The organism is Mesorhizobium sp. B2-4-3, from assembly GCF_006442815.1.
Taxonomy (GTDB): domain Bacteria; phylum Pseudomonadota; class Alphaproteobacteria; order Rhizobiales; family Rhizobiaceae; genus Mesorhizobium.
The window spans coordinates 1-113,988 of the sequence record NZ_VFVL01000013.1; the positions used below are offsets into that span (position 1 = coordinate 1).

101 protein-coding genes, 1 tRNA gene and 1 other RNA gene (1 of these 103 only partly in view) are annotated in these 113,988 nt (G+C 64.5%); 35 read left to right on the forward strand and 68 right to left on the reverse strand.

Annotation, left to right across the window (positions count from 1 at the left end; translation table 11 throughout):
• Positions 1-127: 127 nt before the first annotated feature.
• The 4 genes from FJ956_RS14600 to ssrS all read right to left on the reverse strand — a co-directional run bounded on the left by FJ956_RS14600 (position 128) and on the right by ssrS (position 2,685).
• Positions 128-892, reverse strand: a complete 765-nt coding sequence (locus FJ956_RS14600) for a TerC family protein (protein ID WP_140683541.1) — start codon at positions 890-892, stop codon at positions 128-130.
• A gap of 80 nt (positions 893-972) precedes the next feature.
• Positions 973-1,797 carry a TIGR00282 family metallophosphoesterase gene (locus FJ956_RS14605; protein WP_140683544.1) on the reverse strand — a complete coding sequence of 275 codons (825 nt, stop codon included), beginning with the start codon at positions 1,795-1,797 and terminating at the stop codon, positions 973-975.
• A gap of 62 nt (positions 1,798-1,859) precedes the next feature.
• Positions 1,860-2,447, reverse strand: a complete 588-nt coding sequence (locus FJ956_RS14610; RefSeq protein WP_140683547.1) for a 5-formyltetrahydrofolate cyclo-ligase — start codon at positions 2,445-2,447, stop codon at positions 1,860-1,862.
• Positions 2,448-2,529: 82 nt separating this feature from the next.
• Positions 2,530-2,685: non-coding RNA, 6S RNA (ssrS, locus tag FJ956_RS14615), on the reverse strand.
• 162 nt (positions 2,686-2,847) lie between these two features.
• Between ssrS and FJ956_RS14620 the strand changes: the two genes are divergently transcribed.
• From FJ956_RS14620 to msrB, 4 genes are all read left to right on the forward strand, one after another.
• The gene (locus FJ956_RS14620) at positions 2,848-3,687 is read left to right on the forward strand and encodes a MoxR family ATPase (RefSeq protein ID WP_140683550.1); all 840 of its coding nucleotides are present in this window, start codon (positions 2,848-2,850) and stop codon (positions 3,685-3,687) included.
• Between the two features lie 167 nt (positions 3,688-3,854).
• Positions 3,855-4,301, forward strand: a complete 447-nt coding sequence (locus tag FJ956_RS14625; protein ID WP_140683553.1) for a GNAT family N-acetyltransferase — start codon at positions 3,855-3,857, stop codon at positions 4,299-4,301.
• 7 nt (positions 4,302-4,308) lie between these two features.
• Positions 4,309-5,499 (forward strand): VWA domain-containing protein, encoded by a 1,191-nt coding sequence (locus tag FJ956_RS14630; protein WP_140683567.1) that lies wholly within the window; start codon positions 4,309-4,311, stop codon positions 5,497-5,499.
• 93 nt (positions 5,500-5,592) lie between these two features.
• On the forward strand, positions 5,593-5,997 hold the full coding sequence (gene msrB / locus FJ956_RS14635; RefSeq protein WP_140683573.1) for a peptide-methionine (R)-S-oxide reductase MsrB: 405 nt from the start codon (positions 5,593-5,595) through the stop codon (positions 5,995-5,997).
• Positions 5,998-6,050: 53 nt separating this feature from the next.
• Here the strand turns inward: msrB and FJ956_RS14640 are convergent, their stop codons facing one another.
• The 14 genes from FJ956_RS14640 to FJ956_RS14705 all read right to left on the reverse strand — a co-directional run bounded on the left by FJ956_RS14640 (position 6,051) and on the right by FJ956_RS14705 (position 21,703).
• A complete protein-coding gene (locus FJ956_RS14640) occupies positions 6,051-6,347 on the reverse strand; it encodes a hypothetical protein (RefSeq protein WP_140683576.1) in 297 nt (98 codons plus the stop codon).
• A 10-nt stretch (positions 6,348-6,357) separates the two neighbouring features.
• A complete protein-coding gene (locus FJ956_RS14645; protein ID WP_140683580.1) occupies positions 6,358-6,798 on the reverse strand; it encodes a hypothetical protein in 441 nt (146 codons plus the stop codon).
• 22 nt (positions 6,799-6,820) lie between these two features.
• Complete coding sequence (locus tag FJ956_RS14650; protein ID WP_140683583.1) at positions 6,821-7,081, reverse strand: DUF2312 domain-containing protein; 261 nt, start codon at positions 7,079-7,081, stop codon at positions 6,821-6,823.
• 152 nt (positions 7,082-7,233) lie between these two features.
• Positions 7,234-10,692 (reverse strand): pyruvate carboxylase, encoded by a 3,459-nt coding sequence (gene pyc / locus FJ956_RS14655; protein ID WP_140683586.1) that lies wholly within the window; start codon positions 10,690-10,692, stop codon positions 7,234-7,236.
• Between the two features lie 360 nt (positions 10,693-11,052).
• Positions 11,053-12,171: a branched-chain amino acid ABC transporter substrate-binding protein gene (locus FJ956_RS14660; protein ID WP_140683589.1), complete on the reverse strand. Its 1,119-nt coding sequence runs from the start codon at positions 12,169-12,171 to the stop codon at positions 11,053-11,055.
• A gap of 136 nt (positions 12,172-12,307) precedes the next feature.
• Complete coding sequence (locus FJ956_RS14665; protein ID WP_140683592.1) at positions 12,308-12,655, reverse strand: DUF6867 family protein; 348 nt, start codon at positions 12,653-12,655, stop codon at positions 12,308-12,310.
• Between the two features lie 77 nt (positions 12,656-12,732).
• Positions 12,733-13,461: an ABC transporter ATP-binding protein gene (locus FJ956_RS14670; protein ID WP_140683605.1), complete on the reverse strand. Its 729-nt coding sequence runs from the start codon at positions 13,459-13,461 to the stop codon at positions 12,733-12,735.
• Positions 13,461-14,870 (reverse strand): ATP-binding cassette domain-containing protein, encoded by a 1,410-nt coding sequence (locus tag FJ956_RS14675; RefSeq protein ID WP_140683610.1) that lies wholly within the window; start codon positions 14,868-14,870, stop codon positions 13,461-13,463. Before FJ956_RS14675 ends, FJ956_RS14670 begins: the two co-directional genes overlap by 1 nt.
• Positions 14,870-16,264 (reverse strand): high-affinity branched-chain amino acid ABC transporter permease LivM, encoded by a 1,395-nt coding sequence (livM, locus tag FJ956_RS14680; protein ID WP_140683613.1) that lies wholly within the window; start codon positions 16,262-16,264, stop codon positions 14,870-14,872. Before livM ends, FJ956_RS14675 begins: the two co-directional genes overlap by 1 nt.
• A 5-nt stretch (positions 16,265-16,269) precedes the next feature.
• Entirely contained in the window at positions 16,270-17,172 is a 903-nt protein-coding gene (locus FJ956_RS14685) for a branched-chain amino acid ABC transporter permease LivH (protein WP_140683616.1), read from the reverse strand.
• Positions 17,173-17,565: 393 nt separating this feature from the next.
• Complete coding sequence (locus tag FJ956_RS14690) at positions 17,566-18,267, reverse strand: haloacid dehalogenase type II (protein WP_140683619.1); 702 nt, start codon at positions 18,265-18,267, stop codon at positions 17,566-17,568.
• A 157-nt stretch (positions 18,268-18,424) separates the two neighbouring features.
• The gene (locus FJ956_RS14695; protein WP_140683623.1) at positions 18,425-19,426 is read right to left on the reverse strand and encodes a 4-hydroxyproline epimerase; all 1,002 of its coding nucleotides are present in this window, start codon (positions 19,424-19,426) and stop codon (positions 18,425-18,427) included.
• A 16-nt stretch (positions 19,427-19,442) separates the two neighbouring features.
• Entirely contained in the window at positions 19,443-20,753 is a 1,311-nt protein-coding gene (locus tag FJ956_RS14700) for an FAD-binding oxidoreductase (RefSeq protein ID WP_140683626.1), read from the reverse strand.
• Positions 20,754-20,767: 14 nt separating this feature from the next.
• Complete coding sequence (locus FJ956_RS14705; protein WP_140683629.1) at positions 20,768-21,703, reverse strand: dihydrodipicolinate synthase family protein; 936 nt, start codon at positions 21,701-21,703, stop codon at positions 20,768-20,770.
• Between the two features lie 68 nt (positions 21,704-21,771).
• Here FJ956_RS14705 and FJ956_RS14710 point away from each other — a divergent pair, with 68 nt between their 5' ends.
• The gene (locus FJ956_RS14710; protein ID WP_246672220.1) at positions 21,772-22,476 is read left to right on the forward strand and encodes a GntR family transcriptional regulator; all 705 of its coding nucleotides are present in this window, start codon (positions 21,772-21,774) and stop codon (positions 22,474-22,476) included.
• A gap of 28 nt (positions 22,477-22,504) precedes the next feature.
• On the opposite strand, the gene FJ956_RS14715 is transcribed toward FJ956_RS14710, so the two are convergent.
• The 3 genes from FJ956_RS14715 to FJ956_RS14725 form a co-directional block, all read right to left on the reverse strand.
• Complete coding sequence (locus FJ956_RS14715; protein WP_140683631.1) at positions 22,505-22,822, reverse strand: hypothetical protein; 318 nt, start codon at positions 22,820-22,822, stop codon at positions 22,505-22,507.
• Between the two features lie 267 nt (positions 22,823-23,089).
• Complete coding sequence (locus tag FJ956_RS14720) at positions 23,090-23,392, reverse strand: hypothetical protein (protein ID WP_140683633.1); 303 nt, start codon at positions 23,390-23,392, stop codon at positions 23,090-23,092.
• 422 nt (positions 23,393-23,814) lie between these two features.
• Positions 23,815-25,311: a CoA-acylating methylmalonate-semialdehyde dehydrogenase gene (locus tag FJ956_RS14725; protein WP_140683672.1), complete on the reverse strand. Its 1,497-nt coding sequence runs from the start codon at positions 25,309-25,311 to the stop codon at positions 23,815-23,817.
• A 365-nt stretch (positions 25,312-25,676) separates the two neighbouring features.
• On the opposite strand from FJ956_RS14725, the gene FJ956_RS14735 reads away from it, so the two are divergent.
• From FJ956_RS14735 to FJ956_RS14745, 3 genes are all read left to right on the forward strand, one after another.
• Complete coding sequence (locus FJ956_RS14735; protein WP_140683636.1) at positions 25,677-26,558, forward strand: LysR family transcriptional regulator; 882 nt, start codon at positions 25,677-25,679, stop codon at positions 26,556-26,558.
• A gap of 503 nt (positions 26,559-27,061) precedes the next feature.
• Positions 27,062-27,502 carry a hypothetical protein gene (locus tag FJ956_RS14740; protein ID WP_140683639.1) on the forward strand — a complete coding sequence of 147 codons (441 nt, stop codon included), beginning with the start codon at positions 27,062-27,064 and terminating at the stop codon, positions 27,500-27,502.
• On the forward strand, positions 27,499-29,658 hold the full coding sequence (locus FJ956_RS14745; protein WP_140683642.1) for a phosphatidylserine/phosphatidylglycerophosphate/cardiolipin synthase family protein: 2,160 nt from the start codon (positions 27,499-27,501) through the stop codon (positions 29,656-29,658). Before FJ956_RS14740 ends, FJ956_RS14745 begins: the two co-directional genes overlap by 4 nt.
• Before the next feature lie 163 nt (positions 29,659-29,821).
• On the opposite strand, the gene FJ956_RS14750 is transcribed toward FJ956_RS14745, so the two are convergent.
• The 8 genes from FJ956_RS14750 to rsfS all read right to left on the reverse strand — a co-directional run bounded on the left by FJ956_RS14750 (position 29,822) and on the right by rsfS (position 38,771).
• A complete protein-coding gene (locus tag FJ956_RS14750) occupies positions 29,822-31,084 on the reverse strand; it encodes a D-amino acid dehydrogenase (RefSeq protein ID WP_140683645.1) in 1,263 nt (420 codons plus the stop codon).
• An 87-nt stretch (positions 31,085-31,171) separates the two neighbouring features.
• On the reverse strand, positions 31,172-32,323 hold the full coding sequence (alr, locus tag FJ956_RS14755) for an alanine racemase (RefSeq protein WP_140683648.1): 1,152 nt from the start codon (positions 32,321-32,323) through the stop codon (positions 31,172-31,174).
• A gap of 73 nt (positions 32,324-32,396) precedes the next feature.
• Positions 32,397-32,915, reverse strand: a complete 519-nt coding sequence (locus FJ956_RS14760; RefSeq protein ID WP_140683651.1) for an RNA pyrophosphohydrolase — start codon at positions 32,913-32,915, stop codon at positions 32,397-32,399.
• Positions 32,916-33,068: 153 nt separating this feature from the next.
• Positions 33,069-34,256: a divergent polysaccharide deacetylase family protein gene (locus FJ956_RS14765; protein WP_140683654.1), complete on the reverse strand. Its 1,188-nt coding sequence runs from the start codon at positions 34,254-34,256 to the stop codon at positions 33,069-33,071.
• A 184-nt stretch (positions 34,257-34,440) separates the two neighbouring features.
• A complete protein-coding gene (locus FJ956_RS14770) occupies positions 34,441-35,772 on the reverse strand; it encodes a S41 family peptidase (RefSeq protein WP_181170367.1) in 1,332 nt (443 codons plus the stop codon).
• Between the two features lies 1 nt (position 35,773).
• On the reverse strand, positions 35,774-37,108 hold the full coding sequence (locus FJ956_RS14775; RefSeq protein WP_140683656.1) for a murein hydrolase activator EnvC: 1,335 nt from the start codon (positions 37,106-37,108) through the stop codon (positions 35,774-35,776).
• A 740-nt stretch (positions 37,109-37,848) separates the two neighbouring features.
• A complete protein-coding gene (rlmH, locus tag FJ956_RS14780; RefSeq protein WP_140683658.1) occupies positions 37,849-38,331 on the reverse strand; it encodes a 23S rRNA (pseudouridine(1915)-N(3))-methyltransferase RlmH in 483 nt (160 codons plus the stop codon).
• A gap of 62 nt (positions 38,332-38,393) precedes the next feature.
• Positions 38,394-38,771 carry a ribosome silencing factor gene (rsfS, locus tag FJ956_RS14785; protein ID WP_140646523.1) on the reverse strand — a complete coding sequence of 126 codons (378 nt, stop codon included), beginning with the start codon at positions 38,769-38,771 and terminating at the stop codon, positions 38,394-38,396.
• Positions 38,772-39,013: 242 nt separating this feature from the next.
• On the opposite strand from rsfS, the gene FJ956_RS14790 reads away from it, so the two are divergent.
• Positions 39,014-39,865, forward strand: coding sequence for a mechanosensitive ion channel family protein (locus FJ956_RS14790; protein WP_140683660.1), 852 nt, complete (start codon positions 39,014-39,016; stop codon positions 39,863-39,865).
• A 17-nt stretch (positions 39,866-39,882) separates the two neighbouring features.
• Here FJ956_RS14790 and FJ956_RS14795 read toward each other — a convergent pair whose 3' ends face one another.
• From FJ956_RS14795 to obgE, 6 genes are all read right to left on the reverse strand, one after another.
• A complete protein-coding gene (locus FJ956_RS14795; RefSeq protein WP_140683662.1) occupies positions 39,883-40,299 on the reverse strand; it encodes a RidA family protein in 417 nt (138 codons plus the stop codon).
• A 50-nt stretch (positions 40,300-40,349) separates the two neighbouring features.
• Entirely contained in the window at positions 40,350-41,642 is a 1,293-nt protein-coding gene (locus FJ956_RS14800) for an MFS transporter (RefSeq protein WP_181170368.1), read from the reverse strand.
• A 93-nt stretch (positions 41,643-41,735) separates the two neighbouring features.
• Positions 41,736-42,323, reverse strand: a complete 588-nt coding sequence (locus FJ956_RS14805; protein ID WP_140683666.1) for a nicotinate-nucleotide adenylyltransferase — start codon at positions 42,321-42,323, stop codon at positions 41,736-41,738.
• A 249-nt stretch (positions 42,324-42,572) separates the two neighbouring features.
• Positions 42,573-43,859, reverse strand: coding sequence for a glutamate-5-semialdehyde dehydrogenase (locus FJ956_RS14815; protein WP_140684146.1), 1,287 nt, complete (start codon positions 43,857-43,859; stop codon positions 42,573-42,575).
• 18 nt (positions 43,860-43,877) lie between these two features.
• Positions 43,878-45,017: a glutamate 5-kinase gene (gene proB, locus FJ956_RS14820; RefSeq protein WP_140684148.1), complete on the reverse strand. Its 1,140-nt coding sequence runs from the start codon at positions 45,015-45,017 to the stop codon at positions 43,878-43,880.
• 5 nt (positions 45,018-45,022) lie between these two features.
• Positions 45,023-46,051, reverse strand: coding sequence for a GTPase ObgE (gene obgE / locus FJ956_RS14825; RefSeq protein WP_140684150.1), 1,029 nt, complete (start codon positions 46,049-46,051; stop codon positions 45,023-45,025).
• Positions 46,052-46,203: 152 nt separating this feature from the next.
• On the opposite strand from obgE, the gene FJ956_RS14830 reads away from it, so the two are divergent.
• Positions 46,204-47,067, forward strand: coding sequence for an endonuclease/exonuclease/phosphatase family protein (locus tag FJ956_RS14830; protein WP_140684152.1), 864 nt, complete (start codon positions 46,204-46,206; stop codon positions 47,065-47,067).
• Positions 47,068-47,251: 184 nt separating this feature from the next.
• Here the strand turns inward: FJ956_RS14830 and FJ956_RS14835 are convergent, their stop codons facing one another.
• The 3 genes from FJ956_RS14835 to FJ956_RS14845 form a co-directional block, all read right to left on the reverse strand.
• Entirely contained in the window at positions 47,252-47,839 is a 588-nt protein-coding gene (locus FJ956_RS14835; RefSeq protein WP_140684154.1) for a GNAT family protein, read from the reverse strand.
• Positions 47,840-47,965: 126 nt separating this feature from the next.
• Positions 47,966-48,235 (reverse strand): 50S ribosomal protein L27, encoded by a 270-nt coding sequence (gene rpmA, locus FJ956_RS14840; protein ID WP_140646513.1) that lies wholly within the window; start codon positions 48,233-48,235, stop codon positions 47,966-47,968.
• Positions 48,236-48,335: 100 nt separating this feature from the next.
• A complete protein-coding gene (locus FJ956_RS14845; RefSeq protein ID WP_140684156.1) occupies positions 48,336-49,046 on the reverse strand; it encodes a 50S ribosomal protein L21 in 711 nt (236 codons plus the stop codon).
• A gap of 326 nt (positions 49,047-49,372) precedes the next feature.
• Between FJ956_RS14845 and FJ956_RS14850 the strand changes: the two genes are divergently transcribed.
• The 3 genes from FJ956_RS14850 to FJ956_RS30865 all read left to right on the forward strand — a co-directional run bounded on the left by FJ956_RS14850 (position 49,373) and on the right by FJ956_RS30865 (position 51,397).
• A tRNA-Ser gene (locus FJ956_RS14850) sits at positions 49,373-49,462 on the forward strand.
• Between the two features lie 291 nt (positions 49,463-49,753).
• Entirely contained in the window at positions 49,754-50,167 is a 414-nt protein-coding gene (locus FJ956_RS14855; RefSeq protein WP_140684158.1) for a hypothetical protein, read from the forward strand.
• 243 nt (positions 50,168-50,410) lie between these two features.
• Entirely contained in the window at positions 50,411-51,397 is a 987-nt protein-coding gene (locus FJ956_RS30865; RefSeq protein ID WP_246672228.1) for a DUF1186 domain-containing protein, read from the forward strand.
• A 30-nt stretch (positions 51,398-51,427) separates the two neighbouring features.
• On the opposite strand, the gene recQ is transcribed toward FJ956_RS30865, so the two are convergent.
• Positions 51,428-53,272: a DNA helicase RecQ gene (gene recQ / locus FJ956_RS14865; protein WP_140684160.1), complete on the reverse strand. Its 1,845-nt coding sequence runs from the start codon at positions 53,270-53,272 to the stop codon at positions 51,428-51,430.
• Positions 53,273-53,528: 256 nt separating this feature from the next.
• Between recQ and FJ956_RS14870 the strand changes: the two genes are divergently transcribed.
• Positions 53,529-54,155, forward strand: coding sequence for a LysE family translocator (locus FJ956_RS14870; protein WP_140684162.1), 627 nt, complete (start codon positions 53,529-53,531; stop codon positions 54,153-54,155).
• A gap of 6 nt (positions 54,156-54,161) precedes the next feature.
• Here FJ956_RS14870 and FJ956_RS14875 read toward each other — a convergent pair whose 3' ends face one another.
• Positions 54,162-54,935 carry a sulfotransferase gene (locus FJ956_RS14875; RefSeq protein ID WP_246672229.1) on the reverse strand — a complete coding sequence of 258 codons (774 nt, stop codon included), beginning with the start codon at positions 54,933-54,935 and terminating at the stop codon, positions 54,162-54,164.
• A gap of 245 nt (positions 54,936-55,180) precedes the next feature.
• Here FJ956_RS14875 and FJ956_RS14880 point away from each other — a divergent pair, with 245 nt between their 5' ends.
• Positions 55,181-56,233: a glycosyltransferase family 9 protein gene (locus FJ956_RS14880; RefSeq protein WP_181170383.1), complete on the forward strand. Its 1,053-nt coding sequence runs from the start codon at positions 55,181-55,183 to the stop codon at positions 56,231-56,233.
• A gap of 15 nt (positions 56,234-56,248) precedes the next feature.
• Here the strand turns inward: FJ956_RS14880 and FJ956_RS14885 are convergent, their stop codons facing one another.
• From FJ956_RS14885 to uxaC, 8 genes are read right to left on the reverse strand one after another with little or no spacing between them, the layout of a single operon-like run.
• Entirely contained in the window at positions 56,249-56,581 is a 333-nt protein-coding gene (locus FJ956_RS14885; protein ID WP_140684166.1) for a cupin domain-containing protein, read from the reverse strand.
• Between the two features lie 32 nt (positions 56,582-56,613).
• The gene (gene kduD, locus FJ956_RS14890) at positions 56,614-57,381 is read right to left on the reverse strand and encodes a 2-dehydro-3-deoxy-D-gluconate 5-dehydrogenase KduD (RefSeq protein ID WP_140684168.1); all 768 of its coding nucleotides are present in this window, start codon (positions 57,379-57,381) and stop codon (positions 56,614-56,616) included.
• Positions 57,378-58,229 (reverse strand): 5-dehydro-4-deoxy-D-glucuronate isomerase, encoded by an 852-nt coding sequence (gene kduI / locus FJ956_RS14895; RefSeq protein WP_140684170.1) that lies wholly within the window; start codon positions 58,227-58,229, stop codon positions 57,378-57,380. Before kduI ends, kduD begins: the two co-directional genes overlap by 4 nt.
• A 20-nt stretch (positions 58,230-58,249) precedes the next feature.
• The gene (locus FJ956_RS14900) at positions 58,250-59,023 is read right to left on the reverse strand and encodes a FadR/GntR family transcriptional regulator (RefSeq protein ID WP_140684172.1); all 774 of its coding nucleotides are present in this window, start codon (positions 59,021-59,023) and stop codon (positions 58,250-58,252) included.
• 11 nt (positions 59,024-59,034) lie between these two features.
• Complete coding sequence (locus FJ956_RS14905; protein ID WP_140684173.1) at positions 59,035-60,315, reverse strand: TRAP transporter large permease; 1,281 nt, start codon at positions 60,313-60,315, stop codon at positions 59,035-59,037.
• A 3-nt stretch (positions 60,316-60,318) separates the two neighbouring features.
• The gene (locus FJ956_RS14910; protein WP_140684199.1) at positions 60,319-60,900 is read right to left on the reverse strand and encodes a TRAP transporter small permease; all 582 of its coding nucleotides are present in this window, start codon (positions 60,898-60,900) and stop codon (positions 60,319-60,321) included.
• A gap of 5 nt (positions 60,901-60,905) precedes the next feature.
• Positions 60,906-61,883 (reverse strand): TRAP transporter substrate-binding protein, encoded by a 978-nt coding sequence (locus tag FJ956_RS14915; RefSeq protein WP_140684175.1) that lies wholly within the window; start codon positions 61,881-61,883, stop codon positions 60,906-60,908.
• Positions 61,884-61,919: 36 nt separating this feature from the next.
• On the reverse strand, positions 61,920-63,323 hold the full coding sequence (gene uxaC, locus FJ956_RS14920) for a glucuronate isomerase (RefSeq protein WP_140684177.1): 1,404 nt from the start codon (positions 63,321-63,323) through the stop codon (positions 61,920-61,922).
• A 164-nt stretch (positions 63,324-63,487) separates the two neighbouring features.
• Here uxaC and FJ956_RS14925 point away from each other — a divergent pair, with 164 nt between their 5' ends.
• Positions 63,488-64,999 carry a mannitol dehydrogenase family protein gene (locus FJ956_RS14925; RefSeq protein WP_140684179.1) on the forward strand — a complete coding sequence of 504 codons (1,512 nt, stop codon included), beginning with the start codon at positions 63,488-63,490 and terminating at the stop codon, positions 64,997-64,999.
• Positions 65,000-65,186: 187 nt separating this feature from the next.
• Here the strand turns inward: FJ956_RS14925 and FJ956_RS14930 are convergent, their stop codons facing one another.
• The 8 genes from FJ956_RS14930 to FJ956_RS14965 form a co-directional block, all read right to left on the reverse strand.
• Positions 65,187-65,594, reverse strand: a complete 408-nt coding sequence (locus FJ956_RS14930) for a F0F1 ATP synthase subunit epsilon (protein ID WP_140684181.1) — start codon at positions 65,592-65,594, stop codon at positions 65,187-65,189.
• Between the two features lie 100 nt (positions 65,595-65,694).
• Positions 65,695-67,248 (reverse strand): F0F1 ATP synthase subunit beta, encoded by a 1,554-nt coding sequence (gene atpD, locus FJ956_RS14935; protein WP_140684183.1) that lies wholly within the window; start codon positions 67,246-67,248, stop codon positions 65,695-65,697.
• 69 nt (positions 67,249-67,317) lie between these two features.
• Complete coding sequence (locus FJ956_RS14940; protein ID WP_140684184.1) at positions 67,318-68,202, reverse strand: F0F1 ATP synthase subunit gamma; 885 nt, start codon at positions 68,200-68,202, stop codon at positions 67,318-67,320.
• 29 nt (positions 68,203-68,231) lie between these two features.
• Complete coding sequence (gene atpA, locus FJ956_RS14945) at positions 68,232-69,761, reverse strand: F0F1 ATP synthase subunit alpha (protein ID WP_140684186.1); 1,530 nt, start codon at positions 69,759-69,761, stop codon at positions 68,232-68,234.
• Entirely contained in the window at positions 69,761-70,321 is a 561-nt protein-coding gene (locus FJ956_RS14950; RefSeq protein ID WP_140684188.1) for a F0F1 ATP synthase subunit delta, read from the reverse strand. The genes atpA and FJ956_RS14950 overlap by 1 nt, the downstream gene beginning before the upstream one ends.
• Positions 70,322-70,556: 235 nt before the next feature.
• On the reverse strand, positions 70,557-70,952 hold the full coding sequence (locus tag FJ956_RS14955; protein WP_140684190.1) for a DUF4345 family protein: 396 nt from the start codon (positions 70,950-70,952) through the stop codon (positions 70,557-70,559).
• A gap of 94 nt (positions 70,953-71,046) precedes the next feature.
• On the reverse strand, positions 71,047-71,742 hold the full coding sequence (locus FJ956_RS14960) for an aspartate/glutamate racemase family protein (RefSeq protein ID WP_140684191.1): 696 nt from the start codon (positions 71,740-71,742) through the stop codon (positions 71,047-71,049).
• 31 nt (positions 71,743-71,773) lie between these two features.
• On the reverse strand, positions 71,774-73,957 hold the full coding sequence (locus FJ956_RS14965) for a primosomal protein N' (RefSeq protein WP_140684193.1): 2,184 nt from the start codon (positions 73,955-73,957) through the stop codon (positions 71,774-71,776).
• A 90-nt stretch (positions 73,958-74,047) separates the two neighbouring features.
• On the opposite strand from FJ956_RS14965, the gene fsa reads away from it, so the two are divergent.
• On the forward strand, positions 74,048-74,704 hold the full coding sequence (fsa, locus tag FJ956_RS14970; RefSeq protein WP_140684195.1) for a fructose-6-phosphate aldolase: 657 nt from the start codon (positions 74,048-74,050) through the stop codon (positions 74,702-74,704).
• A 395-nt stretch (positions 74,705-75,099) separates the two neighbouring features.
• Here fsa and lptE read toward each other — a convergent pair whose 3' ends face one another.
• Together lptE and leuS are read right to left on the reverse strand one after the other, a co-directional pair.
• Entirely contained in the window at positions 75,100-75,681 is a 582-nt protein-coding gene (lptE, locus tag FJ956_RS14975; RefSeq protein WP_140684922.1) for an LPS assembly lipoprotein LptE, read from the reverse strand.
• Positions 75,668-78,295, reverse strand: coding sequence for a leucine--tRNA ligase (leuS, locus tag FJ956_RS14980; RefSeq protein ID WP_140684923.1), 2,628 nt, complete (start codon positions 78,293-78,295; stop codon positions 75,668-75,670). Before leuS ends, lptE begins: the two co-directional genes overlap by 14 nt.
• Before the next feature lie 147 nt (positions 78,296-78,442).
• On the opposite strand from leuS, the gene FJ956_RS14985 reads away from it, so the two are divergent.
• The 4 genes from FJ956_RS14985 (at position 78,443) to FJ956_RS15000 (ending at position 81,156) form a co-directional block, all read left to right on the forward strand.
• Positions 78,443-79,105, forward strand: a complete 663-nt coding sequence (locus tag FJ956_RS14985) for a YggS family pyridoxal phosphate-dependent enzyme (protein ID WP_140684924.1) — start codon at positions 78,443-78,445, stop codon at positions 79,103-79,105.
• A gap of 74 nt (positions 79,106-79,179) precedes the next feature.
• Positions 79,180-79,413 carry a type II toxin-antitoxin system Phd/YefM family antitoxin gene (locus tag FJ956_RS14990; protein WP_140684925.1) on the forward strand — a complete coding sequence of 78 codons (234 nt, stop codon included), beginning with the start codon at positions 79,180-79,182 and terminating at the stop codon, positions 79,411-79,413.
• Positions 79,414-79,556: 143 nt separating this feature from the next.
• Positions 79,557-79,961 (forward strand): hypothetical protein, encoded by a 405-nt coding sequence (locus tag FJ956_RS14995; RefSeq protein WP_140684926.1) that lies wholly within the window; start codon positions 79,557-79,559, stop codon positions 79,959-79,961.
• Positions 79,962-80,106: 145 nt separating this feature from the next.
• On the forward strand, positions 80,107-81,156 hold the full coding sequence (locus FJ956_RS15000; protein ID WP_140684927.1) for an aldo/keto reductase: 1,050 nt from the start codon (positions 80,107-80,109) through the stop codon (positions 81,154-81,156).
• A gap of 142 nt (positions 81,157-81,298) precedes the next feature.
• Here the strand turns inward: FJ956_RS15000 and FJ956_RS15005 are convergent, their stop codons facing one another.
• The gene (locus FJ956_RS15005; RefSeq protein ID WP_140684928.1) at positions 81,299-82,204 is read right to left on the reverse strand and encodes a LysR family transcriptional regulator; all 906 of its coding nucleotides are present in this window, start codon (positions 82,202-82,204) and stop codon (positions 81,299-81,301) included.
• Between the two features lie 121 nt (positions 82,205-82,325).
• Between FJ956_RS15005 and FJ956_RS15010 the strand changes: the two genes are divergently transcribed.
• Positions 82,326-83,513: an MFS transporter gene (locus FJ956_RS15010; protein WP_140684929.1), complete on the forward strand. Its 1,188-nt coding sequence runs from the start codon at positions 82,326-82,328 to the stop codon at positions 83,511-83,513.
• 37 nt (positions 83,514-83,550) lie between these two features.
• Positions 83,551-84,585, forward strand: a complete 1,035-nt coding sequence (locus tag FJ956_RS15015; protein WP_140684930.1) for an aldo/keto reductase — start codon at positions 83,551-83,553, stop codon at positions 84,583-84,585.
• Between the two features lie 290 nt (positions 84,586-84,875).
• On the opposite strand, the gene FJ956_RS15020 is transcribed toward FJ956_RS15015, so the two are convergent.
• The gene (locus tag FJ956_RS15020) at positions 84,876-85,148 is read right to left on the reverse strand and encodes an aspartate-semialdehyde dehydrogenase (protein ID WP_140682374.1); all 273 of its coding nucleotides are present in this window, start codon (positions 85,146-85,148) and stop codon (positions 84,876-84,878) included.
• 308 nt (positions 85,149-85,456) lie between these two features.
• Between FJ956_RS15020 and acs the strand changes: the two genes are divergently transcribed.
• A complete protein-coding gene (gene acs, locus FJ956_RS15025) occupies positions 85,457-87,412 on the forward strand; it encodes an acetate--CoA ligase (RefSeq protein ID WP_140682372.1) in 1,956 nt (651 codons plus the stop codon).
• Positions 87,412-88,179, forward strand: coding sequence for an MOSC domain-containing protein (locus tag FJ956_RS15030; RefSeq protein ID WP_140682370.1), 768 nt, complete (start codon positions 87,412-87,414; stop codon positions 88,177-88,179). Before acs ends, FJ956_RS15030 begins: the two co-directional genes overlap by 1 nt.
• 13 nt (positions 88,180-88,192) lie before the next feature.
• Here the strand turns inward: FJ956_RS15030 and FJ956_RS15035 are convergent, their stop codons facing one another.
• From FJ956_RS15035 to FJ956_RS15045, 3 genes are all read right to left on the reverse strand, one after another.
• A complete protein-coding gene (locus FJ956_RS15035) occupies positions 88,193-89,461 on the reverse strand; it encodes a cyclopropane-fatty-acyl-phospholipid synthase family protein (protein WP_140682368.1) in 1,269 nt (422 codons plus the stop codon).
• A 390-nt stretch (positions 89,462-89,851) separates the two neighbouring features.
• Positions 89,852-91,330: a TadE/TadG family type IV pilus assembly protein gene (locus FJ956_RS15040; RefSeq protein WP_140682366.1), complete on the reverse strand. Its 1,479-nt coding sequence runs from the start codon at positions 91,328-91,330 to the stop codon at positions 89,852-89,854.
• Positions 91,331-91,662: 332 nt separating this feature from the next.
• Complete coding sequence (locus tag FJ956_RS15045) at positions 91,663-92,532, reverse strand: transglutaminase family protein (RefSeq protein WP_140682364.1); 870 nt, start codon at positions 92,530-92,532, stop codon at positions 91,663-91,665.
• Between the two features lie 291 nt (positions 92,533-92,823).
• On the opposite strand from FJ956_RS15045, the gene FJ956_RS15050 reads away from it, so the two are divergent.
• The gene (locus FJ956_RS15050) at positions 92,824-93,489 is read left to right on the forward strand and encodes an HAD-IA family hydrolase (protein WP_140682362.1); all 666 of its coding nucleotides are present in this window, start codon (positions 92,824-92,826) and stop codon (positions 93,487-93,489) included.
• 303 nt (positions 93,490-93,792) lie between these two features.
• Here FJ956_RS15050 and FJ956_RS15055 read toward each other — a convergent pair whose 3' ends face one another.
• Positions 93,793-94,014 (reverse strand): DUF1674 domain-containing protein, encoded by a 222-nt coding sequence (locus tag FJ956_RS15055; RefSeq protein WP_140682360.1) that lies wholly within the window; start codon positions 94,012-94,014, stop codon positions 93,793-93,795.
• Positions 94,015-94,119: 105 nt separating this feature from the next.
• Here FJ956_RS15055 and htpX point away from each other — a divergent pair, with 105 nt between their 5' ends.
• Together htpX and FJ956_RS15065 are read left to right on the forward strand one after the other, a co-directional pair.
• Complete coding sequence (gene htpX / locus FJ956_RS15060; protein WP_140682358.1) at positions 94,120-95,157, forward strand: zinc metalloprotease HtpX; 1,038 nt, start codon at positions 94,120-94,122, stop codon at positions 95,155-95,157.
• Positions 95,154-96,530 (forward strand): RsmB/NOP family class I SAM-dependent RNA methyltransferase, encoded by a 1,377-nt coding sequence (locus FJ956_RS15065; RefSeq protein ID WP_181170344.1) that lies wholly within the window; start codon positions 95,154-95,156, stop codon positions 96,528-96,530. Before htpX ends, FJ956_RS15065 begins: the two co-directional genes overlap by 4 nt.
• A gap of 386 nt (positions 96,531-96,916) precedes the next feature.
• On the opposite strand, the gene FJ956_RS15070 is transcribed toward FJ956_RS15065, so the two are convergent.
• Positions 96,917-97,852, reverse strand: coding sequence for a phytanoyl-CoA dioxygenase family protein (locus FJ956_RS15070; protein WP_140682354.1), 936 nt, complete (start codon positions 97,850-97,852; stop codon positions 96,917-96,919).
• A 93-nt stretch (positions 97,853-97,945) separates the two neighbouring features.
• Here FJ956_RS15070 and FJ956_RS15075 point away from each other — a divergent pair, with 93 nt between their 5' ends.
• The 3 genes from FJ956_RS15075 (at position 97,946) to purH (ending at position 102,385) form a co-directional block, all read left to right on the forward strand.
• Complete coding sequence (locus tag FJ956_RS15075; RefSeq protein ID WP_140682352.1) at positions 97,946-98,770, forward strand: AraC family transcriptional regulator; 825 nt, start codon at positions 97,946-97,948, stop codon at positions 98,768-98,770.
• Between the two features lie 161 nt (positions 98,771-98,931).
• Positions 98,932-100,656 (forward strand): heparinase II/III family protein, encoded by a 1,725-nt coding sequence (locus FJ956_RS15080; RefSeq protein ID WP_140682350.1) that lies wholly within the window; start codon positions 98,932-98,934, stop codon positions 100,654-100,656.
• Between the two features lie 112 nt (positions 100,657-100,768).
• Positions 100,769-102,385, forward strand: a complete 1,617-nt coding sequence (gene purH, locus FJ956_RS15085) for a bifunctional phosphoribosylaminoimidazolecarboxamide formyltransferase/IMP cyclohydrolase (protein WP_140682348.1) — start codon at positions 100,769-100,771, stop codon at positions 102,383-102,385.
• A 161-nt stretch (positions 102,386-102,546) separates the two neighbouring features.
• Here purH and FJ956_RS15090 read toward each other — a convergent pair whose 3' ends face one another.
• Together FJ956_RS15090 and FJ956_RS15095 are read right to left on the reverse strand one after the other, a co-directional pair.
• The gene (locus FJ956_RS15090) at positions 102,547-103,920 is read right to left on the reverse strand and encodes an MFS transporter (protein ID WP_140682346.1); all 1,374 of its coding nucleotides are present in this window, start codon (positions 103,918-103,920) and stop codon (positions 102,547-102,549) included.
• A 422-nt stretch (positions 103,921-104,342) separates the two neighbouring features.
• Positions 104,343-109,112: an NAD-glutamate dehydrogenase gene (locus tag FJ956_RS15095; RefSeq protein WP_140682344.1), complete on the reverse strand. Its 4,770-nt coding sequence runs from the start codon at positions 109,110-109,112 to the stop codon at positions 104,343-104,345.
• Positions 109,113-109,240: 128 nt separating this feature from the next.
• Here FJ956_RS15095 and FJ956_RS15100 point away from each other — a divergent pair, with 128 nt between their 5' ends.
• The 3 genes from FJ956_RS15100 (at position 109,241) to FJ956_RS15110 (ending at position 112,371) form a co-directional block, all read left to right on the forward strand.
• Positions 109,241-109,804 carry a peroxidase-related enzyme gene (locus tag FJ956_RS15100; RefSeq protein ID WP_140682342.1) on the forward strand — a complete coding sequence of 188 codons (564 nt, stop codon included), beginning with the start codon at positions 109,241-109,243 and terminating at the stop codon, positions 109,802-109,804.
• Between the two features lie 145 nt (positions 109,805-109,949).
• Positions 109,950-110,273, forward strand: a complete 324-nt coding sequence (locus tag FJ956_RS15105; RefSeq protein ID WP_140682340.1) for a hypothetical protein — start codon at positions 109,950-109,952, stop codon at positions 110,271-110,273.
• A gap of 277 nt (positions 110,274-110,550) precedes the next feature.
• Positions 110,551-112,371: an aromatic amino acid ammonia-lyase gene (locus tag FJ956_RS15110; protein ID WP_140682337.1), complete on the forward strand. Its 1,821-nt coding sequence runs from the start codon at positions 110,551-110,553 to the stop codon at positions 112,369-112,371.
• Between the two features lie 125 nt (positions 112,372-112,496).
• On the opposite strand, the gene FJ956_RS15115 is transcribed toward FJ956_RS15110, so the two are convergent.
• On the reverse strand, positions 112,497-113,108 hold the full coding sequence (locus tag FJ956_RS15115; protein WP_140682335.1) for a LysE family translocator: 612 nt from the start codon (positions 113,106-113,108) through the stop codon (positions 112,497-112,499).
• Positions 113,109-113,837: 729 nt separating this feature from the next.
• On the opposite strand from FJ956_RS15115, the gene FJ956_RS15120 reads away from it, so the two are divergent.
• Positions 113,838-113,988, forward strand: the start of a protein-coding gene (locus FJ956_RS15120) for a DUF1062 domain-containing protein (protein WP_140682333.1). The gene runs 473 nt beyond the window's last position; the window shows 151 of its 624 coding nt (coding positions 1-151); its start codon is at positions 113,838-113,840; its stop codon lies beyond the right edge, outside the window.

Here is a 113,988-nt window from a genome sequence, read left to right on the forward strand (position 1 = left end):
GAAGAACAAACCTGTGACAAACGACATGGGGCGGAAAAGTTCATCCATCACTCTTGACCACGGTCATAAGAGGGTCTGCGCTCCGCTTCGCGTCGCTCCGCCCTAGAATGACGAAAGTGTGCGAGCCTCAGTGCCCCTCGCCCGACCCCTGCCTTTTACGCCGCCGCGCCAGCATGTTGAGGCCTTCGACCAGCGCCGAGAACCCCATGGCCGCATAGATGTAGCCCTTGGGCACATGGTAGCCCATGCCGTCGGCGATCAGCGTCATGCCGATCATCAGCAGGAAGCCCAGCGCCAGCATCACGATAGAGGGGTTCCTGGCGATGAAATTGGCGAGCGGCGTCGCCGCCAGCATCATCACGCTCACCGCCACGATCACCGCGATATACATGATGGCGATCTCGTCGGTCATGCCGACGGCGGTTATGATGGAATCGATCGAGAAGACGAGGTCGAGCAGCAGGATCTGGAAGATCGCGCCGGCAAGGCTCATCTGCAGCGTGCCGATCATCGTGTCCTGGTGGTCCTGCGGGTCGACCGTGTGATGGATCTCCTTGGTCGCCTTCCAGACCAGGAACAGGCCGCCGGCGATCAGGATCAGGTCGCGCCAGGAAAAGCCGTGGCCGAAGGCGGTGAACACCGGCGCCGTCAGTTGCACGATGATGGAGATGGTGGCGAGCAGGATCAGGCGCATGATCAGCGCCGCCGAGATGCCCAGCCGGCGCGCGCGGGCGCGCTGCGCTTCCGGCAGCTTGTTGGTCAGGATCGAGATGAAGATCAGATTGTCGATGCCGAGCACGATTTCCAGCACCACCAGGGTCAAAAGCGCGACCCATGCGGTCGGATCGGAAACAAAGTGAAAGTGCGGCGCCAGGAATTCGACAAGCTGCATGAAGGTCGTCCCCTCTACGATCTAGAGCAGTTTTCGCGGGTTTCGTCGCCAGTTAGGCACTGATCTCGCTTATATCAATGTCACGACCAGAAAGACGGCGCCGTTTCTTCCAGCCGCGGCCCGCGACGAAACGGCGCGATTTTTTCGGCAAGCCCGGTGCGGTCCGAAATATCGACGCCGACCCCGCACAACGTCGCCGGTCCGTTCGCTGCCTCGAAACGGCCCTTCGGCACCTTGGAAAGAAACCGGTTCAGCGGCTCTTCCTTGTCCATGCCGAGCGAGGAATCATAGTCGCCGCACATGCCGGCGTCCGAGATATAGGCGGTGCCGCCATTGAGGATCTGATGGTCGGCGGTCGGCTGATGCGTATGCGTGCCGACCACGAGGCTGGCGCGGCCGTCGACGAAATGCGCGAAGCACATCTTCTCAGACGTCGCCTCGGCGTGGAAATCGACGATGGCCGCATCGGCCTGCTCGCCGAGCGGACAGGCGGCAAGCTCGCGCTCGCCGGCTTGGAACGGATCGTCGAGCTCCGGGTGCATGAAGACACGGCCCATGATGTTGGCGACCAGCACGCGCGCGCCATTGCGCGCGATATAGACGCCCGAGCCGCGCCCCGGCGTGCCCTTGGGGAAATTCGAAGGCCGCAAAAAGCGCTCCTCGCGCGGCGCGAAGATCAGCGCGTCGCGCTGGTCCCAGACATGGTTGCCGGTGGTGACGACATCCGCGCCCGCCGCGAGCGTCTCGCGGAAGATCTCCTCGGTGATGCCGAACCCGCCGGCGGCGTTCTCGCCATTGACGATGACGAAGTCGAGCTTGAAGTCGGAAATCAGCCCCGGCAGCTGTTCCCAAACCGCCGTGCGTCCCGTCTTGCCTACCATGTCGCCGAGGAAGAGAAGTCTCATACGATCCCGAGAAGTCTGCCAAGCTGCATGACTTCCGCGAAGACCATCAGCCTCGCCGCTATCTATAATTGAGGCGTGAACCGGCGCAACCCGCTCTCGGTCAGTATTTCCGGAATGATGACGTCATGGTTCTCTTCCGGCACCCGCTCGACTTCCTGGCAGTCGAAGGCGATGCCGATCAGCCTGGGCGCGATGCCCTTGTCGGCCAGCCTGGCGATGGCGCGGTCGTAATAGCCGGCGCCATAGCCGATCCGGTGGCCGCGTGCGTCGAAGGCGGCGAGCGGCACCAGCATCAGCGTCGGGTCGAGCACTTCCGCCTCTTCATGCGGCCCGACGGTGCCGAACCCCATCTCGACCATCGGCGCGCCGCGCACCAGCTCGCGGAAGACGATCGTGGTCTTGTCGAGAATCGCCGGCAGGCAGAGCCTGGCGCCCTTCTCGCGCAGCGCGAACATCAGCGGCCGCACATCGACCTCCGAGCGCATCGGCCAGAAGCCGGAGACGATCCGGCCGGGCTCGAAGTCTATTTTTTCCTTTGCGGCCTCGGCCATTTCGAGCGCGATTTCCACGCGCCAGAATTCGTCGAGCGCATCGCGGCGCGCCAGCGCTTCCTTGCGAAGCTGTTTTTTCAGGTCTTTTGAAGGTGACATGCGCCGACGGTAGAGATGACCATATCTGGGCGAAGTTGCAGGAGCGACGTTTTCTACCGCATGGTTCCCAAAATCGGGAGGGTGACGATCCACACAACCGGTGGAGAGGTCGATCCCGGGTGCCTACAAAGTAGGTGGGCGCCGTGTGAGAAAACCCACGGGTCTTCCCAGGGACAGCTCCCTAAGGATCGATAAGGCCCCGGGGATAAGTTTCTCCTGCCGGGAAGCGCAGACCGCCGGGAGCAAATATAGGCCGATGGTTAGCCGAGCGCCAGTGAAACGGGCGACCATTCGCCTGTAATTCGTCTTGCAGACCATCCTGATAGGGAGCTCTTCCGCGACCGCCCTTGCGCGGCCCGTCCAGCCTCCTTACGGTCCGGCCGCACGGACAGGAGAAAAGATGCGTTTCGAAGGCACCGCGGCCTATGTCGCCGACAAGGATCTGATGGTCGCGGTCAACGCCGCGATCGCGCTGGAACGGCCCTTGCTGGTAAAGGGCGAGCCCGGCACCGGCAAGACCGAGCTCGCCCGCCAGGTGGCGTCGGCGCTCGGGCTCGAGTTCATCGAATGGAACGTCAAGTCCACCACCAAGGCGCAGCAGGGCCTCTACGAATATGACGCCGTCTCGCGGCTGCGCGACAGCCAGCTCGGCGACGAGCGCTTCAACGACATCGCCAACTACATCAAGCGCGGCAAGCTGTGGGACGCCTTCGCGGCGCAAAAGAAAGTCGTGCTTTTGATCGACGAGATCGACAAGGCTGACATCGAGTTCCCCAACGACCTCCTGCAGGAACTCGACCGGATGGAGTTCTTCGTCTACGAGACCGGCGAGACGATCCGCGCCGAGTTCAGGCCGATCGTCATCATCACATCGAACAACGAGAAGGAACTGCCGGACGCCTTCCTGCGCCGCTGCTTCTTCCACTACATCCGCTTCCCCGACATCGATACCCTGCACCGGATCGTCGAGGTGCATTACCCCGGCATCAAGCAGAACCTGGTGCGGGCGGCACTCGCGCAGTTCTACGAGATCCGCGAGGTGCCGGGCCTGAAGAAGAAGCCGTCTACCTCCGAGGCGCTCGACTGGATCCGCCTGCTGGTCGCCGACGACATCGCGCCCGAGGATCTGCGCGCGGATCCGAAGAACGTGCTGCCGAAGCTGCACGGCGCGCTGCTGAAGAACGAGCAGGACGTGCACCTGTTCGAGCGCCTGGCCTTTATGGCGAGGCGGCAACAGTAATGCATGTCGCCCAGAAGTGTGGAGCGGTTCTGGGACAACGACATGCATAAAACAAGGAGCTAAAGCGCGTCGCGCTTTAGCCCGCAGCAATAGTGCTTTCCCGTCCGTGGACCGTTGCCGGCGAGCGGCCGCCGCCGCAGCTTCGGGTCAAAATGTTGGAGGAAAAAATGTCCGAGATCACCATCCGCCCGCTCGCGCAGTCCAATCACGCCGACTGGCGCCGGCTTTGGACCGACTATCTGACCTTCTACGAGACAAAGCTGCCGGAAGAGGTCTACGCGATCACCTGGAAGCGGCTATTCACGGATGGCGAGTTCGAGCCGAAAGGTCTCATCGCCACGCTCGACGGCAAGGCCGTCGGCCTCACCCACTATCTCTATCACCGCTCGGGCTGGTCCGAGAAAAACAACTGCTACCTGCAGGACCTGTTCGCCGACCCCAAGGTGCGCGGCAAGGGCGTGGGCGCGGCGCTGATCAAGGCCGTGCAGGATGAGGCCGGCAAGATCGGTGTCAAGAACGTCTACTGGATGACGCATGAGACCAATGCCACGGCGCGCCGGCTCTATGATCACGTCGCGCGGCGAACGGGCTTCATCGAATACGATCTGCTATAAGGGGCCGATGTTCATCCCCTTCTTCCTCGAGCTGAAGGCCGCGCGGGTTCCCGTTTCGCTCAGGGAATATCTGTCGCTGCTGGAAGGGCTGGAAGCCGGGCTGGTCGATTACGACGTCGAGGCTTTCTACTACCTCGCGCGCTCGGCCCTGGTGAAGGACGAGCGCCATATCGACCGTTTCGACCAGGTCTTCGCGCATGTCTTCAAGGGCGTCGAGGCGCTTGGCGGTCCCGACGCCGTCGATGTCGCCAACATCCCGGAAGAGTGGCTGCGCCGGCTGGCCGAAAAGCACCTGACCGAGGAGGAGAAGAAGCTGGTCGAAGCGCTCGGCGGCTTCGACAAGCTGATGGAGACGCTGAAGCGACGCCTCGAGGAACAAAAGGGCCGCCACCAGGGCGGCTCGAAATGGATCGGCACCGGCGGCACCTCGCCCTTCGGCGCCTATGGCTACAACCCTGAAGGCGTGCGCATCGGCCAGCATGAAAGCCGGCATCGCCGCGCGGTGAAGGTCTGGGACAAGCGCGAGTTCAGGAACTTAGACGACACCGTCGAGCTCGGCACGCGCAACATCAAGGTGGCGCTGAAGCGGCTGCGCCGGTGGGTGCGTGAGGGCGCCGAGGAGGAGTTCGACCTTCCCGGCACCATCCACGCCACCGCCGAGCACGGCTATCTCGACGTCAAAACGCGGCCCGAGCGGCGCAACGCGGTGAAGCTTCTGATGTTCTTCGATGTCGGCGGCTCGATGGACGACCACATCCGCGGCGTCGAGGAATTGTTCTCGGCCGCGCGCGCCGAGTTCCGCCAGCTCGAATATTTCTACTTCCATAATTGCCTCTACGAGCGCGTCTGGAAGGACAATCGGCGGCGGCTGGCCGAGACGATCCCGACCTTCGACCTCATCCACAAATACGGGCCGGACTACAAGGTGATCGTCGTCGGCGACGCCTCGATGAGCCCCTATGAGATCGCGCATCCCGGCGGCTCGGTCGAGCATTGGAATCCGGAGGCCGGAAGTGTGTGGATGGCCCGCCTGTTGCGGCAATGGCCAAATGCGATCTGGCTGAACCCGGAAGCCGAGAAGAACTGGCGCTACACGCATTCGATCCAGTTGATCGGCGACATCTTCGGCGGCCGCATGTTCCCGCTGACATTGGCCGGACTTGGCGCTGCGACCAGGCAGTTGTCGCGCAAGCACTAGCTCGCTTTCACTGGCGGCGTTTGTAACAAATACCTATGTTCGGGCGAATACCCGTTGCAAGCAACAACGAGCCGCCAAGGCCGAGGAGATTCTATGGACACCCACGCCTATCCCGTCACCCGCACCGATGCCGAGTGGCGCACCCGGCTGACGCCGGAGCAGTATGCCGTGATGCGCAACCACGGCACCGAGCGCCCCGGCAGCTGCGCCCTGCTCTACGAGAAGCGCGCCGGCACCTTCCATTGCGTCGGCTGCGACCAGCCGCTGTTCGAATCCAAGCTGAAATTCGAGAGCGGCACCGGCTGGCCGAGCTTCAACGATCCGGTCCCGGGCTCGATCGACACCACCGTCGACCGCAGCTACGGCATGGTCCGCACCGAATGCCATTGCGCGCGCTGCGGCAGCCATCTCGGCCATGTCTTCGAGGATGGGCCGCCGCCGACCGGCCTGCGCTATTGCATCAATGGCGTGGCATTGCGCTTCGAGCCTGCGGCCTGACCGAGGTTTCCAGTCTTCGCAAAGGGCGGCTTCGGCCGCCTTTGTCATATAGCTCATGTCACGACCGTCGCGATCAGCCAGAGCGCGGAACCCAGCATCATCAGTTGCGCCTTGAAGCCCCCGACCTTCTCCGCCGTCCGCCAGACGGCGACCGTCAGGAAGATGGTGTAGGGAACGGGGAGGAAATGCACCGCCAGCACCAGCCAGAGCGGCAGCTTCAGCCCGAGCAGGACCAACGCCAGCGCCGAAGAGGCGATGCTCAAGATCGTCCCGACCAGCAGCATGTCACGCCAGAACAGCCGGTCGAGCAGCGCTTCGCCCCTCCACCGCGTACGGAAAAAACCCGTCATCGCCGGCGACCTATCCCTGCCCGAGAACTTCGGTCACAGCCTCTTCGAAGCGTGAGCATTCCCTCACCAGCCAGTCGGTCATGGCCGGCCAATTGTCCTCGGCGTAGCAGTTTACCCGCCACATCGAGTTGATGCCGAGACCTTCACAACTCTGCTCGGGCCTTAGCTTCAGCCTGGATTCGATCGCCGGCTGGAACGGTTTCAGCCGCGACCATGATTGTGTGGCGCCGAACTTCTCATTGCGCCCGAAGAAGACGCCGACATGGTTCTGCGCCGGCGCGACATACATCGAAAGGACCAAGGCGAAATCCGGCAGCCCGCGCTGCCAGAACCATGGCCCGCGTCGCGCCAGCCTTTGCCTTTCTTGCGGGTGCCGCTCGGCGAACAACGCCCAGAAGCCGCGATGGCGGAACTCCGAGGCGCGACGGCCGCCGAAGTCGAATTCGTTCATGGCCGGTCTCCGGCCATGCGCCTCAGACCATGCCGAGGGCGGCCTTGTAGAGATCCAGGATCGACTCTTCTTCCTGGCGCTCGGCCTGGTCCTTCTTGCGCAGCCGCACGATCGTGCGGATCGCCTTGGTGTCGAAACCGGTGCCCTTGGCCTCGCCATAGACATCCTTGATGTCGTCGGAGATCGTCTTCTTTTCTTCCTCGAGTCGCTCGATGCGCTCGATGATGGTGCGCAGCTGGCCGGCGGCTACAGTCTGGCTGGTCTCAGTGATTTCGTCGGCCATTTTTCTCTCCGCGTCTTCTGGAGCCATGGCGATTCCCACCACGGCGAATTGGAGCGGGTTCCCTGCCCGAGCGGACGCGGCGGGTCAAGACACTTGTCGAGCGGCTGTGGACGGCTGCTGCCAGCCGCCCTTCAAGCATCGCGCCGCGACCGTCATTTAAATGCGATCAACAGGTCCTTCGCGTCGATCTGGTCTCCGGCCTTGACCAGCACCTCGGCGATCTCGCCGTCGCGTTCGGCGTGGAGCGCGGTTTCCATCTTCATCGCCTCGATCGACAAGAGCACGTCGCCCGCCTTGACCGCCTGTCCGGGCGCGACGGCAAGCGCCGACACGACGCCGGGCATCGGCGCGCCGACATGCCCCTCATTGCCAGGCTCGGCCTTGCGGCGCACCTTGGCCGCGGAAGCGCCATGCGCCCTGTCCGGCACCTTGACGCGGCGCGGCTGGCCGTTGAGCTCGAAGAACACGGTGACCATGCCCTTGTCGTCGACGTCGCCGAACGCCTGGCAGCGAACCACCAGGGTCTTGCCCTTCTCGATGTCGAGGAAGATCTCGTCTTCCGACTTCATGCCGTAGAAATAGGTCGGCGTCGGCAGCACGCTCACCGGCCCGTAGGTCTCCTGCGCCGCGGCGAAGTCGGTGAACACCTTCGGGTACATCAGCCACGACGCGAACTCGTATTCCGAGAGCTTGCGGTCGAGCTTACCCTCGATGTCCTTGCGGCTGGCCTTGAGGTCGGCGGGCTTCAGCAGCGAGCCCGGTCGAACGGTGATCGGCTTCTCGCCCTTCAGCGCCTTCTTCTGCAGCGCCGCCGGCCAGCCGCCGGGCGACTGGCCGAGATCGCCGCGCAGCATCGATACGACCGAGTCCGGGAAGGCGATGTCCTTGGCCGGGTTCTCGACATCGGCAACGGTGAGATCCTGGCTGACCATCATCAGCGCCATGTCGCCGACCACCTTGGACGACGGCGTCACCTTGACGATGTCGCCGAACATCAGGTTGACGTCGTGATAGGCCTGCGCGACCTCATGCCAGCGCGTCTCCAGCCCAAGCGAGCGCGCCTGTTCCTTGAGGTTGGTGAACTGGCCGCCCGGCATCTCGTGCAGGTAGACTTCCGAGGCAGGTCCCTTGAGATCGCTCTCGAAGGCGGCGTACTGGTTGCGCACCGCTTCCCAGTAGAAGGAGATGCGGCGGATCCACTGCGGATCGAGACCGGGATCGCGCTCGGTGCCCTTCAGCGCCTCGACTATCGAGCCGAGGCAGGGCTGCGAGGTGTTGCCGGAGAAGGAATCCATCGCCGCATCGATGGCGTCGGCGCCGCTCTCCACCGCCGCAAGCACCGTCGCCGCCGACAGCCCTGATGTGTCGTGCGTGTGGAAATGGATCGGCAGGTCGGTCGCCTCGCGCAGCGCCTTGAACAGCACGCGCGCCGCGGCCGGCTTCAGCAGGCCGGCCATGTCCTTGACGGCGATGATATGGGCGCCGGCCGCCTCCAGCTCCTTGGCCAGCCCGACATAGTATTTGAGGTCGTATTTGGCGCGCGCCGGATCGAGGATATCGCCGGTGTAGCACATCGCCGCCTCGACCAGCTTGCCCTCGGCGCCCACCGCGTCCATGGCGACGCGCATGTTCTCGACCCAGTTCAGGCAGTCGAAGACGCGGAACAGGTCGACGCCGCCGCTAGCCGCTTGGCGGACGAAATGCTGGACGACATTGTCGGGATAGTTGGTGTAGCCGACGCCGTTGGCGCCGCGCAAAAGCATCTGCAGCAGAAGGTTGGGCGCCGCCTCGCGCACTTTGCTCAGCCGCTCCCACGGGTCCTCGGTGAGGAAGCGCATGGCGACGTCGAAGGTGGCGCCGCCCCAGCATTCCAGCGAAAGCAGCTGCGGCAGCGCCCGCGCATAGGTGCCGGCGATGCCGGCAATGTCATGCGTGCGCATGCGCGTGGCGAGCAGCGACTGGTGGCCGTCGCGCATCGTCGTGTCGGTGACCAGCACCTGGCGCTGATCCCGCATCCAGGCCGCGAACTTCTCCGGGCCGAGCGCATCGAGCCTCTGCTTGCTGCCGTCCGGAACATGCCCGTTGAGATAGGGCACGACGGGTGCCGCCGCATTCGTCTTCGGCATCGGCCGGCCGCGCGTCTCGGGGTGGCCGTTGACGCTGACATCGGCCAGGTAGTTGAGCAGCTTGGTGGCGCGGTCCTGCCGCTTCACCTGCTCGAACAGTTCTGGCGTCGTGTCGATGAACCTGGTCGTGTAGGAATTGTCGGCGAAGCGCGGGTGATTGATGATCGCTTCGAGGAAGGTGAGGTTGGTGGCGACGCCGCGGATGCGGAACTCGCGCAGCGCCCGGTTCATGCGCGAGATCGCCTCGCCGGGCGTCGGCGCCCAGGCCGTCACCTTTTCGAGCAGCGGATCGTAGAAGCGGGTGATGACCGCGCCCGAATAGGCGGTGCCGCCGTCGAGCCGGATGCCGAAGCCGGCCGCTTCGCGATAGGCGGTGATGCGGCCATAGTCCGGGATGAAATTGTGCTCCGGATCCTCGGTGGTGATGCGGCACTGCAATGCGTGGCCGTTGAGCCTGATGTCCTTCTGCGCCGGCACGCCCGATTGCTTCGTGCCGATGGCGAAGCCGTCGAGGATGTGGATCTGCGCCTTGACGATGTCGATGCCGGTCACCTGCTCGGTGACGGTGTGCTCGACCTGGATGCGCGGATTGACCTCGATGAAATAGAACTTGCCGGTATCGGCGTCCTGCAGGAACTCTACCGTGCCGGCGCCGATATAGCTGGTCTCGCGCGCGATCTTGAGCGCATAGCCGCAAAGCTCCTGGCGCAGCTCTTCGCTGAGATAGGGCGCCGGCGCCCGCTCCACGACCTTCTGGTTGCGGCGCTGGATCGAGCAGTCGCGCTCGAACAGGTGCACCGCATTGCCATGGGTGTCGCCCAGCACCTGCACCTCGACATGGCGGGCGCGCTCGATCAGCTTTTCGAGATAGACCTCGTCCTTGCCGAAGGCCGCCTTGGCCTCGCGCTTGCCTTCCATGACCTCGCGCGCGAGGTCAGCCTCGGCGCGGATGGCGCGCATGCCGCGGCCGCCGCCGCCCCACGAGGCCTTGAGCATCACCGGATAGCCGATTTGCGCCGCGAGCTTCTTGACCTCGTCCATGTCGTCGGGCAGCGGATCGGTTGCCGGCACCACCGGCACGCCGACCTCGATCGCCAGGTTGCGCGCGGCGACCTTGTTGCCCAGCCGGCGCATTGTTTCCGGCTTCGGGCCGATGAAGGTGACGCCGGCCTCGGCGCAGGCCTCGGCGAATTCCGGGCTTTCCGACAGCAGCCCGTAGCCGGGGTGGATGGCGTCGGCGCCCGACAGCCTGGCGACCCGGATCACCTCCTCGATCGACAGGTAGCTTTCGATCGGCCCCATGTCCTTGGCCAGATGCGGTCCGCGCCCGACCTGGTAGCTCTCGTCGGCCTTGAAACGGTGCAGCGAATATTTGTCCTCCTCCGCCCAGATCGCCACGGTCTTGAGGCCGAGCTCGTTGGCCGCGCGGAACACGCGGATGGCGATTTCGGACCGGTTGGCGACGAGGATCTTCGTGATGGCCAAGGACTGGGCTCCAGCAGCGTAAGGGAAGATGAACCGGCGCAATGATTAGCGTGAAAATGCTGCAGTGCAAACAAATTTGAGCGACACCTAAAACGATTTAAGTCGCTTGTTTGCGTCAAACTGCTATTGCCGTTCTTCGAACACCGTAAGCGGGCGGTCGACGGGCATTCCCGAGCGCGCCGCGCGGAGCTTTCCGGTTGGCCCCACCCGCAAACGGAAATGCCCGGCGCGAGCGCCGGGCATTTCCGAAAAGTAGGCTAAAGCATGTCTCCCGAAAGTGTGCAGCGGTTTCGGGACGAAGACATGCTTGAAATGAAGGACCTAAAGCAGGTCTCACGACCTGCTTTAGGGTTTGCCGGCTTATTTCTCGAAGTAGCTGTACTTGCCGTCGTCGCCCTTCTTCCACTCATAGATGACATAGTCGGGACGGGTGATGTCGCCCTTGGCGTCGTAGCCGATGTCACCGATGGCGGTTTTCCAGGTGTTGGCCCTGATCGTCTCCGCAACCTTCTGCACGTCGTCGGCCGAGCCGGTCTTGGCGATGGCCTGGGCGATGATCTGCACCGCGGCATAGGAGTAGAGCGTGTAGGCTTCCGGTTCGAAGCCACTGGCGCGGAACTTCTCGACCACTTCCTTGGCGGCCGGATTCTTGCGCGGATCCGGAGCGAAGGTGTTGAGCGTGCCGGCAACGGCATCACCCGCGATCGAAGCCAGTTCGTTGGAGACGATGCCGTCGCCCGAGAACAGCGGCGCCTTCAGGCCCTGATCGGCCGACTGACGGATGATCAGGCCGGCTTCGGTGTGCAGGCCGCCCCAGTAGATCAGGGTAACGCCGTTTTCCTTCATCTTGGCGATGAGAGCGGAGAAGTCCTTGTCGCCGACATTCACGCCTTCATACATCACTTCCGTGATGCCGCCGGCGTTGAGGTTTTTCTTGGTTTCGTCGGCGAGACCCTGGCCATAAGGCGTCTTGTCGTGGACGATGGCGATTTTGGCGTCCTTGAAGTTCTTGGCGATATAATCGCCAGCCACCTTGCCCTGCTGGTCGTCACGACCGCAGGTGCGGAAGGTGTTCCACATACCGCGCTCGGTGAACTTCGGGTTGGTCGCGGCAGGCGTGATCTCGAGGATGCCGTTTTCCTGGTAGACTTCCGAGGCCGGGATCGACACGCCGGAGTTGAAGTGGCCGTCGACGAACTTGACGCCGTCGGCAACGAACTTGTTGGCGACCGAGATGCCCTGCTTGGGATCGGAGACGTCGTCGCCGACCTCGAGCTTGAGCTGCTGACCATTGACGCCGCCCGCCGCGTTGATGTCGGCGATCGCCTGTTCCGCGCCCTTCTGCAGCTGTGCGCCGAAGGCGGCGTTCGGGCCGGTGATCGGACCGGCGACGCCGATCAGGATGTCAGCGGCCCACGCGCTGCCGCTGAACGCGACGAACGCGGTCAGCGCAACGGCGGACAAGAGTGATTTTTTCATTGAAACGCTCCCATTTACGGAGTGGGCGTGGATGATACTTTCATGCGATGCCCACCCTTATCGCAGAAAGCATAGAATGCCGATTTTCAGGCACTTGTCACGCCGATTCATGCCGGAAACGGCGTAATGGTGAACGTCAACCTTTCGGTTTCCAGCTTAATAAGGAAGCTCTTTCATAGAGCCAGTTATACTGTGTGACCATCTGGTTGGTGCGCGTGTATTGATAGCCGAAAAAGCCTAGGATCATCAGCACGATGGTGTCGATGATATAGTAATGCAGCGAGAACATCGTGCCCTCGAACAGCGCGTGATGAATGAACCTGATGCCGACGCCAAGGCCGAGCATGTAGAAGAACAACTGGACGTAGCTGTTCCAGGTCTGCGCCGCCGCCTTGCCCGTCATCCATGCCGCCCAGCCGCCAAGCAGGCAGGTGACGAACAGGAACTGCCAGATCGAGGCTTCTTCGTAGATTATGCCTTGCATGATTGATGTCCTCGATCCTGGCATGGTCCCGAAAAGTTGCAGACTTTTCGGAGAAGATCATGCTTCAAAACAAACCTCTAGTGATGTCCGCCTTCGAGATAGGCGGCGCGCACTTCCGGATTGGCGAGCAGCTCCTTGCCGGTGCCGCTCATCGTCACATTGCCGTTGACCATGACATAGCCGCGCGTGGCGAGTTTGAGCGCTCCAAAAGCGTTCTGCTCGACCAGGAACACGGTCAACCCTTGCGTCTTGTTGAGCTCGCGGATGGCGTCGAAGATCTGCTTGACGATCAGCGGCGCGAGACCAAGCGACGGCTCGTCGAGCAGAAGCAGTTTCGGCCGCGCCATCAGGGCGCGCCCGATCGACAACATCTGCTGCTCGCCGCCGGACAGCGTGCCGCCACGCTGGGCGATGCGCTCCTTCAGCCGAGGGAACAGCGTGAACACCTTCTCGACGTCCTCGTCATAATGCTTGAGGTTGTCGAGGCTGGCGCCCATCTGCAGGTTTTCCATCACCGTCATGCGCGGAAAGATGCGGCGTCCTTCCGGCGACTGGGCGATACGCAGGCGTGCGATCTCATGCGTCGGCATCTTGGTGATGTCGGTGCCGGCGAAGGTGATGGTGCCGGTGCGGGCGCGCGGCGCACCGAAGATGGTCATCATCAGCGTCGACTTGCCGGCGCCGTTGGCACCGATCAGCGCCACGATCTCACCCTGGTTGACGCTGACATCGACGCCGTTCAGCGCCCGGATGTTGCCGTAGTAAGTCTCGACACCCTTGATGTCGAGCAGCGTTGTGCCGGCCATTATTTACGCCCTCCACGCGTCGCGGGCTTGGCCGCCACTTCGTTCGCCAGCGTCTTCGCCTGGCCGATCCAGTCTTCGCGGGCAATACGCCCGTCAAAGGCGAGATAGGCCTCCGCCGCCTCGACGTCGGCCTTCTTCCAGGCCGCGATCTGGTCGAAATGGAAGATGCCGTGCTCGTTCAGCTTCCGCTCGTTGACCGGGCCGATACCCTTGATGCGGATCAGACTGTCGGCCTTGCCGCCACGCGGCGCGTCGAGGCGATTGGAGATGCCGCCGGCTTTCGCGGCCGGGGCCTTTGCGGTTGCCTTTTTCGCCGGCGCTTTTGCGGCCGGCTTCTTCGCCGCGGGCTTCGTCGCTGCCGGAGCCGCGATCGGCTTGCTGGCGATGGCCGCGGCGCGCGCATCGACCTGCGCCGCTTTCGAGGCGCCCTTCGACACCGTGACGCGCTCGCCCTTATTCGCATGTTCGACGCTATCGGAAACCGGCCCGGCCATCATCGAAGCGGAATTTCCCGGCCCGTGCGCGGAGTCGGGGCCTGTATCGAGCTGCTCGATGACGTCCTCGTCGCCGACTTCGGTCAGCACTTCTTGCACTTCCTCGTCGTCGACGCCGAGATAGGCGGCGATGACGCGCGGATCCGTCCTGACCGATTCCGGGTTGCCGTCGGAGATCTTGCGGCCGTATTCGAGCACGACGACATGATCGGAGATCTTCATCACCACCGACATGTCGTGCTCGATGAGCAGGATCGAGGTACCGGTGCTCTTGATGCCCATCAACAGCTCGTTGAGCGCCGCCGATTCCTTCGGATTGAGGCCGGCGGCCGGCTCGTCGAGGCACAGAAGCTCCGGCCCCGTGCACATGGCGCGCGCGATTTCCAGTCGCCGCTGCGCGCCATAGGGCAGGTCGCCGGCGGGATCGTCGGCGCGGTCGACGAGATCGGCTTTCTCCAGCCAGTGCCTGGCGAGATCGATCGACTCGGCCGAGGCCTGGCGATAGCTCGGAAAGCCGAAGAGGCCGAGAAGCGTGTAGCCCGAAGCTTTCATCAGCTTGTTGTGCTGCGCGACCAGAAGGTTCTCCAGCAGCGTCATGCCCGAGAACAGCCGGATGTTCTGGAAAGTGCGCGCCACCTTGGCGCGCGCCGGGATCTCGTGATTGGGCAGGCGCTCGAGCAGATAGGTCGAGCCGTCGTTCCGGTTCAGCGTGATCATGCCTTCAGACGGCTTGTAGAAGCCGGTGATGCAGTTGAACACCGTGGTCTTGCCGGCGCCGTTCGGGCCGATCAGCGCGGTGATCTCGCCGCGCCTGGCCTGGAACGACAGGTCACCGATGGCGACCAGGCCGCCGAACTTCATCGACAAATGCTCGACCTGCAGAATGAAGTCTTTGGAGGAAGGAGTCGCGTTCATCAGCCGTGACCCTCCTTGGTGAAGGAGGCTGAGACCGCTCTTCGCTTCTTCAGGAAGGCCGTGGGCTCGCGGCTGCCGACGAAGCCACGCGGCTTCCACAGCATGACGATGACCATGGCCATGCCGAACAGAAGCATGCGGTAGAGTTCGGGCGTGAAATCGGGACCGAACACGGCCTTGAGGAAGTCGAGCTCGCGCAGGATCTCGGTGCCGCCGATCATCACCAATGCCGCCACCGCGATGCCGCCGAGCGAGCCCATGCCGCCGAGCACGACGATGGCGAGGATGATCGCCGATTCCAGGAAGACGAAGGATTCGGGGCTGACGAAACCTTGCCGCGCGGCAAAGAAAGAGCCGGCGAAGCCGCCGAACATGGCACCTGTGGCGAACGCCGTCAGCTTGGTGGTCGTGGTGTTGATGCCGAGCGAGCGGCAGGCGATCTCGTCCTCGCGCAGCGCTTCCCAGGCGCGGCCAACCGGCAGGCGACGCAGCCTGATGGTGACGAAGGCGGTGAGGAAGCACAGCCCCAGGATCAGGTAGTAGAGGAAGATCTTGTAGTAGGCGCCCGACTGGGCGATCCCCAGCACCTTGGCGATGTAGTTCGGATCCGAGACGTTGAACGACATCAGGCCGAAGAACGAGACTTTCGGAATACCGGAAACGCCGGCCGAACCGTTGGTCACCTCACGCCAGTTGATCAGCACGAGGCGGATGATTTCGCCGAAGGCCAGGGTGACGATCGCCAGATAGTCGCCGCGCAATCTGAGCACCGGGAAACCGAGCAGCACACCCCATAGCGCGGCCATTGCCCCGGCGGCGGGCAGCAGGATCCAGAACGACAGGCCGAAATGGGTGCCGAGCAGCGCATAGGCATAGGCGCCGACGGCGTAGAAGGCGACGTAACCGAGATCGAGCAAACCGGCGAGGCCGACGACGATGTTGAGGCCCCAGGCCAGCATCACATAGATCAGGATCTGGATGCCGAAATTGTCGACCCATTTCAGCGAGCCCTGGAACCCGACCAAAAGCACGATCGCCACCGGATACAGCAACAGCACGCCAACGCCGATCTTGTTGAAGTTGCGACGCACGAAGCCGGGCTCCGCCACTGCCACCGCCGGCGCCTGTGCCTTTTCGGCCTTCGACCGCTCCATGGCCGGAACCGCGTAAGCGACATAGAGGAAACGGCCGGCGGTGACGGCAGCGACCACAATGGCCAGCAGGCCCCAGCGCTGCACCAGGATCAGTTCGTTGCTGATGTTCTGGTCTGTCCTGAGACCGATGAACAACACGAACAGGCCAAGCGAGATGGCGCCTGCATAGAGCGCTTCGCGAAAAGCGCGCTGGACTGGAGTAGCGACGGTGTCGCGCTCCGAAGACACGGTAACGGCCATGAGGATCAGACCTTTTCGACTTCAGGCCGGCCGAGGATGCCGGAGGGCAGGAAGATGAGCACGATCGCCAGGATCGAGAAGGCGGCGACGTCCTTGTAGTCGATCGAGAAATAGGCCGACCACATGCTCTCGATGAAGCCGATGAGCAGTCCTCCGAGCACCGCGCCAGGCAGTGAGCCGATGCCGCCAAGCACGGCCGCCGTGAAGGCCTTCACGCCCGGCACGAAGCCGTCCGAGAACACCACGACGCCGTAATACATCAGGAACAGCGTGCCGGCGACGGCGGCAAGTGCGGCGCCCATGATGAAGGTGATGGAGATGGTGCGGTCGACGTCGATGCCGAGCAGCGCCGCCATCTTGCGATCCTGCTCGCAGGCGCGTTGCGCACGCCCCAGCGCCGTCCTGTTGACGAGGTACCAGAAGATCACCAGCAGCGCGGCGGTGACCAGCACGATGATGATCTGCTTCAGCGAGATGCTGATGCCGTCGATCGTGTAAACCTTCGACACCATCGGTGGGATCGGCTTGTTGCGCGGGCCTTGCGTGACCTGCACGAAATTGGACAGCGCGATCGACATGCCGATGGCGGTGATCAGCGGCGCCAGCCGGAACGATCCGCGCAGCGGCCGGTAGGCCACTTTTTCGATCGTCCAGTTGTAGAGACTGGTCAGCAGCATCGCCACGATCATCATGATCAGAAGCGCCACCACGATCGGCACCGAATAGAACAATGCGCCGAGGATCAGGAAGACGATGAGGGCGGTGAAGGCGCCGACCATGAAGATATCGCCATGGGCGAAATTGATCATGCCGATGATGCCGTAGACCATCGTGTAGCCGATCGCGATCAGGCCATAGATAGATCCCAGCGTCAGCCCATTGATAAGCTGCTGGACGAAATACTGCATATTTACGCGGCTCCCCTGGAATGTCGCCCGTTTCCGGGTCGCACTCCTTTTCGTATTTCCCCTAGTCGTAAAGTCTCGAGCCCGGATTGCAACGTGATTTTTCAATCGCTCTGCGTGGTTTGGAAGCACGCCGTCCGATTGCCCGTTTTTTTGCGCCCGACCCCTGGACTATCGCGGACCCTAGCATTGGCACAACGCAATGTCTTTGACGATTCAACCTTATGATGGGCCTCATGTCGAAGAAATCGGCGTCAAAATAAGTTGATGAGAAGAATTCTTGCAAGAACCGAGGCGCTGCTTTTTGGACCGCCGCGCCTTCCGTAGGGTCAGGATTCCGTCGCGTGTGACAGCCAGGTGACGGCGAGTCGACACCATCTGCCCTCCGCGCCGGGCTCAGTTCCAGATCGTCGACCGCAGGAAAGGCGGTACATGATCGAGCGCCGGGAAAACCGCGTTCGGGGTGTAGTCGGGCAGCGGTTTGCGGCCGGTTCCCCTGTCGATCCAGATGCAGCGGAAGCCGAGATCGCGGGCGGCAGCGAGATCGAGATGCGGGCTGGCACAAATATGCACGACGTCGCCCCGACCGACGCCAAGCGCATTGTGCGCAAAATCGAAGATCTGCCGCGCGGGTTTGTAGGCGCCGGCCTGCTGCGCGGTGACGACGCGATCTATATGCCCGCCGAGCTGGGCGACATTGCCGGCGATGATGTCGTCGTCGGTGTTGGAAATGATGCAAAGCTTGAATCCCTGGGCCTTCAGCGCGCCGAGCGTGGAGACGACTTCGGGAAAGGGCGGCATTCGCGAGATGCTGCCGGTCAGCACCTCGATATCGTCCGGCGAACGAGCGAGCTTCAGCTCCTCCATCGCCAGCCCCAGCCCCTCGCCGGCCACGCTGCGGAAGGATTTGTGAGGCCGCGCGGTCTCGAGCGCGTGCTCGTGCTTGTCGTAGACGCGGATCAGTGTCTGGGGTTCGACATTGGAAGCTGGGTGGTTGGCGAGGATCGTGTTGACGGCGGCAAGCAGACCTTCATCCCACTGGATGAGGGTGCCGTAGCAATCGAAGGTCAGCCATTCGGGGTTTGGGCCGGAAAGCATCGATTATCCTTTCTTGACGATGCAATGGAAGGGGACCGTTGAACGGTCGCCTTGTTTCAGAACCTTGGCATGACCGGGACGTCAGGCCGATTGGCTGTTGTCGACGAATCCGGCGAGCGGGCCCAAAATCGGCATCCACCGGCTGAGGTCGCGAGGCTTATGTGACAATGAATCCATGCGCGAACGGATCGCGGTCATCGATGAAGATGGTGTTCAACCCTGTCATGCGCGCCCAGCCGCCGATCGAGGGGATGATCGCCGGCTTGCCGGCGACGCTGACCTCTTTTTCGACCCTGCCCTTGAACAGCGAGCCGATGATCGATTCGTGGACAAAACTGTCGCCGGGCTTGAGCCTGCCCTTGGCATGGAGCTGCGCCATGCGCGCCGAGGTGCCGGTGCCGCAAGGGCTGCGGTCGATCGCCTTGTCGCCATAGAACACGGCGTTGCGGGCATCGGCCTCGGCATGTTTCGGCTTGCCGGTCCACAGCATGTGCGACAGCCGGTTGATGCCGGGATTCTCCGGATGCACGAAGGAGTATTTCTCGTTGAGGCGCTGCCGCACCACCGGGCTCCAGGCGATGAGGTCGCCCGCCGAATAGTCGGCCATGTCCCGGTAATTCTGCTGCGGCTCGACGATGGCGTAGAAATTGCCGCCATAGGCGACGTCGACGCTGATCTCGCCGAGCACCGGGCATTCGACGGTCAGGCCTTCGGCATGGAGGAAGGACGGCACGTTGGTGATGCGCACCTCCTCGACATATTCGCCGACTTGGCTGTATTCGGCGATGACCAGCCCGGCCGGCGTGTCGAGCCTCAGCACGCCTGGCGTCTTCGGCTTCACCAGCCCATGCTCGATCGCCATCGTCACCGTGCCGATGGTGCCATGGCCGCACATCGGCAGGCAGCCCGAGGTCTCGATGAACAGGATGGCGATGTCGCAGTCCTCGCGCGTCGGCGGATAGAGGATCGACCCCGACATCACGTCATGGCCGCGCGGCTCGAACATCAGCCCGGTACGGACCCAGTCAAATTCGGCGAGGAAATGCGCCCGCCTCTCCATCATCGTCGAACCTTCGAGCAATGGCCCGCCGCCGGCGACGAGACGCACCGGATTGCCGCAGGTGTGGCCGTCGATGCAGAAGAAGGATTTTTTGGCCATGGTTGCTCTCTTGCTGTCAGAACCGTTGCGGACGGAATGGGGTGAGATCGAGCGGCGGAGTCTGCCCGAGAATGAGATCGCGGATCAAGCGGCCGGTCGCCGCGGACTGGGTCAGGCCGAGATGGCCGTGGCCAAAAGCGTAGTAGACGTTCGGCACACGCGCCGCGCCGATCGCCGGCAGCGAATCCGGCAGCGACGGGCGAAAACCCATCCACTCGCGGCCGCCCGACGGATCGAGCCCAGGCAGGAAGCGCTTCGCCTTCTCCAGCATCGCCTTCGAGCGGGCGAAATTCGGCGGCCGCTCGATGCCGCCGAGCTCGACGGCGCCGCCGACGCGCAGGCCCGTTTCGAGCGGCGTGATGACGAAGCCATGTCCGGAAAAGATCAGCTGCCGTTTCACGTCGAAGGCCGACACCGGCAGCGTCGTGTTGTAGCCACGCTCGGTTTCGAGCGGGATGCGGTCGCCAAGATTTTTTGCCAGGAGATGCGACCAGGCGCCCGCGGCGATTAGCAGCGTCTTTGCCGTCCGCCTGCTGCCGTCGGCCAGAACGATCGTGGCGCCGTTTGCGTCGGCCTCTATGCGCTCCACCCGCGCATGCTCGAAACGGGCGCCAAGTTTTTCCGCATAGGCCCAGACCGCCTTGCCGAGCAGCTTCGGATCGGCGACCGTTTTCCAGCCGGGCACGAAGGTGCCCTTGACGAAGCGCGGCGCCAGACCTGGCTGGAGCGCTGCCATTTCTTCGCCCTCGACATGGCGGAAGCCGATGCCGAAACGCCCGCGCTCGGCCCAGCCGGGCAGCGAGGCACGGAACTCCGCCTCGCTCTCATAGAATTCCAGCGAACCATCCTCGCGCAGCATCGGCCACGTGCCGGAGCGATCGAGCAGCCCCATCCATTCGGCTTCGGCGAGCTTCATCATGCCGACCTGCGCCCCCAGGCTCGCTTCGTAGTGCTTCGGCGCACCGGCCCGCCAGAAGCGGATCAGCCAGGGCAGCAGCTTGGGCAGATAGGCCGGCGGGATGGCCAAAGGTCCGAGCGGGTCGGCGAGCCATTTTGGCAATTGCCGGATCATGCCCTTATGCGCCAGCGGCAGCACGTCGGAGAAGGCGAAAGCGGCGGCATTGCCGGAGCTCGTCTCCTCGCAGATGCCGGTACGGTCGAAGACGGTAACGCTTCGCCCCGCCTCGCAGAGCAGGGTCGCGGCGCAGATACCGACGATGCCGCCACCGATGATCGCGATGTCTTCGCCTTCTCCCCGTGAACGGGGAGAAGATGCCCCAGTGGCCGAGCGCCGCGCCTGTTCCGGGGATTTGGAATTTCCTGGCACGTCAGTGCTGTCCCTTATTCGGCTGCCACCATCTTCTCCGTCGATCGAGGAGACGTCTGCAGCGCCGGCAGGTTCGGCCGCACCGCCAGCGCATCCCGCACGATCTTCTCGACCGCCTTGCGGCGTTCGCCCGACAGCGGCTGGCGCGGCATGCGCACGCGGTCATTGGTACCGATCGCCAGCACTTCGGCAAGCTTGATGTTTTGGACCAGATAGGTCGAGACATCGAGGTCGAGCAAGGGCCGGAACCAGCGGTAGATCGCCAGTGCCTCCTCGCGTCGACCCTGTCGCATCAACTGGTAGATCGCGACCGTCTCGCGCGGGAAGGCGGTGACCAGGCCGGCGACCCAGCCGATGGCGCCGACCGACAGCGCCTCGAAGGCGAGATTGTCGACACCGGTGAAGAGGTCGTAACGGTCGCCGAACCTGTTGATGATCTCGGTCGAGCGGCGGATGTCGTCGGACGATTCCTTGATGGCGACGAAGCGCTTGTCCGACGCCAGTTCCTCCATCAGCTCGACGGTCACGTCGACGCGATAGGCGAGCCGGTTGGAATAGATCATCACCGGCAGGTCACCGGCTTCCGCGACCGCGCGAAGGGCGGCGACCGTCTCTTGCGGGTCGGTGTGGTAGATCGGGCTCGGCACCACCATCAGGCCATCGGCGCCTTCCTTGGCGGCGCGCTTGGCGATGCTTGCGGCCTCACGCGTGCCGGGCTCGTTGACGGTCAAAAGCACCGGCTTCTTGCCGGCGACTTTCCGTGCCGTCTTCAGCACTTCGATCTTCTCGTCCGGCGACAGCATCGGCCCTTCGCCGAGCGAACCACACACGATGATGCCGTCGCAGCCGGCCTCCATCTGCAGTCCATAGCAGCGCTCCATCTCGGCATGGTCGAGGCGGTCGTCGGCGGTGAATTTGGTCGTGACGGCAGGGAAAACTCCGGTCCACATGGCTATTTCTCCTCTGATATATCAGCCGTATATCTATTAAGGATTAGCCTGTCAACGCTGAATCTCTTATGATATATGAAAAATATATCAGGAGCCCGCCATTGATCTCCCCACTGATATCCATCGAAGCGAACGCGACCTTCGAGCCGGCAGCGACCAGGGCCTATCGCGCGCTTGAGCACATGATCGTCACGCTCGAGCTGGCGCCGTCGGGCTTCGTCACCGAAGGTGCGCTGATCGAGCGGCTGGGTCTCGGACGCACCCCCGTCCGCGAGGCGATCCAGAGGCTCGCCTGGGAAGGACTCCTGGACATCAGGCCCCGCGCGGGCATCGCGGTCGCGCCGCTTCACGCCGGCGACTGGCTGCGGGTGCTGGATGCGCGGCGCGGCATCGAGGTGGTGCTCGCCCGCTCGGCCGCCCGCTTCGTCACACGCGAGGCCGCCGACCTGTTCCACGAGGCGGCCCTGGCCATGCAGAAGGCGGTGATCTCGAGCAACGTGCTTGCCTTCATCCAGGCCGACAAGGCGCTCGACGAAGCGCTGGCGATCGCCGCCGACAACCCCTTCGCGGCGCGCGTGGCCGCCCCGTTGCAGACCCACAGCCGCCGCTTCTGGTATCGCTACAAGGCCGACACCGGGCTGGCCGAATCGGCCGAGCACCACGTGGCGCTGATCCGTTCCATCCTCGACGGCGACGAGGAAGGCGCCGCCAAGGACGCCAAGAAGCTGATAGCGCTGCTGCGCGGTCATGCCGAGGTGGCCGCCACGCGCTGAGCGGGGTCAGCGCCCGTCCGAGGCGTCCTCAGCCGCCGGGCTGCCCGACCGCGGTGGCCCGCGTGTCTTCCCATCCGTCGCCCGCCGCCAGGATGCAACTCTGGCCTTTGACGTCGGTCATCAGGATGGTCCAGGTTCCGCTCGGCGAAACGAACACCTCGAAGATGGCGACTTCTCCGGCCACACCGTAGCCCAGCCGCTTCTCCTCGAATGCCGCCGCCAGCCTCGCGACCAGATAGTCATGGCCGCCGCAGATCACTTGCGCCCGCGCCGGAATAGCCGATAGCGCCATCAGGGCGCCAACGGCCGCAAGCTTGACCCATCGAAACGAAAATTCGCGTGCCATGTGGCACCTCCTTCGCCTTCGCATTCCGGCAAGGGAGGCACATTCGGCCGCCTCAGTGTGCCGGAGCGCTCCAGGCCGGATTCGACGTTTTCATCACGTCACTCCTTCTGGTTTCCGGTCTGTAACAGGGAGAGTATGACTCCCTGGATTCGATATGGTGAAGCTCGGCTTCGTAAACAAGCGGTGCCGCGGAAAGCGCCTCCTTGGCGCGATTTGACGCTCGACCGCAGGAGCCGTTGTGGCGCTCACCCCGGCTCCCTGGCGTTTTCAGGCGCCCGGCATCGCCGCCGTGATCGTCGGGCTGTCCCAGCCGTCGCCGACGGAAAGCACGCAGCTCTGGCCTTTGGTGTCGGAGGCAAGCACGGTCCAGCTTCCCTGGTCGGAGACGAAGATCTCGAGCACGACGTTCGGATTGATCAGGCCGCGCCCGGCCTCGCTTTCGTGAAACTTGTCGCCGAGCGCCTTGATGATGTCGGCGCGCGCCGCACATTGCGCCGCCGCGTTTGCCGACGCGGATCCAACGGTCATCGCCGCCGCCGCCAACATTGCCGCCACAACAAATCGTGTCATCCGACACCTCCTCGCGCCAGACGAGAACCCCGGCTGCCACCGGCGCTGTTTGGTTGCCTGCGCATGGCAGGAATACAGCCTAAGGCGGAGGATGGTCTGTTGGTTCCATCACACGGCGATGGAATTATTAGAAGGCGCGGATGCACGCATGGCGAGATACGCCTGAATTCATGCGCCTGAAGTTGTGCTTTGCCCGTGGCGGCGTGAGCTGGACGGTGCAATTCTGGTGGACGAAAGCCGCAGCATTCCACCTGCATCCACAAAAAGAAAGCGCGGCTTGCACCGCGCCTCCCCAATGTTGGTTTGGACGACCTGTCCGGGCTAGTTCATCGTCGGGATGACGAACTCGGCTCCGTCCTTGATGCCTCGCCGCGCCCGTAGCCACGAAGTGGCGAGGACGCGCAAACGAGGAAACCGTCGGGCTAGTTCATCGTCGGGATGACGAATTCCGCGCCGTCCTTGATGCCCGACGGCCAGCGTGACGTGACCGTCTTGGTCTTGGTGTAGAAGCGGAACGCGTCCGGACCGTGCTGGTTGAGGTCGCCGAAGGACGACGCCTTCCAGCCGCCGAAGGTGTAATAGGCGATCGGAACCGGGATCGGCACGTTGACGCCGACCATGCCGACCTGGACTCTGGATGCGAAGTCGCGCGCCGCATCGCCGTCGCGGGTGAAGATGGCGACGCCGTTGCCCATCTCGTGGTCGTTGGCGAGCTTGATCGCGTCCTCGTAGCGCGGCGCGCGCACCACCGAGAGCACCGGCCCGAAGATCTCTTCCTTGTAGATGCGCATGTCGGCCGTCACGTTGTCGAACAGGCAGCCGCCCATATAGTAGCCGTTCTCATAGCCCTGCATCTTGAAGCCGCGGCCGTCGACGACAAGCTTGGCGCCTTCCTTGACGCCGATATCGACATAGCCCTTCACGCGCTCCAACGCCTGCGCCGTCACCAGCGGGCCGAAATCGGCCGCCGAATCCGTCGACGGACCGACCTTCAGGCTTTCCACGCGCGGCACCAGCTTCTCCATCAGCCTGTTGGCGGTGTCGTCGCCGACCGGGACGGCCACCGAGATCGCCATGCAGCGCTCGCCGGCCGAGCCGTAGCCGGCGCCGATCAGCGCATCGACCGTCTGGTCCATGTCGGCGTCGGGCATGATGATCATGTGGTTCTTGGCGCCGCCGAAGCACTGCACGCGTTTTCCCGCCGCGGTGCCGCGCGAATAGATGTAGTGCGCGATCGGCGTCGAGCCGACAAAGCCGATCGCCTTGATGTCCGGATCGTCGAGGATGGCGTCGACCACTTCCTTGTCGCCGTTGACGACGTTGAGGATACCAGCCGGGAGACCCGCTTCGAGGAACAGTTCGGCGATACGGATCGGCACGCCCGGATCGCGCTCCGACGGCTTCAGGATGAAGGCGTTGCCGCAGGCGATCGCCGGCGCGATCTTCCACAGCGGGATCATGGCCGGGAAGTTGAACGGCGTGATGCCGGCGACGACGCCGAGCGGCTGGCGCATCGAATAGACGTCGATGCCGGGGCCGGCGCCGTCGGTGAACTCGCCCTTCATCATGTGCGGGGCGCCGATGCAGACCTCGACCACTTCGAGGCCGCGCTGGATGTCGCCGCGCGCGTCGGCGATGGTCTTGCCATGCTCGCGCGCCAGGATGTCGGCCAGTTCGTCATAGTCGCGGGCGACCAGCTCAAGGAATTTCATCAGCACGCGCACGCGGCGCTGCGGGTTGGTGGCGGCCCATTTCGGCTGCGCCGCCTTGGCGTTCTCGACCGCGGCGCGCAGTTCCGCTTGCGAGGCAAGCGCCACCGTGCCGCGCACGGAGCCGTCCATCGGCTGCATCACATCCTGCTTGCGGCCGCTGGTGCCGGCGACACGCTTGCCGCCGATGAAATGACCGTATTCGATCATGCTTTTCTCTCCCTGTTCTGGTGATGGCGCATTGTCCGCCTTTGCGGCGGCGATGGCAACGCGAGCCAAAACGCAACCGTTGTGCGGAAAATAGACAGCGGTGGCAGACTGTGCATTAATTGCCGCAAATGCCTGTCGTGAAGGATTTCTCAGGTTGAGTTTTGTCGCGCCCCCCTCTGTCCTGCCGGACATCTCCCCCACTTGGAGGGAGATTGGCAGCTTCGCCGACCGCGCCTTCTCCCGCATCGGCGATTGGCGAAAACCGGCGCGACATCTGATCTCCCCCTTTTTGGGGGAGATGGCCGGCAGGCCAGAGGGGGGCGCGAAGGAACTCAGCGTTGACAATCATCGCGCAGACCACTCCCATGAACTGGGATGACGTCCGCATCTTCCTCGCCGTGGCGCGCGCCGGCCAGATCCTCGGCGCGGCCAAGCGCCTGGAGCTCAACCACGCCACCGTCTCGCGCCGCATCGCCGCGCTCGAGGAGGCGCTGAGGACAAAGCTCTTCCGCCGCCTGACCACCGGCAGCGAACTGACGCCGGCTGGCGAGCGCTTCCTCGACATAGCCGAGCGCATGGAAGGCGACATGATCGCGGCGCGCTCGACCATCGCCGGCGAGGGCGACGATGTTTCGGGAACCGTGCGCATCGGCGCGCCCGATGGATTTGGCGTCGCCTTCCTGGCCAAGCGGCTGGGCGAGCTGACCGCGCTGCATCGCGAGCTCACCATCCAGCTGGTGCCGGTGCCGCGCTCCTTCTCGCTGTCCAGGCGCGAGGCCGATATCGCGATCACCGTCGAGCGGCCGACCGAAGGGCGGCTGGTGGCGGGCAAGCTGGTCGACTATACGCTGGGCCTCTTCGCCTCCCGCGCCTATGCCGAAGCCAACGGCCTGCCCAAAATGCCGGCCGAGCTCGGCCGGCATACGCTGATCGGTTATGTGCCGGACCTCATCGTCAGCCCCTCGCTCGACTATGCCGCTGAGTTCAGCCCCGAATGGCGCACCAGCTTCGCCATCTCCTCGGCGCTCGGCCAGGCCGAGGCGGTGCGCTCCGGCGCCGGCATCGGCATCCTGCACACCTTCGTCGCCCGTTCGATGCCGGAGCTGGTGCCCGTCGACATCGTCGCACCCATCCGCCGCGCCTACTGGCTGGTCTATCATGAATCGGTAAGGCCCCTGCGCCGCGTCCAGCTCGTCGCCAACTTCATCACCAGGGCGGTGGAGCGCGAGCGCGGTCTTTTCGTCTAGAGCATGGTCCAGGACCGCTTAAGCGAAACATCCCAGTTCCGCGGTACGGAAATCTTGCCCGGTCGGCTATTCGCGTTGACAGCATCCCTCGGAGATTGACCGAAACGATCCGGCCTCGTCATCCACGGGCGGAGCAAGGAGCGTAGCGACGCGCGCAGACCCGAGGATCCATTCCGTGACGCATGAGCGCTGCTGCGGTGCAGAATTCTGCTCCGCAGCACACTTCGATCAAGGTCACGGAATGGATTCCAGGGTCTCCGCGACGCCGCTTCGCAGCTGCTCCGCCCTGGAATGACGAGGTTGAGAAGCTTCAGCCAAACGCCGGCGTTTGCGTCGCAAAAAGAAAACGCGCATCCCAAAGTCCCTCGCCGCGGCCGATCCTATCACAGCCAGTTGGTCGTTGCCGCCTTGCCTCCGCCACAAATTCGGCGACTGTGGCGTCAGCGCTTCGCCATGCTGTGGCCGGGCGCGAGGGGACAATTTTTTGCAACGCCGGCGGAGAAATGCGAGCCGTTCTTGCCATTCTGCCGCTGATTTTTCTGTCCGACTGCGCCAACCCTTGGACCAAGGTTCCGGAAGCGGAGCTGCCGAAGCCGATCCGCTACGCCATGGCGCGCCCCTCGCCTTTCGTCATCGGCAATTATTGCGGCCCGGGCACCCGCACCGGCGATCTGTCGGCAAAGCCGGTCGACCCTCTCGATGCCGCCTGCCAGGTCCACGACGCCTGCTATATCGTCCGGCACAATCATTGCGACTGCGACGGCGCGCTTGTCGCCTCCGCAAGGAAGATCCGTGACGACAGGACGGCGCCGCGCAAGATGCGAAGCGAGGCAGAATTGCTGATCGCCACCTTCGCGTTTCCGGTCTGCAGGATCTTTCCGCAAGGCTTCCTGCCGCCGCGCGACCCTGCCCAGCTCAAGGCCATGAACGGGACAACCGGATGAGGCTCGGGTCTGCCATAACCAGGGCGTTGCTTGGACTGGCGCTGGCAGCGCTTGCCGGTTGCGCCGGCATGCCTGGGCATTCGGCCTGCGCCTTCTTTCCGGGCGACGGCGCCTGCGGCCGCCTGCCGGTCTCGGCGGACGGAAGCGGCGCCGATATAGCCGGAGCCCACTACTTCGCAGGCGGCGGCAACAGCGCCTATGACAAGCAGTTCCAGGCGCTGCTTGCCCAAAGCCGCCTCGATGCGCTCGACCGCGCCAACGGCACCGGCCGTTTCGGCCGCGACTGGCGCGATGTCCAGAACGGCGGCTTCCACACGACCTATCCGACGCTGCAACGGCTCGCCAAACCGCTCGACGACACCGAGCTGACGCCGACACGAGGCAAGCCGGGCGAAGGCCGGTTCACCGGCCGTTGGCGCATGTCGCGGCAGACGCTCTATCTCGATGCCGCCGCGCGGCCCTCGGCGCCCAAGACCTTCAGCTTCTCCGGCCTTGAGGCGCGCTCGGTCGAGATCGTGCTGCGCCAGGCGGGGCAACTGCAAGTCGACATCGGCGGCACCTGCAACGGCCCGCTCGCGATCCGCGCGTCGGGGCGATCCATCACAGTCGCCACTGCCTCTCCATTCCATCTGAGCCTGCCCATCGCCGAAACCTCCGCCAGCCTGTTTCCGGACCAGGCGCTGACCCGCTGCGATCTGCGCGTCGTCTCCACCCTGGCGCCGGCCGGCGCGCCGCTGACCTTGCTGCGCGAGGAGACCGCCGATCCCTGGATCGCGGGGCTCGACAGCCGCTACGACCGCTGTCCGGTGCCTGACCCGGCGGGGATGGAGGAGCTCGACCGCGTCTTTTATGCCGGGCGCTGGCTGTCGCAGACCTGCGCGCTGCCGCTGGGATCGCCGGCCCTGCTGCGCAAGTCGCGCGACGGCTTCAATGCCAAGGTCGAGGCCCTGCTCGGCCGGACGCTGCCCGACAGCGCCATCGACAAGGCTGACCCAGAGCTGCCGCTGGATTTCTCCAGCGCGCCAAAACTCCGGCTGATCTATCTGTCGTCGCTGGAGTTCAAGGCGGATTTCTCCGGCCGCATCATGGAGCGGCTGCTCCGCCACCATGCGGCGCAGGGCGCGAAGGTGCGCATCCTGGTGACCGACGTTCTGGAGCGCGAGAAGGACGACGCGCTGCTGCACCGGCTGGCGGCTGAATTCCCCAACGTCCAATTACAGGAATATCGCTGGCAGGCGGACCACGGCGCGCCGTTCGATGAGCAGATCTCGCAGCTGCACAAGGTTCACCATATCAAGATGCTGGCGACGCTGGCCGAAGAGCCCGGACGCTCGCGCGTCATCGTCGGCGGCCGCAACATCCATGACGGCTTCCTGTTCCACAAGCCGGTCGACCTGACCCGCCATCCGGACCTGGAGCAATACGGCAAGACCGACGGCTTCTCGCTGAATTACTATTCCAACTGGAGCGATTTCGACATCGAGATCGCCGACCCGGCGACCGTCGAAACGCTGGCCGCGCATCTGTCGACCATCTGGCTGCGCGACGCCGACACCAATTTGTCGCGGCCGTTTTCCATTCCGGTTCCCGGTGGAAGCGCGCGGGGCGTGGCGCGGCATTTCATTTCCGTGCCCTACGAGGACGGGCACGCGCTGGAGGCCTATTTCGTCGAGCTGATCGACAGCGCCGAGCATCGCATCGAGATCGTCAATCCCTATCTCAACCTGACGCCGGATATCGCCCGGGCCATCGACCGGGCGCTGGCCAGGGGCGTGAAGATCGACGTCGTCGGCCGTATCGACCTCAAGGGCGATATCGGCGGCCGCTTCCTCACCGCGCTCAACAAGCTGTTCGTCGAGAAATATGGCGACCGCATCGACATCCGCGAGTTCAAGGCGCCGGACGTCGTGCTGCATTCGAAAATCATGATGATCGACGAAAGGCTGGTCGCCATCTCCTCGGTCAACCTCAACAACCGCAGCTTCTTCCATGACTCGGAGAACGGCATGGTCGTGCTCGATCCGGCTTTCTACCGCCGCATGAAGCCGGTCTATGACGATTACCTCGCCCATTCGCGCCCGGTCGCCACCAATGTCACGATCGGCTGGGCCTACCGGCTGCTGTTCAGCGACAGCTGGGTCCGGCAGGCGTTCTGAGGCGGCCGCTCGACGCGAATTAAGGTGTGCTGAGATTCAGGTCAGGCCGAGTCGAAAGTGGTGGCTGCCGAGAACCGGAGCGGAGCGTACTTAAGGTACGTGAGCACCGGAAGCGCAGAAAGCCGCCATTCGCAGGCCGGCCTCACCTGAATATCAGCGCACCTTAAATAGGTTTGAGATAGCGTTCCGGGCTGAGGTCGCGCGCGTTGATCTCCGGCACCCGGTTCGACATGATGTCGGCCAGCACCTTGGCCGAGCCGCAGGCCATGGTCCAGCCGAGCGTGCCGTGGCCGGTGTTGAGGTAGAGGTTGGCAACCTCGCTTTGTCCGATCAGGGGCGGTCCGTCCGGCGTCATTGGCCGCAAGCCGCACCAGAAGCTCGCCGCCTTGAGGTCGCCGCCGCCGGGGAAAAGATCACCGACCGAATGTTCCAGCGTGCGGCGGCGCGATTCCTGAAGGCGAAGATCATAGCCCGAAATCTCCGCCGTGCCGCCGACGCGGATGCGGTCGCCGAGCCTGGTGATCGCCACCTTGTAGGTCTCGTCCATGACAGTCGACACCGGTGCTGCCTCGGCGTTGGCGATCGGCACGGTGATCGAATAGCCCTTGACCGGATAGACCGGAATCGGCCGCCCCAGCGAGCGCATGAACTGCGCCGAATAGCTGCCCATCGCCATCACGAAGGCGTCCGCCGTTTTCCATCCGCTGTCCGTAAGCACATTGGTGAGGCGATTGCGGTTCCTGACGATGCGCCGGATGGTCGAGCCGTATTCGAAGGTCACGCCGCGCGCCACGCAGAGTTCCGCGAGCCTGTCGGTGAACATCTTGCAGTCGCCGGTCTCGTCGCCCGGAAGCCTGAGGCCGCCGACGAATTTATCGCGCACCGCCGCAAGGGCCGGCTCGGCCGCGACACAGCCGTCGCGGTCCAGGATTTCATAAGGCACGCCGTATTTCTTCAGCACCTCGACGTCGCCGCCGGTACCGTCGAGCTGCTTCTGCTTGCGGAAGAGCTGCAGCGTGCCCTTGCTCCGTTCGTCGTAAGTGATGCCGGTCGCCTCGCGCAGCGCCTTCAGCGTGTCGCGGCTGTATTCGGCAAGCGGCACCATGCGCGACTTGTTGAGCGCGTAGCGCTCGGCCGTGCAGTTGCGCAGCATCTTGAGGAGCCAGGTCCACATATGCGGGTCGAAAGCCGGCCGCACCACCAGCGGGCCGTATTTCATCAACAGCCATTTGACGGCCTTGACCGGGATGCCCGGCCCGGCCCAAGGCGAGGCATAGCCCGGCGACACTTCGCCGGCATTGGCGAAGCTGGTTTCGAGCGCCGGCCCTGGCTGGCGATCGTAGACGGTCACTTCATGACCGGCCTCGGCGAGGAAGTAGGCGGTGGTAACCCCGATCACGCCGCCGCCCAGCACGATGACTTTCATTCAAAGCTCCCTCGAAGGCCGATCATGCTGCCTGAGGCATGGCCATTCCCTGTCTGCCGGATTTTGCGGCACCCGCCAAGTGCTGCGTTATCCGCCGACGTAGCGGCGGTGAAAGCGCGCACCTAGGCTGGTCAATATCTCGTAGCCGATGGTGCCGGCATGGCCGGCCGCGTCGTCGACGCTTTGCGCCGGACCGATGAGCTCGACGAGGTCGCCTTCGCCGAGCCGACCTGCCGGAAGCGCCGAAATGTCGAGGATGATCGAGTCCATCGACACGCGCCCGATAAAAGGCAATCGGGTGCCCTCGAACCAGGCGGCCGAAGCGGCGCGCCGGTGCCAGCCGTCGCCATAGCCTAGCGAAATGGTCGCCAGCCTGAGCGGCCCGTCCGCCTGGTGGCTGTGGCCATAGCCGATGCCGGCGCCGGCGCCGACGTGCCGGGTCTGCGCCACCTTGGCTTGCAGCCTTATGACTGGCAGCATCGGGTTGGGGTCATGCGGTGTCGGGTTGACCCCGTAAAGCGCGGCTCCTGGGCGGGCGAGGTCGTAGTGGTAGGCCAGTCCGAGAAAGATACCGGACGAATTGGCCAGTGAGGCGGGTGCCGCGGGCAGTATCTTGCGCAGTCGTTCGAATTCCTGCCGCTGCTTCTCGTTCGCCGCCTGCTGCGGCTCGTCGGCGCGGGCGAGGTGGCTCATCACGAGACGGATATCGATGCCATCGAAGGCGCCTGCCTCCGCCGCCATCGCCTCGACTTCCGCTGGCGCCATGCCGAGCCGGGCCATGCCGCTGTCGACCTGGATGGCAGCGGGCAGGCTTTGGCCCATGCCTCGCGCGGTCTCGCGCCAAGCCTTCAGTTGCATGGCGCTGTTGATGACCGGGCAAAGCCGGGCAGCCGTGGCTTCCGGTTCGGAACCCGGAGGCAGCCCGTTCAGCACGAAGATGTCGGGCCCCGGCCCGATCGCCTTGCGCAGCGCGATGCCCTCGCCGAGCAGCGCGACGAAGAAGATGTCACAGCCCTCCTTCGCCAGCGCCAAGGCCACTTGCGCGGCGCCAAGTCCATAGCCGTCCGCCTTGAGCACGCTGGCGCAGCGGACGCCATTGAGCCGTGTCTTCAGCCGGCGGTAGTTTTCCCGGATGGCGCCGAGGTCGATCGTCAGGATCGCGCCGGCGGCGACCTCGCTCACAGTCGAACCGCTGCTTGCATCATGTGCCGAAAACCCGCGTCCGGTGTCGTCGTTCATGGCGACCCCCGTTCATTGCATCGGCAATCAATACGGCCACAGGGCCGCCGCGACAACCGGGACGGAGGGCCGCTTAGGGTACGAGGTGCTGGAAGGCCGCGACGACCTGCTCGTAGACCTTGCGCTTGAACGGCACGATCAGCTCGGGCAACTCGCGCATCGGCCGCCAGGCCCATTCATCGAACTCGGCGGTGTGGCCGCCGGGCGGCGGATTGATCTCGATCTCGCCTTCGTCGCCCTCGAACCGGTAGGCGAACCATTTCTGCGTCTGGCCGCGATAGCGGCCCTTGAAGGCGACGCCGACCAGATGCGGCGGCAGCTCGTAATTGATCCAGCGCGGCGCCTCGGCCAGCAGCGACACGCTGCGCATGCCGGTTTCCTCATAGAGCTCGCGGCCCGCGGCATCGATCGGCTCTTCGCCCTTGTCGATGCCGCCTTGCGGCATCTGCCAAAGCTGCGTCGTGCCGGCAAACTCGCTGTCCGGTTCGGCGATGCGGTGCCCGACCCAGACCAGGCCTGCTCCGTTGAGGATCATCAGCCCGACGCACGGACGGTAAGGCAGCGTTTCAGGATCGATCTTTTTCTTGGACATCGGGTGTTCCAGCCGTTTTGAGAATTCGCTCCGGCGAGGCAGATGGCGAGTGGTTTCGAGAACCGGAGCGGAGCGTACTTTAAAGTACGTGAGCACCGGAAGCGCAGAAAACGCCGCCAGATGCCCGCCGGAGTAGAATTATCAAGACGGCTGCTAGCCTTTTTGCGGATCAATGGCCACCGCCGAGATCGGCACGATCTCGATGCCGCGCTTCTTCGCCTCGGCAATCCAGGGCGTCACCGTGTCGACGGTGATATCGAAGGCCGAACCGATGCCGACGGCGCTTCCCTTGGCCCGCGCCGTCGCTTCCAGGCTGTCCAGCTTCTTGAGGATTTCGCCGCGGTCCTGCACGGCATCGATCGCCATGTCGCCGGCGACGAACGGCACGCCATCTTTCAATGCCAAATCAGGCGCAACGCTGCGGGCGGATGAGCCGTCATCGATATAGGCAAGCCCCCGTCGGCCGAGCTCCGCCATGAACGGTTCCATCGCCGAGGCGTCGGCCGAGAAGCGCGCGCCCATATAGTTCATGACCCCGGTATAGTTGGTCGTGCGCGACAGCGCCCAGTGTAGGCTCTTCAGGTTCTCGTCCGGGCTGGCCGACACCGTCAGCGTGTTGCGGCCGGGATTGACGTTGGGATAATCGAACGGCTCGAGCGGCACCTGCATGACGATCTCATGCCCGCTCTGCCTTGCCGCCTGCATCCAGCGGCCGATGCTGTTGCCTTGCGGCGCGAAAGCCAGCGTCACTTCGGCCGGCAGCTTGGCGATCGCGGCTTGCGTGCCGGTCTGCGAGACGGCGAGCCCGCCGATGACGATCGCCACCCGTGCCCCGCGCGCGCCGGACCACGGCCGCGCATAGACGTCGAACGGCCGCCGGCCGTCGGCGCTGCGTATCGGCAGCGGACCGGCGTCGCCGGCCTCGATCAGCGCCCTGTCCGGGATATGGGCGACCTTGAGATTCTGGCCGAGCGTCGACGGATCGCGAATGACGATCGCCGCCTTCGGCGGGCCGTCGCCCTCCTCGGTCTGGACGTGGATGATCTGCGGGCCGCCGCTCTTCATCGGCGTGCTGGCCTGTGGCGTCGTAGCCGAAACCGGAGCCGGCACTGGCGCCGCTGCCGCCGCAGGGGCAGCGGTGACCTTCGGCGTCGAAACGGCCACTTCTTCCGGCTTGCGGAACGGCCTTTCACGCAGCGCGATAGCGCCGGAAACACCGATCACGCCAAGCACGGCCAGCACAGCGACGAGCGTGCCGGAGCCGATGCCGCGCGAGGCCTTGCGCTGAGTTCGGAGCGTCTGTCCGAGCGGGCGTTCAATGTCCTTGCCGATCTCAGCCAAGTCGTGTTTCCCCGGAAGCACGCCAGGGTCACTTTTTCGTGACATCTCGCGTAAACTTCGCAATCGCTGGCGCGATACCCCAGACGCGTGGCGCCCCAACCGCGGTCCCCGAATCAAACTGCCGGAACCTCGCGGCCCCGGCAGCATTGCATTGCTTCGCGCAGCCGGCCAGAGCCGGACCGCATTACTGGTTCAGCACGGCCTTGTCCGGGTTCGGCGGGAACGACGGATCGGTCTTCTCGCCGCGCAGCAACTGCTCGGCATAGATCAGCTGCAGGTCGTTCTTCGGATCCGGCGGCACATAGGCGGCCGAGCCCGAACCGGTGGAGCTCTCGTCGGCGCCCTTGATGTGGCCCTTGAGATCGGATTCGCCGCGGGTCAGGTCGCGGCCCTGCAGATCCGGCGGCAGCGGCTGGTCGACCTTGATGTCGGGCGTGATGCCCTTGCCCTGGATCGACTTGCCCGACGGCGTGTAATAGAGCGCCGTGGTGAGCCGCAGCGCGCCATTCTCGCCGAGCGGGATGATGGTCTGCACCGAGCCCTTGCCGAAGGACTGCGTGCCGACCACCGTGACGCGGCGCAGGTCCTGCAGCGCGCCGGCGACGATTTCCGAGGCGCTCGCCGATCCGCCATTGACCAGCACGATCATCGGCTTGCCGTTGATGTCGTCGATCTGCTTCGGCTTGGCGTCGAAGCGGGTGACGTCCTTCGGATCGCGGCCGCGCGTCGAAACGATCTCGCCGCGCTTGAGGAAGGCATCCGACACGCTGACCGCCTGGTCGAGCAGACCGCCCGGATTGAGGCGCAGGTCGAGCACATAGCCCTTCAGCTTGTCGTTCGGCACCTGCTTCTTGATGTTCTCGATGGCGTTCTCGAGATCGTCATAGGTCTTCTCGGTGAAGGAGGTGATCTTCATGTAGCCGATGTCGTTCTCGACCCTGTACTTCACCGCCTTGACCTTGATGACGTCGCGCACCACCGTGATTTCGATCGGCTTGTCGGCGCCCTGGCGCAGGATGGTGAGCTTGATCGGCGTGTTGACCGGTCCGCGCATCTTCTCGACCGCGTCGTTGAGGGTGAGGCCGCGCACCTCCTCGCCGTCGATCTTGGCGATGTAGTCGCCCGACAGCACACCCGCCTTGGCGGCCGGCGTATCATCGATCGGCGTGATGACCTTGACGAGGTCGTTCTCCATGGTGACCTCGATGCCGAGGCCGCCGAACTCACCCTTGGTCTGCACGCGCATGTCCTGCGCCTGCTCGGCATTCATGTAGGAGGAGTGTGGGTCGAGCGAGGCCAGCATGCCGTTGATGGCGTTCTCGACGAGCGACTTGTCGTCCGGCGGCGTCACGTAATTGGCGCGCACGCGCTCGAAGATGTCGCCGAAGATCGCCAGCTGCTTGTAGGTTTCCGAACCCGCAGCGTTCGCCGCCGAACCCGGTGCGCCGTAGACCAGGCTCATTGCCGATGCGCCCATCAGCGCGCCGGCAAACAGAAGCGACAGTTTCCGCATCATTTCACGTCCTTCCAGAAAATCGGTCCGCCCACCATGGGGCCGGATCGACGGGTTTTCCATCCTTACGGAACTCGACATAGAGTTCCAGCGCCGCATTTCCATTTCGCGAGGCCGAGGTGCTTGCCACCCGGGCCTCTCCCATCGCGCCGATCGGCTCTCCTGCGAGCACCGACTGTCCGGTCGCGACGCTGATTCTGCTCATCCCAGCCAGGACGACATGATACCCGTCGCCCGCATTGAGGATCAAGAGTTGACCATAGGAGCGAAACGGCCCCGCATAAAGCACGTTTCCATCCGCCGGCGCGGTGACGATGGCTCCCGATTGTGTCGCAACCATGTCGCCTTGCATCGCCGCGCCATTGCCGTCGTCGGCGCCGAAACGCAGTTTGATCTTGCCGATGACCGGCAGCGCGATCTGGCCCTGCAATGCCGAAAACGGCGCCGATCCCGTGAGGCGGTTCGCCTCCGGCACCGGCAGCGCGGCGAGCTCGGTGGTCGAGGCCGTGGTGTCGTTGTCCGTCGATTTCCGCTCGCCCGCCTTGACCTGGTCCTGCGCCTTGCGCGCCTTGTCGGCTTCGAGCGAGGCGATCAGGTCCTTGAGGCTGCTCGCTTTCGCCGCCAGCTGCTGCGAGTGCTGCTGTTCGGCCGCCATCGCCGTTTGGGTATCGGCCTGCAGCTTTTTCTTGGCCTCCAGCAGCATGGTGAGCCGCTTCTTCTCGGCCGTCTGGTCGGTGACGGCGGCGGTCAACCTGGCGCGTTCGGCCTCGATGGAAGCCGTCACCCGGGTCTGTTCCTTGAGATCGGCCATCAGCCTCTCGGTCTGCTGGCGCAGTTCCGGCACCACCGCGCCGAGCAGGATGGCGCTGCGCACCGACGACAGCGCATCCTCGGGCTTGACCAGGATCGCCGGCGGCGGATTGAGCCCCATGCGCTGCAAGGCGCCCAACACCTCGGCCAGCACGTCGCGGCGCGCCAGGAGCGAGGCGCGCAGCTTCGTTTCCTCGGCCTTCAGCGCTTCGAGCTTGGCGCCGATGTCCTCGATGTCCTGGCCGAGCTTCTGTTCCGTCATCGCCGACTGGATGAGCGCCGCGGTGATCGAGGCATAGTCCTTGCGCACCGAGGCGATGTCGGCGGCGAGCTTGCCCAGGCGCTCCGAAGACAAGGTGATCTCCTTGGAAATCTGCTCGTATTCGGCCCGGCTCTGATCCGGATCGGGCGCAAGGTCGAGCGCGTTCTCGGCCGCCCGGACCGGCCCGAGCGCGACCAGGGCGGCGACAAGGGTCAAGCCGCAGCGGCTGCGCCAGGCGCGCGTTCTCGGAGTCCAGCCTTCAGACATCAGACCTCTAACCTATCCGCCGCTTCGTTAACGAACCATCAACCATGTTGGAAGCGAGCAATTCCAGGAAAGGTGTGTACGGTTTCCGTCTGGAATTGCGTAAGGACAACAATGATCGTGATGCCGCGCCATTGAGGCGGAAGTTCGGACAGCTACGTGTCTCCTAGTTCCTCGACACGGGGATTTTAAAAGGTTGCCGTTTGTCTTGGTGTAAGATTTTCCGTTCATGTCCGTGAAACCGGCGCAAACGCCGGGGATTGTTTGAAGCCGCCCCAACCTCGTCATTCTATGGCGGAGCAAGGAGCGAAGCGACGCGGCGCAGACCATAGAATCCATGCCGTGACCTTTGAGCGCCGCCACGGTGCAGAATTTTGCTCCGCTGCACGCCTTGGCGAAGGTAACGGCATGGATTCTAGGAGCTTCGCGACGGAGCTCCGCTCCTGCTCCGCCCTAGAATGATGATCGCGATGGGCGTTTCGGCCAACCTCCAACGCATGCCGCCTGCCAACGCAAACAAAGCCGACCGGTCAAAATCCTTTTGCAGTGCCACTAGAGACTCGGCTTTGATTGCGCTGGATAACATCCTGGGCCGATGCGGCGCGGAATTCGCTCTCCTCCGCTCTAAGACCCGGTTCAAGGCGGCTCTTCAGCCGATCCCACGCTTCCTCGCCGGTCTGCAAATCGCAATGGATCAGGTGACCGAGGATATTCCTGCAGCCGGCCTCGTGCGGGCGCCTCGATCACGATCGATGATATGGATGACCGGAAAGGATCGTCGCGACCCGATAGAGCTGCTCGCCCAGCATGACGCGCACCAGCTGGTGCGGCCAGGTCAGCGCGCCGAACGACAGCACAAGGTCGGCCTGCTCGCGCAAGGATCTGTCATGGCCGTCGGCACCGCCGATGGCGACGACGAGCGCCTTGCGGCCGCCGTCGCGCAACTGGCCGATGCGGGCGGCCAGTTCCTCCGAGGAGAGCGGCTTGCCGCGTTCGTCGAGCAGGATGAGAACGGAGCCCGGCTGTAACTGCGCCTGCAGCTTCTGGGCTTCCTCGCGGCGGCGCTCGTCGGCGCTCTGTCCGCGGCTTTCGGGAACCTCGACGATGCCGGCAAATTCCAGCCCGACCGCGGGCCCGCTCTTCGAAAAGCGCTCGAAATAGCGGTCGGCGAGTTCTCTCTCGGGGCCGGTCTTCATCCGGCCCACGGCATGAACGGTGATCTTCATCCTCGCCCCGGCGAGCTTGTCCTAACGCATACCGTGACGGTTCACGGCACGCGGATCAAGGCTCAGTGCAAGGTCTCTTCCTCGAGATCCGGCGCCTGCCACATCTTTTCCAGATTGTAGAATTCGCGGACTTCGGGGCGGAAGACATGGACGATGATGTCGCCCGAATCGATCAGGACCCAGTCGGCGCCGGCCAGCCCCTCGACGCGCGCCGTGCCGAGGCCGGCATCCTTCAGCGCCTTGAGGAGATGATCGGCGACAGCCGAGACATGACGGTGCGATCGACCCGAGGCGATGACCATGTAGTCGCCGAGGCTCGATTTTCCCTGGATGTCGATTGAGACGATGTTTTCGGCCTTGGAGTCTTCCAGACTGGCAAGGACTGTGTCGATGGCGAGGGACGCGGCGTCGTTTCCGCTGATCCCTGCCGGCGAAGGCATGATATCAGCCTTCTTCCGCAGTGCTGTTCTCAGTGTGTTTCCTTTCCCAACAAGAACAACCAAATCACCAGGCAAATCAGGTGACACCACTTAGATAGGCAGAGTTCCGTTGCAGTTTCAAGACGGGCGCGCCCTGCCCGCGCCAACGCGGCTCTGCCCGGCAGGTTCCGTCGCCCCGAAAAATCGGAACCCTTTGCGCTTTGCATGGGTTATCGGCTCACTGACCAACGGGGACTTCATCCATGCCAACCGACCCGCAAAGCGCCCTCATCACTATCCAGGCCGGGCTTGCGCAACTGAGCACGCTGATCGTTTCCTATTCCTTCTCGGCCATCGGCGCCATAATCCTGCTGGTTGTCGGCTATTTCGTCGCTGGTGTCGCCGAGCGCTCGATCTCCGCCGGCCTCGGCCATGTCCACGGCTTCGACGCGACCCTGCGTCATTTCTTCTCCAAGATCGTCCGCTACGCCATCCTGATCCTGGTCACCATCATGGTGCTCGGCCAGTTCGGGGTGCAGACCGCCTCCATCATCGCGGCAATAGGCGCAATCGGCCTGGCCATCGGGCTGGCTCTGCAAGGCACGCTGCAGAACATCGCCGCCGGCATCATGCTTCTGGCGCTCAGGCCCTTCCGCATCGGCGAATATGTCGAGGTCGGCTCGATTGCCGGCACCATCGAAGAGATCGGCCTCTTCGCCACCAAGCTGCGCTCCGGCGACGGCGTCTATGTGCTGGCGCCCAACTCGACGCTGTGGAACCAGCCGGTGCGCAATTTCACCCGCAACGGCGTGCGCCGCACCGACGTGAGCTTGAGCATCGGCTCCTGGAACGACATCGACCGCGCGCAAAAGACCCTGCTTGCCATCGCCGGCGCCGAAAAGCGCATCCGGCGCGAACCGGCGCCGATCGCCTTCGTGGCAAATCTCGGCGACACCACCGTTTCGCTCACCTTGCGCTACTGGACGTCGGCCGCCGACTATTTCTCGACCCAAACCGACATGACCAAGCGCGCCAAGCAGGCTTTCGACAGCGAAGGCATCTCGATCCCCCTGCCGCCGCCGGAAATGCCGGCGCCGGAGGCGCGCAGGCAGTAGCCTCGCAACAGCGATTCTCAATCTGCCGGCATCCTGAACCGATTTCGAGGTATCTCGGCTATTGCCGTGATCTCGATCTGCAAGTCCGGATGATAAAGTCGCACGATCTCGACGGTTGTCGTCACGGGATAGGGCTCTGAAAAGAACTCCTTGCGGATATCTCCCGACGCCATGAATCGCTCGATATCGGTCGTATACTGGGTCAGCGACACGATATCGGCCATCTCCCCACCGATGGCCGCGAGCACGGCCTTGATGTTTTCGAGGGTTTGCCGGACCTGAACCCGCATGTCGCCCTTCCCGACAATCTGCCCTTCACGGTCAAGCGAAACTTGGCCTTTAAGGTGAACGAGTTGCCCGCCCTCATGGATTTTCACCATGGAGAACGCGCCAAAAGGCTTCCACACCGTTGCGGGATTATAGCTCTTCGACATCTCTGATCTTGCTCGAATTTGGGCCAAAAGTCGCGAAGATGCGCAGCTTGTCAATCTTTGACGTGTCGCTGCTTCTCGTCCGGCGCGAAGGCTAGCTCCACCGGCAAGGGCGTCTGCGCCGACATCGGCGCGAAACTGCCGCTTGTGGCCGCGGGCGTCGGCCGGCCGGCCATCACGCGCCACAGCACGAACAGGCAGAAGGCCGATGCGATGACGATGCCTACATAGATGAAGGTCGCGGTGCCGAAGACGACGGAAAGCGCCGTCACGATGCCGGGCACGATGAAGCCGGCCAGCGACCAGGCAAACAGCATCGAGCTCGACAGCGCCAGAAGCTCGTCCTTGCCGGCGCGATCGGCGGCATGCGCGCTGGAGAGCGCGTAGATCGATTCCGACGCCCCGTCCCAGATGAGATAAATCACCACCAGCGCCATCAGCGCGCCGCCGTCGAAGACAATGGCGAGCACGCTGGCGACGGTCGCGAGCGCCGCCGCGCCCGCCAGCACGTAGCGCCGGTCGGTGCGGTCGGAAATCCAGCCGAGCGGGATCTGCAGGATCAGCGTGCCGACCGGCATCGCCGACAACAGCAGCGCCACGTCGGCCTGGCTGTAGCCCTTGGCGGTGGCGTGGATCGGCGCAAAACCGGAAACGATCATCGACAGGCCGCCGACCGCCAGCATGCCGGCGACACCGACCGGCGAGATCCGCCAGGCGCGCCGAAGCGCCACCGACGCGGCCTGCGGCGCCGGCGGCTGGGCCAGCCGCGTCATGCCGACCGGCAGGATGGAGAGCGCGGTGAAGGCGATGCCGATCAGCGATGCCGCGGCCGTGTGGATGTCGATCGCAGCGAGCGTCGCATAACCCACGCCCAGCCCGCCGATATAGGCGACATAGAACACCGCCATCACCCGGCCGCGGATCGAATTCGGCAAGGCGTCGTTCAGCCAGCTCTGGGCGACGATGAACAGCCCGCAGATCGCGAAGCCGTAGAGCGCCCGGGCCGCGATCCAGAGCAACGGGATCGGCCCGGCACCGATCGCGGCGTTGGAAAGCGCGATCAGCGCCGAAAGCACCATGAAGGCGCGGGCGTGGCCCACTCGCTTGACGAGCGGTCCGGTCAGGATGCAGCCGGCCAGCCCGCCCGCCGAAAGCCCGGTGACGATCAGCCCGGCCCAGGTCGGGTCGAAACCGTCGGCGCCCAGCCGCACCGGGATATAGGCGAACATCAGCCCATTGCCGATTGCGGTCAGCGCCATCGACACGATGACGCTGGCAATGGCGATCAGCGGCGCCGATTGCGCGGCCTGTGTCCGATCGGTCGTGGCTTGGTTCTCTTTTAGCATGCCCACGCAGCTTGGCTTACAGCCAGGCAAAAAGCCGCCGCAAAAGCGACATGGCGCGCTTTCCCTTCTCCCCTTGTGGGAGAAGGTGGGCGCCTACCCCTTCGCCGCCTTGCGGATCGCGGTGGAGGACAGGGAGGAGCGCGGACCGTGGATGAAGGTCCAGGCCGGCGCCGGCATGCGGGCAAGCAGCGGCGCGTCGCCCTCGTCGATGCGGGCATAGTCGAAGGTCTTGGCGACCACCGACGACAGGAAGGATAGCGTGGCGCCCGGGCGATCGATGACCGCGATCGGGAAGGTCAGCACGATCTCGCGCCAGCGCTGCCAGCGGTGGAAGTCGCGCAAGCTGTCCGCACCCATGATCCAGACAAAATCGACGCCCGGATTGCGCGCCTTGACGAGCGCAAGCGTGTCGGCGGTGTAGCGCACATGCTGCGTCGCCTCGAAGGCGGTGACCTTGATCTTCGGGTTCCTGGCGATCTTTTCGGACAGCTCGATGCGCTCGGCGAGCGGGGCAAGCTCGCGCGCGCTCTTCAGCGGATTGCCGGGCGTCACCATCCACCACAGCTGGTCGAGCGCGAGCCTTCTCAGCGCGATCTCGGCGACCAGCGCATGACCGGCATGCGGCGGATTGAACGAACCGCCGAACAGACCGACGGTCAGCCCTTTGGCGGCGTGCGGCATGCGGAGGTAGCGAGCGGGGACGGGAGGCTGAGGAGACGAAAGCATGGTGCTAGGCCCCCCTCTCTGCCCTGCCGGGCATCTCCCCCGCAAGGGGGGAGATTAGCAGCCTTGCCGATGGCGCTTGTTCTATAACGTCGACGATTGGCGAAGCCCTGAATGCCATCTGATCTCCCCCCTTGAGGGGGAGATGGCCGGCAGGCCAGAGAGGGGGGCCTGGGCGCAAGCTTCAATCCCTTAAGGCAAACAGCGTCAAGGCCTCACCTGTCCCGACCCGCGCACGCGGTATTTGAACGAGGTGAGCTGCTCGACGCCGACCGGTCCGCGCGCGTGCATCTTGCCGGTGGCGATGCCGATCTCGGCGCCCATGCCGAACTCGCCACCATCGGCGAACTGCGTCGAGGCGTTGTGCAAGAGGATCGCCGAGTCGATCTCGTTGAAGAAGCGCTCAACCGCAGCCGTATCCTCGGCGACGATCGCCTCGGTGTGGTGCGAGGAAAACGTCTCGATATGCTCGATCGCGCCGGCGACATCGTCGACCAGCTTCACCGCGATGATGGCGTCGAGATATTCGGTCACCCAGTCGGCATCGGTCGCCGGCTTGGCGTCGAAGAACAGCTTCATCACCTCTTGATCGGCGTGGATCTCGCAGCCGGCCGCACGCAGCGCGTCGAGGATCGGCACTAGATGCGTGGAGGCCACCGCGCGGTCGACCAGCAACGTCTCGGCGGCGCCGCAGACGCCGGTTCGGCGCATCTTGGCGTTGACCGCGATCTTCACCGCCATGTCGAGCTTGGCCGAGCGGTCGACATAGAGATGGCAGATGCCTTCGAGATGCGCGAAGACCGGCACCCGCGCCTCGTTCTGCACGCGCCCGACCAGGCTTTTGCCGCCGCGCGGGATGATGACGTCGAGATTGCTGCCGAGACCTTTGAGCATCTCGCCGACGGCGGCGCGGTCGGTGGTCGGCACCAGCTGGATGGCATCCTGCGGCAGGCCAGCGGCCTTCAGCCCTTCGACCATGCAGGCATGGATCGCCGACGACGAATTGTTCGAATCCGAGCCGCCGCGCAGGATCACCGGATTGCCCGCCTTGAGGCAAAGCGCGCCGGCGTCCGCCGTCACGTTCGGCCGGCTTTCATAGATGACGCCGATAACGCCGAGCGGCGTGCGCACGCGCTCTATATGCAGGCCATTGGGGCGATCCCATGCGGCGATGACGTCGCCGACCGGATCTTTCAGCGCCGCAATCTCGCGGATGCCCTCGGCCATCGCCTTGATGCGCGACGGATTGAGTTTCAACCGGTCCATGAAGGAACCGGACAGCCCGGCCTCCTCGCCATTCGACACGTCGATGGCGTTGGCATCGAGTATCGCCTGCTCGTTGCGCAGGATGGCATCGGCCATGGCGATGAGCGCGGCATTCTTGGCCTTGGTGGAAGCAACGGCCAACGGTCGCGCAGCGGCGCGGGCGCGGCGGCCGATGTCGGCCATCAGCACAATCGTGTCTTCGCCGGATTTTTCATGCCGTTTCAGCATGGTTATCCTCCGCTTTGGTCAGTCGTCGACCAATATCTGGTCGCCCGCAAGGCTTACCACAAGGTCGTCGCGATGGATCATCGCCGAACGCGCCTCGTAGCCGAGCACGGTTTCGATCTCGGCCGTCTTCAGGCCAGCGATCCTTACGGCATCGGCGGCATCATAGGCAACAAGGCCGCGCGCGATCTCGCGGCCCTCGGGCGACAGGATCGCCACCGTGTCGCCGCGCGAGAAATTGCCGCTGACCAGCTTGACGCCGGCAGCCAGCAGCGACTTGCCCGATATGAGCGCGCCGACGGCGCCGGCATCGACAGTGAGCCGGCCGGCCGGCTCGAGCTGCCCCGCGATCCAGGTCTTGTAACCCTTCACCGGATTGGCGCTCGGCTTGAAGAACGTCGCGCGCTCGCCGCGCTCGATCGCCATCAGCGGCGAGAACCTTGTGCCAGACGTGATGATCATCGCGGTACCGGCGGCATTTGCGATCTTGCCGGCGTCGAGCTTGGTGCGCATGCCGCCGCGCGACAGCTCTGACGCGGCCGCGCCCGCCATCGCCTCGATGTCGGGCGTGATGCGATCGACCACTGGAATGAATTTTGCCTGCGGGTCCTTGGCCGGCGGCGCCGTGTAGAGCCCGTCGATATCGGAAAGCAGCACCAAGAGATCGGCGCCCATCATGGTCGCGACACGAGCGGCCAGGCGGTCGTTGTCGCCATAGCGGATTTCCGACGTCGCCACCGTGTCGTTCTCGTTGATGACCGGCACCGCCTTCATCTTGAGCAGCGTCGAGATCGTCGCGCGCGCGTTGAGGTAGCGGCGACGTTCTTCAGTGTCGCCAAGCGTCAACAGGATCTGGCCCGACTTCAGCCCGTCCTTGCCGAGCGCGTCCGACCAGGCGCCGGCAAGCGCGATCTGGCCGACCGCAGCGGCGGCCTGACTCTCCTCGAGCTTCAGCGCGCGTTTACCGAGGCCGAGAATGGTGCGGCCAAGCGCGATGGCTCCTGAGGATACGACAAGCACTTCCGCGCCGGTGCTGGCAAGCACGGCGATGTCATCGGCCAAGGAGGTCAGCCAGTCGCGCTTCAGGCCTGCCGCGCGGTCGACGAGCAGGGCCGAACCGATCTTCACGGTGATGCGCCGGTATGATTTCAGCGATTTCATGGGTCTTATCGCCAGCGCGTGTCGACAGGAGCCGGAACGGCATCGCGTGCTTCCGCGACCACCGCCATCAGCGCGCGCAGCACCGCCTCGACGCCTTCGCTGGTGACGGCCGAGACAAGCATCGGCGCGCGACCGGCGGCGCGCTTCAGCGAGGCGGCCTTCTTCTTGCGCTGATCCGCGTCCAGGATATCGATCTGGCTGAGCGCGACGATCTCGACCTTGTCGGTCAGCCCATGGCCATAGGCATCGAGCTCCGCGCGCACCGTCTTGTAGGCCTTGCCGGGATTTTCCTCCTGCGCCGAGACGAGGTGCAGCAGCACGCGCGTGCGCTCGACATGGCCGAGGAAACGGTCGCCGATGCCGACCCCTTCATGCGCGCCCTCGATCAACCCGGGAATATCCGCCAGCACGAATTCGCGGCCGTCGATGCGGGCGACGCCCAGCCCAGGATAGAGCGTGGTGAACGGATAGTCGGCGATCTTCGGCTTGGCGGCGGTGACGGCGGCAAGGAAGGTCGACTTGCCGGCATTGGGCAGGCCGACCAGGCCGGCGTCGGCAATCAGCTTCAGCCGCAGCCAGACGTTCATCTCCTCGCCCGGCAGGCCGGGATTGGCACGGCGCGGCGCCTGGTTGGTCGAGGTCTTGAAATGCTGGTTGCCGAAACCGCCATTGCCGCCCTTGGCGAGCAGGAAGCGCTGGCCGACCACGGTCAGGTCGCAAATCAGTGTTTCATTGTCCTCCGCAAAGACTTGCGTGCCCGCCGGCACTTTCAGCGTCACGTCGGCGCCCTTGGCGCCCGTCATGTTGCGGCCCATGCCATGCATGCCGGTCTTGGCCTTGAAATGCTGCTGGTAGCGATAGTCGATCAGCGTGTTCAGCCCGTCGACCGCTTCCATCCAGACATCGCCGCCGCGGCCGCCGTCGCCGCCGTCCGGTCCGCCGAACTCGATGAATTTCTCGCGCCGGAACGACACCGATCCGGCGCCGCCATCGCCGGAGCGGATGTAAACCTTTGCCTGGTCGAGGAATTTCATCTGCGTTTCAAGTTTCTGCTGGTGGCCCTACGGGATTGCTCTAAACCAAGGCGGGACGAAGGGCGAGGCTGTTTTGCGACTAAAGCGCCTGATGCTCTTTTGCAAAAGACGCAGTAGCACTGTTCGCGAGCCAGGGTCGGGGGAATGCTCGAATGAAGATCGTCACCTACAACATCCAGTTCGGCATCGGCCTCGACGGCAAATACGATCTTGGCCGCATCGCCGATGCGGTACGCGGTGCCGATGTGATCGCGCTGCAGGAGGTGACCCGCAACAATCCGCGCAACGGCGATCGCGACATGGTGGCCGAGATCGGCGAGGCGCTGCCCGATTATTTTGCCGCCTATGGCAGCAATTTCGAGGTCAATATCGGCTCGCGCCTGGAGAACGGCCGTGCCGTCTCGACCTCCTTCCAGCTCGGCAACATGGTGCTGTCGAAGACGCCCATCCATCTGTCGCGCAATCTCCTTTTGCCGCGCAGCCGCAGCCTCGAGACCATGAACTTCCAGCGCGGCGCGCTCGAGGCGCTGATCGAGACGCCGCTTGGCTTCATCCGCTTCTATTCCACCCATCTCGACCACCGCAGCCCGGTCGAGCGCCAGGGCCAGATCCGCTTCCTGCGCCAGCGCCTGCTGAACTACACGCTGGAAGGCGGCGGTCTGTCGGGCATTCCCGAGATCGGCCTGCCGGACCTGCCCTATCCGGAAGCCTTCATCGTCATGGGCGACTTCAACATGCTGACGGGATCGCCTGAATATGTCGAGCTCGCAGGCCGCCCGGACCATGAGTTCGGCATGCCGTTGACCGCCGATCTTGCCGTCGACGTCGCCCAGCGCCTGGCCGTCGCCGACCTCGTCACCTGGGTCGACCCCAACCGCCCCGGCGACAAAAGCCGCCACAAATGCATCGACTACATCTTCACCAGCGCCTCGTTGGCCAGATCGCTGCAGCGCCTGTGGTCCGACCGGGACGCCATCGGCTCCGACCACTTGCCGCTCTGGGCGGAGCTGGGCTGAGTTCTGAACTCCCCCTCATCCGGCCGCTACGCGGCCACCTTCTCCCCGAGGGGAGAAGAGGTTGGCGCCCGCGCTTACCTGCTCCTCTCCCCGAGGGGAGAGGTCGGATTGCCCCGAATTGCTCTTCGCAATTCGGTTGGCAATCCGGGTGAGGGGGCGCTTGCTCAGCCCTGTGAAGCAATCGTCAAAAATGCACCCAGTTCCTGAGACTGGTCCATGTCTTCCTGTCGAGCCGGTAGCGCTCGACCGGCACCTGGCCGGCGACGATCGAGTTCAGCATGCCCTGGCCGGCATACTGGAAGCCGCATTTGTGGATGACGCGGCGCGAGGCCGGATTGATCACCCGGGTCGAGGCATGCAGCACCTGGATCGAAGTGTTCTGGAACGCGAGGTCGACCAGCGCATGCGCGGCCTCCGTCGCATAACCGCGCTTCCAGTAAGGCTCGCCGATCCAGTAGCCGAGCTCCAGCCCGCGATCGGTGGTGTTCAAGCCCGCGCAGCCGACGAAGGTGCCGGTGCCGGCAAGCGTCAGCGCATAGACGATGCCGGCGCGGCGCGATGCCGCCATGGCGAGGAAGGTGCGGCCCTCGGCTTCGCCATAGGGATGCGGCATGCGGGCCAGCATTTCGGCGACATGCCGGTTGTCGGCCAAGGCAACGAGTTGCTCGAGATCGCTTTCGCGCGGGGCGCGCATGACCAGCCGCTCGGTGCCCAGCACCGGGCAATCGATCGCGTAACTTTCGTCTTCGGTGTCTTCCGCTTCGGCAACCATTTTAGTCCTCCAGGGCAAGAAAAAATGAAAAAGGAGAGAGGGCAAGCCCATCTCTCCTGATCCTTTTCCTGGCCTGGCCAGACACCGGTTCCCGAGATGGGCGCCGGTGTTATGGTGCGGAACCGGCTACTCCGCTGCTTTGGTAATCGGGTTCACCGATACGTAGGTTCGGCCGTTGGCTTTCTTGTTGAAGGTGACTGCGCCGGCGTCGAGCGCAAAAAGGGTGTGGTCCGTGCCCATGCCAACATTGGTGCCCGGATGCCAGGTCGTGCCGCGTTGGCGGATGATGATGTTGCCGGCGACGACGGCTTCGCCGCCGAACTTCTTCACGCCGAGACGCTTGGAGTGCGAATCGCGACCGTTGCGCGACGAACCGCCAGCTTTCTTGTGTGCCATTTGACTAACTCCGATGCGCCCTGAGGCGCTTGCATGGTCTTATGAACGCGTTCGCGTTCCGTTTCAAGTCCCGTACCGGCGACGATCGTCGCCGGAAGAATTACTTCTTCGCCAGTTCCTTGGCCTGCTCGCGCCAGTCCTTGATCTGGTCGGCGCTGAACGGCATGTGCTCGTCGATCTTGGCGACATCCTTGTCGGTGAGCTTGGCGAGCTGCGCGAAGGTGACGATGCCCTGCTCGGCGAGGTCCTTCGCCGCGACCGGGCCGATGCCCTTGATCACGGTCAGGTCGTCCGGCTCGCCCTTCGGCGCCTTGAACAGCGGCGCGGCGGCGGTCTCAGCCTTAGCCTCCTCCTTCGGGGCGGCCTCTGCCTTGGGTTCCTTCTTGGCCTTCGGCTCCTTCGGAGCGGCTTCGGCCTTGGCCTCGGCGGCGACTTCCGCCTTGGCTTCGGGGGCCTTGGCTTCCGGCTTGGCGGCGGCCTTCTTCGACGGCTTGGCGCCGCCCAGCAGGATCTCGGCGATCCTGACGGTGGTCAAAAGCTGGCGGTGGCCGATCTTGCGGCGCGAATTCTGGCGGCGGCGCTTCTTGAAAGCGATGACGGTGCGGTTCTTGCCCTGCTCGACGACTTCCGCCGTGACCAGAGCGCCATCGACGAACGGCGCGCCGAAGGTGACATTCTCGCCCTCGCCATGTGCGAGCACATTGCCGATCTCGACGATGTCGCCGACCTTGGCTTCGAGTTTCTCGATCTTCAGGAGATCGTTGGCGGCGACGCGATACTGCTTGCCGCCCGTTTTGATGACTGCGAACATTTTTTGCCTTTCGCTGTTCGGTCGGCCTCGATGAACCGCGTCAGGCGGTTCGGCCGTCTTTTTGTCAGTCTGCGGGTTCAAAAAACAAGCGGCGCGGAAGAGCCTCCACGCCGAATGCGGGCTGTCCCTAACCGAAGGTTGCGCCGGAGTCAAGGCAAGCAGGCCTGCCCTTGAAGATGCATGAGCGACGTTGCCGGCAAATTTCAGCCCGTAACGTCGCAATCGCTTTTCGCGGAAGCTGGAAATCGGGCGAATAGGGCCTTGTAACTCTAACGGTCAGCCGTTATCTAGTGCGCCGCGCCGGCAACGGCCGACCATGATCTCGCGGAGAGGTGGCAGAGTGGTCGAATGCACCGCACTCGAAATGCGGCATACTCGCAAGGGTATCGGGGGTTCGAATCCCTCCCTCTCCGCCACCCTGCTTCGCTCTTCGAGCTTCGCAGGATAAGCACGATCCTTCGTGCGAAGCAGGATGCCCTCCGAGGCTTTAGCGAAGGAGGGCTGGGATCGCCCGACTTATAACGCCTCGAGTCCAGACCACGTTTCGATCGATCCATACCCGGGTCGTGAAGCGGCACACATACGCGTGACAGAAATCCGACCATGGTCGATAACAATATGATCTCAGGGGATCGTCCTGCGGAGGATCGTTCGACATGCGCTCTGGGCGTAATCCAACGGTGTCCGGTCGCTCTTCGGATCGGCTGTTGACTGGCCGAGCCATCGCGATCGCCCTTGCAATTGCGTTTTCCGTTTCGCCTTCGCATGCGGCACAGCATCGTCTACCAAGCGGTTATAAATGGGGCCGCTGCCTGCTCGTCGTTCACGGTCAGACCCGGATATCCGGAAGATGCTCCTACCAAATCGAACAGGGCGGCGATTTCAACATCCAGGGGCCCCGGCAGGTCTTTGCGGGTATCGACTATCCCGACACGCATAGCGGGGCCGGTGAAATGTCGAAAGATTACTGGGCGGTTGTCTACAAGGACGGCGATCTTTGGGCAGGCTATGCGAACGCAGACATTCGCGACACGCACGGCGAGGCAGGCGATTGGGGAGAGCTTCGCCGTGAAGGCGCCTGCTATGTCGGCAAGGACGTCCGGGTGTGCCTTTGGCGTTGAGCAATTCCAGGAAAGGCGGTTGGGCTCGGCGATTTCGCCGCAGCCTTCCGTCCGGAATCGCGTAAGAACAAAGGGATAGAGTGGTTCGCCGTTCCTGTGAAGAACCACTCTAGCCGGCTCAACCGATTGCAGGGTCGAGTCAAGCAGATCGATTGGCGAATAGGCTGGTCGCCACCCGTTGACCGGGCGGCTGAAGGATCGATAGCATGCCGGGCCGGGGCTCCATCGACGCGACTGGACGCGATGAAAAAACAAGATCTGGAAAAGCTGCTCTCCAACGACAGCGGTGACTTCGAGTTGTATCCGATAGACCGCTATCTCCATGCCGTGGCGACCGAACGCGAGGTGCCGAATCTCGCAATCGCGGTCTGCACGATCAGGATAGAAGAATCAGCGCCTGCGCTGCGCGCTGTCCTTGAACGCGCCGCCAACGGACAGCCCTTGTCGGACGATGAAGAGATGCTGCTCTTCAGGGGCGTGTATATCCTCGGCGGCGCCCGCGACACCCAGGCATGCCAACCCTTGCTGCGTCTGCTGCGCCGCCCTGGGAAGGAAGCCGACCGGCTGCTTGGCGACGCCATAACCGAAACCCTGTCGCGCATCATCGTAGGCGTGTTCGACGGCGACGCCGGCGCGCTGTTCGACATCATTGCCGACCGCTCCGCCGACGAATTCATCCGTGACGCGGCATTTGGCGCGGTGACCTTCTTGACCTGGGAAGGTCGCATCGAGCGCGACCGGACAAGGGATTTCGTGGAACGGTTCTACAAAGAGAGGCTGGCCGACGACTGGGATTACGCGTGGGTCGGCTGGCTGCAAGCCATCGCGATGCTTGCCCTGCGAGACCTCGTTCCGCTTGCCTACAGCGCCTGGGATGAGGGCCTTATCCCGGAAGATGTGCTTGAGCGCAGTGATTTCGAAAGCGACCTGCGGGAAGCCGAGCAGCAACCCGGCGACATCGGCCGGTTCGATCGCGCCAGTCTGAGTTATATCGAGGATGTCCTTGTGGCGCTGGATTGGACCCGCGGCCTTGACGACGACGACTTCGAGTTCGGCGACGACGATTTCGATCTTGACGAGGACGAGGATGGGCAAGCCTCACGGCTGGACCTGGCCTTCACCAGCGTCACACCGGCCACCAACCCCTGGCGCGACGTCGGGCGCAACGATCCGTGCCCTTGTGGAAGCGGCAAGAAATTCAAGAAATGCTGCTTGGCAAACGCGGAATGACGGGGTGACGCGTCAAGGAAAGCCCGTTCCTCAGTTCGACCCGCTCGCCTCTTGCGCCGCGATCGCGCTCACGAAGATCTCGCCGAACTCCTTGAGCTTGGCGGCGCCCACGCCGTTGACTTCGGCGAAATCGTCGAGGTCGCGCGGACGGCGCTCGGCCATGTCGATCAGGGTGCGGTCGGAGAACACCACATAGGCCGGCACCTGGCGTTCCTTGGCGAGCCGCAGCCGCAGCGTCTTGAGCGCGGCCAGTAGGGACGTGTCCACGCCCTCGCCGCCCATGGCGGAACCCTGCGCGGCACGCTTCCTGCCGCGCGCGAGACGGTCCCGGCCTTCGACACGATACTCGAACGTAACCTCTCCGCGCCCGAGCGCGCGGCCGCCTTCCGAGATGGCGAGGCCGCCATGACCGTCGGGGTCCGGCACCAGGAAGCCGCCGGCGACAAGTTGCCGGATGAGCGACAGCCAGACCGGTTTCCGGTGCATGATGCCGATCCTGAAGCTGGCGAGCTTCTGATGGCCTCTAGCCTGCACCTTTTCGATCTCATGGCCGAGCAGGATGTCGATGACATGGGCGGCGCCGAAGCGCTCGCCGCTCTGCGCGACGGCCGCGAGGATGATGCGCGCCTCCACCCCGCCATCGGCGCGCGGCGCCTGGTCGAGGCAGTTGTCGCAATTGCCGCAGGCTTGCGCCTCCTCGCCGAAATAGCCGAGCAGCACCTGGCGCCGGCACTGCGCCGTCTCGCAATAGCCGATCAGCGTGTCGAGCCGGCGATGCCCCCGTCTTTTGTGCTCGGGCGCCGTATCCTCGTCGTCGATGAACATCCGCCGCGTGCGGATGTCGCCGGCGCCGTAGAGCATGTGCGCTTCCGCCGGCCGGCCGTCGCGTCCGGCACGGCCGATCTCCTGGTAATACGCCTCCAGGCTGCCGGGCAGGTCGGTGTGGAAGACATAGGCGACATCGGGCTTGTCGATGCCCATGCCGAAAGCGATTGTCGCCACCATGACGACGCCGGAGAGGCTCATGAACGCGTTCTGGTTCGCTTCCCGCGCGTCCTTGCTCATGCCGGCATGGTAGGCGAGCGCGCGCACGCCGTTCTTCTCCAGGAAAGCCGCCATTTCCTCCGTCTTGCGGCGCGACAGGCAATAGATGATGCCGCTCTTGCCTTGGTGACGCTCGATGAAGCGGAGCAGCTGGCGCTTGCTGTCCTGCTTGGGCTCTATCGCCAGCTTGATGTTGGGCCGGTCGAAGCCCAGCACCAGGGTATCGGCCCGCCCGGCAAACAGCCGCGCTTCGATATCGGCGCGGGTAGCCTCGTCCGCCGTCGCCGTGAGCGCGATGATGGGCACTTGCGGAAACAGCCCGCGCAGCCGCGACAGGTCCTCATATTCGCGCCGGAAGGCCGGGCCCCACTGCGAGATGCAATGTGCCTCGTCGATGGCGATCAGGCCGACATCGAGCCGCGACAGGGCTTCGAGCATCCGCTCCGTCATCAGCCGCTCCGGCGCCATATAGAGCAGCCGCGTCTGTCCGGACGCGACACGGCGCCAGGCCGCGACATTGGCGTCGCGGTCGAGCGAGGAATTGATCGTGTCGGCGGCCACGCCGGCAAGGCGCAAGGCGGCGACCTGGTCCTGCATTAGCGCCACCAGCGGCGACACCACGATGGTGAGCCCGCCTTTGACCAGCGCCGGAACCTGATAGCAGAGCGACTTGCCGGCACCTGTCGGCATCACCGCCAGCACATGCCGTCCGGCCAGCAACGCCTCGATCACGGTCGCCTGCCCGGGGCGAAAATCGTCGAAGCCGAACACATCCTTCAGGACGCGCCGCTTGTGGTCCTCGGCCCGCAGGCCCGCTGCCTGTACCGGCATCAGGCCGACACCGGGCAGGAGGTCGTTTTCGGGTTTATGTGAAGACCAGCCAAGTGATTCACCGCGTGATGCCTTGGAGTAGCGCAGCGCTCATCCGGCCACAACCGCGCTTGGCGGAAAACCTGCCGCCGCACGTCGATGCCGTCATCGAAAGGCCATCGCTGGCACATCGGCTGGAGAGTTCCGCCGACGCATTCTCCGATGCTATGGTTTCGAGCCGTCCGCTGCCGGCGGCCGATGCAAAAGGAACCCTCGCATGATCGACCCCGCCACGCTCGTCACCTATATCGCGGTCGTGTTCGGCTTCGTCTTCATCCCGGGGCCGGCGACGCTGCTCACGGTCGCGCGGGCGACGAGCTCGGGCACGAAGGTCGGTATCGCCACCGGCGCCGGCGTCGCCGCGGGCGATGTGATCCACACCGTCATGGCCATCGTCGGCATCTCGGCCATCATCGCCGCTTCGGCTATGCTGTTCAGCATCGTCAAATATATCGGCGCGGCCTATCTCGTTTATCTCGGCATCCGCGCCATTCTCGAAAAGGCGCCGGCAGACCTGGCGGGCAGGACGCTCCCAATTTCCGCGGGTCGGGCCTTTCGGCAGGCGATCCTGACCGAAGTGTTCAATCCTAAGACCGCGCTGTTCTTCCTGGCCTTCCTGCCGCAATTCGTGCACCCGCAAGCCGGTTTCGTGGTGCTGCAACTAATGACGCTGGGCATCATCTTTGTCCTGCTCGGGCTCTTCAGCACGGTCGTCTTCGCCGTCAGCGCGGGCGGCCTGGGTTCCTTCCTGCGCCGCAATCCGGCAGTGCTGAAATGGCAGGGCAAGGTGGTCGGCGGCATCTATTGCGCGCTCGGCATACGCCTGGCGCTGCAGCAGCGCTGAGATGCTTCATCCGGCGCCGCCGGTCCAGACAGGCATGTCATAGCCGAATTCGCGACAGAAGGCCTGCATGGGTCCAAGAACGGCCGGCGACAGCTGGCCTTGAAGATAGGCGCGATAATCTTCGTTGCGCTCCCACTTGCGCAGCGAGCGTGTGTGGATAGGGCGCTCCCCGTCCCCGGTCACCGGCACTCTCGGGCGGAGCCCGAACCGATCTGCGATTCGCTGCTGCACGGCGTCGGGGTCGGCGATCGTGTCTTCGTAGCGCACGTAGAGAATATCGCGCATCGGCTGCGCCTTTCTCAGGCTCAGCAGCGCATCGTATTCCAGCACCCAGCGGTCGGCCGTGGTGTGAAACCGACGCTCCTTCGCGGTCTGCGGATGCACGCTGGTGAGCACATCCAAAGGATGTCGAACGCAATAGACGAGACCGATGTCGGCGCGCAATTTCGCAAGGTGGGCGAAAGCCCGGGAATCGCGCTTGACGACCAGATTGTTTTCCCGGCGGTCCAGCAGATAGAATTTCGTGTGCCGCGCCTCGGGCGGCCAGACGAAAGTATCCTCGAAGCTTTTCATGACGCGTTGCGTCAGGGTCGTTCCGCTGCGCGCGCACCCGGCTATGAATATCTTGTTGGCCCGCGCGGCCCGCGCATTCGGCCTCGACCGCCAGCGAATTTTGACGGCCGTCACAAGGCGATCAAGCTCCCTGCTTGACCGGGCCATCAGAAAACCGACAGCCGCCCCGAGTGTTGGCATATCCACCCCCATCGCGCAGAACGACATGCCCCAGCCGCCACCCCCGGTTCATTGGCCGAAATGGCCGTTTGAAGCCGGAAGCGCCCGGGCCATGTCGAGCCTGACATCGCCAACCCAGCCGGCGTTGGCGGGATGACAGGATCAGGCTTTCCTTATACAAGAAACCAAGCATATTCATGCAGGATTCAGCCGGGGGCTTGCCGGTCTTTCTTGCACGAATTCTTGCGATCCCGCTTCTCCGGCATCACGCACCAATGGAATCCTCCTTCGCCATGGATTCGTCCGCGCCCGTGCTGATCTTCTATGCCCGCAACGACGCGCTTGGCGACGGCCTGCTGCGGATTCCGGCCCTGCGGGCGGCAAGGACGGCCTTTCCGCAAAGCCGTGTCGTCTACGGCGCCACGCGCGGTTCATCGCTCTCGCATGTGCTGCGCAAGCATGTCGCGCATCTCGTCGATGACTTCAGGACGAACACGCGGCTTTCCGCCATCCTGGCCGAATTCGCGCCGCGCGGCCGCAAGGCCGTCGTCGTCGATCTGCGGACCGGCGTGCCGGGCCTGATGCTCACCGCTCTGCAACTCGCGGGCCGGGGCATCCGCCACGAAGCGAATTTTGCCGGCCATCTTCTGTCGCTGCGCTGGGGCACGCGATTGACGCTGCGGCCAGAACACAATGCCTGGCGCTACCATCGGCTCATCGAGCGTCTGGCGGCGCGGCATTTGCCTTTCGACCACAGGCTCGATGTTCCGGATGCCGCGCGGACCCTGGCGCGCCAGCTGCGCGGCGGTTGCAGCCGTCCGCTCGTCCTGCTTGGCGGCAATGCCCAGGGCAGGAAGTGCATGAGCGAAAATCAGGTGGTGGCCGTTGCCGGCAATCTCATCGATGCTGGCTACCAGGTGCTGTACTTGGCGACGCCCGGCAACGGACCGACGTTGCGGGCGCTCGTCGCAAAGGAAAGCCGCCTCGAGGTAGCCAGCCCGGAACTGGCGCCAGACATCACGAGCTTCGACGATCTCCTGCTTGCGTTGGGCGAGATGGCGGTCGCCTATATCGGCATGGAGGGCGGACTGGCGCATCTCATGGCCGCCGTCATGACGCCGGCGGTGATCGTCAACAACGGCGCCAATATGGAGCGCTGGCGACCCCTTTCAAATGCGGTCGAGGTCGTCGCGGCGCCAAGGCGAGGCCGTTCGGCCTATGTCGCCGACGCGCCGGTCGAGGCCATACTCGATGCCGCGCGCCGCCTGCTCGCGGCAGGTCGCCGCGATCACGCGACGATGCCGGAACGGCGTGAAACCGCTCCGGTGCAGTTCGGCGCTCGGTAGAACCGCCGACCTGTCCTAGCCGAGGAAATCGGCCCGGTAAGGCGCGAAACTGTCCACCAGCCGCCCCGCCTCCAGCGCCTTGACGCCATGCATGAGATTGGACGGCACGATGAAGCTGCTTCCCGTTTCGAGGATCTCCGATCGGCCGTCAACGGCGACCTCGAAGCGGCCCTCGGCGACATAGCTCGCCTGGACATGCGGATGCGAATGCAGCGCCCCGACGCCACCCTTGTCGAAGGCGAACTCGACCATCATCAATTCATCGGTATGCACCAGCACGCGCCGCCTGTTGCCGTCCGCCGTCGGCTCCCAGGCTTTTTCGCCCGCATGGGAAAAGATATCAGTCATCGTTCAGCTTCCGTTCGAAATTGGCAGAAGGTTCACCGCGCCAGCCAGCCGCCATCGACCGGCACTACCGCGCCATGCATATAGTCCGACGCCCGCGCCAGCAGGAACACGGCCGCGTCGCCTATATCGTCGGGCCGGCCCCAACGCGCCGCGGGAATGCGCCCGAGGATGGCGGTGCTGCGGTCCGGGTCGGCGCGCAAGGCTTCGGTGTTGTTGGTCTCGACATAGCCCGGCGCGATGCCGTTGACATTGATGCCTTTCGCCGCCCATTCGCAGGCGAGCAGCCTTGTGAGGCCGAGCACGCCGTGCTTCGAGGCCGTATAGGAAGCAACGCGGATTCCGCCCTGGAAACTCAGCACCGAGGCGATGTTGACGATCTTGCCGCGCCGCCCGGGCTGCGCCAGCACGCGCCTGGCAAAGCTCTGGCAGAGCCGGAAGACCGTTTTCAAATTGATGTCCATCACTTCGTCCCAGTCGGCCTCGCTCAGGTCGACCGCATCGGCGCGCCGGATGATGCCGGCATTGTTGACGAGGCCGTCGAGCGGGCCGCTTTCGCTCCAGACCCGGTCGAGCATGGCGGCTGCCTCGGCCGGGTCGCCAAGATCGGTCTTTGCCGCTTCGAAGCTGCCGCCCGCGGCGGCGACTTTCCCGGCAGTGTCGTCCATCGCCGAACGGCCGATGCCGACGACCAGGCCGCCGGCGCGCGCGATCGACACGGCGATGCCTTGCCCGATGCCGGTGTTGGCGCCGGTGACCAGGATGCGCTTGCCTGTGAGGCTGAAGGCGGAAAGATCGCTCACCGCAATTGATCCATCGCCACCTGGTCGACGTCGGTATAGTCGACATTGTCGCCGGCCATAGCCCAGATGAAGGCGTAGTTGGACGTGCCGGCGCCCGAATGGATCGACCAGCCCGGCGACAGCACCGCCTCCTCGCTGCGCATGACGATGTGGCGCGTCTCGTCCGGTTCGCCCATGAAGTGGAAGACGCGCTGCCCTTCCGGCAGATCGAAATAAAGATAGGCTTCCATGCGCCGGTCATGCACATGGCAAGGCATGGTGTTCCACACCGAGCCTGGCGCCAGTTGCGTCATGCCGACGACGAGCTGGCAGGTCTTGACGCCGTCGGCGTGGATGAACTGGAAGATCGAGCGTTCGTTGCTGGTCGCCTGGCTGCCGAGGTCGAGCCGCCTGGCATCGCCGATGCGGATCAACTGGCTGGGATAGGTCCGATGCGCCGGTGCGCTAAGCAGGTAGAATTTTGCCGGCCTGTCGGGCTCCGCCGAGGCGAACGACACCTGCTCAGTGCCCATGCCGAGATAGACCATGTCGCGCGCCGCCAATTCGTAAGGCAGGCCGTCGGCCGTGACGGTGCCGGCGCCGCCGATGTTGACGGCGATCAGTTCGCGGCGGTCGAGGAAAGCCTTGGTTCCGGTCGGCTTGATCGCCTCGAGCGGCAGGACCTTGTCGACCGGCATGGCGCCGCCGACGATCATGCGGTCGTAATGCGTGTAGGTCAGGCTGACGAGGCCCGGCTGGAAAAGCCCCTCGACGTGGAAATGGTGGCGCAGCTCGTCTGTTCCCATGGCCGCGGCGGTGATTGGATCGATGGCGAAGCGCGAGGAAAATTCGGTGTGTGTCTGGTCCATTTCTAGGCCTTGTCTGACGGTCACTCGGTCGATGCGGCTTTCAGCGAATTGGCATAATAGGCCTGTCTGGCCTGCAGCCGCTCGCGGTAGCGCTGCTGGCTGTGGGCCAGATGCGTGCGCATCGCCTCGCGCGCGGCCTCGGCATCGCCCGCCGAGATGGCGTTGAGGATGACGAGGTGCTCGCGCTGCAGGCCGCGCTGGTACTCGTCCGACTGGACGAGCTCTGTCGACCATGGCGAGGTCACGTCGCAGGGAATGGCGCGGCGTCCCAGCACATCGAGCATCTCGACATAGAACGGGTTGTTGGTGGCGCTGGCGATCGCGCGGTGGAAGGCCAGGTCGGCGGGGCCGGTCGGCTGGCTGGCGAGCAGTAGCCGCTCGAACTCGAAGAAGGCCTCCTGGATCGCGGCCTCCTGGGCGGCGTTGCGGCGGATGGCGGCCAGGCCCGCCGATTCGATCTCGATCGCGAGGCGGACCTCGAGCACGTTGAGCGCGACCGAATCCTTGGCTCCCATGTCGGCGGCCAAAACGCCGAAGGTCGTCGAGATGTGCTCGCTGACGAAGACGCCGGCGCCTTGCCGCGCTTCGACCAGGCCATCGGCGGCAAGCTTGGCCAGCGCCTCGCGGATGACCGTGCGGCTGACGCCGAAAGCCTCCGTCAGCTGGCCTTCGGTTGGCAGCTTCTGTCCGGGCGGAATCTCGCCCGCCAAGAGCTGCTTGCGGATCGCCGCGACCACCGTCTCCGACAGTTTCGGCTTCCGTTCGACCCTGAGGTCGGCAACTGTTTGGGACACGTGGTGCCCTCCTAGTGGAACAGGCTCGGCAGCCACAATGAGATTTCCGGTATGTAGGTGACAAGCATCAGCACCATGAAGGCCGCTCCATAGAACGGCCAGATCGAGCGCATTGCCGTCCAGATGGGAATGCGGCCGATGGCGCAACTGACGAACAGCACCGCGCCCACTGGCGGCGTGCAGAGGCCGATGCCGAGATTGAGGATCAGGATGACGCCGAAATGCACGGGATCGACGCCATAGGCCATGACCACCGGCAGGAAGATCGGCGTGGTGATGATGATGAGCGGCGACATGTCCATGAATGTGCCGAGGATGAGCAGGACGACATTGATCAGGAGCAGTATGACCAGCTTGTTGTCGGACACGGACTGCAAAAACGCGACGAGCGCTGCCGGAACCCGGAGATAGGCCAGCAGCCAGCCGAAGGCCGCGGCGCAGCCGATAATCATCAACACCATCGCTGTCGTGCGCACCGCCGCGGTGGTCGCGGTGACGAAATCGTTCCAGCTCATCGACCGGTAGATGATCAACGTCACCAGGAAAGCATAGACGATGGCAATGCAGGAGCTTTCGGTGGCGGTGAAGATGCCGGAGCGGACGCCGCCAAAGATGATGCCGATCAGGATCAGCCCGGGAATGGCGGCGACAAGCAGCTGCAAGGCCCGGCCGAAACCGGCAAAAGGTTCCGTCGGATAGCCGCGCCGGCTTGCCACCAGATAGGCGGTGACCATCAGAGACAGGGCCAGCAACAGCCCCGGCAGAACGCCGGCGGTGAAAAGATCCGCGATCGAGATGCGGCCGCCGGCCGAGATCGAATAGATGATCATGTTGTGCGACGGCGGGATCAGCAGCGCAATGATGGCGCCGACGGAGGTGATGTTGACGGCATAGTCGACGCCGTAGCCACGCGCCTTCATCTGCGGGATCATCAGCCCGCCGACCGCTGAGGCATCGGCCACCGCCGAACCGGAAATGCCGCCGAACATGGTCGACGCGGCAATGTTGACTTGGCCCAGACCGCCGCGCAGGTGGCCGACCAGGGACCCGGCCAATGCCACCAGGCGGGCGGCGATGCCGCCGCGAACCATAAGGTCGCCGGCGAAGATGAAGAACGGGATGGCCATCAGCGAAAAGACGCTGACGCCGGAATTGAGCCGCTGGAACACCACGACGGGTGGCAGGCCGATCGTCAGGATCGTCGCGAAGCTGGCGACGCCGAGGCAGAACGCGATCGGCGTGCCGATAACCAGCAGGAAGACGAAAGTGCCGAAAAGCACGATCAGCGCCATGGTTCAAAGCTCCTCGCCGGTCGCGTAGATGTCGGCATCGACCGGCAGCCCGGCAAAGCGCCCCGCCAGCCGCTCGAGTGAAAACAGGCAGACCAGCCCGCCCCCCAGGATGACCGGCAGGAAGCTGACGCCGCCAGGCAAGGCGAGCGATGGCATCACCGTGTTCCAGGTCAGCCTGGCCAGCTGCACGCCATAGACGATCATGCCGGCGCCGAAGGCCAGCACGACGAGATCGGAAATGCTGCGCAGCACCGCCTTGGCCGAGGCAGGCAAGACATAGAGCAGCACATCGAAGCCGAGATGCGTGCGCTCGCGCACACCGACGGCGGCACCCAGGAAGATGAACCAGCCCATCAGCAGCACGGATGAGGATTCGGTCCAGCTCGGCGAACGGTTCAGCACGTAGCGCGAGAAGACCTGCCAGAAGATGATGACGGTCATCAGCGTCAACCCGGTGCCGCTGACCCATAGGGCCAATCGCGCAAGCCCGGAAAGGGTCCGCTCCACCCGCAGCCAGAACCCTTTCGGACCCGACCGGCTGGACGGCAGCGCGGAAGCCTCCGTGCCACCGGGCCCGCTGCCCATCCCGGTCATTTCGTCGCCTGGATACGGGCGGCGAGGTCCTTGAGCTCGGGCGTCGACAGATATTTGTCGTAGACCGGCTTCATCGCGTCGATCAGCGGCTGCTTGTCGATCTCGCTGATCTTGACGCCGGCCTTCTCGACGATGTCGCGCGACTTCTTCTCCTGCGCGTCCCACAGCTCGCGCATCTTGACGACGCTGTCCTTGGCCGCCTGGCGCACGATGGCCTGGTCTTCCGGCGCGAGCTTGTCCCAGCTTGCCTTCGACATAACCAGCACTTCCGGCACGATCTGGTGCTGATCCAGCGTGTAGTGCTTGGCGACCTCGTAATGCTTGGCGGATTCGAAGCTCGGCCAGTTGTTCTCGGCGCCGTCGATGACGCCGGTCTGCAGCGCCGAATAGACCTCGCCATAGGCCATCGGCGTGGCGTTGGCGCCAAGCGCGTTCACCATGTCGACAAAGACGTCTGACTGGATGACGCGGAACTTCATGCCCTTCATGTCTGCCATCGAGGCGATGTCCTTCTTGGTGTTGTAGAAGGAGCGCGCACCGGAATCGTAGAAGGCGAGTCCGACAAGGTCATGCGCTTCGAAGGCCTTCAGGATCTCGTCGCCGATCGGCCCGTCCATGACATGGCGCATATGCTCGACCGAGCGGAAGATGTAGGGCAACGACGGCACAGCGGTTTCCGGCACGATGCCGTTGAACGGCCCCATGGAGACGCGATCGAGGTCGATGACGCCGGCCTGGGTCTGCTCGATCGTGTCCTTTTCCTCGCCGAGCTGCGCCGAATGATAGACCTCGATCGAATAGCGCCCGTTGGTGCGCTGCTTGATCAGCTCGCCCATGTATTTGGCCGCCTCGACCGTCGGATAGCCGTCAGGATGGGTGTCCGAGGAGCGCAGGACGGTTTCGGCCTGCGCGGCGCCGATCATCAAGGACCCGATGGCGAATGTCGCCGCCAGCAATCTCGAAATACGCAACATGTCTTTCCTCCCTTCAAAAATCATGGATGCCCTGGCTCAGAGTCGATACGCCTTCTTAGCAAGCGAGTAGGCAAGCTGCCCCGCCAGCTCATGCGCCTCCTCCTCCCGGAGGCGATGCTCGGCGACCAGCCGCGCCAGAAAGGCGCAGTCGACACGCCGCGCGACGTCGTGGCGCGCCGGAATCGACGGGAAGGCGCGCGTGTCGTCGTTGAAGCCGACGGTGTTGTAGAAGCCCGCCGTCTCGGTGGTCATCTCGCGGAAGCGGCGCATGCCTTCCGGGCTGTCGTGGAACCACCACGCCGGTCCAAGCTTGAGCGCCGGATAGATGCCGGCGAGCGGCGCCAGCTCGCGCGCATAGCTCGTCTCGTCGAGCGTGAACAGGATGATCGTGAGGTCGCGCTCCAGCCCGACGCAGTCGAGCAGCGGCTTCAGCGCCGTCACATAATCGGTCCGGGTCGGGATATCGAAGCCCTTGTCGCGGCCGAATCTTTGGAAAACAGAAGGCGAATGATTGCGCCATGATCCAGGATGGATCTGCATCGCCAGGCCGTCTTCACGGCTCATCTTGGCCATTTCGGTCAGCATCTGGGCTCGGAACAGTTTTCGCTCACGCTCATCCTCGGAGCCGCGCCGGATGCGGTTGAACAGCTCCTGCGCCGCCGCGTCGGAGAGATTGGCGGTCTCGGCGGTCGGATGGCCGTGATCGGACGAGGTCGCCCCGAATTCCTTGAAATAGGCGCGGCGCTTTCTGTGCGCATCGAGATAACCGGCCCATGTGCCGGTATCGCATCCGGTGATCTCGCCGAGCCGATCGAGATTGGCCGAGAACCCCTCGAAATCGGGATCGACGACGGCGTCTGGCCGGTAGGCGGTGACGACGCGGCCGCTCCAGCCGCTGTCGCGGATCGTCCGGTGCCATTTGAGGTCGTCGAGCGCGCCTTCGGTCGTGGCGATCACCTCGATGTTGAAGCGCTCGAACAGCGCCCGCGGGCGATAGTCGTCGCGTTGCAGCAGCGTGGCGATCGTGTCGTAGGCGCGGTCGGCGCTGGCGGCGGTCAGCGGCTCCCCGATGCCGAACAGATGCCCGAGCACATGGTCGAGCCAAAGCCGCGTCGGGGTGCCGCGGAAGAGATAATAATGCTCGGCGAAGCGCCGCCAGATCGCCCGGCCGTCGGTTTCGACGGGTGCGCCGTCGAGCGTCGGCACGCCGAGCTCCTCCAGCCGGACGCCCTGGCTGAACAGCATGCGGAAAATGTAATGGTCCGGCACGATGAGCAGCTGTGCGGGATCCGGAAACGGCTCGTTGAGCGCGTACCAGCGCGGGTCGGTGTGACCATGCGGGCTGACGATCGGCAGCTCCTTCACATCCGCGTAAAGGTCGCGCGCCAATGATCGCGTTTCCGGCGCGAACAGCAGGTCCGGATCGGTCAATGCGGCCACGCGGCTCCTCCCAGGCTTCGCTATTGGTAGATCGGCCAGAGATAATGTCAACATACAAATATTATGTAGTTGTATGATGACTTTCGGAAGGAGCGCGGCCATTGTGCACGGTGAGAGCGGGTGTTACGTCGCTGCCGTCGTTTTCCGATCGGAGACTAGCTTCCATGAACGGCCGCCTGTCCAACGCCACCCTTGCGAAGCTGCCGGCCGAAGTTCTGGTGCCTCGCTACGACCGCAAGTCCGTCGCGCCCGGCATCGTCCATCTTGGCGTCGGCGCTTTTCACCGTGCCCACCAGGCCGCCTATGTCGATGCTTGTCTGGCGGATGGCGAGAGCGATTGGGGCATCACCGGCGTCTCGTTGCGCAGCCCTGACACGCGCGATGCGCTCAAGCCGCAGGACGGGCTCTACACGCTGGCAATCAGGGACAGCGCCGGCGAACAGCTGCAGGTCATCGGCTCGATCCAGTCCTTGCTCGTCGCCCCGGAGGACCCGGGTGCGGTGCTCGCCGCGCTGACCGACCCGCACATCCGCATCGTCACGCTCACCATCACCGAAAAGGCCTATCTCAGGGCGGCCGACGGCACGCTCGACAGCGCTCATCCCGATATTGTCCACGACCTCGCCAACCCCGGATCGCCAAAGACGGCGCATGGATTTCTCGCCGAGTCGCTCGCGCGCAGACGCGCGGCGGGCACGCCCTCTTTCACCGTGCTCTGCTGCGACAACCTGCCGGCCAACGGCGCCACCCTGCATCGGCTGTTGATCGAGTTCGCGAAATTGCGCGACGCCCAGACAGGCTCCGGCGAACAGCCGTTAGCGGGCCATATCGCCGACGAAGTGGCCTTCCCGTCTTCCATGGTCGATCGCATCGTGCCGGCGACCACGGACGCCGATCGCGCCCGCATCGCTGACGAGCTCGGCCTCGAGGACGCGTGGCCGGTGATGACCGAGCCGTTCCGCCAATGGGTGATCGAGGACCGCTTTCCCACCGGACGGCCGGCTTGGGAGAAATTCGGCGTCACCATGGTCGAGGACGTCGGCCCGTTCGAGGACATGAAGCTGAGGCTGCTCAACGGCGCGCATTCCGGCATCGCCTATCTCGGCCTGCTCAGCGGTCACGCCACCGTCGACCGCGCCTTTGCGGATCCCTCGATCCGTCAGTTCGTCGACTGGCTGTGGGCCGAAGCCATTCCAACCCTGCCGCAGGATGCCGGGCTCGACACAAGCGCCTACACGGCCGAGCTCGCCGCGCGCTTTGCCAACACCGCGCTCGCCCACCGCACCGCGCAGATCGCCAATGACGGCAGCCAGAAACTGCCGCAGCGCATCGTCGCCTCTGCCCTCGCCCGGATGGAGGCTGGCTTGCTGCCGGAGCATCTGTCGCTGGTTGTCGCCGCCTGGATCGCCGCATGCGCCGCACGCGGCGGGACCTTACCGGAGGGTCATTTCACCGATCCGCTCGACGCCGCCCTCAGCGACCTGTTCGGCCGCAATCTGCCGACGGCGGAGATGACGGCGGCCGCGTTCGATCTCGCCGGCTTTGCCAAGGGCCACGCGGAGCGGCGGAAATTGATCAAGTTTGTCGCCACCCACCTCGTCCATTTCAAGCAGGGCGGTCCGAAGCTGGCTTTCGCCGCGCTCGGCATCGGCAACGAGAGTGGAACAGCCGGATAGCGTTTGTGCCCGGTATTGCTCGACGGTGAGCCGGGACGGCTTCACACTTGTTCGCCGGCCGACCCGTTCACCACCTGCCGCGCGGCATAGAGACCCGTTCCCATTCGGGACTATCTCGCAACCGGAAGGCGGGCAAACAAAAAGCGGGGCAAGCCCCGCTTTCTCAAACGCCTGTCGGCAGCCGAAATCAGGCCGGCAGCAACGCGCCTTCCAGCGTGGTGAGCTGGCTGAGGAACTGCTCCGCCTTGCTGCGGCTCTCGTCGTCCTTGGCGTCGGCCGCGTCTTCCTTGGCCTCCTGGATGCGGCGAGCCAGATCGGCGCGATCGATGTCGTTCACATGCGTCGCCGATTCGGCAAGAAGCGTGCAGCCGGAAGGCAGGATGTCGGCGAAACCGCCGAACACGACGAAGCGCTCTTCCTTGCCGCCCGCGGTCTTTATCGTGACGACGCCCGGCTTGATGATGGTCATGACCGGCGCATGCTGCGCCATCACGGTCATCTCGCCTTCGGCGCCCGGAATGACCACGGACTCCACCTGCTCGGAAACGAGCAGCTTTTCCGGCGAGACCAGTTCGAACTTGAAAGCTTCAGCCATGATCAATTTAGCGAGTAGGGAATAGCGAGTAGCGAGTAGTGAAGAAACTCGCCAAACCCGTTGCTCCCTATTCGCTACTCCCTATTCGCTATTCGCTTTCTTATGCCGCTTCAGCCGCGAGGCGCTGCGCCTTCTCGACCGCTTCGTCGATGCCGCCGACCATGTAGAAGGCGGCTTCCGGCAGGTGGTCGTAGTCGCCGGCGCAAAGGCCCTTGAAGCCCTTGATGGTGTCGGCGAGATCGACCAGCTTGCCCGGCGATCCGGTGAACACTTCGGCGACGAAGAACGGCTGCGACAGGAAGCGCTCGATCTTGCGGGCGCGGGCAACCGTCTGCTTGTCCTCTTCGGACAGCTCGTCCATGCCCAGGATGGCGATGATGTCCTGCAGGGACTTGTAGCGCTGCAGGATCGACTGCACCTGGCGGGCGACCTGGTAGTGCTCCTCGCCGACGACCATCGGGTCGAGCATGCGCGAGGTGGAATCCAGCGGATCGACGGCCGGGTAGATGCCCTTTTCCGAGATCGCGCGGTTCAGCACGGTCGTGGCGTCGAGGTGGGCGAACGAGGTCGCCGGCGCCGGGTCGGTCAAGTCGTCGGCCGGAACGTAGATGGCCTGCACCGAGGTGATCGAGCCCTTGGTCGTCGTCGTGATGCGTTCCTGCAGCGCGCCCATATCGGTGGCCAGCGTCGGCTGGTAACCCACGGCGGAAGGAATACGGCCGAGCAGCGCCGACACTTCCGAGCCAGCCTGGGTGAAGCGGAAGATGTTGTCGACGAAGAACAGCACGTCCTGGCCCTGGTCGCGGAAATATTCGGCGACGGTGAGGCCGGTCAGGCCGACGCGGGCACGCGCGCCCGGCGGTTCGTTCATCTGGCCGTAGACAAGCGCGGCCTTCGAGCCCTGGCCGCCGCCCTTCTTGTTGACGCCCGATTCGATGAACTCGTGATAAAGGTCGTTGCCTTCGCGGGTGCGCTCGCCGACACCGGCGAACACCGAGAAGCCGCCATGCGCCTTGGCGACGTTGTTGATCAGCTCCTGGATCAGCACTGTCTTGCCGACGCCGGCACCTCCGAACAGGCCGATCTTGCCGCCGCGGGCATAAGGCGCCAAGAGGTCGAGAACCTTGATGCCGGTGACCAGGATCTGCGCTTCCGTCGACTGGTCGACATAGGCCGGAGCGGGCTGGTGGATGGCGCGCATTTCGACACCGTCGACCGGGCCTTCCTCGTCGACCGGCTCGCCGATGACGTTGATGATGCGGCCGAGCATGCCAGGGCCGACCGGGACCGAGATCGGCGCGCCGGTGTCATAGACGTTCTGGCCGCGAACAAGACCTTCGGTGGAGTCCATGGCGATGCAGCGCACGGTGTTCTCGCCGAGATGCTGGGCCACCTCGAGCACCAGGCGGTTGCCGACATTGTCGGTTTCCAGCGCGTTCAGAATGGCCGGCAGGTGATCCTCGAACTGCACGTCGACGACGGCGCCGATGACCTGGCGAACCTTGCCGGCGGCGCCGACCCGCTTCGTCGATACGCTTGCCGCCTTGGCCGGAGCGGCCGCCTTCTTCGCCGGAGCGGCGGCGGCCGGAGCCTTCGCCGCCTTGGGGGCCGGTGCCGCCTTGGCGGCGGTCTTCGGGGTAGCTGCTTTCGCCATCGTCTTTGCCCTTTTCGTCTATCCGTTGTTCACGCCGCCGCGAAGGTCTCGGACCCCGCCTGCGCGTGCCTAGAGCGCCTCGGCGCCCGAAATGATCTCGATCAGTTCCTTGGTGATCTGCGCCTGCCGCTGGCGGTTGTAGGTGATCGACAGCTTGTTGATCATGTCGCCGGCGTTGCGCGTCGCATTGTCCATCGCGCTCATCTTGGCGCCCATCTCGCCGGCCGCGTTTTCCAAAAGCGCGCGGAATATCTGCACGGCGATGTTGCGCGGGATGAGGTCGGAGAGGATCTCGCCCGGCTCCGGCTCGTATTCATAGACCGCGGTGGCGCCGTTGCCGGTCTCTGCCGTGGCCGAAGCCTGCCCCGCCGGGATGATCTGCTGCGCCGTCGGGATCTGGCTGATCACCGATTTGAACTGCGAATAGAACAGCGTGCAGATGTCGAAGCCGCCATCGTTGAAGAGGTGGATGACCTTGCGCGCGATCGCATCGGCATTGACGAAGCCGAGCGTCTTCACTTCGCGCAGGTCGACACGCTCGAGAATCATCGAAGCGTAGTCGCGGCGCAGGATGTCATAGCCCTTCTTGCCGACGCAGATGATCTTCACCTGCTTGCCGTCGGCCAGCAACCGGCGGACATGATCGCGGGCAAGGCGCGCGATCTGCGAGTTGAAGCCGCCGCAAAGGCCGCGCTCGGCCGTGCAGACGATGAGCAGATGCACATCGTCCCGGCCGGTGCCCGTCATCAGCGCCGGGGCATCGCCGCCGCCGCCGATCGCCTGGGTGATGTTGGCCAGAACCGCGCCCATGCGCTCGGAATAGGGTCTGGCTGCTTCCGCCGCTTCCTGCGCGCGACGCAGCTTCGCCGCGGCGACCATCTGCATCGCCTTGGTGATCTTCTGCGTCGCCTTGACCGAGGCGATACGGTTACGAAGGTCTTTTAACGAAGCCATGCTTCAAACCTGATCCCGTCCAGCTTCGTTCAAGCGAAGGTCTTGGCGAAGGCGTCGATCTCGGCCTTGAGCTTGGCGCGCAAATCGTCCGACAGCGCCTTCTCCTTGCGGATGCCGTCGAGCACGTCCTTGCCGGCCGAGCGCATGTGGCTGAGCAGCCCATGCTCGAACTTGCCGACCTGGTTCAGCGGCAGCTTGTCGAGATAGCCGTTGACGCCGGCGAAGATCACCGCGACCTGTTCCTCGACCTTGAGCGGCGAGAACTGCGGCTGCTTGAGCAGCTCGGTCAGGCGCGAACCGCGATTGAGCAGACGCTGCGTTGCCGCGTCGAGGTCGGAGCCGAACTGCGCGAAGGCAGCCATCTCGCGATACTGCGCGAGCTCGCCCTTGATGGAGCCGGCGACCTGCTTCATCGCCTTGATCTGCGCCGAGGAGCCGACGCGCGACACCGACAGGCCGACGTTCACCGCCGGACGGATGCCCTGGAAGAACAGGTTGGTTTCGAGGAATATCTGGCCGTCGGTGATCGAGATCACGTTGGTCGGGATGTAGGCCGACACGTCGTTGGCCTGCGTCTCGATGATCGGCAGCGCGGTCAGCGACCCGTTACCGTTGTCGTCATTGAGCTTGGCGGCGCGCTCAAGAAGGCGCGAATGCAGGTAGAAGACGTCGCCCGGATAGGCTTCGCGGCCCGGCGGGCGGCGCAGCAGGAGCGACATCTGGCGGTAGGCGACGGCCTGCTTCGACAGATCGTCATAGCTGATCAGCGCATGCATGCCGTTGTCGCGGAAATATTCGCCCATGGTGCAGGCGGTGAACGGCGCCAGGAACTGCATCGGCGCCGGATCGGACGCGGTGGCGGCGACGATGATCGAATATTCGAGCGCGCCGCGCTCTTCCAGCACCTTGACGAACTGCGCGACGGTCGAACGCTTCTGGCCGACGGCGACGTAGACGCAGTAGAGCTTTTCCTTCTCGGGGCCGTTGTCGTGCACCGACTTCTGGTTCAGCATCGTGTCGAGGATGATGGCGGTCTTGCCGGTCTGGCGGTCGCCGATGACCAGCTCGCGCTGGCCGCGACCGACCGGGATTAGCGCGTCGATGGCCTTGAGGCCGGTCGACATCGGCTCATGCACCGACTTGCGCGGGATGATGCCGGGCGCCTTGACGTCGACACGCTTGCGTTCGGTTGCCTTGATCGGGCCCTTGCCGTCGATCGGATTGCCCAGCGCGTCGACGACGCGGCCGAGCAGGCCCATGCCGACCGGCGCGTCGACGATGGCGCCGGTGCGCTTGACGGTGTCGCCTTCCTTGATGTCGCGGTCGGCACCGAAGATGACGACGCCGACATTGTCGGCTTCGAGGTTCAGCGCCATGCCGCGGATGCCGCCCGGGAACTCGACCATCTCGCCGGCCTGGACGTTGTCGAGGCCGTAGACGCGGGCGATGCCGTCACCGACGGACAGAACCTGACCGACTTCGGAGACCTCGGCCTCCTTGCCGAAATTCTTGATCTGGTCTTTCAGAATTGCGGAAATTTCCGCGGCGCGGATGTCCATCAGCCGACCTCTTTCAGTGCAAGCTTGAGCGAATTGAGTTTGGTTTTGAGCGACGTATCGATCTGGCGCGAGCCCATCTTGACGATCAGCCCGCCGAGCAGCGACGGATCGACGGTCATGGCGATGGCCACGTCCTTGCCGGCGATGCCCTTCAGCGTCGCCTTGAGCTCGGTCTGCTGCGCGGCCGTCAGCACATGCGCGGAGGTGACCTCGGCGGACGTCTCGCCGCGATGGTCGGCGGCGATCTGGCGAAACGCCTTGATCATGCCGGGCACCGCGAACAGGCGGCGGTTCTTGGCCACGACGCGCAGGAAATTGCCGACCAGGCCGGTGATCTTTGCCTTGTCGGCGATGGCGGCGATGGCCTTTGCCTGGTCCTCGCTGGAAAACACCGGGCTGTTGATCAGCCGCTTAAGATCGTCGCTGTCATTGAGCATTGACTCGAAGCTCGCGAGGTCAGCCTCGACCTTGGCGACTGAATTGTCCTGCAGCGCGAGCTCGAACAGCGAGCCTGCGTAGCGTTCTGCGACAGCTGAGATTGGCGATGACGATTGGGCCACGGACCGTCTTTTCTCTTGTCTGACAGGCCGCAGATTGTTGGCGCGAGCAAAAACTCTGGCTAAATCTTTGACCTTATTACAAATTTTCAAGCACGGAGATGCGGCTTCCGCTATCCCCTGCCGAAAGTCGATTGCCGTCTAGCACAGGCTTTTTAAGACCGCAATGCATCGTCCGGCATGGTTTTCAGGCACTTTTGTCGCATCACGCGGATAAGGCCAAGCCCAAGCGCCGAATTCACGGCACGAAGCCTAAGGCAAAGGCCAGCGGCAGCGCCGCCAACGCCAATTCAACCACGATCGAAACCCAGTTGAAAGGGGTGTTGGCGCCGTCCGACATCATCGACAAGAGCCTGCCGAAGGCGGTGAACAGCCAGGAGAAACCCAGCGCCATGTAAAGCAGCGGCTGCGCCAAAAGGATGCAGCACAGGCTGACGCCGAGATAGAAGCCCGACATGCGGCCGCGTCCCTCGGCGATCGCCGCCGCTTTCTCCGGCCTTGGCTGCAGGCGCAGCGCGCGAAACGCAAGCCCCGGCGCCAGGAACAGGAACAGGCCGAGGGCCAGGGTCACGACGGCGCTCGACCAGGCCAGCCATTCGCCCTGGCTCGCCGGCCACGGAAACGCGAAGTCCATAAAATCCCCTCTTATTTCTTGTTCTGAAACACTGGCATTCTAGCCAGGGAATGAAAGCGCGCCAGAGGATGGCGGGCACATTAGGTACAGCGCATCAAGCGAGCGCGAAATCGACCGCGGCCTCGGCATGGATGCGCGTCGTGTCGAACACCGGAACGTCGAAATCGCCCTGGCCGATCAGCATGGTGATCTCGGTGCAGCCCATGATGACGCCGTCCACGCCGTCGGTGCGCAGCATCCGGCCGACTTCATCGAGATAGGCGGATTTCGATTCGGGCCTGACGACGCCCTGGCAGAGCTCGTCATAGATCACCCGGTGCACCATGTCGCGGCCGGCCTGGTCCGGCACCACCGGTTGGAGGCCGTATTTGTCGGCAAGCCGACCCTTGTAGAAATCCTGCTCCATGGTGAAGCGCGTCGCGAGCAGCGCCGGCCGCTTCACGCCGGCATCGACGACGGCATGCGCCGTGGCGTCGGCGATATGGATGAGCGGGATCGATATGGCGGCCTGCATCGCGTCGGCGAGCTTGTGCATGGTGTTGGTGCAGATCACCAGGCCCTCGGCGCCGCCCGCCTCCAGCTTGCGCGCGGCTTCCACGAGAAGAATGCCCGCGCCTTCCCAGTCGCCGGCATGCTGCCGTTCGGCGATCTCGGCGAAATCGAACGACCACAGCAAGAGCTTCGCCGAATGCAGCCCGCCCAGCCGCTCGCGCACGATCTCGTTGAGGAGGCGATAATAGATCGCCGTCGATTCCCAGCTCATGCCGCCGATCAGGCCGAGGGTTTTCATAGCAACCACTCCGTTGGGACTGTCTCTCAGCTTATAGGAAGCTCTGCGGGTCGATGTCGACCTGCACGCGAACCGAGCCGCGCAGCTTCGGCCCATTCGCCAGCATGGCGCGGATGAAACCTTGCATGTCGGCACGCCGCTCGCCCTGGATAAGCAGGCGGAAGCGGTGACGGCCGCCGATCAGCGACAAGGGCGCCTCGGCCGGCCCGAGCACGAAAAGGTCGGCAGCCTGCGGCGCCGCCCGTCTCAGTCCCCGCGCATGGCCTTCGGCCTCGCCGCGTGTCGCGGCGCTGACGATGATGCCGGCGAGCCGGCCGAAGGGCGGCAGCGCCGCCCGCTCGCGCTCGGCGATCTCGCGCTCGTAAAAGGCTTCCGAATCGCCCGAGACGATCGCCCGCATCACCGGGTGGTCCGGCTGGTAGGTCTGCAGGAGGCCGAGGCTCTTCTTGCCGGTGCGGCCGGCGCGCCCCGTCACCTGGCTGAGCAGCTGGAAAGTGCGCTCGGCGGCGCGCGGATCGCCATTGGCCAATCCCAGATCCGCATCGACCACGCCGACCAGCGTCATGCCGGGGAAATTGTGACCCTTGGCGACCAGTTGCGTGCCGATGACGATATCGGCTTCGCCGTTGGCGACGGCCTCGAGCTCGAGCCTGAGCCGGCGCACGCCGCCCAGAAGGTCCGAGGAAAGCACGATGGTGCGGGCTTCGGGAAAACGCCCGACCACTTCCTCGGCGATGCGCTCGACGCCGGGGCCGCAGGCCACCAGATGGTCGAGCGTGCCGCATTCCGGGCAGGCCTCCGGCCGCCGCTCATTGTGGCCGCAATGATGGCAGACGAGCTGGCCGCGAAACCGGTGCTCGACCAGCCAGGCCGAACAGACCGGACAGCCGAAGCGATGGCCGCAGACCCGGCAGAGCGTCAGCGGCGCATAGCCGCGCCGGTTGAGGAAGAGCAGCGACTGCTCCTTCCTCTCCAGCGTGCGCTGCATCTGCTCCAGCAAGATCGGCGACAGGAAGCCGCCGCGCGCCGGCGGCGAGCGCCGCATGTCGATCGACTTCAGGTCGGGGAGTGCCGCCTCGGCGAAGCGCGACGACAGCACGGCCCGGTCGTAGCGGCCCTGGCTGGCGTTGACCCGGCTTTCCACCGACGGCGTCGCCGAGGCGAGCACGATAGGGAAAGTACCGATATGGCCGCGCACCACCGCCATGTCGCGCGCATTATAAAAGACGCGGTCTTCCTGCTTGTAGGCGGGATCGTGCTCCTCATCGACGACGATCAGGCCGAGTTCCTTGAACGGCAGGAACAGCGCCGAGCGCGCGCCGGCGACGACGCGCACGCCGCCTTCCGCAATCTGGCGCCAGACGCGTTCGCGCATCCGCGGCGGCAGGTCGGAGTGCCACTCCGCCGGCTTGGCGCCGAACCTGTCCTGGAAACGTTCGAGGAAGGCATGCGTCAGCGCGATTTCAGGCAGAAGGATCAGCACCTGCCTGCCCTTGTCGAGCGCCGCCGCTATCGCCTCGAAATAGACTTCCGTCTTGCCCGATCCGGTGACGCCGTCGAGAAGGGTGACATTGAAAGTGTCGGCCGCGATTGCCGCGCGCAGCTTCTCCGCCGCAACATTCTGATCCGGCATCAGCTCCGGCACGGCATGGCCGGGATCGGGCGCCACCACCACCGGACGCGGCGGGATCATCACCGTCTCGAACACGCCCTGTGCCCGCAACCCGTCGATGACGGTCGAGGACACGCCGGCGGCATGCGCCAGCCCGGAGCGCGTCCAGGCAAGTCCGCCCTCCGCGATCTCGAGCACCCGCCGCCGCGCATCCGTCAACCGGTCCGGTTCGGCCAGCGTGCGCTGCAGCCCCTCGATCCACGGCTCGGGGTCGAAAGCCTCGGGGGCTCTGAGCAGCATGCGCGCCACCATGCCGGGGGCCGACAGGGTGTATTGCGCGATCCAGTCGACGAAGCGGCGCATCGCCTTGTCGATCGGCGGGCAGTCGAATACCTCCTCGATCGGCCGCAGTTTCTTCGCATCGACGGTTTCGACGGCGCCGTCCCAGACGATGCCCGCGACCTGGCGCGGCCCGAGCGGCACGCGCACGATCGAGCCCGGCACCACGCGCATGCCAGGCGGCACGGCATAGGTGTAGGGCCGTTCGGCTGGCATCGGCACCAGCACGGGCGCGGCTGCGACAAAGGGCGAATCTTCCATCATCAGACGTGACCTTGCCCTGACTTTGGTCTAGATCAAAGGGGACCCTCGCATCTGCCTGGCTGGCGCCCGGCAATCCCCAAGGAGACCGCCATGAAATTTTTTGTCGACACCGCTGACATCAAGGAAATCAAGGAACTCAACGATCTGGGGCTGCTCGATGGCGTCACCACCAACCCGTCTCTGATCCTGAAATCGGGTGGCAAGATCATCGACGTCACCAAGCAGATCTGCGACATCGTCGAAGGTCCGGTTTCGTCCGAGGTCGTGGCGACCGAGTACAAGGACATGATGGCGGAAGCCAAGGTGCTGGCCAAGATCGCGCCGAATATCGCCATCAAGGTACCGCTGACGCTGGACGGCCTGAAGGCCTGCAAGACCATCCGCACCGAGATGAACCGCATGGTCAACGTGACGCTCTGCTTCTCGGCCAACCAGGCGTTGCTGGCCGCCAAGGCCGGCGCCTCCTTCATCTCGCCCTTCGTCGGCCGCATCGACGACACCGGCTCGGACGGCATGGAGCTGATCCAGGAGATCCGGCAGATCTACGACAATTACGATTTCAAGACCGAGATCCTGACGGCGTCGGTGCGCACGGTGAACCACGTCAAGCAGGCCGCCCTGATCGGCGCCGATATCGTCACCGCGCCGCCGGCGACGCTGAAGGCGCTGGTCAATCACCCGCTGACCGACAAGGGCCTCGCCGCCTTCCTCGCCGACTGGGCCAAGACCGGCCAGAAGATCGGCTGAGGCCGGAGCAACTCCAGGAGAAGTGTGTAACGATTTTCCGTCCGGAATTGCACAAGGCAAAAAGTAGCGAAGAAGGCCGGGCGACCGGCCTTTTTTCGTGGCAAAGTGTCTATGCCTTGGCAGGTCACATGCCTTGGCAGGTCACATGCCTTGGCGATTGGCCGAAACGCCCATCGTGATCGTCATCCACGGGCGGAGCAAGGAGCGAAGCGACGCGCGCAGACCCGAGGATCCATTCCGCGACATACGAGCGCTGCTGCGGTGCAGATTCTGCTCCGATGCACTCCACGGCTCAGGTCACGGAATGGATTCCAGGGTCTGCGCGCGTCGCTTCGCTCCTTGCTCCGCCCTGGAATGACGAAGTTCGGAGGCTTCAGCCAATCCCCGACGAGGAACTAGGCTTTCTTGCCGTGCTTGGCTAGATCCTGCGCGATCGACAGCCGCAGCAGATCGGCAAGCTCCCGCGCTGCGCGGTTCTCGGCGTCGATCTGTGCCCGGTAGGCCGCGAATTCCTGGCGCGGCCGGTCGAAGGACGACGGGATGGAGCGCTTGCCGACGGCAATCACCGTGTTGGTCGCGGTGTCCCTGAGCACGTAGTTGGCCGTCAGCGTGACCGTGCCGGCCGTCGGCTCGTCTTCCTGGGTCTGCACCTGCACGATGGCCGCCGATTCGACGAGCTCGGTGACGCCGAGATCGAGCGTGTAGGCCGGCGAAGCCGGCTCGCCCGAGCCTTGCCCGAAGGCGAAGATCAGATTGTTGCGCACTTGCTGCGCGTAGCGGGTGTTGACCGGCTTTATCGAGATCGAGCCAAGCTCGGCGGACGCGCTGAGCTGCGATCCGGGCGACAGCGGCTGGTTGGAATAGAGCGGCCGCACGGTGCAGGCCGAGACCAGCGCCAGCGCGGCGGCCATACCGCAGACCGCCAGGCGGCCGCGCAGGCGGGCCGGTTGTGACTTCACCGGATCAGGCAACGACATTGACGATCCTCTGCGGCACGATGATCACCTTGCGCGGAGCCTTACCTTCCAGTGCTTTTTGCACGAAGTCGAGAGCCAGCACCGCTTTTTCGACGGCACCTTGATCCGCGTCGCGGGCAATTGTCAAATCCCCGCGCTTCTTGCCGTTGACCTGCACCGGCAGCACGATCTCGTTGTCGACGACGAGCGCCGGGTCGTAGGCCGGCCAGGGCCGTTCGGCGACCATCTCGGCGCCGCCGAGCTCCTGCCAGCATTCCTCCGCCAGATGCGGCATCACCGGCGCGATGATGTGCACCAGGATCTCCACCGCCTCGCGGCAGGCGCCCTTCAGCGCGTCGTCGGCCTTGCCCTCGGCAACGTCGGCGAGGGGCGCGGCGAGCACATTGGCGAGCTCGTAGATGCGGGCGATCGCCCGGTTGAAGCCGAGCTTCTCGATGTCCTCGCCGACCGCCCTCAGGATCTTGTGCGAGGCCTTGGAAACGGCTCCCGCATCGCCATCCTTCGCCGCCGCCGGCTTCACGCCGGGCAGTTGCTCGGCCGCGATCTGCACCAGGCGCCAGACGCGCTGCACGAAGCGGTGAGCGCCGGCCGCGCCATCGTCGGTCCATTCGACGTCGCGCTCCGGCGGCGAGTCCGACAGCATGAACCAGCGTGCCGTGTCGGCGCCGTAGCCATCGGTGATCTCTTCCGGGCTCACCGTGTTCTTCTTCGACTTCGACATCTTCTCCAGCGCGCCGACCGTCGCCTCCTCGCCGGTGGCGATCTCGACGGCGCGGCGCTTGCCGCCGGCGTCCTCGAGCCTGACCTCGCTCGGCGACAGCCAGCGTCCATTGTTGGACGGGCCGCCGACGCGGTAGGTCTCGTGCACGACCATGCCTTGCGTGAACAGGCCCTTGAACGGCTCGGCCAGATCGAGGTGACCGGTCTCGCGCATGGCGCGGGTGAAGAAGCGCGAATAGAGCAGATGCAGGATCGCGTGCTCGATGCCGCCGATATACTGGTCGACCGCCAGCCATTCGTCGGCCGCTTTCGGCTCGGTCGGCTCGTTCGCCCAGGGCGCGGTGAAGCGCGCGAAATACCAGGACGAATCGACGAACGTGTCCATCGTGTCGGTCTCGCGCCGCGCATCGCGGCCGCATTGCGGGCACTTGACATGCCGCCAGGTCGGATGACGGTCGAGCGGGTTGCCCGGACGGTCGAACTCGATGTCGTCGGGCAGCCTCACCGGCAGGTCGGCCTTCGGCACCGGCACCACGCCGCAGGCCTCGCAATGGATCATCGGGATCGGGCAGCCCCAGTAGCGCTGGCGCGAGATGCCCCAGTCGCGCAGGCGGAAATTCACCTTGCGCTCCGCCATCGGCCGGCCGCCGATCGTCTTTTCTTCCAACAGCTTCGCAACTTCGTTGAAGGCCTTCTGCGGCTTCATGCCGTCGAGGAAGCGCGAATTGATCATCACGCCGTCGTCGACATAAGCCTCCTCGGTGATCTGGAAGGTCTTTGCGTCGGCGTCTTCGGGCATCACCACCGGGATTACCGGCAGTCCGTATTTGTTGGCGAAGTCGAGGTCGCGCTGATCGCCCGACGGGCAGCCGAAAATGGCGCCGGTGCCGTATTCCATCAGCACGAAATTGGCGACATAGACCGGCAGCGTCCAGTTCTCGTCGAACGGATGGACGACACGGATGCCGGTGTCGAAACCCTTCTTCTCGGCCGTCTCGAGCGCCGCCACCGAGGTGCCCATGTGGCGGACCTCGTCGATGAACTTCGCCAGCTCGACATTGTTCTCGGCGGCCTTCCTGGCCAGCGGATGGTCGGCGGCGACCGCCATGAAGGAGGCGCCGAAGATGGTGTCGGGCCGGGTCGTGTAGACTTCCAGCTCATGCATATCGCCAACCGGCTTTGCCAGCGGCCAGCGGATCAGCAGCCCTTCCGAGCGGCCGATCCAGTTGTGCTGCATCAGCTTGACCTTCTCCGGCCACTCTTCGAGTCCGTTGAGCGAGTCCAAGAGGTCCTGCGCGAAGTCGGTGATCTTGAAGAACCACTGCGTCAGCTCGCGCTGCTCGACCAGCGCGCCCGAGCGCCAGCCGCGGCCGTCGATGACCTGCTCGTTGGCGAGCACCGTCATGTCCTCCGGATCCCAGTTGACCTTGGAGGATTTGCGCGTCACCAGCCCCTTCTCGACGAAGTCGAGGAACAGCATCTGCTGGCGGTGGTAGTAGTCGACGTCGCAGGTGGCGAACTCGCGCGCCCAGTCGAGCGACAGGCCCATCATCTTGAGCTGCTCGCGCATCGCGGCGATGTTTTCGTAGGTCCAGTCCTTGGGGTGGACCTTGTTTTGCATGGCGGCGTTTTCGGCCGGCATGCCGAAGGCGTCCCAGCCCATCGGGTGCAGCACGTTGAAACCCTTGGCGCGCTTGTAGCGCGCCACCACGTCGCCCATCGTGTAGTTGCGGGTGTGGCCGATATGGATCTTGCCCGACGGATAGGGGAACATCTCGAGCACGTAATATTTCGGCTTCGGGTCGTCGTTCCTGGCCTCGAACAGCTTCTTTTCGGCCCAGGCCTTCTGCCATTTGGGCTCTGACGTGCGCGGATTGTAACGTTCGGTTGCCATCGGATGTTTTTCACTTAAAAGCAGGCACAGTCCGCCGGACAATGGCCGGCGACTGGGAAATGTCGTCGCGGTGTTCACCATGGATTGCCGGACCCGTCAACTGCGGCGAGCCGGCGCCGGCGTTAAAACTATGGGCAGGATAGTGGCATGACGAGCGCCGTAGAGCAGCTTCACGCGGTCAAGGCGAGGATCGCGAGCGCCGAACGCGAGGCGAAGCGCCCGGTTGGCGCCGTCACGCTTGTGGCGGTGTCGAAGACCTTCGCGGCCGAGGACATCCGCCCCGTCATCGAGGCAGGCCAGCGCGTCTTCGGCGAGAACCGCGTGCAGGAAGCGCAAGGCAAATGGCCGGCTCTGAGAGAGGCATTTGCCGATCTGGAGATGCATCTGATCGGCCCGCTGCAGTCCAACAAGGCCAAGGAAGCCGTCGCTCTCTTCGACGTCATCGAGACCGTCGATCGCGAGAAGATCGCCGCCGAGCTTGCAAAAGAGATGACCCGGCAGGACCGGACGCCAAAACTCTATGTCCAGGTCAACACAGGCTCCGAGCCACAAAAGGCCGGCATCGAGCCGCGCGAGGCGGTCGCCTTCGTCAAGCGCTGCCGTGAGGTCCATGGCCTCGCCATCGAAGGCCTGATGTGCATTCCGCCAGCCGAAGAAAATCCCGGCCCGCATTTCGCGCTTCTGGAAAAGCTCGCCCGCGAAGCCGGCGTCGAAAAACTCTCGATGGGCATGTCCGGCGATTACGAGACCGCCATCGCCTTCGGCGCGACCAGCGTCCGGGTGGGCTCGGCGATCTTCGGAAGTCGCTAGCCCTGCAAGCCCGGATGTTCTATCTCTAAGCAGGCGGCTGAACATCTAGCCAACCCAATCTAGGGAGCGGTCGCTTGAACTGGCATCTCAAGGACGCCCGGAACAATTTTTCGAAAGTAGTTCAGCGGGCCCGGACCAAAGGGCCGCAGACGGTGACGATTCGCGGCGAACGGGCTGCGGTTATCCTTTCCGCAGAAGACTACGACCGCTTGATCGGCCAGAAGAAATCGCTCGTCGAATATCTTATGACCGGCCCTGGCTGGGACGACAGTTTCGACAAGGAAATCAACAATCGCTCGGATACCTGATCCGCGATATCGGCCTCTGATATTCTGAGGCTCGCTCCTTGCAGCAGAAGGCGCGTCATACCACCGCATTGTCGCCTGGGATCATAGCGCTAGCTGCGTGGGCTGTACGCAAGTGGCTCCTTTCAAAGCAAAGGAGATCCTTCATGACCGCCACACGCCACCGCCAGCCAACCATGCAAAACCGGCAAGTCTCCCGCGGGCTGCACCGATGGGTGTATTTCGCGATGGTGGGTCTCGCGGCCTGCTATGCGCTGTCGGCCTGGATCGGCTTCGCGGGCAGCGGCGCCGACGACTATTTGCTGTTCGTCGTAACCGGATTCATCGTCATGTCGGTCGCGCTGCCGGCCATCGCCGGCCGTGTCTGGCGCCATCACCGGATCAGCGCTCCCGGCACGCCCACGACGCTCGCCGACTGGATGGCAGGCGAGTTCGACACAGACGACCACCCTGTGAAGGCGAGCACGGCGACGATCGAAGTCCTGCTGCCCCTTGCCGCCGTCGCCTTCGGCATGACTGCCTTCGCGATCCTCGCTTTGGTGGAAAGCTGAGCCGCCGGCAATCGTCACGATCTCGTTACCGACCTCGCCAGCGGGACAATATCGCTGCACCGGCGCTTGAAACGAAACGGCCCGTTCCTATTTCCCCCTTGTCATTCGATTCTGTCATTCACTCCTTCTCTCGGGGAATCCCACCATGCGCTACAATCAGCTTGGCAACACCGGCCTGTTCGTTTCCGAACTCTGCCTTGGCACCATGACCTTCGGCGCCGCCGGCGAGAACGCCCAATGGGGCCTGATCGCCAGCCTCGGCCAGAAAGGCGTCAACGAGATCGTCGGCCGCTCGATCGCCGCCGGCGTCAATTTCTTCGACACGGCGGACGTCTATTCCTTCGGCCAGTCCGAGCAACTGCTGGGACAGTCGCTCAAGGATCTCGGCATCAAGCGTTCGGACGTGATCATCGCCACCAAGGTGCATGGCGCCATGGGCAACGGACCCAATGAACGCGGCTCCTCGCGCGGCCATATCATGGATTCGGTCGACGGCAGCTTGGAGCGGCTGCAGACCGACCATATCGACCTCTACCTGTTGCATGGCACCGACACGGTGGCGCCGATCGACGAGACGCTGCGCGCGCTCGACGATCTCGTCGCCAGCGGTAAGGTGCGCTATGTCGGCGTCTCCAACTGGCAGGCCTGGCGCGTCGCCAAGGCGCTGGGCATTGCGGACCGCAAGGGCTTCGCCCGCTTCGAGGCGATCCAGTCCTATTACTCGATCGCCGGCCGCGATCTCGAGCGCGAGATCGTGCCGCTGATCAACGAGGAAAAGCTTGGCTTGATGGTCTGGTCGCCGATGGCCGGCGGGCTGCTTTCCGGCAAATACGGTCCCGGCGCGCCGGGCAATGGCGAGGGCCGACGTGCTTCCTTCAACTTCCCGCCGGTCAATGAAGACCGCGCCTGGCCGGCGGTTGCGGTCATGCGCGAGGTCGCCAAGAAGCACGATGTCAGCGTCGCCACGGTGGCGTTGGGCTATGTGCTGGCAAAACCCTTCGTCATGAGCGTCATCATCGGCGCCAGCCGCATGGACCAGCTCGAGCAAAATCTTGCCGCGACCGGCTTGAAGCTCGACGCCAACGATCTCGCCAGGCTCGACGAGGTGAGCGCGCTGCCCGCCGAATATCCCGGTTGGATGCTGGAGCGGCAGAGCGCCGGCCGGCGCCCGGCGCCGTTCGTGCCGAAGGCGTAATTCAGAGCCGCGTGTCCGAGAGCAATTCCAGGAAAAGTGTGGGCGGTCTTCCGTTCGGAATTGCGTCAAAACAAGGAGATAGAGCGGTTCGCCGTTTCCGTGAAACGGTGAAACGCTCTAGGACGCGCGGCTCTTTCCTCGTTCAGAGACGAACGCTCTCCGCGAGAAAGTCGAGGAAGGCTCGCACCCGCGCCGGTAGATGCTTGCCCTGGCCGACATAGACGGCATGCGTCGGCTCCTCGTCGCCCGGGTTGAACGCTTCCAGCAACTGCACGAGCCTTCCAGCTGCGATGTCGGGCTCCACATGCCAGAGCGCCAGCCTTGCGATGCCTGCTCCCGCCAATGTCGTCAGCCGCATCGCCTCGCCGTCGCTGACCGTCGAATTGCCGATGATCGGAACCATGACCGGCGCGCCTTTCGCATCCATGAAAGGCAGGCCGTCTATATGCCGCACGAAGCCGAAAGCGAGCAGATTATGGCTGGCCAATTCGGCAGGAGTCCGCGGCGTGCCGCGCGCCTCGAGATAGGCCGGCGCCGCGACCACCACCATCCGGCTCTGGCCGAGCTTGCGCGCCACTAGCCGTGATTCGCGCAGAGGGCCGGCGCGGATCGCAACGTCGGCGCGCTCCTCCATCAGGTCGATGACGCTGTCGGTCAGCACCGCCTCGACGGAGATTTCCGGGTAGCGTTCGAGGAAGCGCGGCAACAACGGCATGAGCCGATGCTGGCCGAACGGCACATAGCAATTGACCCTGAGCCGGCCTCGCGGCGCAGCACCCGCCGCCGCTTCTCGCTCGGCTGAGTCGAGATCGGCGAGGATGCGCAGGCCGCTGTCGTAAAAGGCGGTTCCCTCGGGCGTCAGTTGCAGCCGGCGTGTCGAGCGGCTGATCAGCCGCGCTCCAAGCCGCGCCTCAAGCCGTGCGATCAGCTTGCTCACCGCCGAAGGCGTCATGCGCAACGCCCGCGCCGCAGCGGAAAAACTGCCCGCCTCGACGACGCGGACGAACACTTCGATCTCGCCGGAGCGGTTGATCTCGGGCCTCGCCATTCGTGAATCTATTTCACAGAAAATATGCCTGATGCAAGGCTGGTTCACAGCTTGGCGGATCACGATCTTGCGTGTCGGGCGCAGGACTGAGCGTCCTTCACTGATCAACCGGACCGCAGCCATGCCTCTTGCTCTTTATGCCCTTACCGCCGGCGCCTTCGGCATCGGCGTCACCGAATTCGTCATCATGGGCCTGCTGCTCGATGTCAGCGCCGATCTCGGCGTCTCGATCTCGGCGGCGGGCCTGCTCATTTCCGGCTATGCGCTGGGCGTCGTCGTCGGCGCGCCGCTGCTTGGCGCCTTGACCGGCCGCCTGCCGCGCAAGACCTTGCTGCTTGCCCTGATGGTGGTCTTCACCGTCGGCAACCTCGCCTGTGCGCTGGCCCCCGACTACTGGACGCTGATGGCGGCGCGCGTGCTCACCGCCTTCGCCCATGCCTCGTTCTTCGGCGTCGGCTCCGTCGTCGCCACGAGCCTTGTCGCGCCCAACCGGAAGGCCTCGGCCATCGCGCTGATGTTCACCGGCCTCACCGTCGCCAACATCCTCGGCGTGCCCTTCGGCACCTGGCTCGGCCAGGCCTATGGCTGGCGCTCCAGTTTCCTCGCCGTCACGCTGGTCGGCGTCATCGCCTTTGCCGTGATCGCATTGCTGGTGCCGCGCGACGAGCCGGCCGCCGCGGACGAGGCGGAAAGCGCCGAAGGCACGCTCGCCGTGCTCGGCCGCCGGCCGGTGCTGCTCGGCCTTTTGACCACGGTGCTGAGCTGGGTCGGCGTCTTTGCCGCCTTCACATATCTGGCGCCGATCCTGACCCGCGTCACCGGCTTTTCCGAGGGAGCCGTGTCGCCGATCCTGCTGGTCTTCGGCGGCGGGCTGGTGGCGGGCAACCTGCTCGGAGGGCGCCTTGCCGACCGTCATCTGGTGCCGACGGTCGTCGGCACGCTGGTCGCGCTGTCGGCGGTGCTGTTCGTCATGGCCGCCGCGATCCATCAGCCGATCACGGCGATCCTCGCCGTCGGCCTGCTGGGTGCCGCCGCCTTCGCCACCGTCGCGCCGCTGCAGATGTGGGTGCTGGAGAAAGCCGAGGGCGCCGGCCAGGGCCTTGCGTCCTCCTTCAACATCGCCGCCTTCAATCTCGGCAACGCCATCGGCGCCTGGCTCGGCGGCTTCGTCATCGACCACGGCCCCGGCCTCGGCGCCGTCCCTCTCGTTGCCGGCCTGGTGCCGCTTGCCGCGCTCGGCGTCGTGCTCATGGCGCTGCGCCTCGAACGCGGCCGCGCCATCGGCAAGCCGGTCACGGCGCAGTGCTGAGCGCTGATCCCTTCGACATCCCATCAGGAGAAAAAAGATGGACTATCGACCTCTCGGCGCCTCCGGCCTGAAAGTGCCGGCGCTTTCCTTCGGCGCCGGAACCTTCGGCGGCTCCGGCCCGCTCTTCGGCCATTGGGGCAACAGCGACGCGAAGGAAGCGCGCCGCCTGGTCGACATCTGCCTGGAAGCGGGCGTCAATCTCTTCGACACGGCCGATGTCTATTCGAACGGAGCCTCGGAAGAGGTGCTTGGCGAGGCCATCAAGGGTCGCCGCGACGCGGTGCTGATCTCGACCAAGACGTCCCTGCCGATGGGCGACGGCCCGGCCGACTGGGGCTCGTCGCGCTCGCGGCTGATCCGCTCCGTCGACGCGGCGCTGAAGCGCCTCGGCACCGACTATATCGACCTGCTCCAGCTTCACGCCTTCGACGCCTCGACGCCGGTCGAGGAGGTGCTGTCGACGCTGGATGACCTCGTTCGGGCCGGCAAGCTGCGCTATGTCGGCGTCTCAAACTTCTCCGGCTGGCAGGTGATGAAATCGCTCGGCCTGGCGGAAAAGCACGGCTACCCGCGCTACGTCGCGCATCAGGTCTACTATTCGCTGGTCGGCCGCGACTATGAGTGGGAGCTGATGCCGCTCGGCCTCGACCAGGGCGTCGGCGCCTTGGTGTGGAGCCCGCTCGGCTGGGGCCGGCTGACCGGCAAGATCCGCCGCGGCCAGCCCTTGCCGGAAAAGAGCCGGCTGCACGACACCGCCAGCTTCGGCCCGCCGGTCGAGGACGAGCATCTCTTCAAGGTGGTCGATGCGCTGGAAGCGATCGCCGCCGAGACCGGCAAGACCGTTCCGCAAATCGCCATCAACTGGCTCCTGCAGCGGCCGACCGTATCGTCGGTGATCATCGGCGCGCGCAACGAGGAGCAGTTGCGGCAGAATCTCGGCGCCGTCGGCTGGACATTGACGCCCGAGCAGATCAAGGCGCTCGATGAAGCAAGCGCGGTGACCGCGCCCTATCCCTACTTCCCGTATCGGCGCCAGGAAGGCTTCGCCAGGCTGAACCCGCCAGCGGTGTGACTAAGTCGCGGCCGTCCATATCAGGGCGGTCGTGAACGTGTGCGACTAGCTGCACCCTGCGAGCTTCGTCATCCACGGGCGGAGCAGCCGCGAAGCGGCGTCGCGAAGACCCGAGGATCCATTCCGTTACCTCGACCCTAGAGCGCGACGGAGCAGAATTCTGGATCGTCGCAACGCGTCGAAATCACGGAATGGATCCTCGGGTCTGCGCCGCGTCGCTACGCTCCTTGCTCCGCCCGTGGATGACGAAGCGATGGCGTGGTTCCGCCAATCACGCTGCGCTACTGCCCTCAGTGCACCAGAAATTCCCCATCCACCTTCCGCCATTCATTCGGCGCGATCAGCTTGTGATGCGTGTAGGTGACCGAATGCAGCGGTCCGGCGAGCTTGGTCTTCCAGAACTCGATGAAGCGGATCAGCACTGGGAACTGCGGCGCGATGTCGTAGTCCTGCCAGACATAGCTCTGCAGCAGATGCGGATGGTCCGGGAAGTGGTAGAGAATCTTGGCCGTGGTCAATCCATAGCCCCTGAGCATCAGGTCCATTTCGGAATGGTCGTGCATCGCAGCCCCCTTGAGGTCGATCTCCTTTCCTCCCAACGCTGGATTCTGCGCCCAGTTGCTTAACTGTCTATTGATTTTCGCATACTAGGCCTAAGTTTTCCATCGAAAAAACAGTCGGTTAGCAGCCTTTGACCACGAGTGCTGACAGCGCTTCGCGCTTGCCCCTGCGTCATCCCGCCACGCGAATCCAACGTCTAATGTTGCCGTCACCGCGGAACTGTTAATAATGCCCGCGAATTCGCGGCCGCTTCGCCGCGATGCCGCCGGCGATTCAAGCCGGCGGAACGGTCCTGGAGGAAAGCTGAAAAATGTCCGATGTGCATGTCCACCGCGTCCAGCCGGCGTGGAAGAAGAACGCGTTGATCGACAACGACACCTACCTCAAATGGTATGCCGACAGCGTGAAAAATCCGGACAAGTTCTGGGGCAAGCACGGCAAGCGCATTGACTGGTTCAAGCCTTTCACCAAGGTCAAGAACACCTCCTTCGACGGCAAGGTCTCGATCAAGTGGTTCGAGGACGGCCAGACCAACGTTTCCTACAATTGCATCGACCGGCATCTGAAGAAGCGCGGCGACCAGACCGCCATCATCTGGGAAGGCGACAACCCCTATGACGACCGCAAGGTCACCTATAATGAGCTCTACGCGCATGTCTGCCGCTTCGCCAACGTGCTGAAGAAGCACGGCGTCAAGAAGGGCGACCGCGTCACCATCTACATGCCGATGATCCCGGAAGCCGCCTATGCGATGCTTGCCTGCACGCGTATCGGCGCGATCCATTCGGTCGTGTTCGGCGGCTTCTCGCCCGACGCGCTGGCCGGCCGCATCGACGACTGCAAGTCGACCATCGTCATCACCGCCGACGAGGGCCTGCGCGGCGGCAAGCCGATCCCGCTCAAGGACAACACCGACAAGGCGGTCGACATCGCCGCCAAGGCCGGCACCAAGGTGGAAAAGGTCGTGGTGGTGCGCCGCACCGGCGGCAAGACCGGCTGGGTGCCGGGACGCGACGTCTGGTACCACGACGAGGCGCAGACCGTTAAGGCCGACTGCAAGCCGGAGAAGATGAAGGCGGAAGACCCGCTTTTCATCCTCTACACCTCCGGCTCGACCGGCAAGCCGAAGGGCGTTATGCACACCACGGCCGGCTATCTCGTCTACGTCTCGATGACGCATCAATATGTCTTCGACTACCACGACGGAGACATCTACTGGTGCACCGCCGATGTCGGCTGGGTCACGGGCCACAGCTATATCGTCTACGGGCCCCTGGCCAACGGCGCCACGACGCTGATGTTCGAAGGCGTGCCGAACTATCCCTCGCAGTCGCGCTTCTGGGAAGTCATCGACAAGCACCAGGTCAACATCTTCTACACCGCGCCGACGGCGCTGCGCGCGCTGATGGGTGCTGGCGACGACCCGGTGAAGAAGACATCCCGCAAATCGCTGCGCGTGCTGGGCTCGGTCGGCGAGCCGATCAATCCGGAAGCCTGGGAGTGGTATTACAACGTCGTCGGCAACGCCAAGGTGCCGATCGTCGACACCTGGTGGCAGACCGAGACCGGCGGCATCCTGATCACGCCGCTGCCCGGCGCCACCGACCTCAAGGCGGGCTCGGCGACACGGCCCTTCTTCGGCGTCAAGCCGGAACTGGTCGACGGCGACGGCAAGGTGCTGGAAGGGGCCGCCGACGGCAATCTCTGCATCACCGATTCCTGGCCCGGTCAGATGCGCACCGTCTATGGCGATCACGACCGCTTCGTGCAGACCTATTTCTCGACCTACAAGGGCAAGTACTTCACCGGCGACGGCTGCCGCCGAGACGCCGACGGCTACTACTGGATCACCGGCCGCGTCGACGACGTCATCAACGTCTCCGGCCACCGCATGGGCACGGCGGAAGTCGAATCGGCGCTGGTGAGCCACGAGAAAGTGTCGGAAGCCGCCGTCGTCGGCTACCCGCACGACATCAAGGGCCAGGGCATCTACAGCTACGTCACCCTGATGAAGGGCATGGAGCCGAGCGAGGAACTGCGCAAGGAACTGATCGCGCATGTCCGCAAGGAGATCGGCGCCATTGCTTCGCCCGACAAGATCCAGTTCGCGCCCGGCCTGCCGAAAACCCGTTCGGGCAAGATCATGCGCCGCATCCTGCGCAAGATCGCCGAGGACGATTTCGGCGCGCTCGGCGACACCTCGACGCTGGCCGATCCAGCCGTGGTCGACGACCTCGTCGCCAACCGGCAGAACAAGAAGGGCTGATGGCCGGCGAGGCAATCCTCGGCACCGTCAGCCAGCTCTGGCGCTACCCGGCCAGCTCGCTCGCCGGCGAGCGGCTCGATGCCATCTCCGTCGGGCTGAAAACCGTCGACGGCGACCGGCTGTTCGGACTGATCGATGCATCGGACGGCGAGATCGCCAGGCCCGACCGCGAGGCCAGATGGCACAAGGTGCCGCTGATCCGCACCCGGTTGAGCGAGGCCTCGATGAGCAAGGAATGGCGGCTCGAAGTGGCCGTGCCCGGTGGCGAATGGCTGCCGGCCCCCGATCCTGAAAGTGATCGCGCGGTATCCGCCTTTCTCGGCTTCGAGGCCTCGATCCGGCCGTTCGGCGCGCAGAACGCGGCGCCCTCCTATGCCGGCCCGCTGACCGAGGCCCGCTACGCCAAGGCGCCGATCCATCTGCTCACCACCGCCTCGCTGTCCCGGCTGAAGGCGCTGCATCCCGAGGGCACGCCCGATCCGCGCCGCTTCCGGCCCAACATCGTCGTCGACATGGATCCGGTCGAAGGCGCCTTTCCGGAGACGCAATGGATCGGCAGGAAGCTTGCGGTCGGCGATCTCGAGCTCACCGTCTCCGAACCCTGCCGCCGCTGCGGCTTCACCATCATCGCCCAGGACGGCTTCGATACCGATCCCGGCATCCTGCGCAATTTGGTACGCCACAACGCTCACAATCTCGGCGTCTACTGCACCGTCGACCGGCCGGCGCGGATCGAGATCGGCGCGCCGATGCGCCTGATGGACTGAAGTGGGCCGGTTTCTACCGATACAGATCCGCACGCGTTGGCGGCAGGCCGCTTGCACCCCGCGCCCGCCTGGTGGCGACGGTCTGGAAAATCTGCGCCGAGCCGCGCTCGAAGGCGATCGAGCAGCCGGTGAGATAGAGCAGCCAGAGCCGCGCCTTGGGCTCACCGACCTCGGCGACCGCCTCGTCGAAGCGTGCGTGCAGGCGCTCCGCCCACAGGCGGCAGGTGCGCGCATAGTGCTCGCGCAGGCCTTCGACGTCATGGACCAGAAAACCATGCGCCTCGAGATTGCCGAGCGTCATGCCGATCGTGTCGAGCTCGCCGCCCGGAAAAATATATTTGATCAATGCCTTGTATTCCGGCCCCTTGCGCAGGGTCTTCTTCAGGTCGCCCTTGCTGCGCCGGGCGATGGCGTGATGCAGATAGATGCCGCCGGGCTTCAGCAGGCGGTGGACAGTCGAGAAATAGGCGGCGTGGTTCGCAAGCCCGAGATGCTCGAACATGCCGATCGACGATATCTTGTCGAAGCTGCCGGAGAGCTCGGCATAGGATTTTATCTCGATGGTGATGCGATCCTCCAGCCCTTCGGCGCGGATGCGCTCGCGGGCAAGGTCGGTCTGGGCTTGCGACAGTGAGACGCCGTGGCCGACGACACCGTAATGCTTCGCCGCGTGGATCAACATCGCGCCCCAGCCGCAGCCGATGTCGAGCAACGTCTCGCCCGGCTTCAGCCTGAGCTTGCGGCAGATATGGTCGAGCTTGTCGACCTGCGCCTGGTCGATGCCGTTGGCGAAATCGTGGAAATAGCCGCAGCTGTAGACCATGCGCTCGTCGAGGAAGAGCCGATAGAAGGCGTTCGAGATGTCGTAATGATGCTGGATCGCCTCCTTGTTCGACCCGCTGACATAAGGATTGCGGCCGGACAGGTCGCTGCGCGCCGTCATCTCTCTTCGCGAGAAAAGCACCGCCGGCAGGTCGCGCAAAATCGCCAGCTTCGGCAGCGATCTGAGCTTCGTCTTGAGCTTGCCTTGCGAAGGCAGCGCGTAGAAATCGAACAGCGATCCGTCCTCGACATCGACGGTCTTGGATATCCACATCTCGACCAGCGTCGAGAAGCGCGGCCGGCGAAGCAATTGCCAGACGATATCCTGGTCGTTGATGGTGAGCACAGGACCGTTGGTCGGCCCGATCCGCTCGCCGGTCCAGAGCTTGACCGCGAAACCCGGTTTCAGCGTCTCGACGACCGTTCGTGCGATCCGCACGGCTTTGTCGGCGGCGTCCATTCTCACCTCCGGATGCGTCGAATGCCGGCCCCTCCCGGCCGCCACTGTCATCCAACTGGCCAGCGTAGCGCAATCCCGATCTGTTGCCCAAAAACACCGCGGGCAGGGATTTCCCGCCTGCCATGCCGTTGCGGCACCTTGCCATTTGCCGCGACGCACCCCATCATCTGGGTGTGTTCAACGAACTGAAAGGAGGTGATCCGATGTCGAGTGATTTCGTTTTCCATAACGTGAGCTCAGCGGATTGCACTTTCGGGAAGCAGTCTTCCCGTTAAGGCGCGAGACGCGCGGCAGGTAGCCCGATGGGGTTGCCGCCAGAAGCCGCGTCATGGACGGAAACACGGAAGGCCGCCGGCTTCGTCAAGAAGCGGCGGCCTTTTCCTTTGTGGCTCACTGCGTCAGTGCGACTTTTTCGGTGTTGCGGATGATTTCCTGGAAAGCGCCATCCAACTCCGCTCCAGTAGACGCTTCGAAATAATGCTTGTTGGCGGAGGAGGTATCCTTCGACGAACAATTCTTCAGCACCGCCTTCGCCTGGTCCCGCTCGGTTGCCGACATGTCCTTGTCGTTCAGATCGAAGCCGATGGTGAAAACCTCGATGCCGTCATCTTTCATGTTGCCGCACAGAGTTTGAGCGTTGCCGCGCGCAAGGTTGCCTTGGCCATTGTAGTTGCCCCCCGCGCTGGCGAAGGCGGTATTGAACTGGCCGTCGGTCATCAGGATCGCGACCTTGGCAATCTTCTTCGCATTGCTGTCCGAGGGGCCGCTGCCCAGGCCGGCATTCTTGATCACCGTACGCCACTGCGGGGACAGCATGTAATAGGTCCACTGGACGGCGATCGCGCCAGCCGTGTAGCCATCCGCCTGGAAGTCGTCGATCGAATCGAGCAATGCGCTGGAATCGGCGGTCAGCGGGATCACCGCCGCGGTGGGGCACTTGTTCATCCCTGAGCCGCCCAGATGATCGTCCCGGTTGACCAGCGCATAATATTTCTTGCCATTCTTGTCCGTCCGAACCGTGTCGGGGCCGTCGGCGCTGAAATCCGGATTGCCGTTTTTGTCCTTGCGCTCCGTGGCGCAATTGTCGGGACGAGGCGTCGCCGCGCCGACAATGGAGACATAGTTGCTGAACGACGGCAGCAATTTGCTGTTCGTTTTGGCGACCAGAAGTGTGCTGCCGGCAACGGGAGGCAGGTCCGAGCTTCCTTGGTTTTCGACATAGACATTTTCCGCCAGCTTGCCGGCATTCACGGCAGATGCATAGGGCACAAGCGAGACGCGGACGCGAGGGTTCTTCGGGTCCTGGTTCTGAAGCATCGTCTGGACGGCGTTTCTCGCCGCTGCTTTCAGGTCGCCGATCTTGTCGACCTTGCCTTTCTTCGCCATCGACCCCGTTATGTCGAGCATCATCGCCACCTCGACCTGCTTGTCTGAATAGAGCGCCGTGGTCGAGGCATTCACGCGGCGCATGTCGCCAGTGCTGAAGAACGGAAAATAAAGCCCGACATCGACATGCGCGTCCGCCTGTACCGTATTGGCCGTCCTGTTGACCGTAAGCTTGTCGAGCACGATCTGGTTGGCCTGCAGGATGCCGGCCGTGCTGTTGGCATCGAGAAACGCCTGCACCGTCTTGTTGGCGTCGGCTTCGGTGATGACGCCGAGGGTGAGATCGCGGGCCGTCGAGGTCACAGCGGCGTCGACGACGCCCTGCAGGCTCGATCTCGCATTGTAGAGCTGCGAGATATTGACCGCGAATCCCACCCCCAGCGCGAGGACCGATGCGGCAGCTCCGAACAGAACCGCGAAATTGCCTTCGCGATTGCGGGTAAAGCCGTCCACCCCACGAACGACACCTCTGAACTGCCGCATCTCTTCCGCCTCCACTGTTTGCGGCACCGTGCCGCACGACAAAGGCGCTGCAGGATTTCGGCCAGCCCCGGCCGTCGGCCGCCGAAAGACGCTTAACGGCAGGTTAATCCATTGTTTTTGCTGGCTTTCGGCAAATCCTAGAGTGAATGGGAAGTAAACGAAAATACGCCGGCCAAGCGACCTTCATGAAGTGCTTACCATGATCTCGAAGGCTGTCGCGGTCGTTCTCTCTTCGGCACAATCGAACTGTGCCGAAGCGGGTCAGCGGCAACCATGAAACAGCGCAGTGCAAGGTCTGTTGAGATAGAGGTCAGGCCGGCATCACCCGAATATCAAAAGAGCATCTGCGCGTTGACCGTCCGATCGATGCCATGATGCGGAGGATTGAAGCGGTTGCCTTCCTGCTCGTAGGTCCAGACCTTGAACAGGCTGAGCCGATGCGCACCGAAACTGTGCAGCAGCGGCACGTCGGTGGCGTCGCGACCGCGCGCAATGATGACGCGGCCGATGCGCGGGCAGTTGTGGCGCGGATCGAACGTGTACCATTTGCCGTCGAGGAAAACTTCCATCCAGGCCGAGAAGTCCATCGGTGCCGGATCGGCCGGCACGCCGATATCGCCGAGATAGCCGTTCACGTAGCGGGCCGGAATGTTGATGCATCGGCAGAGCGCGATCGCCAGATGCGCGAAGTCGCGGCAGACGCCGACGCGCTCCTCATGCGCCTGGGCCGCCGTGCGCGTGGCGCGCGCATAGCCGTAGCCGAAGGAAAGCCTGCTGTTGACATAGTCGACGATCGCCTGCACCCGCGCCCAGCCAAGCGGCAAATGGCCGAAAAGCTGCCAGGCGACGGTGCTGAGGTGGTCGGTCTCGCAGTAGCGGCTGCCGAGCAGATAGACCAGCACGTCGTCGGGCAGTTCCGCGACCGGCGTTTCGCGCGCCAATGTATTGACTTCGTCGGTCTCGCCGCTGTCCTCGATCGCCGCATCGTAGAGGATGCGGAAGCTTCCGGCGGGCGCCGTGAAGCGACGGCAGGTATTGCCGTGGCGGTCGCGATAGGTCCGGGTCGGCACCGAGGGCGAGGTCAGAACCCGCGTCTGCCGCTTGATGTCGGCATGCCGTTCGGCATGGATGTCGAGAAGCGAGATGATCGGCGTCGCCGCCGCGCATTCGATGGCGATTTCATAGCCGAGCCGGATCAGCATCGCATGCCCCCCTTCGTGATTTTGGAAAGACTGCCTGTTCAACGCCGCGAGCCGGAGCTGGTTCCGGCGCAGAGTCGAAATGGCGGCGTCTGGAGCAATTCAGGAAAAGTGCGCAGCGGTTGGGCTCGGCGACTTCGCCGTAGCCTTCCGTCCGCAATTGCGTAAAACAAGGAGTGAGGGCAGGTCAGCGTTCTATCAACGCTGACCTGTTCCCTTCTCAGGCGGTCCTGCCCGGTCTAAGCTGCGCTTTGCGTTTCGCCCCTCCCCGAAAACGATTTTCCAGGACAACCGATGTTTGCAGGCTCAAAATTCGCCGCCTTCCTATTCGACATGGACGGCACGGTGCTCAACTCGATCGCCGCGGCGGAACGGGTGTGGACGGCATGGGCAAACAGGCATGGCCTCGATGTGGCGGCTTTCCTGCCCACGATCCATGGCAGGCGCGCGAGAGAGACGATCGCCGCGCTGAAGCTTCCGGGCGTCGATCCGCTGGCAGAGGCGGATTTGCTGCTCAAGGCCGAGGCGGATGACCTCGAAGGCATCGTCCCGATCCCCGGCGCCGTTGCGTTTTTGCAATCGCTGCCGCCAGAGCGCTGGGCGATCGTCACCTCGGCGCCGCGCGAGCTGGCGCTGCTGCGCATCAAGGCGGCCGGCATCCCGGTTCCCGCCATGATGGTGACCGCGGAAGACGTGACCCATGGCAAGCCGGCGCCGGACTGCTTCCTTCTGGCGGCAAGGCGTCTCGGCGTCGAGGCGCGCGACTGCCTGGTCTTCGAGGATGCGCCGGCGGGCATAGCGGCGGGCGAGGCTTCCGGCGCCTCGGTGATGGTGATCAGCGCCACCCATGTCCACCCGCTCGTCACGCCGCACCCGGCAATCCGTTCCTATGACGAAATCGCCATTGCGACGGACGATACCGGTTTCATCGCGTTGTCGCCGACACGGGCGGCGGCCTGATCCCTCGCCAAACCTTCGAGATTGGCCGAAGCTTCCGAGCTTCGTCATCCACGGGCGGAGCGACGCGCAGCGGAGCGCAGACCCGAGGATCCATTCCGTGACCTTGGCCGAGGAATGCAGCGGCGCAGAATTCTGCACTGTGGCAACGCCTCGACGTCACGGAATGGATCCTATGGTCTGCGCGCGTCGCTTCGCTCCTTGCTCCGCCATAGGATGACAAAGCGATGGGCCTTCGACCAATCGTCAACGCATGCAATCCGCCTGACCACTATTCGGCAGATTCCGCTCGGGAACCCGTTCTTGTCAGAAGTCGCTCGCCAGCCCCTTCACTTCCCAATCACCGTAGCGCCCGGGTTCGTTACCGCCGCGGCCGCCGATTTCCTTCGGCAATTTTGCCTCGGCCTCGCGATATTCCCTGCGCCTGGCCTCGGCCTCAGCCAGCGCGCGGCTCGCGGCCGGCGTCAGCATCTTTCGCGGGCCGTCGCCTTCGCCCGCGGTTTCGGTCTTGTTGGTCAGTTCAGTCATGCGATATTCCCTGCCGATTGAAACGGGACCCGGCCTTTCCCATCATATAGCCATGACCACGAAAGGATCGACCCCAATTCTTTATCGCCCCGGACGGATGAAACGATGAACACGCTTCGCACCACCATGCTTCTTGCCGCGATGACGGCGCTGTTCATGGGCGTCGGCTATCTGATCGGCGGCTCGGGCGGCATGGTCATCGCGCTTCTGATCGCCGCCGGCATGAATCTGTTCAGCTATTGGAACGCCGACAAGATGGTGCTGTCGATGAACCGCGCCGTCGAGGTCGACGAGAAGAACGCGCCGGAATATTACGCGATCGTCCAGGCGCTGGCCAAGCAGGCCGGGCTGCCCATGCCGAAGACCTATCTGATCGACAACCCGCAGCCCAACGCCTTCGCCACCGGCCGCAACCCCGAGAATGCCGCGGTGGCGGCGTCCACCGGCCTGCTCGAGCGCCTCTCCCACGAGGAGGTCGCGGCGGTGATGGCGCATGAGCTTGCCCATGTGCAGCATCGCGACACGCTGACCATGACGATCGTGGCGACGCTTGCCGGCGCCATCTCGATGCTCGGCAATTTCGCCTTCTTCTTCGGCGGCAGCCGCGAGAACAACAACCCGTTCGGCTTTGTCGGCGTGCTTGTCGCCATGCTGGTCGCGCCCTTCGCCGCCATGATCGTGCAGATGGCGGTGAGCCGCACGCGCGAATACGAGGCCGACCGGCGCGGCGCCGAGATCTGCGGCCATCCGCTATGGCTGGCTTCGGCGCTCAACAAGATCGCGCGCGGCGCCGAACAGATCCCCAATGAGGATGCCGAGCGCAATCCGGCGATGGCGCATCTTTTCATCATCAACCCTCTGCATGGCGAGCGCATGGACAATCTGTTCTCGACCCACCCTAGCACCGAGAACCGCATCGCCGCGCTGCAGGAGATGGCGCGCGCGACGGACGGCGCCGCGCCGGCCAATCGGCGCCAAGCTTCTGCGCCACCCATCCAGCCCGAGGAGCCGCCGGCGGGGCCATGGGGCAAGCCGGCAGACCCGCCGCCGGAGGAGGCCGAGCCGCCGCCACCAAAGCCCAATCCCTGGGGCCGCAACCCGACCGGGCCGCGCAATGTCCGGCCGAAGGGTCCCCGGTCGTGACGCCACCGAGGCGCGGACAGCCGGGCAATCCGCAACGCCAGGCCGGTGACGAGAACGTTGCCGGCCTTGCCGCGCGCAAGGCGGCGGCGCGCCTGCTTGCCGCCGTTATCGATGCCCGCACGCCGCTCGACGGTTTGACCGACAACGAGCATGGCCATCCGCAATACAGGGCGCTGGACAGCCGCGACCGGGCGCTGGTGCGCGCCATCCTGGTCACGGCGCTGCGCCATCGCATGACCATTGCCGGACTGCTGTCGAAGCGACTGGAAAAGCCGCTGCCGCCCAATGCCACCGCGCTCTCGCATATCCTCAACGTCGCCGCCGCGCAGATCCTGTTCCTCGATGTTCCCGACAGCGCCGCCGTCGACCTTGCCGTGACCCACGCCAAGTCCGATCCGCGAACCCTGCGCTTCTCCGGCCTCGTCAACGGCGTGCTGCGCTCGCTGGCGCGCGCCAAGGAGGCCGAGCTTGCCCCGGCGCTTGCTGCCACCAGCGAGGCGCCGCAATGGTTTTCGCAGCGCCTGACCGCCGCCTACGGAGCCGACAAGGCACGCGCCATTCTTGCCGCGCATCGCCACGAGGCGCCGGTCGACTTCACCGTCAAGGCCGATCCGGCGCTCTGGGCCGAGCGCCTGAGCGGAATCGTGCTGCCGACCGGCACGGTGCGTGTCGAAAAGCTCTCCGCCAATGTCATCGACCTGCCCGGTTTCGCCGACGGTGCATGGTGGGTGCAGGATGCCGCGGCAAGCCTGCCGGCGCGCCTGTTCGGCGACATAAGTGGACAGCGCGTCGCCGACCTGTGCGCCGCGCCCGGCGGCAAGACGGCGCAGCTTATCCTGGCCGGCGCCGAGGTGACCGCTGTCGACACCTCGAAGAGCCGGCTGGCGCGGCTGAAGCAGAATCTCGACCGCCTCGGCCTGACCGCCGAACTCGTCCAGACCGACCTCCTGGATTACCGGCCGGCGCAATTGTTCGACGCCGTGCTGCTCGACGCGCCCTGCTCCTCGACCGGCACGGTGCGCCGCCATCCCGACGTGCCGTGGACCAAGACCATGGCGGATGTCGAGAAGCTCGCCGATCTCCAGCGCCGGCTGCTTGCCCATGCCGTTACCCTCGTCAGGCCCGGCGGCCGCATCGTCTTTTCCAACTGCTCGCTCGACCCGATCGAAGGCGAGGAGCTCTATCGCGATTTCCTTACGGGCAGCCCAGACATCGCCGCCGACTCAATCCGACCGGGAGAGTTCGCCGATATCGATCCGTTCCTGACGCCGGACGGGACATTGCGCACCACGCCCGCGGACCTTCCGCTCGGATCACCCGGGCTATCGGGGCTCGACGGCTTCTTCGCCGCGCGCATGCGGCGGACTGGATAGGATCTTCCTGGCACCGATGGCGGAAGGTCTGCTGTGCTCACATGAACCGATCGCACGCTTCGACGATTGGCAGAGGCTTTCGAACCTCGTCATTCTATGGCGGAGCAAGGAGCGAAGCGACGCGCGCAGACCATAGAATCCATTCCGTGACTTCGAAGCGGTGCGACGGTGCGGAATTCTGCTCCGCCACGCTTTTCGGCGAAGGTCACGGAATGGATCCTCGGGTCTGCGCTCCGCTTCGCGTCGCTCCGCCCGTGGATGACGACGTCACGCAGGCTTCGGCCAATCGCGAGGCTCAGCATCGGAACGAGAGGTGAGATCTGACGTGCGGATCGTTCCAGGAAACCCTCGTCCATGCTCCCACCTCACCTGAATACCAGCCCGCCTTAAAGCATGTCGTCGAGGCTCCAGTGCTTCCCCCAGCGGGCGTCGATTTCGTCGTCGACATTCTGGTAGCGGATGTCCGTCGACAGCCTGATGAGACCATCGACGCTCCGGTTGGTCGTGGAGGCATGGATCATGTAGGGCGAGTGCAGCACGACGTCGCCCGCCTCGTAATCCGCCATGAGCCAGCGCGTATCGAACCGATCCGCCATCGCGGGCAGGTCCTTCGACACCCAGCCGCCTTCGCTCATATTGCGATTGTAGGCGCTGACGCGCTCCTCCGGGTCGAGCCCGGCATTGTCGCTGCTGAAGCGAGCCTCCATCGCGGCGCCGACGGCGTGCGACCCCTCCAGGTAGACCAGCCCGCCCATGTCGATGGGCGTGTCGCCGATCGGGATCCAGGCCGTCACCACGCGGTTTGTGCCGCCGCGCAGATAGACGAGGTCGTAATGCGCCGGCGTGGCGGTGGTTGTCCCGGGCATGGTGAAGCGCATGATCTTTCGCTTGTGCAGATAGGACAGGCCTCCGACAAACGCATCCATCAGGCGTGACAGGCGAGGCTGCGCACAAAAGCCTTCATAGGCGCTCGAGCGGACCAACGACATCAGCCGGCGATCGGCGAGCTTACGATCGAACGCGCCGGTGGACGCGATGCCCCGCGAAGGATCGGTCTCCGGTTTCAGCAACCCGCTTGATGCAAGATACGAAATCGCGAAACCGCGGAAATCGATCACGTCGCGGCGCCGCAAGAGCCCCTTCAGCCAGACATAGCCCTGCGTCGCGTAGAGACGGCCAATGGCCTCGACGCCGACCGACGGATCGGTCGGCGAGAGATATCCCAGCCTGTCCGGCGCCGTGGACAGTGCCTTGCCGTTGGCCGCCAGGGCGACCGTGGACGCATCATTCGCGGAAATGTCCCCTAGAGAAGATATCGACATTTCGATCATCCGGCATTCTTCAATTGCCCCGGACAATGGCTTAGTCTCACTACATCTCCCATGGACAGAAATCTCAGCCTGGACTTTTCGCTCATGCATGCTTCGCCCTATGCGCTGTACCGATCGCCGCCGGCCGCGATGGGCGGGCTGTCGATGAGGGGAACAGGCCGGCATCGCGTCAGCCGGGCCATCATCCAGCGAAAGCTGCCGGACTTCGCCGTCGTCCTGGTGGAAGAAGGCCGGGGCTGGCTGGAAACCAGGGCCGCCGGCAGGCAGGCGATCGTGGCGCCCAGCCTTTTCTGGCTGTTCCCGGACACGGCCCATTCCTATGGGCCCGACGGCGCGGGCTGGAGCGAGCGCTGGGCGCTTTTCGGCGGCTCCCTGACGCGGGACTTCACGCGCATGCGGCTCATCGTCGAGCAGGCTCCGGTCGTTCCCTTGTCCGACCTCGGCGGCATGCGCCTTCTGTTCGACCGGCTCCATGCCGAACTCTCCCCGGACACGCCGCTAGGCCAGGCGGAGGCCGCCGCCACTCTGTATCGGCTGGTCGTGCAGGCTGCCCGGCAGGAAGCGGGCCGAAGCGGCGGCGACCTCCATCCGGATTTCCGCGAGGTCGTCGACGACTTGCGCGACCACGCTTGCGAGCCGATCGACTTCAACGCGCTTGCCTCGAGGTTCGGCATGTCGCCGGCGACGTTGCGGCGCAGGTTCGCGCTGCACACCGGCCTGTCGCCGAAATCGTTCCAGTTGCGCATCCGCCTCGACCGCGCCAAGCAGCTGCTGGCGGCGACCGATTCGCCCGTCGAGGCGGTGGCGCAGGCCGTGGGCTTTGTCGACGCCTTCTACTTTTCCCGGCTTTTCCGGAGCCGGGAGGATTGTTCGCCGAGCGAGTTCCGCCGCCGCCACAGGAGGGCATAAGCCGCCGCGCCGCCGGCGATATGCCCCGGAAACCCCTGACTTTTTTAGGGAAGACCCGGCCGCGGCCGCGTGAATTGGTTCACTTCGGCGAAATCCGCCTTCGCATAAGTTCTTGAATCGCATAAGCTTGTGCTTGGGTTACGGGGACATCAGGAGGGCTATTGGCACTTGTTGCCGGCAACACGACGCGTCTATGGACGCTTGTCGCGAAGGAGTTCTGGCGCAAAACGCGCCGGCGTTTGCGCGCCGGCCCGGTCTATCGCTGGCGCTATTCCGGCCGCACACCTGAACGTGTCCTGATCGCCCCGCCGGATCTGCGGCTCGCCGATCCGCAGATCGCGCTGGAGATCTATTACGGCCGCTACCCGCTGTCCGGCCATCTGGTCGAGACCGGCGGCACCTCGCCCTTTCAGCTCGACGTGCCAAGTCGCGGCTGGCAGAAATCGCTGCATGGCTTCCGCTGGCTGCGCCATATGCGCGCCGCCGGCACCGAGCTCGCTGCCGCCAATGCCAGAGCGCTGGTGACCGACTGGATCGCCATGCACGGCAACCAGATTTCCGGCGTCGCCTGGGAGCCGGGAACGACGGCCAAGCGCGTGATCGCCTGGCTGCAGCATTCCTCGGTGGTGCTGCAAGGCGCCGAATTCCCCTTCTACCGCGCCTTCCTCAAATCGCTTGCCGTGCAGATCCGCTATCTGCGCTCGATGGCGCGCGAGATGCCGGATGGCGAGGCCAGGCTGCGCGCACGCATCGCGCTTGCCTTCGCCGCGCTGTCCCTGCCGGCGCCGGCCTCGGCGCTGCGTTCCGCGACACGCAACCTGGCCGAGGAGCTCGAGCATCAGATCCTGCCCGATGGCGGCCACATCTCGCGCAAGCCGATGGCGGTTCTGGAGCTGCTCGCCGATCTCCTGCCGCTGCGCCAGACCTATGCCAACCAGGCCGAGGCGCCGCCGGCGGCCTTGATCGGCGCCATCGACCGCATGTTGCCGGCGCTGCGCTTCTTCCGCCACCAGGACGGCAGCCTGGCCCGCTTCAACGGCATGGGCGCCACCATCCACGACCGCATCGCCACCATCATGCGCCATGACGACACGGCGGGCGCACCGCTGCTGCACGCGCCGCATTCCGGCTATGAGCGCCTTTCGATGGGCGGCGTGACGGTGATTGCCGACACCGGTCTGCCGCCGCCGGTCGATGTCTCCAACGCCGCGCATGCCGGCTGCCTCGCCTTCGAACTCTCGTCCGGGCGCCAGCACTTCATCGTCAATGCCGGCATCGACACTTACGGCGCCCCGGAATTCCGGCCGCTGGCGCGTGCCACCGCCGCGCATTCGACCGCAACGATCAACGACACGTCGTCGGCGCGCTTCAGCCACTCGCTGCGCGTCAGCGACCTTTTGGGCTCGCCGCTGATCGGCGGTCCGCAGCACGTGCCCTGCAAGCGCCTCGACCAGAAGGGCATGCAAGGCTTCGTCGCGCGCCACGACGGCTATATCGCGCAATTCGGTTTCCTGCATGAGCGCGAGCTGAAGCTCGGCACAAACGGCAACGTGCTTGCCGGCCGCGACCGTTTCCTGCGCCCGGGCAATGCCGCGATCCGCAACAACGGCCGCGACTTCGTCACGGTGCGCTTCCACGTCCACCCCGACATCAGCCTGCTGCAGGACGACCACGACCGCCTGACGCTCGCAGCCGCGCAGGGAGACACCTGGGTCTTCACCTGCGCCGAAGTGGCGCCGGAGGTGGAGGAATCGATCTACTTCGCCGGACTGAGCGGCCCGCGCCGCAGCCGGCAGATCGTGCTCGCCTTCAAGGCCTCGGAGGTCGCCGAGGTCCACTGGCAGCTGACCCGCACCGATATCGCGGGCTATCCCGAGAACAACTGAATTCCGGACAATCCGGCCGCGCGCTTGATTTCCAAGACTCACTTGATTTCCGGGACTCATATGCTAGGGCCGGCCAACGTCCCTTCCAACAGCTCCGAAAGGCCGCCCGTCCATGGCCGTGCCCACAAAAAACATTCCGGCGCCCGACCTTGTTCCGGTGCGCCGGGCGCTGCTTTCCGTCTTCGACAAGACGGGCCTGGTCGATTTCGCCAGGGCGCTCGCCGCCGCCGGCGTCGAGCTGGTCTCGACGGGCGGCACGGCGAAGGCAATCGCCGAGGCGGGCCTGGCGGTCCGCGACGTCTCCGAGCTCACCGGCTTTCCCGAGATCATGGACGGCCGGGTGAAGACCTTGCATCCGTCGGTGCATGGCGCGCTGCTCGGCATCCGCGACGACGCCGAGCATGCCAAGGCCATGCGCGACCATCGCATCGAGCCGATCGACCTTGTCGTCTCGAACCTCTACCCGTTCGAGGAGGTCCGTCAGTCCGGCGCCGGCTATGCCTCGATCGTCGAGAACATCGACATCGGCGGACCGGCGATGATCCGCGCCTCGGCCAAGAACCACGCCTATGTCGCCATCGTCACCGATCCGGCCGACTATGCGTCCGTCGTCAACGCGCTGGAGATGAATCTTGGCTCGCTGTCGCTCGACTTCCGCAAGATGCTGGCGGCCAAGGCCTTTGCCCGCACCGCCACCTATGACGCCGCGATCTCCGGCTGGTTCGCCGAGGCGCTGCAGATCGAGCACCCGACCTGGCGCGCCTTCGGCGGCCGTCTCGACCAGGTGATGCGCTATGGCGAGAACCCGCATCAGGGCGCCGGTTTCTACCTGTCGGGCGACAGGCGGCCGGGCGTGGCAACGGCAAAGCAGTTGCAGGGCAAACAGCTCTCCTACAACAACATCAACGACACCGACGCGGCTTTCGAGCTGGTCGGCGAGTTCGATCCCGCCCGCTCGGCGGCGATCGCCATCATCAAGCATGCCAACCCCTGCGGAGTCGCCGAGGGTGAGACGTTGAAGGCGGCCTATGCCAAGGCGCTGGCCTGCGACCCGGTTTCGGCCTTTGGCGGCATCGTCGCCATGAACCGCATCCTCGATGCCGAGGCGGCGCAGGAGATCGTGAAAACCTTCACCGAGGTCATCATCGCGCCCGACGCGACCGACGAGGCAGCCGCGATCGTCGCCGCGAAGAAGAACCTGCGCCTGCTGGTCACCGGCGGCCTGCCCGACCCGCGCGCCGCCGGCACAACAGCGAAGTCGGTCGCCGGCGGGCTGCTGGTGCAAAGCCGCGACAACGCCGTGGTCGACGACCTCGAGCTCAAGGTGGTGACGAAGCGTGCCCCGACGCCGGCCGAGCTGGCCGACCTCAAATTCGCCTTCCGCGTCGCCAAGCACGTCAAATCCAACGCCATCGTTTATGCGAAGGACGGCGCCACTGTCGGCATCGGCGCCGGCCAGATGAGCCGCGTCGATTCCTCGCGCATCGCCGCCCGCAAGGCACTGGACGCGGCGGAAGCCGCCGGCCTCGCCGAACCGCTGACCAAGGGCTCCGTCGTTGCCTCCGACGCCTTCTTCCCCTTCGCCGACGGCCTTCTCTCGGCGATCGAGGCCGGCGCCACGGCCGTCATCCAGCCTGGCGGCTCGATGCGCGACGAGGACGTCATCGCCGCCGCCGACGAGCACGGCATCGCCATGGTGTTCACGGGCGTACGGCATTTCCGGCATTAGCGCTTCTCTCCTTCTCCCCTTGTGGGAGAAGGTGGATCGGCGCGTAGCGCCGAGACGGATGAGGGGTGTTCCAGGAAACACCAGCGCCTCACTCCGCTGGAACACCCCTCATCCGTCGCCTTCGACGACACCTTCTCCCGCAAGGGGAGAAGGGAAGTGCGCTACCGCTTGTCCGCCGGATAGGGTGTCCCGACCAGGATCACCATGCCGATGCCGAGGAACAGGATGATCGCCGCCATGCCGAGGCGTGGTGAATCGCTCATGGTGGTGATGGTCGCTACCATGAACGGCGCCAGGAAGCTGGTCGCGCGTCCCGCCAGCGCGTAGATGCCGAAATAGCGGCCCGACTCGGCGGCAGTCACGCTGCGCGCCATGTAGGAACGCGACGAGGCCTGCACCGGCCCGAAAGCGAGCCCGATCAGCAAGCCATAGAGGATATAGGCCTTTTCGGCCGCGGTGCCGAACAGACCGCCGGAATCGGCGGTCGGCAGCGGGATCAGGCCGAGCAGCGTGAAGCCCGGACCGGTCGAGACGACGCCAATCGTGGCGACCGACAACATCACCAGCGCGATCATCACCACGTGCTTCGAGCCGAGCGCGGTATCGAGCCGCGCCGCGATCCAGCAGCCGAAGATGGCGACGACGTTGAGGATGATGCCGAACAGGCCGATCTCGGTGATCGACCAGTGGAACATGCCGGCCGCGAAGGTGCCGCCGAGCGCCAGCAGCGCATTGACACCGTCCTGATAGATCATGCGCGCCAGCAGGAAGCGCAGGATGCCGCTGCGCTGGCGCACTTCCACCAGAGTAGACTTCAATTCGGACAGGCCCTCGCGCACCGCCGGGCCGATCGGGATTCCCTTGGTGGCGTCCGGCGTGAAGAAGAACATCGGCAGGATGAACAGGAAATACCAGCCGGCGGACATCGGCCCGGTGAAGCGCGCATCCTCGCCGAGTTTCGGATCGAGTCCGAACAACGGATCGAGGCCGATGAGCGTCTTGCCGGTTTCGAGATTGCCCGCCAGGAACAGCACCACGAAGATCAGCGCGATCATGCCGCCGAGATAGCCGAGCCCCCAGGCCATGTTGGATACCCGGCCGATCTCTTCCTTCGGCACCAGCCGCGGCATCATGGAATCGTTGAACACGGTGGAGAATTCGGCCGCCACCGAAGCCAGCGAGAACAAGAGCACGACCAGGAAAAGGTTCGAGCCCGGCGCCGCGAACCACAAAAGCGTGAGGCTGACGATCTTGATCGTCGCGAAGAAGGCGATCCACGGCTTGCGCGGCCCGGTCTGGTCGGCGATCGAGCCGAGCACCGGGGACAGCACCGCGATGACCAGGCCCGCGGCGGCGATGCCATAGCCCCAGGCCGCCTGACCGGCGGTCGGATCGCTCGCCATGCGCGAGACGAAATAGGGCCCGAAGATGAAGGTGGTGACGAGGGTGAAGAAAGGCTGCGCCGCCCAGTCGAAGAACATCCAGCCCCAGATGCCGCGCCCCGATGCCCGCTGCACTGTCTCTACTGCCGCCATGCTGATTCCCCTGGCATCGCTCGCGTCGCGCGCCATGTCTGCATGTTTTCAGGCAGCGATGCAAATGAACAAGCATGACGCCAATTCCCCGCCCCACGAGTGGGCTACGCTATGCACACATCTGGCGCGACTGATCGACCTGAGGCTTGATTGCCACGTGGTTCCCCCAATCCGTCGCCGCTTCGCAGCGCCACCTTTCCCCCTCCAGAGGGAAAGGAAGGGAGTGTTGCAAAAGGCTTGGCCTTTCCTCTACCCCGTCGATCGCGGGAGAGGTGGCTCGGGCGAAGCCCGAGACGGAGTGGGGGTCGACCAGCGCCACATCAGATAATGCATGCACCAAGCTACCGTGCACGCTATCGTCGAAGAGCCCTCTACGCCTCGCTCCGCTCGGCGCCTCTCCCCACTTCGCGGGGCGAGGAACTTCACATCCCCGTCAGGTCGCTCATCAGGCCCGACGCCACCGAGAGCCGCGACACGGTGATGTCGCCGCCTTCGGTCAGCGCCTGCAGCCGCTCGCGGGTGCGCGCGACGCGTTCGCCGCCGGCCTCGAGCCACGCCGCCACCGGATCCGCCACCGTGCCGTGCGCGGTGAGCGCCGCCACCGCGATGCCGCGCCGCGCCACGCCGATCGTGTCGGTCGCGCGCGACAGCGCCAGCTGGTCGTAATAGTCGGGCGGCATGATCGAGCGCGCCGCTTCCTCGACGCGCGGGATGCGGAAGGCATCGCTGACGGCGAAGAACGCCTTGGCCGCGCTGACGATGTCGGCATTGGCCGTGCGCGCGGTGAGCGCGACGTCGGGGATCAGCTCGGCCACTTCGGCCTGAGCGAGCTGCCCGGCGAGCTTCTCCGGCGCGCCGCCCTTGAACAGGCCGTGCCGCCGCTCCTCGACGCGCTCGCGCGAGAAGGCCGGCAGCAGCGAGAGAAGCTTCGGCTCGAGCGCCTTGCGCGCCTCCTGCAATTCGGCGATGCGCTGGCCAAGCGGCACGGAACCCGCTTCGTGCTTCAGGTACCAGCCGCTGGTCACAAAGATAAGCCGGCTAATCGCTTGATAGAGATCGAGCTGGACCTGCCCGTCGATCTGGTTGTCGAGCGCATCTATCTCGTGATAGAGCGCCGGCAGCGCAAAGCCGTCGCGCACCATGGCAAAGATGCGCACCACATCGGCCGCCGTGCGGCCGGTCGCTTCCTGCAGCCGGTTGACGAAGGACGGCCCGCCGCGATTGACCAGATCGTTGGCGACGACGCGCGCGATGATCTCGCGCCGCAGCCGGTGGTCGCGGATCTCGCCGGCGAATTTCTTCGCCATGCGTTCCGGGAAATAGCCCATCAGGTCGCGATCGAAATGTTGCTCGTCCGGCACGTCGCTGGCGACGATGTCGGAGAACAGCACGATCTTGGCATAGGCGAGCAGCACGCCGAGCTCGGCCCTGGTCAGCGGCTCGCCGCGCGCCTCGCGCTCGGCAAGCGCCGCCGGCGAAGGCAGCGTCTCGACCGCGCGGTCGAGCAGGCCGCGCGCTTCCAGCGCCGACATGAAGCGCGCCTGGTGCGCGATGTCGGCCAGCCCGCGCTTGCGCGCCAGCGACAGCGCCAGTGTCTGCTGATAGTTGTTGGAGAGCACCAGCGCGCCCACCTCGTCGGTCATCTCGGCGAGCAGCTTGTTGCGCGCCGGCCGCGTCAGCGAGCCCTTGCGCATGGCGGAAGCCAGCGCGATCTTGATGTTGACCTCGACGTCGGAGCAGTTGACGCCGCCCGAATTGTCGATGGCGTCCGAGTTGCAGCGGCCGCCATTCATGCCGAACTCGATGCGCGCCCGTTGCGTGACGCCGAGATTGGCGCCCTCGCCGATGACTTTCGCCCGGACATCGAGCGCGGTGACGCGGACGGCGTCGTTTGCTCGGTCGCCGACATCGGCGTTGCTCTCGCCCGAAGCCCGCACATAGGTGCCGATGCCGCCGAACCACAAAAGGTCGACCGGCGCCCTGAGGATGGCGTTCATGATCTCGACCGGCGTCGCCGTCGTCTTGGCGAGGCCGATGGCGGCGGCGGCGGCAGGCGGCAGCGTGATCGATTTCTGGTTGCGCGAGACGATGACGCCGCCGTCCGACAGCTTCGACTTGTCGTAGTCCTGCCAGGACGAGCGCGGCAGCGCGAACATGCGCGCCCGCTCGGCCATCGACGCGGCCATGTCCGGATCGGGATCGATGAAGATGTCGCGATGGTCGAAGGCGGCGATCAGCCTGGTGGCCAGCGAGAGCAGCATGCCGTTGCCGAACACGTCGCCCGACATGTCGCCGACGCCGACCACGGTGAAGGACGAGGTCTGGATGTCGCGGTTGATCTCGCGGAAATGCCGTTTCACCGCTTCCCAGGCGCCCTTGGCGGTGATGCCCATCTTCTTGTGGTCGTAGCCGGCCGAACCGCCGCTGGCGAAAGCGTCGTCCAACCAGAAATGGTGTTTTTCGGAAATGGCGTTGGCGGTGTCGGAGAAGGTCGCCGTGCCCTTGTCGGCGGCGACGACGAAATAGGGATCGTCAGGATCGCGCCGCACCACGCCGGCCGGCGGGATGACGCCGTCGACGCCGATATTGTCGGTGATCGAGAGCAGGCTGGAGACGAAGTTCTTGTAGGCCGAGGTCCCGGCTTCGAAGATGGCGTCGCGCCCGGCGCTCATCGGCAGCTTCTTCGGGTAGAAGCCGCCCTTGGCGCCGACCGGCACGATGACCGCGTTCTTGACCTGCTGCGCCTTCACCAGCCCCAACACCTCGGTGCGGTAGTCCTGGGCGCGGTCCGACCAGCGCAGGCCGCCGCGCGCCACCGGGCCGAAGCGCAGATGCACGCCTTCGACCTCCGAGCCATAGACGAAGATTTCGCGCCATGGCCGCGGCGCCGGCAGGCCCTCGACCACTTGCGAGTCCAGCTTGATCGCCAGCGATTGTCCCTTCGCTTTTGTATCGGCTACGAAATGATTGGTGCGCAGCGAGGCTTCAATGAGATTGAGGTAGCGGCGGATGATGGTGTCGTCATCGATGTTGGGCACCTCTTCCAGCGCGTCCTTGATCTTGGCCTTGAGGTGCTTGGCGGCGACCGCGCCGTCGCCTTCCGCCGCCGGGCCGAGCCGGGCGACGAACAGCGCATGCAGGCCGCGCGCGATCTCCGGATAGCGGTTGAGCGCCGCGGCGATGAAATCCTGGCTCTGTGGAATGCCGGCCTGCTGCAGATAGCGGCCATAGGCGCGCAGTATGGTGATCTCGCCCGACCACAGGCCGGCGGTCTGGGCCAGGCCGTTATAGCCGTCATTGTCGACGTCGCCGCGCCAGACCGACAGGAAGGCGTCCTCGAACAACGCGCCGCCATCCGTAAGATCGATCGGTTTGTCGTAGGTGTTCTCCAGCTCCATGTCGTGGATGAAGACCTTGCCTGAGCCGGTGTCGGCGACCTCGAAGGTGCGCTCGCTGATGACGCGGAAGCCGATGTTTTCCAGCACCGGCACGCGCCGCGACAGCGCCACCGGGCTGCCGAAATGATAGATTTTCAAAGCCGCCTGTTGCGGCTTCTGGTCGGCATGGCGGTAATAATCGATGGCGATCGGGTTGACGGCGCTGATCTTCGCGATGCGCCCGGCATCGGCCAACGCCACGGCGGCCGAGAAGCTATCGCGATAGCTTTCGGGGAACCGCGCCGCGATCGCCTTCAGCGCCGGATCGCTGCCGGCGGCTTCCGCGGCTTCGGAGAGCGCGTCCTCCCAGGTGCGCACGATGTCGCGGATCGCCGCCTCGATCGTCGACTGCTCGACCTTCGGCGTCCTGCCGCCGGAACGGCCGATGATGAAATGCACGCGCGCCAGTCCGCCTTCCGGAAAGGCCGGGTAATAGGCCGACAACCGGCCTTCGAACGCCGTCTTGAGATAGGTGCCGACCTTCTCGCGCACGACGCTGTCGTAGCGGTCGCGCGGCACGAAAACGATGATCGAGACGAAGCGGTCGAACTGGTCGACGCGCACCAGCGCCCGCACGCGCGGCCGCTCGATCAGCCCGAGTATGGCGCTGGCATGCTTGCGCAGGATGGGAATAGGAACCTGGAACAGCTCGTCGCGCGGATAGCTCTCCAGGATGTTGATCAGCGCCTTGCCGGAATGATCGTGCGGATCGAAGCCGGATTTCGCAATCACGGTCTCGGCCTTGGAGCGCAGATAGGGGATCTTCATCACCGAGCGCGTGTAGGCGGTCGAGGTGAACAGGCCGACGATGCGCAACTCGCCCGCGAGCGCGCCTTTCGCCGTGTAGGTCTTGATGCCGATGTAATCAAGATAGATGCGGCGATGCACCGACGACTTGGCGTTGGCCTTGGTGACGATCAGCGGCTCCGGCCCGTGCAGGAAGGCGCGGATCTCCGGCGTCGTCGTCACCGCCTCGGTGCCGCGCCGCAACACCAGCACATCGGGATCCGAAAGGATGCCGAGGCCAGGCTTTTCGGCGCGCTCCAGCGAGCCGCTTTCCTCGCCGCCGACATATTTGAACTCGCGCATGCCGAGGAAGGTGAAATTGTCGTCGCGCAGCCATTCGAGGAAGGCGATCGCCTCGGCGACGCTCTTCTTGTCGAGCGGCACCGCCGAATAGCGGAATTCGGAAATCGCCTGGTCCAGGCGGGCAAGCATGCGCTTCCAGTCGACGACGGCGGCGCGGACCTGGGAAAGCATCTTGCGCAGCCGCTCGGTGAGGCTCTTGGCCTGCTCGGCGTTCAGCCTTGGAATGTGGACATGGACGACACTCAGCCTGTCGTCATCGTCCTTGCCGCTATCGCCAAGCACCTCGACCACACCATTCTTGCCGTGGCGTACGGTGACGATCGGATGGGTGACCAGCGTCGGCTCGCCGCTGATCTCGGTGATCTCGCCGAGGATGGAATCGAACAGGAACGGCATGTTGTCGTTGACGACGGTGATGACCGTGACCGGCCGGCCGTCGCAGGCGACGCCCGAATCCGCCTCGACGGCGACGACGCTTTCGCCTTTCCTGTGGCTGGCGACCGCTTGGGCGGCGAGCTCGCCGGCGCGTTCGAGGTCGGCCACGTCATAGGACGCGATGTCTTCGGCGGGCGCTCGTGCCAGCAGATAGTCGGCAAGCCTTGCGGGTTTCTCCTCCGCTTTCACGGCGGCGACTTTCTTCTTCGGCTTGGATTTAACGCTGGCCATGACGCTTATTGCCTCCCGTGGCATGCTTTTGCGACTATGGTAGCCAGATGAGCGCTGTTTGGCGACAAAGGTTTGACGACGCTTTAAAAAATTCGAACCGACGCCATCGCCGCGCGAGGAGAACGACCATGGCAGGCAAAATAACCGAGCTCGACCTTGTCCAGGCGGAGCTCAGCGAGGCGACGAAAGCCTATTTCGACAAATGCCGGGAGAAGCTCGGCCTCGTGCCCAACGTGCTCGCCGCCTACGCCTTCGACGAGAAGAAGCTGCGCGCCTTCACCGATATGTACAACGATCTGATGCTGGGCGATTCCGGTCTTTCGAAGCTGGAGCGCGAGATGATCGCCGTGGTCGTCTCCTCGATCAACCACTGCTTCTATTGCCTGACCGCGCATGGCGCGGCGGTGCGCCAGCTGTCGGGCGAACCGGCGCTCGGCGAGATGATGGTGATGAATTTCCGCGCCGCCGAGCTGTCGCCGAAACAGACAACGATGCTCGAATTCGCGGTCAAGCTGACCGAGGAGCCGGCAAAAATCGTCGAGGCCGACCGCGCGGCCTTGCGCCAGGCCGGCTTCACCGATCGCGATATCTGGGACATCGCCTCGACCGCCGCCTTCTTCAACATGTCGAACCGGGTGGCCGCGGCGGTCGACATGCGGCCCAACCCCGAATACCACGCCATGGCAAGGTAGCGGCAGCGGGCTTTATATTAGCAATATCGAATTTTTTATTGCCCACCCCGCCATTTGGTCCGATGATCCGGATTTGCAGCATCGCTGCATATCGCAAGCGGCGTGGCCGCATGCCGGTTCGACGCCGCCGACAAGGGAGGAGAACATGGCGAAATTTCTCTATGTCTATCACGGCTCCGGCAAGATGCCGACCGACGAAGCCGAACGGAAAGCGGCTATGGATGCCTGGACCGGCTGGTACGACAAGCTCGGCTCGGCCGTGGTCGACGGCGGCAATCCGGTCGGCATGTCGAGGACGGTGCTGCCCAGCGGCAAGATCGAGAACAATGGCGGCAGCAATCCGACGGCCGGCTACACAATCGTCGAAGCCAAGGATATCGAGGATGCCGTCGCCAAAGCCAAGGACTGCCCGATCCTGATGGACCCGGCTTTCAGCGTCGAGATCGCGCCGATCATCGAGATGATGTAACGCTTAGAGTCCGCGCTGCATCGCACGAGGCCGGATTTCGGCCGCGACTTCCTTGCTATCGTCTTCGTGGCCGCCTTCTTCGACAGGTCGAACCGGCGGCCACCGCGATCGGCTTGCGGCCGAACCGACCACGCCGTCGCCCGCTAGGCCACGCCGGTCCCATCATCGGTCCTGCGGCCTTCCTTCGTTGACAGGCCGACGCTTGCGGCTAGTCTTTGGGAAACAAAATTTCCATTGGGTGAACTCGTTCCTGAACCTGTCTCGAATGGGAGCCGTCATGCTGGACCGAATCGCCAAGCCCAAACTTCTCCTTTGCACCCTCACCGTCATGGCCGGCCTCGCCGCGCCGCCTGCCCAGGCCTTCGAGGCGGCAACCGTCTATCAACCTATTTTCGAGGCAGCCGCCGACAAGACGGTAACGCTGACCGGCCATGACCTGACCATCGATCAGGTCATCGCCATCGCGCGCAACGGCGCCAAGGTCGAGCTCAGCCCGGAGGCGCTGCAGCGTTCGGCGGATGCTTATGGCTTGCTGCTCGAGGGTGCGGCCGAAGGCGTCACGATCTACTGGTTCAACCGCGGCGCCGGCGACCAGCGCGAAACCGTGATCTTTTCAGGCGATCCGACCACGCCGGAAAATACCAAGCTGCTCAAGGACCAGCAGCTCGCGCGCTTCAAGGGCGGCGTGAACCGCGGCTACGGGCCGGAGCTGCAGGAGGAAGCGCTGGTGCGCGCGATCATGGCCATCCGCGCCAACACCATGTCCTACGAGGCTGCCAGCCCGCAGCTGACGCATATGCTTGTCGATATGCTGAACAAGCGCGTCACGCCGGTCGTGCAATCGCGCGGCACGCTCGGCGAGGGCGACCTGGCGACGCTTGGCAATATCGGCGCCGCCATGGTCGGCGAAGGCGATGCCTATCTCAAAGGCGTTCGCATGCCGGCCGCGCAGGCGCTCGAGCAGGCCGGCCTGAAGCCGCTCGAACCCTTCGCCGCCGACCAGGCGGCGCTGATCAGCACCAACGCCTATGCGCAGGCGCAGGCCGTCCTCTTGCTGGAGGACACGCGAAAACTGCTGGAATGGACTGACCTCAGCTACGCCATGGGGCTGAACGGCATGAATTCCAGCGTGACGCCGATCTCCGCGCCGGTGCAGTCGATGCGGCCTTATCCGTGGCTGACCTGGGACGCCGCCCGCGTCATGGACATGATCAAGGGCAGCTATCTCTTCGATGACGATCCGGCCCGCATCATCCAGGATCCGGAAAGCATGCGCGCCTCCAGCCAGCGCCAGGGCTCGGCCTGGCAGGCCTGGGCGGATTTGCGCGATTCCGTGCTGCTCTCCATCAATTCCTCGGATCATAATCCGGCGATCCTGCCCGGCCTGACGCCGCAGAGCTCGCCGGAACTCAGCACGCCGCAGTTCATGAAATACTACATCAAGGGCGGGCCGCTCAGTAACGGCAAGTCCGGCTACATCTTCTCCAACGCCAATTGGGATCCCTACCCGATGGCCAACCAGGTCGAGGCGCTCACCAACGCCTTGACCAATCTCGGTGTAGCGGTGGCGCAGCGCATCGAGCGCTTCCGCAACCCTTTCTTCACCGTGGTCAAGCCCGCCGACGTGTTGAAGCCGGACGAGCGCAAGGACATTCCGGGCTTCGACGGCTATCTGCCCACCGATCTATGGCAGGAGCTGGCCGATCTCGGCTCGCCGGTGACGCCGAACGGCCAGGCGATCGTCGCCACCGTCGAGGACCTGGAAGCGCAGACCCGCATCAAGACGCAACGCGCCCGCGAGGCGGTCGACGTATCGTTCCATCTGCTGGCGCAAGACCTGTTGACGGCAAGCTACTGGATGGAGATCCGCAAGGCGCAGAACCCGCAGCGGAAATTCGGTGAAGCACCGACCGCGGCTCTCGCCGCGCTGCGCCAGGCGATCCCATGGCATCAACCGGCGTCGGAACGGCAGAAGCGGCCGCTCGGCATGGTCGCCTACGACTTCATGCAGGAGAACCCGGCCTCGAAATTCTATTCGGGCGGACCGCAGCCGCCGGCTGCGGCGGCGCTGCCTTCGGCCGGCGTGCTGCCAAAGTAGCTCAGAGCAATTCCAGGAAAAGTGTGACGCGGTTAGGCTCGGCTCCTTCGCCGTAGCCTTCCGTCCGGAATTGCTCCACACAAAGAGATGGCGTGGTCGTCGTTTTCAAGAAACGATGAACAGCTCTATCGCGCGGCGATAGCGGCGGCGGCGCCCGCCATCGTCGTGGCGCTGACGCGGTTGGCGATCTTCATGGCGCGCTTGCTCTTCAGGAGCCGGCGCGCCTGGGAAGCGGCCAGCACCCAGGCGAGGTCAATGACGATCAGCACGATAGCCATGGTCAGCGTTAGCTCGACCCAGCCGACAAGGCTGACCGAGGCAAGATCGATGATGGTCGGCAGCAGCGCCAGATAGAACATCATGATCTTCGGGTTGCCGAGCGTCACCGCCATGCCGGCAAGGAAAAGTTTCAGGGGCGAGTCCTCGCGCGGCATCTCGCCCTCCTTGGCCTCGACCGGCGCCGTCCACATCTTGAACGCGAGATAAGCAAGGTAGGCGACGCCCACCCATTTCACGACGACGAAGGCGTAGTGGAAGGTCTGCGCCACGACGGCGAGCCCGAACACCGCCAGCGACAGCCAGACGGCTTCACCGATCCACATCGCCAGCAGGAACGGGAAGACATCGCGGAACCCCTTCGAGATCACCCGTGCCACGAGTGCTGCGATCGACGGGCCGGGCGAGCCGGCGGCGACGAACAGCGCGGCGGCGAAGATCAGCAGCGAGGCGAGATGCATGGGGTCGATTCCTATAAGATAGAAAGAACGATAGCCGATCGGAGTAGATTTGGCACGCCCGGCAAGGCGCGACCGTTGATCAAGGCGACAATAACTGCCAGCGCCGGCGTCTCGATCAGCCTCTTTCCTCCCGTTCACGGCAGTGCAAGCGCATATGGGTTTATCGAAGGCCAACGAAACGCCGTCATCCTCGGGCTTGTTCCGAGGATCTGCTGTCGCACGCGGATATAGGGCGACCAGTTCAGGGAGGCCGGTAGATCCTCGGGACAAGCCCGAGGATGACGCCGTCAAGGCATGCCGATTATCCGAAATGCCCGGCAGGGCAATGAGGGGCAGCGCCAACCTCGGCCCCTAACCCTTGCTCCTTCGTCACCCTCCCGCTAGAAGACCCAGCCCGACACCCATTTTCGAGCATCACTTTGCCTCAGTAACCGCCGGTCTCGCCAACTCCTCTGAATGCACCGCAGGCGCAGCTTTAGCGACCCCTGCATCTATTCACGTGTTCTTCAGGCGGCGGTTCGAGACCGGTTTGGCATTGCTGAGCCGCCGTCGCGTGCAATCCGCGCCGACGCCTGACTTTCAAACACGCAGTCTTCGCCACGCCGTGCCCGCACGAGCATGATCCCGAAAAGTGGTACCCGGTTTTCGGAAAGGATCATGCTCAACAAAAAAGGGGCATCTCGGACATCGCCGGCCTGACGGACTTCCCGACGGGAAGGGCCTATCGGCATGTCTACCTTGCGTGTCCACTGGACGATCGCGCCCGCAATCGCGCCTCGACCTCTCATCAGCTGCAACCGCTGCGGCGGCGCCAAACCGTATCGATGCGGCGGGAAATTCCGCGTCAATGCCAACGGCAAGCGTATCGACGTCTGGCTGA

Bases quoted from the DNA above. Each gene is read 5' to 3' on its own strand.
- FJ956_RS14600 (WP_140683541.1), bottom strand. From the start codon at position 892: ATGCAGCTTGTCGAATTCCTGGCGCCGCACTTTCACTTTGTTTCCGAT.
- FJ956_RS14605 (WP_140683544.1), bottom strand. From the start codon at position 1,797: ATGAGACTTCTCTTCCTCGGCGACATGGTAGGCAAGACGGGACGCACG.
- FJ956_RS14610 (WP_140683547.1), bottom strand. From the start codon at position 2,447: ATGTCACCTTCAAAAGACCTGAAAAAACAGCTTCGCAAGGAAGCGCTG.
- FJ956_RS14620 (WP_140683550.1), top strand. From the start codon at position 2,848: ATGCGTTTCGAAGGCACCGCGGCCTATGTCGCCGACAAGGATCTGATG.
- FJ956_RS14625 (WP_140683553.1), top strand. From the start codon at position 3,855: ATGTCCGAGATCACCATCCGCCCGCTCGCGCAGTCCAATCACGCCGAC.
- FJ956_RS14630 (WP_140683567.1), top strand. From the start codon at position 4,309: ATGTTCATCCCCTTCTTCCTCGAGCTGAAGGCCGCGCGGGTTCCCGTT.
- msrB (WP_140683573.1), top strand. From the start codon at position 5,593: ATGGACACCCACGCCTATCCCGTCACCCGCACCGATGCCGAGTGGCGC.
- FJ956_RS14640 (WP_140683576.1), bottom strand. From the start codon at position 6,347: ATGACGGGTTTTTTCCGTACGCGGTGGAGGGGCGAAGCGCTGCTCGAC.
- FJ956_RS14645 (WP_140683580.1), bottom strand. From the start codon at position 6,798: ATGAACGAATTCGACTTCGGCGGCCGTCGCGCCTCGGAGTTCCGCCAT.
- FJ956_RS14650 (WP_140683583.1), bottom strand. From the start codon at position 7,081: ATGGCCGACGAAATCACTGAGACCAGCCAGACTGTAGCCGCCGGCCAG.
- FJ956_RS14660 (WP_140683589.1), bottom strand. From the start codon at position 12,171: ATGAAAAAATCACTCTTGTCCGCCGTTGCGCTGACCGCGTTCGTCGCG.
- FJ956_RS14665 (WP_140683592.1), bottom strand. From the start codon at position 12,655: ATGCAAGGCATAATCTACGAAGAAGCCTCGATCTGGCAGTTCCTGTTC.
- FJ956_RS14670 (WP_140683605.1), bottom strand. From the start codon at position 13,461: ATGGCCGGCACAACGCTGCTCGACATCAAGGGTGTCGAGACTTACTAC.
- FJ956_RS14675 (WP_140683610.1), bottom strand. From the start codon at position 14,870: ATGAACGCGACTCCTTCCTCCAAAGACTTCATTCTGCAGGTCGAGCAT.
- livM (WP_140683613.1), bottom strand. From the start codon at position 16,264: ATGGCCGTTACCGTGTCTTCGGAGCGCGACACCGTCGCTACTCCAGTC.
- FJ956_RS14685 (WP_140683616.1), bottom strand. From the start codon at position 17,172: ATGCAGTATTTCGTCCAGCAGCTTATCAATGGGCTGACGCTGGGATCT.
- FJ956_RS14690 (WP_140683619.1), bottom strand. From the start codon at position 18,267: ATGCTTTCCGGCCCAAACCCCGAATGGCTGACCTTCGATTGCTACGGC.
- FJ956_RS14695 (WP_140683623.1), bottom strand. From the start codon at position 19,426: ATGGCCAAAAAATCCTTCTTCTGCATCGACGGCCACACCTGCGGCAAT.
- FJ956_RS14705 (WP_140683629.1), bottom strand. From the start codon at position 21,703: ATGTGGACCGGAGTTTTCCCTGCCGTCACGACCAAATTCACCGCCGAC.
- FJ956_RS14710 (WP_246672220.1), top strand. From the start codon at position 21,772: ATGATATATGAAAAATATATCAGGAGCCCGCCATTGATCTCCCCACTG.
- FJ956_RS14715 (WP_140683631.1), bottom strand. From the start codon at position 22,822: ATGGCACGCGAATTTTCGTTTCGATGGGTCAAGCTTGCGGCCGTTGGC.
- FJ956_RS14720 (WP_140683633.1), bottom strand. From the start codon at position 23,392: ATGACACGATTTGTTGTGGCGGCAATGTTGGCGGCGGCGGCGATGACC.
- FJ956_RS14725 (WP_140683672.1), bottom strand. From the start codon at position 25,311: ATGATCGAATACGGTCATTTCATCGGCGGCAAGCGTGTCGCCGGCACC.
- FJ956_RS14735 (WP_140683636.1), top strand. From the start codon at position 25,677: ATGAACTGGGATGACGTCCGCATCTTCCTCGCCGTGGCGCGCGCCGGC.
- FJ956_RS14740 (WP_140683639.1), top strand. From the start codon at position 27,062: ATGCGAGCCGTTCTTGCCATTCTGCCGCTGATTTTTCTGTCCGACTGC.
- FJ956_RS14745 (WP_140683642.1), top strand. From the start codon at position 27,499: ATGAGGCTCGGGTCTGCCATAACCAGGGCGTTGCTTGGACTGGCGCTG.
- FJ956_RS14750 (WP_140683645.1), bottom strand. From the start codon at position 31,084: ATGAAAGTCATCGTGCTGGGCGGCGGCGTGATCGGGGTTACCACCGCC.
- alr (WP_140683648.1), bottom strand. From the start codon at position 32,323: ATGAACGACGACACCGGACGCGGGTTTTCGGCACATGATGCAAGCAGC.
- FJ956_RS14760 (WP_140683651.1), bottom strand. From the start codon at position 32,915: ATGTCCAAGAAAAAGATCGATCCTGAAACGCTGCCTTACCGTCCGTGC.
- FJ956_RS14770 (WP_181170367.1), bottom strand. From the start codon at position 35,772: ATGATGCGGAAACTGTCGCTTCTGTTTGCCGGCGCGCTGATGGGCGCA.
- FJ956_RS14775 (WP_140683656.1), bottom strand. From the start codon at position 37,108: ATGTCTGAAGGCTGGACTCCGAGAACGCGCGCCTGGCGCAGCCGCTGC.
- rlmH (WP_140683658.1), bottom strand. From the start codon at position 38,331: ATGAAGATCACCGTTCATGCCGTGGGCCGGATGAAGACCGGCCCCGAG.
- rsfS (WP_140646523.1), bottom strand. From the start codon at position 38,771: ATGCCTTCGCCGGCAGGGATCAGCGGAAACGACGCCGCGTCCCTCGCC.
- FJ956_RS14790 (WP_140683660.1), top strand. From the start codon at position 39,014: ATGCCAACCGACCCGCAAAGCGCCCTCATCACTATCCAGGCCGGGCTT.
- FJ956_RS14795 (WP_140683662.1), bottom strand. From the start codon at position 40,299: ATGTCGAAGAGCTATAATCCCGCAACGGTGTGGAAGCCTTTTGGCGCG.
- FJ956_RS14800 (WP_181170368.1), bottom strand. From the start codon at position 41,642: ATGCTAAAAGAGAACCAAGCCACGACCGATCGGACACAGGCCGCGCAA.
- FJ956_RS14805 (WP_140683666.1), bottom strand. From the start codon at position 42,323: ATGCCGCACGCCGCCAAAGGGCTGACCGTCGGTCTGTTCGGCGGTTCG.
- FJ956_RS14815 (WP_140684146.1), bottom strand. From the start codon at position 43,859: ATGCTGAAACGGCATGAAAAATCCGGCGAAGACACGATTGTGCTGATG.
- proB (WP_140684148.1), bottom strand. From the start codon at position 45,017: ATGAAATCGCTGAAATCATACCGGCGCATCACCGTGAAGATCGGTTCG.
- obgE (WP_140684150.1), bottom strand. From the start codon at position 46,051: ATGAAATTCCTCGACCAGGCAAAGGTTTACATCCGCTCCGGCGATGGC.
- FJ956_RS14830 (WP_140684152.1), top strand. From the start codon at position 46,204: ATGAAGATCGTCACCTACAACATCCAGTTCGGCATCGGCCTCGACGGC.
- FJ956_RS14835 (WP_140684154.1), bottom strand. From the start codon at position 47,839: ATGGTTGCCGAAGCGGAAGACACCGAAGACGAAAGTTACGCGATCGAT.
- rpmA (WP_140646513.1), bottom strand. From the start codon at position 48,235: ATGGCACACAAGAAAGCTGGCGGTTCGTCGCGCAACGGTCGCGATTCG.
- FJ956_RS14845 (WP_140684156.1), bottom strand. From the start codon at position 49,046: ATGTTCGCAGTCATCAAAACGGGCGGCAAGCAGTATCGCGTCGCCGCC.
- FJ956_RS30865 (WP_246672228.1), top strand. From the start codon at position 50,411: ATGAAAAAACAAGATCTGGAAAAGCTGCTCTCCAACGACAGCGGTGAC.
- recQ (WP_140684160.1), bottom strand. From the start codon at position 53,272: ATGCCGGTACAGGCAGCGGGCCTGCGGGCCGAGGACCACAAGCGGCGC.
- FJ956_RS14870 (WP_140684162.1), top strand. From the start codon at position 53,529: ATGATCGACCCCGCCACGCTCGTCACCTATATCGCGGTCGTGTTCGGC.
- FJ956_RS14875 (WP_246672229.1), bottom strand. From the start codon at position 54,935: ATGTCGTTCTGCGCGATGGGGGTGGATATGCCAACACTCGGGGCGGCT.
- FJ956_RS14880 (WP_181170383.1), top strand. From the start codon at position 55,181: ATGGATTCGTCCGCGCCCGTGCTGATCTTCTATGCCCGCAACGACGCG.
- FJ956_RS14885 (WP_140684166.1), bottom strand. From the start codon at position 56,581: ATGACTGATATCTTTTCCCATGCGGGCGAAAAAGCCTGGGAGCCGACG.
- kduI (WP_140684170.1), bottom strand. From the start codon at position 58,229: ATGGACCAGACACACACCGAATTTTCCTCGCGCTTCGCCATCGATCCA.
- FJ956_RS14905 (WP_140684173.1), bottom strand. From the start codon at position 60,315: ATGGCGCTGATCGTGCTTTTCGGCACTTTCGTCTTCCTGCTGGTTATC.
- FJ956_RS14910 (WP_140684199.1), bottom strand. From the start codon at position 60,900: ATGGGCAGCGGGCCCGGTGGCACGGAGGCTTCCGCGCTGCCGTCCAGC.
- FJ956_RS14915 (WP_140684175.1), bottom strand. From the start codon at position 61,883: ATGTTGCGTATTTCGAGATTGCTGGCGGCGACATTCGCCATCGGGTCC.
- FJ956_RS14925 (WP_140684179.1), top strand. From the start codon at position 63,488: ATGAACGGCCGCCTGTCCAACGCCACCCTTGCGAAGCTGCCGGCCGAA.
- FJ956_RS14930 (WP_140684181.1), bottom strand. From the start codon at position 65,594: ATGGCTGAAGCTTTCAAGTTCGAACTGGTCTCGCCGGAAAAGCTGCTC.
- atpD (WP_140684183.1), bottom strand. From the start codon at position 67,248: ATGGCGAAAGCAGCTACCCCGAAGACCGCCGCCAAGGCGGCACCGGCC.
- FJ956_RS14940 (WP_140684184.1), bottom strand. From the start codon at position 68,202: ATGGCTTCGTTAAAAGACCTTCGTAACCGTATCGCCTCGGTCAAGGCG.
- atpA (WP_140684186.1), bottom strand. From the start codon at position 69,761: ATGGACATCCGCGCCGCGGAAATTTCCGCAATTCTGAAAGACCAGATC.
- FJ956_RS14955 (WP_140684190.1), bottom strand. From the start codon at position 70,952: ATGGACTTCGCGTTTCCGTGGCCGGCGAGCCAGGGCGAATGGCTGGCC.
- FJ956_RS14960 (WP_140684191.1), bottom strand. From the start codon at position 71,742: ATGAAAACCCTCGGCCTGATCGGCGGCATGAGCTGGGAATCGACGGCG.
- FJ956_RS14965 (WP_140684193.1), bottom strand. From the start codon at position 73,957: ATGATGGAAGATTCGCCCTTTGTCGCAGCCGCGCCCGTGCTGGTGCCG.
- fsa (WP_140684195.1), top strand. From the start codon at position 74,048: ATGAAATTTTTTGTCGACACCGCTGACATCAAGGAAATCAAGGAACTC.
- lptE (WP_140684922.1), bottom strand. From the start codon at position 75,681: ATGTCGTTGCCTGATCCGGTGAAGTCACAACCGGCCCGCCTGCGCGGC.
- leuS (WP_140684923.1), bottom strand. From the start codon at position 78,295: ATGGCAACCGAACGTTACAATCCGCGCACGTCAGAGCCCAAATGGCAG.
- FJ956_RS14985 (WP_140684924.1), top strand. From the start codon at position 78,443: ATGACGAGCGCCGTAGAGCAGCTTCACGCGGTCAAGGCGAGGATCGCG.
- FJ956_RS14995 (WP_140684926.1), top strand. From the start codon at position 79,557: ATGACCGCCACACGCCACCGCCAGCCAACCATGCAAAACCGGCAAGTC.
- FJ956_RS15000 (WP_140684927.1), top strand. From the start codon at position 80,107: ATGCGCTACAATCAGCTTGGCAACACCGGCCTGTTCGTTTCCGAACTC.
- FJ956_RS15005 (WP_140684928.1), bottom strand. From the start codon at position 82,204: ATGGCGAGGCCCGAGATCAACCGCTCCGGCGAGATCGAAGTGTTCGTC.
- FJ956_RS15010 (WP_140684929.1), top strand. From the start codon at position 82,326: ATGCCTCTTGCTCTTTATGCCCTTACCGCCGGCGCCTTCGGCATCGGC.
- FJ956_RS15015 (WP_140684930.1), top strand. From the start codon at position 83,551: ATGGACTATCGACCTCTCGGCGCCTCCGGCCTGAAAGTGCCGGCGCTT.
- FJ956_RS15020 (WP_140682374.1), bottom strand. From the start codon at position 85,148: ATGCACGACCATTCCGAAATGGACCTGATGCTCAGGGGCTATGGATTG.
- acs (WP_140682372.1), top strand. From the start codon at position 85,457: ATGTCCGATGTGCATGTCCACCGCGTCCAGCCGGCGTGGAAGAAGAAC.
- FJ956_RS15030 (WP_140682370.1), top strand. From the start codon at position 87,412: ATGGCCGGCGAGGCAATCCTCGGCACCGTCAGCCAGCTCTGGCGCTAC.
- FJ956_RS15035 (WP_140682368.1), bottom strand. From the start codon at position 89,461: ATGGACGCCGCCGACAAAGCCGTGCGGATCGCACGAACGGTCGTCGAG.
- FJ956_RS15040 (WP_140682366.1), bottom strand. From the start codon at position 91,330: ATGCGGCAGTTCAGAGGTGTCGTTCGTGGGGTGGACGGCTTTACCCGC.
- FJ956_RS15045 (WP_140682364.1), bottom strand. From the start codon at position 92,532: ATGCTGATCCGGCTCGGCTATGAAATCGCCATCGAATGCGCGGCGGCG.
- FJ956_RS15050 (WP_140682362.1), top strand. From the start codon at position 92,824: ATGTTTGCAGGCTCAAAATTCGCCGCCTTCCTATTCGACATGGACGGC.
- FJ956_RS15055 (WP_140682360.1), bottom strand. From the start codon at position 94,014: ATGACTGAACTGACCAACAAGACCGAAACCGCGGGCGAAGGCGACGGC.
- htpX (WP_140682358.1), top strand. From the start codon at position 94,120: ATGAACACGCTTCGCACCACCATGCTTCTTGCCGCGATGACGGCGCTG.
- FJ956_RS15070 (WP_140682354.1), bottom strand. From the start codon at position 97,852: ATGTCGATATCTTCTCTAGGGGACATTTCCGCGAATGATGCGTCCACG.
- FJ956_RS15075 (WP_140682352.1), top strand. From the start codon at position 97,946: ATGCATGCTTCGCCCTATGCGCTGTACCGATCGCCGCCGGCCGCGATG.
- purH (WP_140682348.1), top strand. From the start codon at position 100,769: ATGGCCGTGCCCACAAAAAACATTCCGGCGCCCGACCTTGTTCCGGTG.
- FJ956_RS15090 (WP_140682346.1), bottom strand. From the start codon at position 103,920: ATGGCGGCAGTAGAGACAGTGCAGCGGGCATCGGGGCGCGGCATCTGG.
- FJ956_RS15095 (WP_140682344.1), bottom strand. From the start codon at position 109,112: ATGGCCAGCGTTAAATCCAAGCCGAAGAAGAAAGTCGCCGCCGTGAAA.
- FJ956_RS15100 (WP_140682342.1), top strand. From the start codon at position 109,241: ATGGCAGGCAAAATAACCGAGCTCGACCTTGTCCAGGCGGAGCTCAGC.
- FJ956_RS15105 (WP_140682340.1), top strand. From the start codon at position 109,950: ATGGCGAAATTTCTCTATGTCTATCACGGCTCCGGCAAGATGCCGACC.
- FJ956_RS15110 (WP_140682337.1), top strand. From the start codon at position 110,551: ATGCTGGACCGAATCGCCAAGCCCAAACTTCTCCTTTGCACCCTCACC.
- FJ956_RS15115 (WP_140682335.1), bottom strand. From the start codon at position 113,108: ATGCATCTCGCCTCGCTGCTGATCTTCGCCGCCGCGCTGTTCGTCGCC.